This window comes from Streptomyces sp. NPDC048566 (genome assembly GCF_043199735.1).
GTDB lineage: Bacteria > Actinomycetota > Actinomycetes > Streptomycetales > Streptomycetaceae > Streptomyces.
Genome location: NZ_JBICWL010000015.1, coordinates 55851 through 171193, shown reverse-complemented (window position 1 = coordinate 171193; position 115343 = coordinate 55851). Strand labels below are relative to the sequence as shown.

The following is a 115343-nucleotide window of genomic DNA, read 5'->3' as shown; positions in this document are numbered from 1 at the left end:
GATCCAGCACTTCTTCGAGGTCTACAAGGACCTGGAGCCCGGCAAGTCCGTCGAGGGCGCCGACTGGGTCGGCCGTACCGAGGCCGAGGCCGAGATCGAGCGGTCCTACAAGCGCTTCAAGGACCAGGGCGGCCACTGAGCCCCGGGCGGCCGCGGCCGCCCCACCGACGATCGGGCCGTGCGACCCCCCGGGGGCCGCGCGGCCCGTTCGCGTGTCCGTACGCATACTGAGGCATACGGAAGGCAAGAAGAAGATCCACAGGCAGGCGAAAGGCGAGGCGGGAGTCGGTGGCGGAACCGGAAGCGGAAGACCGCAAGCCGCAGTCGGACGAGGCGAGGAGCGCTTTCAGTCCGCCTGCCGGTCTCGCGGCGACGGCGGCCCTCCCGGTGGACGACGAGTCGTCGACCACCTCCGAGTTCGCCCTCCCCAAGGGCCTGGACGTCGCCCAGGCGCCGGCGCCCGAACAGGAGGGGTCGGCGTTCAGCCTCCCGGCCACCTACAGCGCGCGGCAGGCCCCGCCCGCCTTCACCCCGCCGAACGGCGTCCCCGCGGTCAGCCTGACCAAGGACGCCCCCTGGCAGGACCGGATGCGCACGATGCTGCGCATGTCGGTGACCGAGCGGCCGGCGCCCGAGGCGGTCCACAAGGAGGACGAGTCCGGGCCCGCCGTGCCGCGTGTGCTCGACCTGACCCTGCGCATCGGCGAACTGCTGCTCGCGGGCGGCGAGGGCGCGGAGGACGTGGAGGCGGCCATGTTCGCCGTGTGCCGCTCCTACGGCCTCGACCGCTGCGAGCCGAACGTCACCTTCACCCTGCTGTCGATCTCCCACCAGCCGTCCCTGGTCGACGACCCGCTGACGGCGTCGCGGACGGTGCGCCGCCGGGGCACGGACTACACGCGCCTCGCGGCCGTCTACTCCCTCGTCGACGACCTGAGCGACCCGGAGACCGCGATCTCCCTGGAGGAGGCCTACCGGCGCCTCGCGGAGATGCGCCGCAACCGGCACCCCTACCCCGGCTGGGCGCTGACCGCGGCCGGCGGGCTGCTGGCGGGGGCGGCCTCCGTGCTCGTCGGCGGTGACGCGATCGTGTTCGTCGCCGCGGCGCTCGGCGCGATGCTGGGCGACCGGCTCGCGTGGCTGTGCGCCGGGCGCGGGCTGCCGGAGTTCTACCAGTTCACCGTCGCCGCCATGCCGCCCGCCGCGATCGGGGTGGCGCTCAACCTGACGCACGTCGACGTGAAGGCGTCCGCGGTCATCACCGGTGGGCTGTTCGCGCTGCTGCCGGGGCGGGCGCTCGTCGCGGGCGTGCAGGACGGACTGACCGGCTTCTACATCACCGCCTCCGCCCGCCTGCTGGAGGTCATGTACTTCTTCGTCGGCATCGTCGCCGGCGTCCTGGTGGTGCTCTACTTCGGCGTGAAGGTGGGCGCCCAGCTGAACCCGGACGCCGCGCTGAGCGTCTCGGAGCGGCCGGTGCTCCAGATCGTGGCGTCGATGCTGCTGTCGCTGACCTTCGCCGTGCTGCTCCAGCAGGAGCGCTCCACCGTGCTGGCGGTCACGCTGAACGGCGGGGTGGCGTGGTCGGTGTACGGGGCGATGCACTACGCGGGCGACATCTCGCCGGTGGCCTCCACGGCCGTCGCGGCGGGCCTGGTCGGTCTCTTCGGCCAGTTGCTCTCGCGCTACCGGTTCGCGTCGGCGCTGCCGTACACCACGGCCGCGATCGGGCCCCTGCTGCCCGGTTCGGCGACCTACTTCGGGCTGCTGTCCATCGCGCAGAACGAGGTCGACCAGGGGCTCGTGTCGCTCAGCAAGGCGGCGGCCCTGGCGATGGCCATCGCCATCGGGGTGAACCTGGGGTCGGAGATCTCGCGGCTGTTCCTGCGGACCCCGGGCGGCTCCGCCGGCGGCCGGCGGGCCGCCAAGCGGACACGCGGATTCTGACGCCCGGGCCGCGGGCGGCCGGGCCCGCGCCGGTCAGTTCCCGTCGTTGCCCCGGCCGTAGTCGTAGGGGTAGCCCTCCGCGTCGTACCGCTGCCCGGGCCGGTCCTGCCCGGACTGCGGCCGGGGCGCCTGCCCGTAGCCCTGCGCGCCCTGGCCGTAACCCTGCGCGCCCTGCCCGTAGCCCGGCCGGCCCTGGCCGTAACCCTGCGCGCCCCGGCCGTGGTCCTGTCCGCCGTGGCCCCGGCCGTCGTAGCCGCCGTGGTCCCGGCCGTACTGCTGCCCGTAGGGCTCCTGGTACTGCGGCTGCTGCGGCGCGCCGTACCCCTGGTCGTGCTGCGGGAAGCCGTGGCCTTCCCGGCCCTGCGGCGCGGAGCCGTAGCCCCCTTGGCCGTGCTGCGGGGAGCCGTAGCCCTGTGCGTGTCCCGGTGCGTGTCCCGGTGCCTGTCCCTGCTGCCCGTACCCGTCCCCGCCGCGGCCCGCGTACGGGTCCTGGCCCTGCCGGCCGTACGAGCCGTCCTGGCCGCCGTTCCCGTAACCACCGCTGACGCCCTGGTGACCGTAGGGGTCCTGCGGCTGCTGGACCGGCGGCACCCGCAGCGGGCGCGTCGCGTCGTCCATGACCGGCGCGACGGGGCGGGCGGGCTCGGCCCGGAGCGGGTCCCGGGCGGGCGGCTGCTCCTGCGGCGGGGTCTTGCGGGCCTTGGAGCGGGCGCGCAGGAACTCGACGGCGATCGGGACGACCGACACCAGGACGATGAGGATCAGCATCGCCTCGATGTTCTTGTGCACGAACTCGATGTTGCCCAGCCAGGAACCGAGCAGGGTGACGCCCGCGCCCCACAGGACGCCACCGATGATGTTGAAGGTGATGAACGAGCGGTACCGCATCCCGCTGACACCGGCGATGATCGGCGTGAACGTGCGCACGATGGGCACGAAGCGGGCCAGCACCAGCGACTTGGGCCCGTACTTCTCGAAGAACTCGTGGGCCTTGACCACGTTCTCCTGCTTGAACAGGCGGGAGTCCGGGCGGGTGAAGAGGGAGGGGCCGACCTTCTTGCCGAACAGGTAGCCCGCCTGGTCGCCGAGGACCGCGGCGACGCAGATCAGCGCGATCGCCGCCCACAGCGGGAAGTCCAGGGTGCCCGCCGTGATCAGCAGACCGCAGGTGAACAGCAGCGAGTCGCCCGGCAGGAAGAACCCGATGAGCAGGCCGGACTCGGCGAAGACGATGAGCAGCAGACCCCAGATGCCGAAATTGTCCAGGAGCGTGTTCGGATCCAGCCAGCTTGGACCGAGGGCGAGCGTCGTCACGGTTCCGGGCTCCTGAGGGGGTGAAGGGAGGGCGGCGGTCCTGTCAGGCCGACCAAAGCTATCAACGCCGCCGGTCCGCCCCGGGTTCCACCCGTGGCTCCAGGATGCACTGAGCGGTGACCGGGACAAAGCTGTGAACCATGGGTATCGAGGAATTCGGAGGCGGCCAGGGGCCGCACGCTGACGTTCTGGTCGTGACGACGAACGACGTACCGGGTCACCGCGTGGAGCGAGTCGTCGGCGAGGTCTTCGGCCTCACCGTGCGCTCGCGTCATCTGGGCAGCCAGATCGGGGCCGGTCTGAAGTCGATGATCGGCGGGGAGCTGAAAGGGCTCACCAAGACACTGGTGGAGACCCGGAACCAGGCCATGGAGCGGCTGGTCGAGCAGGCACGCGTGCGGGGCGCCAACGGCGTGCTGATGTTCCGCTTCGACGTGAGCGAGGCGGCCGACGTGGGCACGGAGGTGTGCGCGTACGGGACGGCCGTGGTGCTGGTGAAGGAGTAGCGCCGGACCCGCGCGGGGTGGGGGCGGCCGGACGGCCGCCCTCACCCCGCGCGGGCCGTCCGGCGGAGGAAGCCGCACGTCCGCGGCCGGTCACCGCCGGGCGCGTGCCGCGTTCGCCGCGATCGCCTCCCGGAGGTGCTCGGCGAGGCCCGGCCGGACGGCGTCGTAGAACGCCCTGAACCGCTCGTCGGCGACGTACATCCCGCCGAGCCCCTGATGGATCTCGTGGGTGCAGTCGTAGAACCACCGGGTGATGTGCTGCCGGTGCTCCTCGGCCAGGTCCATGGCGCGCTCCCCGTCCGGCGGCGCGCCGGCCGCCATGAGGGCGCCGTAGCGCTCCCCCCAGGCGGCCGTCTCCTCCCGCATCCGCTTCCAGTCGTCCTTGGTGTGGCGGGCCGTCCTGCGCCGCGCCTCGGCGTAGGCGTCCGTGCCGCCCCAGCGGCGCTCCGCCTCCGCCTCGTACGCCTCGGGGTCGTGGTCCCCGAAGACCTCGAACCGCTCCTCGGGTGTGAGATCGATGCCCATCGTGCGTGCCTCCATGGCCTCTTCCACGGCCGCCGCCATCTTCCGGAGCTGCTCGATCCGCGCGGTCAGCCGGTCGAGCCGGCGGCGCAGGTGCGTGCGCGGTCCGGCCCTCCCGGTGGCCTGGTCGTCGAGCAGCGCGGCGACCTCGTCGAGCGGGAAGCCGAGCTCCCGGTAGAACAGGATCTGCTGCAGCCGGTCGAGGTCGGCGTCGCTGTAGCGCCGGTGCCCCGCGGGGCTGCGGGCGCCCGGTACGAGCAGGCCGATCTCGTCGTAGTGGTGCAGCGTGCGCACCGTGACCCCGGCGAAACCGGCCACCTGGCCCACTGAGTGGCTCACGTCCGCTCCTTTCTCGGTTCGGGTCCCACCCTGGGGCCTCACGCCGCGTGAGGTGCAAGCCCGCGACGCCGCCCCGGCGGCCCGGTGCGCGCCCGGGAGGCGTTCCGCCGCCCGGCCGGACCCCCGCGCGCCGCCTCACCGCCCGCCGCGCGCCGGTCCGCCCCTCGCGATCGCTCGGGATGTTATGTCCGTTTCGCGCGCTTACTGTGAGCCCGTGACCGACGAAGCGGCTCCCCCGCGGCCGAGCCCCTCCCGGGCGACGCCCGCGCGGACCCTGCTGCCTCTGTTCCTGCCCTCCGTGGCCGTCGGGGTGGTCGCCAGCCTCGTCCTCGTCGGCGTGAGCGAACTGGCCGGGCAGCTCAAGGACGTGCTGTGGACCACTCTTCCGGACGCACTGGGCATCGGCGGCTTCTCCTCCCTGTGGATGATCGTCATGCTCACCACGACCGGCGTCCTGGTGGGCCTGGTGGTGTGGAAGGCGCCCGGCCACGCGGGCCCCGACCCGGCGACCCTGGGGCTCCAGGCGTCCCCGATGGCGCCGGTCGTCATGCCGGGGCTGCTGGTGGCGACGGCCCTGATGCTGGCCGGCGGCCCCAGTCTCGGCCCGGAGAACCCGATCATCGCCGTGAACGTGGCGCTGGCCTTCTGGGCGGGCCGCCGGTTCGCGCCCACCGCCCCCGGCGAGCTGTGGGTGACGCTGGCCGAGTCCGCGACGATCGGCGCGCTGTTCGGCACACCGGTCGCGGCGGCGCTGGTCATCTCCGAGGCGCTGGCCGGACGCAAGGTGAAGGGGATGCTCTGGGACAACCTCTTCGCGCCGCTGACCGCCGCGGCCGTCGGCTCGATGACGACCACGCTGATCGGTCAGCCCAGCTTCGACCTCCACCTGCCGCCGTTCGGGCAGCCCGGCTGGACCGACGTGCTGGCCGCGCTGGTCGTGGCCTCGGCGGCGGCCCTGCTCGGCATGGCGGCCGTGCGCGCCTTCCCCTACGTCCACGCGGTGTTCCGGTGGCTGCGGCACCCGATGCTGGCGCTGCCCGCCGGCGGGCTCGTCCTCGGTCTGCTGGGCTGCCTGGGCGGCTCGCTCACCCTCTTCAAGGGCCTGGAGGAGGTGGGGGAACTGGCGCGGGACCCGGACGGCTGGTCGGCCGGGCGGTTCGCCCTCATGGCCGTGGTCAAGCTGGCCGCCCTGGTGGTCGCGGCCAGTTGCGGCTTCCGCGGCGGCCGGATCTTCCCGGCCGTCTTCGTCGGCGCCTCCTTCGGCCTGTGCGCCCACGCGCTGGTGTCCTCCGTCCCGGCGTCGGTGGGGCTGGCCGCGGGGGTCCTGGGCACCTTGCTCGCGATCACCCGGCAGGGGTGGGTGAGCCTGTTCACCGCCGCCGTCCTGGTGTCGTCGCCGTCGATCATCGCCCTCCTCTGCATCGCCTCGCTGCCGGCGTGGCTGCTGGTGACCGGACGGCCCCAGATGCAGCTGCGCCCGGACGGGACCTCCGTCCGATGACGCGCTCCGTGAACCGCGGGCCCGCCCGCATCCGATGAACCAAGGGGACACACGTCCCACCGAACGATGGGAGAAGCCCATGCCGCTCCACAGGGGCCACGAAGCGCCCGCACAGAGCACGATGTCCGTCAACCCGTTCTACGGCGAGGCCAACCCGGTCAGCGGCATGGTCGAGGCGCCGCCCAAGCACCGGCTGCCCGAGGCCCCGCTGCCCCCGACCACGGCACTCCAGATCGTCCACGACGAGCTGATGCTGGACGGCAACTCCCGGCTGAACCTGGCCACCTTCGTCACCACCTGGATGGAACCGCAGGCGGGGGTGCTGATGGCGGAGTGCCGCGACAAGAACATGATCGACAAGGACGAGTACCCGCGGACGGCCGAGCTGGAGCGCCGCTGCGTGTCGATGCTCGCCGAGCTGTGGCACGCGCCCGACCCCTCGGCGGCGGTGGGCTGCTCCACGACCGGGTCCAGCGAGGCGTGCATGCTCGCCGGCATGGCCCTGAAGCGCCGCTGGGCCGGGCGCAACGCCGACCGCTACCCCGGCGCCCGGCCCAACCTGGTCATGGGCGTGAACGTCCAGGTCTGCTGGGAGAAGTTCTGCAACTTCTGGGAGGTCGAGGCGCGCCAGGTGCCCATGGAGGGCGACCGCTTCCACCTCGACCCCCAGGCGGCGGCCGAGCTGTGCGACGAGAACACCATCGGGGTCGTCGGCATCCTCGGCTCGACCTTCGACGGGTCCTACGAGCCCATCCAGGAGCTGTGCGCCGCGCTGGACGCGCTCCAGGAGCGCACCGGCCTCGACATCCCCGTCCACGTCGACGGCGCCTCCGGCGCGATGGTCGCGCCGTTCATCGACGAGGACCTGGTCTGGGACTTCCGGCTGCCGCGGGTGGCGTCGATCAACACCTCGGGCCACAAGTACGGCCTGGTGTATCCCGGGGTCGGCTGGGCGCTCTGGCGGACCCCCGAGGACCTGCCGGAGGAGCTGGTCTTCCGGGTGAACTACCTGGGCGGCGACATGCCGACGTTCGCGCTGAACTTCTCCCGCCCCGGAGCGCAGGTGGCCGCCCAGTACTACACGTTCCTGCGGTTGGGCCGCGAGGGCTACCGCACGGTGCAGCAGACGACCCGGGAGGTGGCCCGCGGACTGGCCGAGCGGGTCGACTGCCTGGGCGACTTCCGGCTGATCACCCGCGGCGACCAGCTCCCGGTGTTCGCCTTCACCACCGCCCCCGAGGTCACCTCGTACGACGTGTTCGACGTGTCACGGCGGATGCGGGAGAGCGGCTGGCTCATCCCGGCCTACACCTTCCCCGAGAACCGGCAGGACCTGTCGGTGCTGCGGGTGGTGTGCCGCAACGGCTTCACCACCGACCTGGCCGAGCTGTTCATCGACGACCTCAAGCGGCTGCTGCCCGAACTGCGCGCCCAGTCCGGGCCCTCGACGCGGGACAGAGCCGCCGCGACGAGCTTCCACCACTGACGGCGGCCCGCCCCCGCCGGCGGCCGCGGCCGCGGGCCGGGCCGCCGGGGAGCCGTCGGGAGCACACCGCCGCAGGGCGGGACCCGCGGCTGCCGTGCGGCCCGGCCGCCGGCCGTCTCACGCCGTGCCGCGCTCCTGCGCGACGAGCTCGAACGCCGTCCTGCCGTCGAGGGACTCGCGGATGATGTCGGCGTGTCCGGCGTGCCGGGCCGTCTCGCGGATCAGGTGCAGGGCCAGCCAGCGCATCGAGACGCGGCCCTCGGGCGGGAACCACGGGTCGGGCGGGAGCGCGAAGGTGTCGTCGAGGCTGGGCACCGAGCGCAGGAACCGGTCGGTCTCGGCGGCGACCTCCTCCCAGTAGGCGAGCTGGGAGGCGACGGTCTCGCCGTCGACCAGCACGAAGCACTCGTGCCAGTTCGACGCGTCCCTGCGGACGGCGGGCTGCTCGCCCCGGGCGCGCGCGATCCACCCCTGCTCGACCTCGGCGACGTGCTTGAGCAGTCCGGACAGCGACAGTTCGCTCGCGCTCGGCCGGCTCGCCGCCTGCTCCTCGGTGAGTCCGAGCAGTGCCCGGCGGATGCCGCCGCGCTGCTCCTCGATGAACGCGAGCAGCGCCCCGCGCTCGTCGCCCCGCTCCTCGGCTCCCACGTGCGTGACCATGACCGGCCCCTTTCCCGGGTCCACCTGCCTGACACCGACCACGCTAGAGGCCCTTGCGGACGGTTTCGGTCCGCAAGGGCCCGTGGCGCGACCGGCGCGAAAGGCGCGGGGACCGCCGTGGCGGGCGCGCCCCCTCCGCCGCGTGGATCCGCCGTCAGAAGGGGAAGCGGCTGCGGCCGTGCTGCACCGAGATCCACTTCGTGGTGGTGAACGCGTCGACGGTCGTCTCGCCGTTCAGGCGGCCGATGCCGGAGTGCTTCTCGCCGCCGAAGGGGACGAGGGGCTCGTCGTGGACCGTGCCGTCGTTGACGTGGAACATGCCGGTGTCGATCTGCTTGGCGAAGTTCACGCCGCGCTCGACGTCGGCGGTGTGCACCGCACCGGAGAGCCCGTACGGGGTGTCGTTGACGATCCGGACCGCCTCCTCCTCGCCGTCGAACGGGACGAGGAAGACCACCGGGCCGAAGACCTCCTGGCGGAGCAGGGCGGAGTCGGCGGGCAGGCCGGTGAGGACGGAGGGCTCCACCAGGTTGTCGGTGGTGGTGCCGTGCACCAGGGCGGTGGCGCCTTCCGCGATCGCCTGCTCGACCGTGCCCGACAGGGCGTCCGCCTGCGAGGAGTTGATGACCGGACCGATCACCGTCTGCGGGTCGCCGGGGTCGCCGGCCTTCAGCGTCCGCACCTTGGCGACGAACTTCTCGGTGAACTCCGCCTCCACCGACCGGTCGACGAGGACGCGGTTCGCGGCCATGCAGACCTGGCCCTGGTGGACGTAGCGGCTGAAGACGGCGGCGTCCACCGCGTAGTCCACGTCCGCGTCGTCGAGGACCACCAGGGCGCTGTTGCCGCCGAGTTCGAGGACCGAGCGCTTGAAGTGCGCGGCGCAGACCGTGGCGACGTGCCGGCCGACCTTGTCGGAGCCGGTGAAGGAGATGACCTTCGGCACCGGGTGCTCGATGAAGGCGTCGCCGATCTCGGCTATGTCGGTGATCACCACGTTCAGCAGGCCGCCGGGCAGGCCCGCGTCCTCGAAGATCTTCGCGACGAGCGAGCCACCCGTGACGGGGGTGTTCTGGTGGGGCTTGAGGACCACGCCGTTGCCCAGCGCGAGGGCGGGGGCGACGGACTTGATCGACAGCAGGAAGGGGAAGTTGAAGGGGCTGATGACACCGACGACGCCGACGGGGACGCGGTAGAGGCGGTTCTCCTTGCCGTCGACCGGCGAGGGGATGATCTTTCCCTCGGGCCGCAGCGCCAGCTGGATCGACTCGCGCAGGAACTCGCGGACGAGGTGCAGCTCGAACGCGGCCTTCAGGCGGGTGCCGCCCAGCTCCGCGATGATCACCTCGGTGATCTCGGCCTCGCGCTCGTCGATGAGGGCGAGGGCCTTCTCGAAGACGGCGCGGCGCGCGTAGGGGTTGGTGGCTCCCCATTCCTTCTGGGCGCGCTCGGCGGCGCGGTAGGCGTCGTCGACCTCGTCTGCCGTGGCGATGGTGATCGAGGCCAGCTTCTCGCCGTCGTACGGGTTGAAGTCGATGATGTCCCAGGAGCCGGTGCCCGGACGCCATACACCGTCGATGTACTGCTGGGCCAGGTCGGTGAAGTAGGACGACATGCGCTCCCTCAATCCCTGTGCTGCCGAATCAGGCTCCCGGCCCGGGGCAGCGGACGTCCGATCACGGTCTGATCACACGTCATCGTACTTATGTTTCACAGGAGTTGTGGGTTACCCGACAAGTCCGCAGGGGCGGTCAGGAGAGCTGGAGAAGCCCGCGCAGCAGATCCCGGCTCTCCGAGGGGCCGGGGCTGTCCTGCTGGAGCTCCTTGAGCGCGTTCTCGTACTGGGTGACGTCCTCGCGCTTGTCCAGGTAGAGCGCGCTGGTGAGCTGCTCCAGGTAGACGACGTCGGAGAGATCGGACTCCGGGAAGCTGAGCAGGGTGAACGAACCGCTCTCGCCGGAGTGCCCGCCGAAGCTGAACGGCATCACCTGGAGGCGGACGTTGGGCCGCTCCGAGACGTCGATCAGGTGCTGGAGCTGCCCGCGCATCACCTCGCGGTCGCCGTAGGGGCGGCGCAGCGCGGCCTCGTCGAGGACGATGTGGAACTCCGGGGCGTTGTCCGCGAGGAGGTACTTCTGCCGCTCCAGGCGCAGCGCCACCCGGCGGTCGACGTCGGCCGCGGACGCACCCCTCATGCCGCGCCGGACCACGGCGCGCGCATAGTCCTCGGTCTGCAACAGGCCGTGCACGAACTGCACTTCGAAGACGCGGATCAGGTGGGCGGCCCCTTCGAGGCCCACGTAGGTGGGGAACCAGCTCGGCAGGACGTCGGAGTAACTGTGCCACCAGCCCGCGACGTTGGCCTCCTTGGCGAGCGAGACCAGGGAGGCGCGCTCCGCCTCGTCCACGATGCCGTAGAGCGTCAGCAGGTCCTCGACATCGCGCGTCTTGAAGCTCACCCGTCCCAACTCCATGCGGCTGATCTTCGATTCGGAGGCGCGGATCGAGTAGCCGGCCGCTTCACGGGTGATCCCGCGCGTCTCCCGCAGGCGCCGCAGATGCGACCCCAGCAGCATGCGCCGCACCACAGAGCCGCTCGACTCACCAGCGCTCACGTTCGTCCGCCTCCCCAACCGTCTTCCAGACGCCGCAGTCTGCCACTAAAACACTTCAAGCAGTACTCGTTCGGTTACGGAAACGGAAAGGAGCCGAACGAGCCGTGCACCAACAGATCAACAGAGCGTCAACAACGAGAACAAGACGCCGGAAGAAATCAGCCGGAACCCGGAAGGGAAGGTCCAATCCGGGCGCGTGCACGTGCATCTGCCCTTGCATCTGCTGTACGCATTCGGAACCATGGTCCCCGCGCCACCGCTGTATCGCAACGACCGCGAACTCCCGGGAGTGCCTCGCATGGGGACGAATGGATCGACCATGCTCGAACCCTTACGGCAGGGACTTCCGCCTCTCGACCCCGCGGCCGTCTGCAGCGCCGCCTCGTGCGCACTGCCCGCCCGCTTCGAGGCGGTCCGCGAGGCACGGCAGTTCACCCGCAGGACGCTGGACCAGTGGGACATCGGCGAGCGGTTCGACGACGTCTGCCTGGTGGTCTCGGAACTCGTCACCAACGCGCTGCGGCACGCCCTGCCCTCGGACACCCCGCGCGACGACCAAGGGCCGCCCGTGCGGCTGCACTTGATGCGCTGGACCTCGCGGCTGGTGTGCGTCGTCCGCGACCCCAGCCACGAGAGCCCGGTGGCCGGCGACTCGGACGACTTCTCCGCGGAGTCGGGCCGCGGCCTCTTCCTCGTCGACTCCTTCGCCGACGGCTGGGGCTGGCACCCGCTGGCCGGAACGCTCAGCGGCAAGGTGGTCTGGGCACTGTTCCGGCTGCCGCCGTGCGGCCCGGCGGCTCCCGGCCGCACGTGAGACACCGTGGCGCCCGCGGGCGCCACGGTTCCGCGCGCCGCACGGGGACGGCGGGCCGCCGCCGCGCCGCTCCGCGCCGTGCGTCACCGCGGAGCGGAGCCACCGCCAGCCCGCGCCGCGGGCGGGGCGGCCCGTACCGCTCCCCCGGCGCCGCACCTCCGGGACGCGACCGCGTCCGTCAGCCGGCGATCAGGTGGTCGAACTCGCCGTCCTTGATCCCCAGGAGCATCGCCTCGATCTCCGCGCGCGTGTAGACGAGCGCGGGCCCCTCGGGGAACCGCGAGTTGCGCACCGCCACGTCACCACCGGGCAACCGGGCGAACTCGACGCAGGAACCCTGCGAGTTGCTGTGCCTGCTCTTCTGCCAGGCCACGCCGTCCAGCCCGGTCGCCGCCATGCCGTTGTACACCTCGTCAGCCATGCCGTTGTCCACGTCATCCAGGTCGAACACGTCGTGGTCCACAGGTCGCTCCCCGGTCGTGCAGTGGCTGAGGTGGCCATAGATGCAGTGGTCAACTGCCTCGGATCATAGCTCTGTTCATGTGCAGATGCATGGGCAGATGCACGTGCACGCGGGGTGGTCCCGCGGTTACAGCTTTTACCGGCCCTTGACTACCGGCCGTCGTTCCCGTGACCACGGTCCGCAGCCCCGGTCGCGCCGGGCCGGCTCCGTCCGGCCCCTCGAACCGCTCCGGCACTCCATCCGGTCCAGCGCATTCCCCGGAGCCGGCGTCACATGCGGCCCCCGCCCGCCGCACGGTCGTCCGCACCGGCGTCCCGCCGGGCGCGCGGTGCTCCCGGAGGAATCGACCGGTTCGATTCCCTGGTCCTCCATCAAGAGACGCACGCGACACCGTTCCTGTTCCCCCGTGGATGTGATGGTCCCGTGGAGCCCCGCCCCGGCTCCCCCGCACGGGCGGGCGCGGAAGGCCCGGCACGGGCGCGGAGGGGACGTCGCGGGCCGGCGTGGAGCGGCGGGCCGGAGCGTCCCGGACCGGCACGAGCCGGCGGGGACGGGGAACCCGCGCCGGGGCCGCCTGGTACCTTGCTGCCGCCGTTCGGGCGACACGGCATCCGACCCACCTGGGGGGCTTCAGTGACGACCACGATCTTCCCGCTCCGCCGGACCCGGACCCGTCTCACGGCCGCGGCCGTGGGTGTGGCGGCCGCGCTCGCGCTCACCGGATGCAGCGGCGGCGGCGCGGGCGACTCCGGCAAGGGCTCGGCGACCCCCGGCCCGTCCTCCACGGACGGCACACGGGGTACGGACGGTACGGGCGGCACGGCCTCGGGCGGTGGCTCCGGCGACGCCTCCGCGGACGGCGAGCTGTCGGGCAGCTGGCTGACCACGGCGGGCGGCAAGGCCGTGGTGCTCATGGTCAACGGCGGCCGGGCCGGGCTCTTCGCGACCGGCGGCACCCTGTGCAGCGGCACCGCAACGGAGCGGTCGGGCACCCGCTCGATCCGCCTCACCTGCACGGACGGCAGCACGGACCGGGCGTCCGGCACGGTCGACTCCGTACGGGGCAAGACCCTGCGGGTGACCTGGCGGGGAGGTCTCGGCACGGAGACGTACACGCGGAGCGAGGGGGGCAAGCTGCCCTCGGGGCTGCCCACGGCGAGCCTCGGTACGGGGTCCTGACCCCGTACCGACCCGGGGGCCGGTGAGCCCGGCCGTCCCCGTGCGCCGGGACGAGGGTGCCGCGCACGGGAACGGCCACACCTCCCCCGCGGACGGCGAGCACGGGAGCACCCCCGGACACCGGTCCGGGCCGCGCGGCCGTCCCCCGGCGCCGGGACGACGGCGCTTCGCGCGGGGACGACGGTGCCTCACGCGCGGACGGCGAGTCTGGAAGCACCCGGGACGCCGGTCCCGGACACGCGGCCCTCCCCGAGCGCCGGGACGACGGTGCCGCGTAGGCACGGGGACGGCGGACCAGGGAGCACCCCGGGCACACGGGTCCGGGCCGCGCACGGCCGCTCCGGTTCGCGGGACCGTCGCGGTCTCCGGCACGGGCGGACGTCACCGGACCTGCGTCCCGCGGCCAGGCGAGGCTGTCCGCGGAGGCGCTGGGCCGCGGCCCGGCTTCGGCGCCCCGGCGAGGCGAGGCGACCGTGCCGACGGAGCGGCGGGCGGTCCGCTTCGGTGCACCGCGGGCCCCCGTTCGGTCGCCTTCCGGGCGTTCCGCGGGCAGAAACAGGCGATATCGGTCCCGTCCGGGTGAACGGCGAGGGGCACGCGACCCCCGCGGACGCTCGTGCGTGATGATCCATGCACATCGCTCCGACCCCCGGGGGAACCCATGCGCGCTCTGCCCATCGCCGTCACCGTCCTCGCCGCCGCCCTGGCCCTGGCCTCCTGCGACGACGGCGGTTCCGGCGACTCCGGGAAGTCCGGCGACCCGTCCGGCGCCGCGACCCGGGCCGTCGCCGCCTGCGCGATCGGCGACGCCGGTCTCCAGGTCGGTCCCGCGAACGCGGCGACCGCCGCCGGCGACACCGGCAACATCCCCGTGACCGTCACCAACAACGGCCCGCGCTGCACCCTGAAGGGTGTCCCCCGGCTCGCGGTGAAGGCCGCCACCGGGGACGCGGCCCCGATCGGCGCCGACGACTCCGCCCGGCCCGAGGAACTCACGCTCGGCCGGGGGGACACCGCGTCCTTCACCATCACCTACGTACGGGGGGCGGACGGCGACGCCGGGACCCTCGCCGCCAGGACGCTGACGGTCGGGTTCCCCGGCACCGGCGCCACCAAGGACTTCCCCTGGACCTACGGCCCCGTGGCGGGCAAGGGGCCGGCGGGCACGCCGAACGCGTCGGTGACCCCGTTCCAGCACGCGGGCGACTGACCCGGACCCGGACGGCCGGAGGGTCCGGGCGCGCCCCGGACCGGTCCTCAGCGGGACCGGCCGCCCTCTCCCGGCAGCCGGCGCCGGTCGCCGACGCGGGCCCGGTCCGCCGCGTCGGACCCCTCGTGCCATCCGGCCGCGTCGTCCACCCCGCGCATCCGGGTCGTCACGGTCCGCGGGAACATCCGGTCCAGGTGGTCCGCGACCGCCACGTCCCGGGCGGCCAGCACCGGCAGCAGGTCCCCCTCGGCCTCGGCCGCCTGCCCTTCGGCGACCGTCGCGAGCCGGTCGCCGATCCGGTGCGCGTACGCCGCGAGGAACGACTGCCGGAAGGTCTTCGTACGCTTCCGGCCGCCCGCCCGCTGGGCGGCCTCGGCCTTCGTCATCGCCGCCGTGGCCTGCACGAGCAGCGAGGTGTAGAGGAGTTCGACGGCCTCCAGATCGGCTTCGAAGCCCACGACGGTCGAGAAGCCGAAGGCGTCGTTCCACACGGCGCGGCAGCGGTTCGCCCGGGCCACCGCGTCCAGCAGGACCGCCTTGGCGGTCTCGTACGGCGCCTCGATGCCGACGCGGCAGGCGCCGGGCCCGTCCGCGGCATGGGTGCGGGCCGCGAGCAGCGCCTCGTCGATGCTGTGCCGCGCCATCAGTTCCTGCGCCTTGGCGCTGAGCGCCTCCGCCTCCTCCGGGTAGCCGGTCGCCTCCGCCTTGGCGAGCAGGGCGCGGATGCGGGCGAGCATGCGCGTCTCGCGCGGGGCGCCGGCCGGGGCGGCCGGCCGCGGGGTCTCCAGCGGTTCGACGGCGGGCAGCCGCAGCAGCAGGCGGTACAGCTCCAGGACGGCCGTGGCGTGGGAGAAGCGGTCGGTGCGGACGTCGTGCGCGTCCGCGCCCAACGCGTCGAGCTGGGCCGTCCAGCGGGCCCCGCGCGGTGCCCGGTCCGTCTCCCGCTCCCGGAGGATCAGGGAGGTCACCAGCCGTACGTGGACGTCGTCCAGGTCGCGCCGCACGAGCCGGACGACGTCGGCGGGCTGCCAGCCGCGCCGCCAGGCGGTCGCGACGAACTCCGCTCCCCGCCGGTCGCGTTCGGCGTCGGACGCCGGGTCGGCGGCGAGCAGGGAGGCGCCGGTGTCGAGGGCCGCGTCGGAGTCGGCGTAGAGGGCGGCCTCGAAGGCCCGCTCCACCGTGCTGGACGTACTCATCCCCCGATCGTGTCACGGGCCCGGAGCGGTCCGGACGGGGCAGGAGCGGCGGGCCGGCGGAGTATCCACACCCTGTGGACGGCGAGGGGCGCCCGCCACGGGGCCGCGGTGCGGGCCCCGGTGAGGGGGGCGGCGCCGGCCCGGTGCCGCGACGGCCGCCGCGGGCGCCCGCCGTCGCGGAGGTGACGCCCGCACGGCGGCGGTACCAGCCCGGTGGCAGCGGCGTGACCGGCCCGCGGCTGCCGCGCCGGGCCCGCCGCGCGCGGTCCCGGCGACCGCGGCCCTCCCCGCCGTCCCGCCCGCCGCCCCCCGCGCCGTCCGGACGGGCTCCGGGCGGCCCCGGCCGCCGCGCAGGGGCCCGGTCACCGGGGCGGACGGCGTTGTCGGACCCTCCTGCGAGACTCGGAGGCATGACCGAGCGCTGGGCTCTCGCGCCGGCCGAGGACGGCGGCGCGGACGTCGCCCCCCTCGGCCCGGACGGGCTGCCCGCCGGGCCGGTGCGCAGGGAGCCCGATCTCGCCAAGGCCGTGCGGACCCGGCCCGAGGTGGACCGGTGGGTGTGGCGGTCGACGGCCGAGGTGTACCCCCGGTTGCTGGCCGCGGGGGTGCGGATCGAGCGGTGCTACGACCTGGAGGCCGCCGAGACCCTGCTGCTCGGCCATGCGGGACGGCTCGGCGAACCGCGGTCTGCGGCCGCCGCGCTGGCCCGCCTGCGCGGCGGCCCCGTGCCGCCCGACCCGCCGCAGCGGTCCGCCGAACCCGGTTCGCAGTCCTCGCTCTTCGAGCCGGACCCGGTGCACCTGCCGCTCGCGGACCTGCTCACGGTCTACGCCGACCAGTGGCGCCGCCACGACGGCACCGCGCACCCCGGCCGGATGCGGCTGCTGACCGCCGCCGAGTCGGCGGGGATGCTGGTCGCCGCCGAGATGAACCGGACGGGCCTGCCGTGGAGCGCCGACGTGCACCGTGCCGTGCTGCACGACCTGCTCGGCGAGCGCTACACCGGCGGTGGGGAGCCGCGCCGTCTCGCCGAGCTGACCGACGAGATCTCCGCCGCCTTCGGCCGGCGCGTCCGGCCCGACCTGCCGGCCGACGTCGTCAGGGCGTTCGCGCGGGCCGGGGTCAAGGTCGGGTCCACCCGGCGCTGGGAGATCGAGTCGATCGACCACCCGGCGGTGCCGCCGCTGCTGGAGTACAAGCGGCTGTACCGGATCTGGGTCGCGCACGGCTGGTCCTGGCTCCAGGACTGGGTCCGGGACGGCCGCTTCCGCCCCGAGTACCAGCCGGGCGGGACCGTCACCGGACGCTGGGTCACCAACGGCGGCGGCGCCCTGCAGATCCCCAAGGTGATCCGCCGGGCGGTCGTCGCCGACCCCGGCTGGCGGCTGGTCGTCGCCGACGCCGACCAGATGGAGCCCCGCGTCCTCGCCGCCGTCTCCCGCGATCCCGGCCTGATGGAGGTCGCGGGCCGCGCGAGCGACCTCTACCAGGCGGTGTCGGACCGCGCCTTCTCCGGTGACCGGGCCCAGGCCAAAATCGCCGTGCTCGGCGCCGTGTACGGGCAGACCTCCGGCGACGGCCTGAAGAACCTCGCGCTGCTGCGCCGCCGCTTCCCCCGGGCCGTGGCCTACGTCGACGACGCGGCCCGCGCCGGCGAGGAGGGCCGGCTCGTGCGCACCTGGCTCGGCCGGACCAGTCCCCCCGCCGCCCGCGCCCGGGACGACGCCGGCGAGGAGGCCGGCATCCCGCAGGAGGACCCCGCCGCCCCCGCCGCCACCGACCAGGGCTGGAAGCCGGGCTACGCCTCGTCCGACGCCCGCGCCCGGGGCCGTTTCGCGCGCAACTTCGTCGTGCAGGGCAGCGCCGCCGACTGGGCGCTGCTGATGCTGGCGGCGCTGCGCCGCACCTGTGCGGACCTCTCCGCCGAACTGGTCTTCTTCCAGCACGACGAGGTGATCGTGCACTGCCCGGCGGAGGAGGCCGAGACCGTGGTGGCCGCCATCCGCGACGCGGCGGAGCTGGCCGGCCGCCTCACCTTCGGGGAGACCCCGGTGCGGTTCCCGTTCACGACCGCGGTCGTGCACTGCTACGCGGACGCCAAGTAGGCGGACGGGCCGCCCCGCCGGTCCGCGCCCGCGGCTCGGCGGCCGGTCGGGCACCGCCGCCGGCGCCGGAGGCCGGCAGCCGCCCTCCCGGACGTCGCGCCGGGGCCCCGCAGGTCACGGCGTCCCCCACCCGGCGAGCAGCGGTCACGGCGTCCCTCACCCGGCGAGCAGTCCCCGCAGTTCACCCACCACCGGGCTGTCGGTGCCCTCCAGCGCCGTGAGGGCACGCGCCCACTCCCGGTGCGCGGCGCCCGCGTCGCCCCGCTCCCGCAGCAGCAGGCCCCACTGGTGCCGGGCGAGACCGCCGGTGTACCGGTCGGCACGGCGGTCGGCGCGCCGGCACAGCAGGTCGCACTCGCCCTCCGCCCGCTCCTGCCGGCCCACCTCGCGCAGGGCGCGCACCAGGCCGAGCCGCGTCTGGGACTCCCCGTGCCAGTCGCCGTGGCCGCCCAGGACGCGCAGGCTCTCCTCGAAGTGCGGGATCGCGGCGGCCGGCTCGCCGAGCGTGAGATGGGCGTAGCCGATGTTGCAGTGCGCCGAGTGCCGGATGATCACGTCCCCCACGGCCTCGCCGATCGCGAGGCTGCGCCGGTGGTGGTCGATGGCCGCCCGCGGGTCGCTGTGCTCGTACAGGTTGCCCAGATGGCTGTACGTGACGGCCTCCGTGTGCGGGTCGTCCAGTGCGCGGGAGAGCCGCAGACTCTGCCGCAGGGCCTCTCCGGACTCGTCGTAGCGGCCGAGGCTCTCCAGCAGCATGCCGCGGTTGTTCAGGCCGCGCCGCACCCAGGAGGGCACACCGAGCCGGCGCCAGATGGCGAGCGCCTCGTCGGTCAGGGCGAGCGCCTCGCCCGCCCGGCCCGTCATGAAGTGCAGTCCGCCGAGGTCGCCGAGCGCGTACGCCTCGGCCGCCGCGTCCTCCAGCAGCCGTGCCGCGTCGAGCGCCGCCCGCTGGAGTCGCTCCAACTCGGCCACGTGGCCGCTGCGTCGGACGTACGGGTGGAGCATCCGGGCGAGCAGCGGCACATAGGCCGAGGTGCCCGCGCACCGCTCCGCCAGCACGGTCGCGTTGGCCAGCTCCGTGTCGCCCCAGGCGAACGCGTCGTGCGCGGAACGGAAGGGGGGTGTGGCCGCGACGTCCGCCGCGTGCCCGGCGGGCTGCGAGGCGGTCGGCCTGGCGCGGTCCTCCCGGTCGGGACCGGGTTCCAGGACGGCCTCCAGGCACCGGGCGGCGACCGCCGCGTACCAGCGCAGCGCCCGCTCGGCGACGACCGCGTCGTGTCCCCGCGCCGGGGTGCCGCGCCGGGGCGGGGAGCCGTCCGGCACCCGCCCGTCCGGTACCCCGGCGGCAGGGACGGCGGCGCTCGGCGCGTCCTCGCCGCGGGGCGGTCCGCCGGGTGGACCGGGTGCCCCGGGTGCGCCGCCCCCGTCCGCCTCGCCGGTCACCGCGGTGTCCGCGACCGGGCCGGCCGCCGCGAGGCCGCACTCCGCCGCGCCGGCGATCTCGCGCGCGAAGTCCCGTACCAGATCGTGGGGAACGTAGCGGCCGTACGCCGTCTCCTCCAGCAGGGCGACCTCGACGAGGCGGTCGAGGGCGGCCTCGGCGCGGCGTTCGCCGGTGGACAGGAGGCGGGCCAGCAGGCCGGCCCCGTACGCGGGCAGGTCGAGCGCGCCGATCCGGCACAGCGCCAGGGCGGCGTCCCGGTCCGCCTCCCGCTCGGAGGCGCGCAGCGCGTCGTGGGCCACCGCCAGGGAGCGGCGCACGCTCAGGTCGTCGTACTCCAGGTGGTGCAACCGGCTCTCGGCGGCGGCCAGTTGACCGGCCAGCGCGTCGGGGGTGAGGGCGCCGCGCGCGGCGAGGCGGGCCGCGACGACGCGCAGGGCCAGCGGGAGTCCGCCGGTGAGTGCGACGAGCGGATGCCCACGGTCCAGGCCGTCCCGGCGCCCGGAGACCGCGCGGAGCAGGTCCGCGCTGTCCTCGTCCCCCAGGGGCGCGAGCGGGAAGCGGTGGGCGCCGTCCAGGGCGGTGAGCGGCGAGCGGCTGGTGACGATCACCGCGCAGTCCGGCCCGGCCGGCAGCAGCGGGCGCACCTGGGCGGCGTGGGCGGCGTCGTCGAGGACCATGAGGGTGCGGGTCGACGCCAGGGTCGAGCGGAGCAGCGCGGCCGCCGCGTCCGGGTTCTCGGGGATGCGGCGGGGGTCCGTACCGAGGTCGCGCAGCAGTGCGGCGAGCGCCTGCCCCGCGGTGATGGGGGTCGTGCCGGGGGTGGCCCCCCGCAGGTTCACGTAGAGCTGCCCGTCGGAGAAACGTTCCCTCAACGCATGGGCGACGTGCAGGGCGAGCGCGCTCTTGCCGACGCCTGCCGTGCCGCTGATCACCGCGACCCGCGTCGAGGCCGGCGCCGCGCAGTGCGGATGCCAGCCGGCGGCGGACGGTTCGGGGAACGCGGCGGGCCGCGGCGGGCAGAGGACGCCGACCAGCCGGCCGCGGAGATCCGCCCGCCCCACGAAAGGCGCTGCCGGCGGCGGCAGTTGCGCGGGCCGGGAACCCGCGGCGGGCGCCTCCCGGCGCCGGTCCCCGGCCGCCGCGTCCCGCCGTCCGGCTCGCGGGCCCTGCCGGCCGGCCGCCGTCGCCCGCGGTCCGGACGGCGCCTGCCGGTCCGCCGCCCGGAGGATCTCCAGATGGGTCTCGCGCACCGCGGGCCCGGGCTCGACGCCGAGTTCCTCGACCAGTCGCGCGCGCAGGTCGCGGTGGACGGCGAGGGCCTCCGCCGGCCGCCCGGCACGGTGCAGGACGAGCATCAGCAGCCGGTGGAAGGACTCGCGGAGCGGGTGCTCGGCGATCCGGGCGGCCAGTTCGGGGGCGAGGCCGTCGAGCCGGGCGGCCGACGCGCCGCGGCGCAACTCCGCCTCGTACCCCCACTCCTCGACCAGCAGGCGGGCCTCCTCCAGGCGCCGGCCGAGGGGATGCCCGCCCGTCTCGGGCGGCAGACCGCTCAGCGGGGTGCCGCGCCACAGCGCGAGCGCGGCGGCGCACTCGCCCAGCACCCGCTCCGCGTCGCCGCCGGCGTGCGCGTCGCGTGCCGCGGCGACGTGCCGCTCGAAGAGGCGCACGTCGAACTCGCCCTCGGCCACGCGCAGGACGTAGCCCGGCGGGACGGCGCGCAGCCGTTCCGGATCGTCGAGGAGGCGGCGCAGCCGGGTCACGTGGTTGTGCAGGGACGCCTGGGCGGACGCGGGCGGGGCGCCGCCCCACAGCGCGTCCTTGAGGGCGTCCACGGAGACGACCCGGCCCGGTTCGAGGAGGAGGGCGGCCAGCAGGGCCCGCGTCTTGCCGCCGCCGAGGGGAACGGTCTCGCCGTCGGCACCGAACAGGACCGGCGTCCCCAGCAGCCCGAACCGCAGCCCGTTCCGCATCACACCGCCCCACGTCCTCCGCCCGGCCTCGCGCGACCGCGCTGCACGACGCGCTCGCGTCCCTCCGGCGACGGCGCCGCCGGCCGGCCGTCCCCTCGGGTGGAACGGTCGCCTCATGTTAGCGATCCGTTGGTGTGGCCTGATGTGATCACTTCATCGGATCTGGCCCGACGGTGCGCGCGTACGACGCGTAACTCGGGGGAGTGTCGCCGCCGCGGCCGGGTCCGGGGACGTGGCAGGCCCCGGTCGTCGAGGTGAGCGACCGGGGCCTGTGTCCGTCGGCGGCCCCCACGGGACCGCCGGCCGTCCCGGGCGGTGGGGCGCCGGCCGTGCGCCCGCGCGTCGCCGTCCACCGCCGGGCCCCGCACTCCCTCGGCGACACCGCACCGCGCTGTCGGCCCGCCGTCCGACCTCGTGCCCGGCCGGGCGGGCACGATCCGGACGCCCGGGCGGACCCCGGGCTCGGCACCCGCCCCCGGCCGGCACTCGCGCCGCGATGCCGGCCGTGCAGCGGAGGTCTCCTCGCGTACTCCCGCGCGCCCACGGCGCGGACGGACCGGCGCGCACCGGCCCGTCACCGGCGCCCCCGGCGCACCCGCACCCTTCCGCGCGAACTCTGAACTCCCTTTGTCCCGCAGGCGTGTTCACGCCCCGTGCGCCCGCGCGCGGGCAGGGAAGAGCACCCGCCCGCGAGGCCAACCGCCGTCCCTGAAGCTCGTCTTCGCAGGCACCCCCCCGCCAGGTCGCCCCCAACGGCAGCCCCACTACGTCGGGTTCGGCGTTCGGCGGCGTCCACGCCTCCGCGCCGGCCGACGGCGACCGGGCTCGCGACGCGCCGCCGCCCCCGTCCGGCCGGGGCGTCCGGCCGGGTCTCGGCGGCGGCCACCTCCTGCCGCTCGGAGGCGATCAGGGCGTCCGGGGCGGGGTCAGTGCGCCACCGGCGGGGCCACGCATCCCGTCTCCGGGTACGGGCCCGTGACCTCCGTCCACACCTGTCCGTCGTCCACCATCCCGGAGACGCAGGCGGTGGCACCGACCCGGATGCCGTAGAGGGTGCCGGGCACCGCCTCCGCGTGGTCCCCGTTCCAACGGGACCAGGGGCGCTGGACGCGCAGGTCGGCGGGCGCGAACCCGAGGGCGGCGAGCGCGGGGCGCACGGCGTCCGGGCCGACGCGGCCCCCGGCGCGCAGCCCCTCCAGGACCGGCCGGACCCTCGCCGCCTGGCGCCGGGCCGCCGCGGCGTCCGCGGCGCTCATCGCGCCCGGCCGGCGCCCGACCTCGTTCTCCGCGTGGTGCGGAGCGCTGTCCCCGCGGTCCGGCTCGGCGTGCGGACTCGGCGGCGCGGTCGTCACGGGAGACCCCGCGGCAGGTGGTCCGGAGGCCGTGCCGGGCGGCCCCGCCGGACGCCCGGTGCCGCAGCCGGTCAGGACCGGCCCGGCGGTCAGGACCGCCACGGCCGTCGCGACGGTCAGGGCGGACAGGGCCGGGCGGCGTTCGCGCGAGGACATGCCGCCCAGCGTGGCAGAGGGACCCGCGGGACGCCTGAGTACCCGCACTCAGCACGAACCGGCCACCGGCGCGAAGGAGGTGGAGGGGACAGGCCGAAGAGCGCCCCCTGCCACGCTGCTCGCTCCTCCCCCCACAGGTCACATGCCCTGTTCCGGGCGTGAACCCCACATGAAGGAAACGACGTTGAGACGCAGCAGACTCAGGAAGGCGAGGGTCCCGGTCACCGCGGTCGTCGCGATGGCGGTGGCCTGCGGCATCGGCACCACGCAGGCCTACGCGAACACGGCCCCACCCGGCACGGCCGACGGCTGGTCCCCCTCCCCCGCGTCCGCCCGGCCGGACGGCAAGGACCCGGCGCAGCGGCGCCCCGACGCGGTCCCCGCGAAACAGCGCGCCGACCTGCTCGGGAAGAACTACACCGCCTCCTCCGACCGGGCGTTCACCACGTCCGGCGACGGCACCGGCTTCCACGTGATGATCGCCGACGAGAAGAACGGCTACGCCTGGAAGACCGCCGCCTCGCTGTCCGAGCCGGGCTTCGAGACGGACACCTGGATCGGCAACGCCTGTGTGACCGGTTCCGGCCGGTACGCGGCCGTCGCGTACGCGCCGCGCACCTTCACCAACAAGCCGGACCTGCTGAGCCGGGGCGCGTTCACCGCGATCGTGGACCTGCGTTCGGGCGCCGTGCGCAAGCTGCCCTTCCAGGCCACCCTCGGCTACTTCTCGCCCGGCTGCGGCACCACCGAGACCGCGGTGTTCTCCCAGTTCACCGACGAGTCCACCTCCCGGACCAACCGGACCCGGCTGGTCTCCGTCGCGGCGGCCACCGGCAAGACCGCCACCACGAAGGTGCCCGGCCAGGTCACCTCGGCCGTCCCCGTCGACGGTGCGATCGTCGGCGCCCGCGGCAACCGACTCGTCCGCGTCGAGGGCGGCACGGTGGAGACCGTGGCGCGCACCCACGCCGTGCCGTTCCAGCTCCAGCCCGACGCCGACGGCGGTGTCACCTTCATCGACCGGCTGCCCGGCGGGGCCGCGACGTCCTCCACCGACGACCGGGCGGCCGTCTCGCGCGTCGCCGCGGGCGCGCTCGCCGCGCCGAAGGCCACGGCGCGGGCCACCCGGCTCGGCGAGGGCTCGCTCACCGCCTTCGACCTCGCGCGCACCCCCGCCGGCACGGTCTACGTCACCGGCTCGGCCCGGACCGGCGGGTCGCTGCCCTCCGCCGTGCGCAACCCCGGGGGCATCGCGAAGGACGCCCGGATCTCCAGCCGCGGCGGCGCCGCGGTGACCACCGCCTGGGCCGACGGCAAGGACTCCCGGATCTCCCAGAAGGACTCCTTCTCGGCGCGCGCCGCGCGGATCACGCTGAAGGCCCTGGACACCGGGAAGACCACCGTCCTGGACGCCGCTCCGGGCAACCGCATCGGTGACGCCGCCGCGCAGCGCGCCGCGACCGCGACGAGCCCGGCGCTCGCCGCGCCCGCACGGTCCGGGTCCGCGTCGTCGGGCGGGGCGAGCCCGGCGGCCGCCCCGGTCGACACCGACCGCACGTGCTCGGTGCCGCGCAACGACCCGAAGAAGCAGGCGTTCCAGCCGACCCCCCGGCAGATCGAGTGGGCCGTGGACCAGGCCGTCGTGGGCACCCTCAACAAGGGCGCGACCCGGGCGGCGAACTGGAAGAACACCGGCATGGGCGCCTACGCGCCGCAGAGCCTCTTCCCGCTCCAGTCGCTGAGCGGTGGCAGCGGCGCGAACTGGCACATCCCGGCCCAGGTGATGCTCGGCGTCACCGCGCAGGAGTCGAACATGTGGCAGGCGACCCGGTACGCCGTCCCCGGCGTCACGGCGAACCCGCTGATCGGCAACTTCTACGGCGTCTCCTACTCGTCCGACGGCACGCAGACCGACCCGTGGGCCATCGACTGGACCAAGTCCGACTGCGGCTACGGCGTCACCCAGGTCACCGACGGCATGCGGCTGCCCGGCAAGGGCCAGCCGACGAAGACCACCGCCCAGCAGGAGGCCATCGCCCTCGACTACGCGGCCAACATCGCGGCGGGCGTGAACATCCTCGTGGAGAAGTGGAACCAGACCCGCGCCGACGGGCTCACCATCAACGACGGCAGCCCCCAGTACATCGAGAACTGGTTCGCCGCCCTGTGGGCCTACAACTCGGGCTACCACCTGAAGTCGGACGCGGGCGGCAACGCCGGCAAGTACGGCCTGGGCTGGACCAACAACCCGGCCAACCCGCTCTGGAAGGAGAACCGCACGCCGTTCCTGGAGAACTCCGCGGGCGGCGACGACTACAGCCACGCGGCGCACCCCCAGGACTGGCCCTACGAGGAGAAGGTCGTCGGCTGGGCCGCGCGCCCCATCTCGGCGATGTTCGGCCCCGGCGACTTCCAGCCCGGCTACCGCGCCGCCTGGTGGACCAGCACCGCCGCGCGCACCGCCGCCAAGCCGCCCATCTCGCTGTTCTGCGACAGCGGCAACGACTGCGACCCGTCGAAGATCAGCGACAGCGCGACCAACGACACCGGCGGCGGCCCCTGCCTGCTGCCCGGTGACCCGAGCACCTCGGACCCGCTGTACCTGAAGTGCTGGTTCACCCAACCGGCCACCTGGAAGAACTGCACGTCCGCCGCCCAGTGCGGCAACCCGATCCACCGGTTCGACGACACCTATCCCGAGCAGCCGGACGCCAACTCCTACCCGCCGGCCTGCTCCTCGGGCCTGCCCTCGGGCACCTTCGTCGTCGACGACATCGACAACGGGGTGACACCCGCGGGGTCCGGCGGCCGCTCGTGCGGGGCGATCTCCTCCGCGGGCACCTTCGGCTTCGCCTTCGGGACGGCCTCGGCCCACATCGACCTGCACCAGATCGGCGCCGGCGACGAGAACCACTTCTGGTTCTCACACACCAACAAGAGCGGGACCGCCGACGCCTCCAAACTCCAGGCCACCGGCACCTGGACGCTCAACAAGACCAACCGCGGCTGGATGCGCGTGTGGATCCACCTGCCGGACCACGGGGCGCACACCCGCCAGGCGCTGTACAAGGTCGGCGGCTCCAACTCCACCAGCCCCAACCGGACGCTGCTCCAGCGGGTGATGAAGAACGAGTGGGTCTCCCTCGGCGTCTTCAACTTCACCGGCACCCCGACCGTCTCGCTGTCGAACGTCACGCAGGACGGCAAGGGCACCGAGGACGTCGCCTGGGACTCCGTCGGCTTCCAGCCGCTGAGCGCCAAGCCGGCCAACCAGGTCGTCGCGATGGGCGACTCCTACTCCTCCGGCGAGGGCGCCTCGGAGAACGGCGGCGACGACTACTACCCCGAGTCCGACTACTACGACTCCAACCAGCCCGACACCGAGGACAAGTGCCACCGGTCCCGGTACGCCTGGTCGCGGCAGGCGACCCTGCCGGGCTACGGCAAGTCGATCGGCGCGATGGCCGACGACCGGGACGCGGCCATGGACTACCACTTCATCGCCTGCTCCGGCGCCCGCCACTACAACATCCTCACCAAGGGCCAGAGCAGTGAACTCCCGCAGATCCAGCAGGGATACCTCGACCAGAACACCACGCTGGTGACGCTGTCCATCGGCGGCAACGACGCCCGGTTCGCCGACATCGTCCAGGAGTGCATCACGGCGCTGACCGTGTGCAACAACAACTCCATCGACGCCGTCGACCCGGACACCGGCGCGAAGACCGGCCAGTCCACCGGGTCGCTGGAGGAGTGGGCGCCCGTCTGGCTGCACGACCAGATCAGGCCCCGTCTGGCGGGCATGCTGAACGCGCTGCACCAGAAGGCGCCGAACGCCAAGATCGTGCTCATGGGCTACCCGCGGCTGCTGGAGCGCGACGGCAGCTGCGTGATCGGCATCGGCACGGCGGAGGCTCCGTGGCTCAACAGCATGGCCGACACCCTCGCCGCCGAGATGCAGGGTGCGGTGAACGACGCCAACACCCTGTACAACGCCAAGGCGGTGTTCTCCGACCCGCGGGACGAGTTCGCCGGCAAGGCGATCTGCGGTGATCCGGAGGACGTCAACGGCATCGTGCTCTCCGGTCACTCGGAGGCCGACAACCGCGACTGGGACTGGCTGCCGGGCAACGTGGCACCGTCCATGAAGTCCTTCCACCCGAAGATCCCGGGCGCCCGGCTCTACGCCGACAGCCTGGAGCACACGCTGTGACCGGGCCGGCGGCCCGCCGCACGGCCTGACCGGAGAGAAGGGCGGGGGCCCGGGCGCACGTGCCCGGACCCCCGCCCCGTGCCATGGAAGGCTGCCCCCATGACGAACCGCACCACCACCGGCCGTGCCGTCCGCTGGGCGAAGGGCACCGCCGTCACGGCACTGTCGGCCGTCGTCTGCCTCTGGATCTGGACGTCGTGCCGCTCCTGGGCGCAGGGCGTGCGGGAGGCGAACGAGGACGCCTTCCTCGCCGGTTCCCTCGAATCCCTGCTCGCCGGCGTCGCCGGTGTCCTGTCGATGCCGCTGCTGCTGTGGGCGGGGATGCGCCTGCTCGGCGAGCGGGGCGTCCATCTCCTGCTGCTCGTCGGCACGGTGGGGTGGTTCCTGATCGGCGGGCACGTCGTCGAGGACGCGGCCGGCGGCGCGGCCACGGCCGGCTTCCTGGCCCTGTTCGCCGTCCTGGGCGGGCTCGCGGCCCTGGCCCGGCCGCGCCCCTCCTGAACCCGCGGCCCGAGCCGCCCCGGTGCCCCGGCCGCCTCCCGGCCGGAGCACCGCCGCGCTCCCTGGGAGCGGGGGCCCCGCCGGGCCGCGCGGCGCCCGGTCCGCGCCCGCCCGCTGTTCCTATGCGCCTCGCCGCCCGCCTATGCGCGTGACCACCCGATTCATGGCCGCCGCGGGGACGGCGCGGTCAACTGGTGTTCAACGCCAGTCGACTGCACCGCCCCCGAGCTGATCGGCGGGCGGGACCATGGAGGCGGTCCCCATGACAACACCCCTGGCCGACTACGCGATGTTCGTCGGCAAGCGCATCGCGATCGTCGAGCACATGCAGAACCACCCGTTCGTCCTCGGCCTGCACCAGGCCCGCGAGCACGGTCTGGAGGTGTGGCTGCTGACCGGCGACCGGTCCTGGTACACCCACGGGCACGACTGGGACGCGCACCCGCTCGCCGCCGCGGTCGACCGGGTGCTCGACGTCGACACCACCGACCTCGAAGCGGTGCTGTCCGTGGTGACCGGCGAGGACGGCACCCCCCTCGTGGACGGACTGACCTCGTTCTCCGACTACCACACCGTCCTCGCCGCCCAGGCGGCCCGCCGCCTCGGCCTGCCCGGCCCCGACCCGGCCGCGGTGGAGCGGGCCAACACCAAGGACCGGCTGCGCGTGGCCCTCGGCGACGTGCCGTACAACATCCCGCACATGCTGGTCAGCGGCCCGGAGCAGCTCGACGAGGCGGCCCGCCGGCTGGGCTTCCCGATGATCGCCAAGCCGCCCGCCGAGGCGATCAGCTACGGGGTGCGCCGGGTCGACGACATGGACCAACTCGTCGCGGCCTGGCAGGAGCTGTCCGGCATCCGGCGGAGCCTGCGCGGCCAGCCCCGCTCCGGGGACGTGCTGCTGGAGACCTACGTCGAGGGCGTCGAGGTCAGCGTCGAGACCATGACGGTCGACGGGCACACCCACGTCTTCGGCGTCACCTCCAAGGACCTGTTCGGCGACCCCGCCTACATCGAGTGCGGGCACACCTTCCCGGTGCCGCTCCCCGACGCGGAGCGCGACGCGTTGTACGCGGCGGTCGTGGCGACCCTGGACGCCATCGGCTACGACCACGGCCCCTGCCACACCGAGGTGCGGCGCACCCCGACCGGCTGGCGGATCATCGAGGCCAACCCGCGCACCCCGTCGAGCTGTATGACGATGCTCGTCACGGACGTCACCGGGCGCAGCCCCATCCTGGACGCCTGGCTGCTCGCGATCGGCGAGGTCCCGGCGATCGAGCCGGTCCGGCACTCCGGAGGCGCCGCGGTCCGCATGATCTACCCGCAGCGGCGCGGCGTCCTGAAGCGCGTCGACGGGGTGGAGGCCGCCGCCGCGGTGCCCGGCGTGCAGGTGCTGCTGCACGTGGAGAAGGGCGACCACCTGCTCCAGCGGATGGACAACTCCTCCTGCGTCGGCTTCACCTACTGCAACGGGCCCGACCGCCTGGAGGCCCAGGCCCTCGCCGACAAGGCCGCCGCCCACCTCGACTTCGTCGTGGAGGACGAGGAGCCCGCGGACGCCGGCGCCGAGGACGGGAGCGAGGCGCTGTGACCGGCACCGGCCCGTATCCGCCCGGTCCGGGAGGCGTGCGCCCGGTGGCGGACGCCGCCGGGCTGCCGGACGCCGGCTGGGAGGGTCTGCTCGGCCCGGAGGACTTCTTCCAGACCCCGCGCTGGCTCGCGGTGCAGGAGCGCAACTCCGGCACCACGATGGACTTCCTGGTACGGCACCGCGACGGCGGGCCCGTCGCGGGCCTGGTCACCGCGTGGGCGGACGACTCGGTGCCCTGGCTGCTGGCCCGGCCCGACGCGATGCTCTCCCGGGCCCTGGAGGACGAGGACGGCGGGTCACCCGAGGCGCGGGCCGTGCTGCGGGAGGTCGCGGACGGCGACCCCGCCGCCCTGCTGCCGTCACTGGTCTGCGGGGGACGGCACCTGGGCCGCACCCGGGCCCTGGCCGGCCCGAACGCCGCGCCGGGGGACGTCGAGGCGCTGGTGGAGCGGGCCGAACTGCTCGCCGCCGAACGCGGCGCGGCGAGCGTCTGCTTCCCCCACGTCGACGTCCGGGACACCGCTCTGGTGGACCTGCTGCACGCCCGCGGCTACCGCTCCCACCTGTCGGCGCACTACGCCTGGCTGCCCATCCCGGCCGGCGGCTGGGACGAGTTCCTCGCCGGGATGAGCAAGCACCGGCGGCGCCGGGTGCGGCTGGAGCGCCGGGCGCTGGCCGAGGCGGGCGTCGAGGTCCGCCTCGAACCCCTCACCCCGGCCCTGGCACCACGCCTCGGCGAACTGGACTGCAACCTGCTGCGCAAGTACGGCAACCCGGCCAGCCCCGAGCACTCCGCCGGACTCCTCCGCTGGATCGGGGAGGTCATGGGCGACGACGCGATGGTCTCGGTGGCGCGCCGGGACGGCGGCATCATCGGCTTCGGCATGGTGCTGCGGTCCCGGGCCCGCGGCGAGGAGCAGTGGTTCGGCCACCGCGCCGGGTTCGACTACGACGCGCAGGGCAGGCTGCCGCTCTACTACGACGTCCTGTACTACCGGGTGCTGGAGGCCGCGGCCCGCGAGGGCGTGTCCGTACTGCACGCCGGGATCGGCAGCATCGAGGCGAAACTCGCCCGCGGCTGCCTGGCGAGCGAGGAGCTCGCGTTCCTGCTCCGGCTGCCCCGCGCGGCGTCCGCCGGACCGGCCCGGACACCCCGCCGGTCGGCGGCGCGGGCGGCGGGCGGGGCCGGGAGCACCGCGAGCACCGCCGGGGAGACCGACCGTCCCCGGCGCACCTGCGACCGGGAGACGAGCACACGATGAGTACGGGAACGGAACGGCCCACCCGCGCCGGCGCCGGCTGGAACGCCGCGGTCGGGGCGACGGTCAACCCCTCGACCGCACGCGGCGGCACCCTGCGGCTGGTGACCTCGGCGGACGTCGACTCCCTCGACCCGGCCCGCACCTACTACGTCTGGGTCTGGCTGCTCCAGCGGATGCTCAACCGCACCCTCATGGCCTACCCCACGGACGCCGGACCGGCCGGCCTCGTGCCCGTCCCGGACCTCGCCGAGGGTCCCGGCCGCGTCGAGGACGGGGGACGCACCTGGACCTACCGGCTGCGCCCCGGACTGCGCTACGACGACGGCTCCCCGCTGACCTCCGACGACGTGCGCAACGCCGTGCAGCGGGTGTTCGCCCAGGACGTGCTGCCCGGCGGTCCCACCTACCTCATCCCGCTGCTGGACGATCCGGCACGCCCCTACCCCGGCCCCTACCGCACCGACGCCCCGCTGGAGTCGGTGCTCACGCCCGACGACCGCACGATCGTCTTCCGGCTGCGGCGGCCGTTCTCCGACTTCGACCACCTGATGGCGCAGCCCGCCGCCGCGCCCGTGCCGCGCCGCGCCGATCTGGGCGCCGAGTACGGGGAGAACCCGCGCTCCAGCGGCCCCTACCGCATCGCCGCGCACCGGCCGGGCCGGTTCCTGCACCTGGAGCGCAACCCCCACTGGGACCGCGCGAGCGACCCGGTGCGCCCGGCGCTGCCCGACCGGGTGGAACTGACGATCGGGGTGGACGTCGACGACCTCGACCGGCGCCTGATCGCCGGGGAGTTCGACGTCAACCTCGAAGGCCGCGGCCTCCAGCACGCGGCGCAGGAACGCGTCACGGCGGACGGCGTGCTCCGCTCGCGCACCGACAACCCGCGCACCAGCTTCCTGCACTTCGTCTCCGTCCAGCCGCACGTCCCGCCGTTCGGGGACGTGCACGCGCGGCGGGCGGTGCACTACGCCGCCGACAAGATCCTGCTCCAGCAGGCGCGCGGCGGGCCGGTGACGGGCGGCGACCTCACCACCGCGCTCTTCCCGCCCCGGCTCCCCGCCCACCAGCACCTCGACCCCTACCCGACCGGGCCCGATCTGCGCGGCGACCTCGACGCGGCGCGCGCCGAACTCGCCGCCGCCGGGCTGCCGGACGGCTTCGAGGCGGTGATCGGCACCCAGCGCGGCAAGTTCCGCCTGGTCGCCGACGCCGTCGTGGAGTCGGTGGCCCGCGTCGGCATCCGGCTGACCGTCGAGGAACTCGACGTGGCCAGCTACTTCAGCCTGGGCGCCGGGCATCCGGACACCATCCGCCGCCGCGGGCTGGGCCTGGTGGTGACCGACTGGGGCGCCGACTTCCCCACCGAGTACGGGTTCCTCGCGCCGCTCGTCGACGGCCGGCAGATCCGCCGCAACGGCGGCAACTGGAACATCTCCGAACTCGACGACCCGCGGATCAACGAACTCGTCGACCGGAGCCTGCACACCACCGACCCCGCCGAACGCACCCGGCACTGGCGGGAGATCGAACGCCGGGTGATGGACCACGCCGTGATCCTTCCCCTGGTCCACGACAAGACCCTGCACTTCCGCAACCCCTGGGTCACCAACGTCTACGTCCATCCCGCCTTCGGCCTGTACGACGTGCAGGCCATGGGCGTCGACCCCGACCACGCCGAGAGCACCGACCGGGAGACCACACCGTGAACGACAGCACCCGGGGCCTGCGCTTCAGCCCGCTGGCCGCCGACGACGAGACCACCGTCCGCCAGTGGCTGACGCTGCTCGACGACACGTCCGGGGACGTGCCGGACGCGGCGCCCCCGTGCACCGCCGACCTGACGGGCTCGCTGCGCTTCCCGCCGCCCGCCACCAAGCTGGAGGACTGGGTCGTCCGGCACGAGGGCCGGGGGGACCGTGTCGTCGGCGCGCTGCGGCTCGCCCTGCCCGACGGCGCGGACCTCGCCCGGGTGGACCAGCTCGTCGTCCACCCCGAGCTGCGGCGCCGCGGCATCGGGCGGGCGCTGTACCGGCGGGCCGCCGAACTCGCCGCGGGGCACGGCCGGTCCGTCCTGTCCGGCACGGTCGTGGAGGGCCTGCCCGGCGGCCCCGCCCGGGACCCGGCGCCCGCGGAGTTCGCCGCGGCGGTCGGCGCGCGACGGGCCGCGGCACCGGCCGGCGTGCACCAGTGGCTGGACCTGGACGCCCACGACCCGCTGGCCGCGGGTCTGCCCGCCGTCCCGGCGGGCTACGCGCTGGTGGAGTGGGGCACGATCACCCCGGACGCCTACGCGGTGCGGGTCTCCGTGCTCGAACAGTCGCTGGGCGACGCGACGATCGAGGAGGACCAGGAGGTCGGGACCAGCTACGCGCGGGAGTTCGAGACCATGCGCGTCGGGCGCGGCCGGAAGGCGTACCACACCGGGGTGCTGCACGAGGCGAGCGGCCGGCTGGCCGGGTACACGAGCGTCTCCAAGACCACCGGCAACCCCGCCTACGCGCTCCAGGGGATGACCGTCGTGCACCGCGCCCACCGGGGACACCGGCTGGGCACGCTGCTGAAGCTCGCGAACCTGGCGCACGTGCTGCGCCACGAGCCCGCCGTCCGGCTGATCGAGACGGCGAACGCCGAGGACAACACCGCGATGATCGCGGTCAACCGGGACCTCGGCTTCGTCCCGGCGGACCGCTGGACGACCTGGACGGGCCTGGTCGACCCGAACGCAGCGCACTGACCGCCTCGACCGGCGGCGGACGCGACCGGCGGCGTGCCGCCCGCCCGTCGAGCGTCCGCCGCCAGTCACCCGGCGCGGCGCGCACCGCGGTCGCGCCGGCCCTGCGGCGAGAGAAGTCCCCGCCGCCCCGCAATCACGCGCGCCCGGCCCGCGGACGAAACGGCACACTCACCACCTCGGCCCGCGGCGAACGCCCCCGGCGGCCGGCGTGCCGCCCGCCCGTCGACCGTCCGCCGCCAGTCACCCGGCGCGGCGCGCACCGCGGTCGCGCCGGCCGTGCGGCGCGAGGAGCACGGGACGCCCCGCGGTGACGCGCGCCGGGCCCGCGGGTGAAACGGCGCGGGTCGGCTCGGTGCGGGTGTCAGCCGCGCACGCTGCGGGGCCGGTCCCGCTCGTGCGGGTCCGGCCCCGGCGGCACCGCGCCGCCCCCCTGCACCGCCGCGGGGTCCGCCCTCGCCCCGCCCCGCGCGCCGCGTCCCGCGAAGGGGTTCCAGCCCGTTCCCACCAGGACACCGGAGACGACCGCCGCGCCGCCCACCAGGGACCAGGCGGTCGGCCGCTCCCCGAGGGCCAGCCATGCGGCGAGGACCGCGACGACCGGCACCAGCATGGAGAACGGGGCGACCCTCCCGGCCTCGTAGCGCTTCAGCAGGGTGGTCCAGATGCCGGAGCCGACCACCGAACCGGCCAGGGCGGTGTAGACGAGGGCGACGAGGCCGGGCCAGCCGTCCGCGGAGAACGAGTCGGCGACGTCCCGCCAGCCGGTGCCGGGCCCCTCCATGACGGCCGACAGGGCGAGCAGCGGGATCGGCGGCACCACCGACATCCACAGCGCGAAGCGCAGCGGGTGGTCGGGGCGGGCCTTCCGCCCGGCGATGTTGCCGAACGCCCAGCCGAGCGCCGCCAGCAGCGTGAGGATCAGCGGCAGCAGGGCGGCCGTGCGGGCCCGCCCCACGGCGATCACGGCCATGCCGGCCACCGCGACGGCGATGCCCGCCAGCTGCCCCCGGGAGATCCGCTCGCCGAGCACCAGCACGCCGAGCAGCATGGTGAACGGCGCCGACGCCTGCACCACGACGGACGCCTGCCCGGAGGGCATGCCCTGGTCGATGGCGAGGAACAGCAGCCCGAACTGCATGACGCCGAAGCCGAGTCCGTAGACCACCAGCCAGCGCAGCGGGACCTTCGGCCGGGGCACGAACACGATCACGGGGACGGCGAGGACGACGAAGCGCAGCGCGGAGAGGAAGAACGGCGGGTAGTGGTCGAGCCCGATCCGCACCGCGAGGAAGTTCAGCCCCCACAGCACCGCGACGAGCACGGCGAGGAGTCGGTCCCTGACGCTCACCGGGCGGCTTTCGCCGTCAGCAGGCCGGAGTTGACGACGCGCGAGCCGAGGCCGCGCAGGAACAGCCCGTCGCCGATCGGCTTCTGCTCGTCCGCCGCCTGGCGCAGCACCAGGACGTGGGCGGTGCCGTCGGCGTCCTCCAGGAGCCAGCAGAACATCATGACGCCGGGGCAGGAGCCCGCCTTGAAGTAGGTCCTGCGCCACTGCGCCGGATCGACGGCGATGCCCGGGTAGGCGGTCAGGATGTGCTCCACGGTGCCCGTGGTGTCCCGCCGGCTGTCGCGGCGCAGGCCGTCGAGGACGTGCAGGACGTCGTACGCCGTCATGTGCCAGTCGAGGCCGAGGTGGTGCACGGTCGCGCCGAGGTCGCAGCCGCGGACCGTCATCGGGCGGGCGATCGACCGCAGCAGCTCCCGCCGGCCGGCCTCGTCGCCCGCGGACCAGGTGTCGCGCAACTCCTGCGGTCCCCAGCCGAGTTCGAAGACCTCGTGGCTGGTCGGGAAGGGCCGCAGCAGGGCGGGGTCGTGATGCCCGGACTCCTCCACCGCCCGCTCGACGGCCGCCCGGCCGAGCCGGTCGGCGATCAGGTCGGCGCCGGTGTTGTCGCTCATCGCGATCATCTTGTAGGCGGTCTCGCGCACGGGGACCCTGGTGCCGTCCGGCAGGTCCTGCATGTCGCCGGTGGGCAGGCTGCGCAGCTCGGGCGTGACGGTGACCTCGTCGTCCCAGGACAGTTCGCCGTTCTCGACGGCGCGCACCAGGGCCCGCATCACGTACAGCTTGTACGCGGAGCCGGTCGGCATCGGGCGGTCCGCGTCCGAGGCGTGCAGGACCTCGATCCCGTCGGCCGTCAGGCGGGCGGCGAGGACCGAGTGGTCGACGCCGGGGGTGCGCAGCACGTCCTCCAGCGTCTGCCAGTCGGCGATCTCGGGGATCACGGTCTCGGGCAGGAAGGTGAGGATGCGGATCAGGCCGGAGGAGTCGAGGGTGAGCGACAGGGTGTGGCGCGCGCCCGTCGGACCGGCCAGCGTGACCCAGCCCTTGTGGGCGATCGGCTGGTAGTCCAGGACGGTGAACGGCCCCTTCGCGCGCCACTCGTCCAGGGTCGCGCAGAAGCCGTCGCTGCGCCGGGGCGGGAAGGTGGGGACGAAGCGTTCGACCGTGACGTCGCGTGCGGCGAGGCCCGGTGCCGTCAGCAGCCCGACCGCCCAGCGCGCCGCCTCCCCCATCGGGGAGTCGTCGGCCGCGAGCGCCGCCTCGGGGGCGGCGGACGGGGAACCAGGGGCTTGGATCATCATCGCTCCACTCAGTTCTCGGTGACCGTGATGGCTCCGCACGGGCACAGCTCGGCGCAGAGCCGGGCGGCCTCGTGCAGGGCGGGTGCGGGCGTGGCGTCGAGCAGGACGACGGTGCCGGTGTCCGGGTCCTGGTCGAAGAGCGCGGGCTCGGTCGCGGCGCACCGGCCCATGGCGCAGCAGGCGTCCGGCACGATGGACACCCTCAGTCCGGCCGTGTCCCGGGCGCCGCCCGGCCCGTCCGCGCCGGTGCGCCCGGCGGGCTCGCTCACCAGGTCACCGGGAGCGCGCCGAGCCCGTAACTCGACACCTCATGGCGGAAGTCGAGCTCCTCGAAGGGCACCGCGAGCCGCACGCCGGGCATCCAGCGCAGGACGGCCGCCAGCATCTCCTCGATCTCGACCTTGGCGAGCCACTGGCCGAGGCACTGGTGGATGCCGTGGCCGAAGGCGAGGTGGCGGCGGGCGTCGCGGTGCGGGTCGAGGGTGTCGGGGGAGGGGAAGACCCGCTCGTCGCGGTTGCCGGCGGCCAGCGAGAGGACGACCCCCTCGCCGGCCCGGATCGTCACGTCGCCCAGCGTCACGTCCTCGACGGCGGCGCGGGCCAGGCCGTTCTGCACGATGGAGTGGAAGCGCAGCAGTTCGTCGACGGCGCGGGGCAGCAACGCCTCGTCCTTGGCCAGTTCGCCCGCGAGGTGCGGATCGGTGGCGAGGCTGAGCAGGCTGAGCGCGGCCTGGCTGGCGGTCGTCCCGTGCCCGGCGACCAGCAGCAGCCGGCACATCGGCACGAGTTCCTCGACGGTGAGCCGGCCGGGGCGCACCTGCTCGGTCACCAGCCGGCTCACCAGGTCGGTGCCCGGATCGGCGACCCGCTGCTCGACGAGTTCGCGCAGGAAGCCGTCCAGCTCGTCGCGCGCGGCGGCCACCTGGTCGGGCGTGTAGCCGCGGTCGATGAGGACCGCGCTGCGGCTCTCGATGAAGTCGCCCTCGGACACCCCGAAGAGGAGGGTGATGACCTTCGAGGGCACCGGGGTGGTGAGCCCGGTGACCAGGTCGACCGGGCGCTCCCCGGTGGCGACCAGCGCCGCCAGCATCCCGTCGAGCATCTCCCGCAGGACGGGCCGCATCTCCTCGGCGCGGCGGGCCAGGAAGTCCCGGGTCAGCATCGAGCGCAGCCGGGAGTGGTCGGGGTCGTCCATGCGGATGAACGAGGCGGTGTGCGGCGCCGCGCGCACCAGCTGGGAGGTGCGGGTCAGCATCGGGAAGCCCGGGGCGCTGGTGACGGCGGTGAAGCGGCGGTCGCCGAGCACGGCCCGTACCCCGGCGTGCGAGGTGACCAGCCACACCCGGCTGCCGTCCCACAGCGTCACCCGGCTCGCGGCCGGGCCGGCGCGCAGCCCGGCGAGCTGCGGGGGCGGGTCCACCGGACAGCCCCGTGGCATCGGGTACGAGGGGGCCGTCTCCTCGTCCCGGAGTGCCGCGTCGTTCTGCATCATCCACCGCCTATCGCTGCGCAGGTCGCTGCGCAGGGGTCGCGCCGAGAAGCTGTCGCCGTCCCAATCTGCCGTGCTCGCGCGGAGGCGTCGTGCCCTCGGGCGCGGCGCGCATAACCGGCCGGAAACCGTCATAACCTGCGGCTCCGCGGGCCGTTCACCCGGCCGGGTTCCGGCTGCTACCGTCCGGACGTCCCGCACGAATCGATCCCGCCGTCCCGGTCGCAGCGGCCCCGCCACCGCGGCCGGAGGGACCCCCGGGGGCCCGGCCGCTCGGCCCGTCGCGGCACGGCGGCGCTCTCGGAACCCGGCGGAATCCTCGGACCTGTCCGCGCACCGGCACTCGCCCATCGGGAGAATGATGACGTCAGCTCTGCAAGGGAAGGTCGCCCTCGTCACGGGCGCGAGTTCGGGCATCGGCGCCGCCACCGCGCGGGCGCTCGCCGCCGAGGGCGCGGCGGTCGCCGTCGCCGCCCGCCGCGTCGACCGGCTGCACGCGCTGGCGGACGAACTCGCCGCGTCCGGCACCGCCGTGCACGTCGTCGAACTGGACGTGACCGACGAACGCGCCGCGGCCGACGCCGTACGGTCCACGGTGGAGGCCCTCGGCGGCCTGGACATCCTCGTGAACAACGCGGGGATCATGCTGCTCGGCCCGGTCGAGGACGCCGACACCACCGACTGGACCCGGATGATCGCCACCAACGTCCTCGGGCTCATGTACATGACGCACGCGGCGCTGCCGCACCTGCTCAGGAGCCAGGGAACGGTGGTGCAGATCTCCTCGATCGCCGGCCGGGTCGCCCAGCGCGGGGCGGCCGGCTACAACGCCAGCAAGTTCGCCGTGAACGGTTTCAGCGAGGCGCTGCGGCAGGAGGTCACCGAGCGCGGGGTGCGCGTGGTGGTCGTCGAGCCGGGCACCGTGGAGACGGAGCTGCGCGAGCACATCACGCACGCCCCGACCAAGGCGGCCATCGAGGAACGCGTCGCCAAGATACGGCAGTTGCAGGCCGGCGACATCGCCGAGGCGGTGCGTTACGCCGTCACGGCGCCGGCCCGCGCGACGGTCAACGAGATCTTCGTCCGCCCGACCGACCAGGCCTGAGGAACCCGGCCGGACCTGGTCTCCGGACGGTCTCCGGGCCCTCTCCCGAACCGAGGAGAGCCCGGAGAGAGGACGTGCCTAGCATCACCGCGACGACGTACACGGGACGCGGCCGCCGGCCCCACGAGCCGGGCCGCTCCCGTCGAGCCACTGCGGACCATCACACGGCACCGTCCTTGACCACGAAGGAATCCGACATTGTCTTCCGGGTCAGAAATACCGCCTGCGATCAAGCCTGCACCCCCCTCTGCCCCCGACCGACCGGCATCCCTTCGCACCGCGTTCCCCCCGCCCCTCCCCGCGTCCGCTCCCCCGGGCCCCGCCGCCACGGCGCCCCCCACCGCCGTCTCCCCCACCACGGCGCCCCCCACCGCCGTGCCCCTCGCGGCGGGGCCCCGCGACACCGCCCCCGCCGGCTTCCCGTTCACCCGGCCCGACCTGTCCCTGCTGGACGCGGTCGGCCAGTGCGGGGACCTCGCCGAGGCGGCCCGCCGGACCGGGTCGCGGGGCGGCGCCGTGGAGCGCCAACTGGACCGGCTGGACCGGGCGGTGGGACTGCCGCTCACCCTGCGGGGCCGGCACACGGCGCGGCTCACCTCGGCCGGTTCGCGGCTGCTGGCCGCCGGCCGCCGGTTCTTCCGCCAGGTCGACCTCGCCGTCGAGACCGACATCTTCGGGCACGGCCCCGAGGCCGTCGACGCCCCGGCCGTGCTCGCCATCGCCTCCGCCGAACCCCTCCTGGAGGACGTCGTGGAGGACGCCGCGGCGGCCCTGGACGTCCTGCTGTCGGTGCATCACGACACGCCCCAGCAGGTCATGCGCCGACTCGCCGGCTACCACGTGGACGCCGCGCACACCTGGAGCCTGGACGCGCCGGGCCGCTCCGTCGAACGCGCCGTGCGCACCTACCCGGTCCTCGACGACCCGCTGTGGGTCACCCTGCCCCAGGGCCACCGGCTGGCCGGCGGCGGGCCGGTCTCGCTCGCCGACCTGAGCGGCGAGACCTGGGTGTCGGAGGTCGGCCCCGACTCCGAGGTGCTGGTGCCGCGCGTCTTCCAGACCGCCGGCCTGCCCGCCCCCGCAGCCCTGCACGTCACCGGCGCCTCCGTGGCCCGGGGCATGCTGCGCCGCGGCGACGCGATCGGGCTCGGCTCCCCCACCCGTCCCGCCGTCCTCGCCCCCACCGTGGTGCACCGCTCCATCGTGGAGCGCCCGCACCGCTCCACCAGCCTCCTGGTCGACCCCACGGTCGTGCCGGGCGCGCTCGCCGGACACCTGGCCGAACTCCTCGCCGAGCGCTATCTGCGGCGGTTCGCCGAGCGCCATCTGGCACTGCTGGACGACCCCTGGTGGACCCGCTGGTACCGCGACCGGACCGCCGGCGCCGCCCGCACGGGCCCTCCGGCCCCGACGCCGGCCCCCGGCACCGCGCGGACCACGCGCAAACTCGACGTCGGCGACCTGCACGTGCTGCGCGCGGTGGCCCGGCACGGCAGCATCAACCGGGCCGCGTCCGTGCTCTCCATCAGCCAGTCCGCGCTGACCCGCCGCATCCACCGCCTCGAGGTGGGGCTCGGCGCGCAGTTGCTGCTGCGCAGCGCGCGCGGCACGGACCTCACCGGGCCCACGCGCAGCTTCCTGCACCAACTGGGCCGGTTCGAGGCGGAGTTCCACGAAGCCGCGCAGTCCTGCCGCGCCCTCGTCCGGCCGGCGGCCCCGGGCGGCCGCCGGCCGGAACCGGTCCCGGTGCCTCAGCTCGCCCCGAGCGCCACGTAGTCGTACATCCCGAAGGACCCCGTCACGTAGACGTTGCGGGCGTCGGGGTGGCGGTAGAGCAGGGAGCGCGGGTAGAGGTACGGCACGATCACCGCGTGCTCCATGGTGAGGCGGTCGATCCGGTGCCAGATCTCCGCGCGCTCGGCCGGATCGGCGGAGGTCGCCCCCCGGTCGAGCAGGGCGTTGATCTCCGGGTCGTCCAGCTCGCCCATGTTCTGGTTGCCGCGCTCCTTGATGGCCCGGCCGTCGACGATCTGCTGGAGGAACCCGTAGCCGTCGGGGAAGTCCGCACCCCAGCCGAACATGATGATGCCGATGCCGTGCTCGCGCAGGTAGGCGGGGCAGCCGCCGTAGATGTCGAAGTAGTCGCCCGAGGGGAAGTCCAGGACCTCCGCCTCGATGCCGACCCGGGCGAGCCCTGCGGACAGCGCCTCCGCGGCCCGGTACTCCTTGAGCCGGTCCTTGCGGGCGGCGATCTTCGTGCGGAATCCGTCGGGCATCCCGGCGGCGGCGAGTTCGGCCCGTGCCGCCTCCAGGTCGCCGCGTCCGTCGGCGCCGGACGGGTAGCGGTCGAAGTCCCGGTACCCGTCGAGCGTCGGCGGCAGGATCGTCGTCGCGACGTCCCCGCCGACCGAACCGCCGTACGCCTCCTGCATCGCCGCCTTGTCGGTGGCGAACTGGACGGCGCGGCGGGCGTGCACGTTGTCGAACGGCGCGATCCGGCTCGACAGGCAGTAGATCCAGGTGAACCCGGACAGCGGGTTGTCGGCGTCGGCGCGCAGGGCCGGGTCGGCCAGGATGCGCTCCTGCGTGGCGGGCTGCACGCCGAACCCGGCGAGGTCGATGTGCGCCTCGCCGGCGAGCAGCATCCGGTCGACCTCGTGCGGGTCCTTGCCGAGGTGCACCTCGATGCGCTCGGCCCGCTGCACGCGGACCGGGTCCGTGGCCGGGTCCCAGTGCGGATTGCGCTCCAGGACGGCGAGTTCGCCGCGGGTGTAGGAGGCCACGCGGTACGGGCCCGTCGCGACCGGCCGCAGCCGGTACTCGGCGCCCGTGTCGAGCCGGCGCGGCACCGGGGTGGTGCTCGGCATCGTGGCCAGCAGGTCCATGCCCGCGAACGGCTCGGCCAGCCGGAAGACGAGGGTGCGCTCGTCCGGTGTCTCCAGGGTGGCCGGTCCGTCGGCGTCGGGCTCGCGCCACGGGCCGCCGTACCCGGTGCCCAGCAGGTGCCGGAAGTAGGTGGGGCCGGCGCCGAGCACGTCGGTGCCGTAGTTGCTGCGCGCGATGGCGTACTTGACGTCGCCGGCGGTGACCGGGCTGCCGTCCTCGAAGCGCAGCCCCTCGCGCAGCCGGTACGTCCAGACCCGGCCGCCCTCCGAGGACCGTCCCAGCGACTCCGCGAGGTCGGGCACCAGGCGCTGGCCCGCCTTGCCCGGCGCGGTGTCGAAGGTGACGAGGGTCCGCCCGACGAGCCGCAGGAAGTTCCACGTGTACGCGTAGTACGTGTTGCCCGGGTCCAGCGAGTCGAAGTCGTCGGTGCGGACGAGGCGGAGCGTGCCGCCCAGGCTGTCGCCCGGCCTCACCACGCCCCGGACGCCCGCGTCGTACCCGGTCTCGCCGGCTGGTGTGCTCGTGCTCTCCATGTCCCTGCGGCCCTCCTCGCGGATGCTTCGTCAGCCCCCATCGTGGGGTCCGGCCGGCTCCGGGAGGGCGCCTGGACAGGGGGGACGCATAGCGGCTGCGGGCTCGGCATACCCGGCCGGCGGGGCCGGAGAGCGCGGTCCGTCCGGCGGCGGGCGGCGGGGCCGGACGGCACGCCCGGGACCCGCGTGCGGCGGGCCGCCGGGGGCCGGGGCGGGCGGGGCGGCGGGTGCGGGCCCGCCGCGGCGTCAGGTGGTGTACTCCGAGTTGAGGCGGACGTAGCCCTCGGTGAGGTCGCAGCCGTACACGGTGAACTCCCCCTCGGCGATGCCGAGGTCGATGCCGATGACGACCTCGTCGCCCTTCAGGTGGTCCGCCACGGCGGCCCGCACGGCGTCCTCCTCGGCGGCGTCGGCGGCCCCCGCCGGGTACACCTCCGTCTCCCCGAACCGGATACGCACCGCCTCCTGCTCGATGTCGGTGTCGTCGGAGCACTTGCCGACCGCCATCGCGACCCGGCCCCAGTTGGGGTCGCAGCCGTGCACGGCGGTCTTCACCAGCGGGGAGTTGACGACCGTCTTGCCGACCCGCTTGGCCTGCGCGTGGTCCCGCGCCCCGGTCACCCGCACCTCGACGAGCTTGCTCGCCCCCTCGCCGTCGCTCGCGATGTCCTTGACGAGCGCGAGCGCGGCCTCGTGCAGGACCCGCTCGAACGCGGCGGGGTCGACGTCGCCGGCCAGCCCGTTGGCGAACAGGACCGCGGTGTCGCTGGTCGAGGTGTCCGTGTCGATGCTGACGGCGTTGAACGTGCGGTCCATCACCCGGCGGAAGATCCGGTCCTGCTCGGCCGGGTCGAGGCGGGCGTCGGTGGCGAAGAAGGTGAGCAGGGTCGCCATGTCGGGCTCCAGCATGCCGACGCCCTTGGCGATGCCGACGAGCGTGGCGTCACCGCAGCGCAGCCGGACCTCCTTGGGCCGGGTGTCGGTGGTCATGATGGCGCGGGCCGCCCGGTCGAACCCGCCCTCGGGGAAGGGCAGGGACAGCGACGCGAGGTGGGTCCGGATCTGCGGCATCGGGTACTGCCGGCCGATCACCCCGGTGGAGGCGACCAGCACCTCCCCCTCGGGCACCCCGAGCGTGGCGGCGACCGAGGCGCGGATCTCCCGGGCGTTGGCCTCGCCCTCGGCGCCGGTCGCGACGTTGGCGTTGCGGGCCAGCACGACGACGCCCCGCGCCTGCCCGTCGGCGACGGCCTCCCGGCTCAGCAGGACGCTCGGCCCGACGAAGCGGGACCGGGTGAACACCCCGCTGACCTGGGCCGGGGCGGTCGAGGCCAGCACGGTGAAGTCGTCCCGGCCGTCGTCGCCGAGGCCGACCGGAGCGGTGTGCACGACGAAGCCCCGCGGCGTCGCCCCGGCCGTCGATGTGGAGTCGGACATGTCAGCGTCTCCCGTCTGCATTACTTTCAGTGTGCCAGCATATTCATGCAATGCAAGGCCGTATCGTGCGCCACCGCCCCGGGCGGCCCGCCGCGCCGCCCCGCGGCGCGGGGCGGTCACCGGCGCCGTGCCGGCACGGCGCCGGACGCACGGCGGCCCCGCGCCCGGCCGGGCCGGCGGGCCCGGGCGGGCGCGGGGCGCGCCGGCCGTGCGATGCACTCTAGGGAGCGGACGGCGCGGCCGGGCCCGGCCCGATCAGGACCCGACCCGGCCGCGACCGGAACCGGACCGGCCGCCCCCGCGGCCAGCGGTCAGCGGCGCGGCGAGAACTCCACCACGTCGCCGGCCCGTTCGCCGCCCGACAGCTGCCCGTTGCGCTCGGTCCTGATGTACACCCGGTGCAGCCAGCGGTCCTTGCCGTCCCAGCGCGGGCTGAACGGCGTACGGGCGTGCGTGGTCCGGAAGTTGTCGATGATCAGCAGATCACCGGGGGTCAGCTTCACGGACTCCGTCACGTCGTCCAGCGCCTTCGACAGGGCGGCCACGGCCTCCTTGTCGGCGGGCTCCTCGGGGGCGAGCAGCTCCCGGTCGTAGCCGAGGAAGGGGTCCGCGGCGTCGCCGTACAGCGGCTTGACCTCGGCGATCGCGCCCGGGTCCTCGACCCCGCCGCGGAAGGCGACGTCGACGCAGCACGGCAGCTTGCGGTCGAACAGCCGCGCCCTGGTCTCCTCGTCCAGCAGGCCGAGGGCCTTGCGCACCGAGCCGACCAGCGTCTCCGCGCGCCGCTCGTGGTCCGCCCGGGAGCAGGCGAGCATCACGTAGTTCGGCTGGAGGACGTGGTACGCCATCTCCGTGTGGAACTCCAGCAGCGTCTCGGAGGTCTCCGAGCTGAGGTAGTGCGCGCCCGGCGAGGGATACACGTCGTGGTAGACCGTGCCGGACCGCAGCTCGGCGTACCCGGTGTGCAGGCCGAGCCGGCGGCCGGTCACGGCGAGCATGGCCTCCATGAGCAGCCGGCCGCGGCCGGCCGGTGCGGGCGTGGAGTCGGGGGTCGGCGGCAGTTCGCCCTCCGCCTCCAGCGGCAGTCCGCGCAGCAGCAGATAGCCGTCCTCGGTGCCCTCGGCGTGGAACCGGTCGAGGGCGGAGCCGATGTCCCGCGGCAGCCGCTCGGACAGGGCCTTCGCCTGCTCCAGGAAGCCGTACAGGTCGGCGCGCGGCACCTCGGGGAGTTCGGCCGCGAGGGCCCGCAGGTGCTCCTGGTGGGCGGTGCAGTCGATGATCGGAGAAGCCATGGGTGCGATGTCTCCTTTGCGTCGGGATGCGACGGCGCGCGGGCGGCCCGCGGGCCGTCGGCCGCGGACGGCTGCGCGGCCGCGGGCTACGCCGGGGCGCGGTGGGCGCGGGCGTACTGGTAGAGCAGTTCGGCACCGATCTCGGTGGCCAGGACGGAGGTGATCCCGGCGTGGTCGTACAGGGGCGAGACCTCCATGACGTCGAAGCCGACCGGTTTGAGGTCGCCGACGCAGCGCAGCAGGGCGAGGACCTCGCGCGAGCTGAGGCCGCCGGGCGCGGGGGTGCCGGTCCCGGGGGCGAAGGCGGGGTCGACGACGTCGATGTCGACCGACACGTACACGGGCCGCCCGCCGACCCGCTCCCGCACCAGGTCCGCGGTGCCCGCGACACCGAGGTCGCCGAACTCGTCGGCGGTCACGACGCGCACGCCGTTGCCGCGGGCGTAGTCCAGCGAGTCGGGCTTGGGGTTGTGCCCGCGGATGCCGATCTGCACCATCGCGGCCGGATCGATGAGCTTCTCCTCGATGCCGTGCCGGAAGGGCGTGCCGTGGTGGTACTGCCCGCCGTAGAAGGCGGGGTTGGTGTCGGAGTGCGCGTCCAGGTGGAGGACGGCGACGGGACCGTGCTGCTCGGCGACGGCGCGCAGGGCGGCCACGGTGAGCGAGTGGTCGCCGCCCAGCATCATGAACGCGGCGTTGGCCTTGAGCAGTTCGGCCAGGTGCCGCTGCGCGGTCTCCACGGCGATGTTCATGTTGAACGGCGTCAGGTCGATGTCGCCGCCGTCGACGCAGTTGATGAGGTCGAAGGTGCCGGGGCCGCGGTCGATGCCGACACCGTGGATGAGCCCCGACTCGTTGCGGATGGCGCGGGGCCCGAAGCGGGCGCCGGGCCGGTAGCTGGTGCCGCCGTCGTAGGGGGCGCCGATCACGACGACGTCGTAGCCGCGCGGGTCCTGGTCGTGCGGCAGCCGCATGAAGGTGGGGATCTGCGCGTAGCGGGGCGAGACGTGCGAGTCGATGCGTTCCACGGCTCAGATCCCCTCCGGGAGGTCGACGGTGGGTCCGGTCCCGGCCGGGACCGAACGGCGGATGCGGGAGCGGGTGCGGTGGCCGCGGCCCGCCCGGTCGCGGGGCCCGCCGCCTCCCCCGCCGTCCGGGCGGGGGAGGCGGCGGGCCGTCGGCGTGTTCACGCGGCACCCCGTTCCAGGCGCTCGGCCACCGAGCCGACGACCTCGGCGGTGCTCACCTCGGCGGGGTCCTCGCCGGCCACCACGGTGCGGTCGAACAGCAGCCGCACCACGTGCTGCTTGGCGGCGTCGACGGACCGCTCCGGGACCCCCGCCTCCAGCAGCAGCCGGGAGAAGGAGGAGGTGGTGCCCGAGCCCTCGTGGACGCCCAGCTTCGGACGGCTGACGGTCCGCTCGGGCAGCAGGTCGGCCATGGCCGCGCGCAGCACCCACTTGTCGCGGCCGTGGCGGCGCTTGAGCCCCGCCTCCAGCGAGACGAGCAGGTCCAACACGTCGCGGTCCCAGTAGGGGTGGGTGGACCAGTGGCCGCACACCGCGGACAGCACCGGCGACATCTCGTTCAGCCCGTCGTAGGTGGCCATGTCGTGGGCGACCGCGGTGTCCAGGTCGGGCAGCCGGTCCTCGCGGTGCATGCCCGCGAGCGGGATGTCCGCGCCGTATCCGGTGAGCACCCGGCGCGGTGGCCCGTCGAGCGCGCGGTAGAGCGCGACGAGGGGCAGCAGGTACTCGATGATGCTCGGGTCCTCCGACTCCGACGCCCAGACGGCGTAGGGGAGTTGGCTCAGCAGGTCGGTCGTCGGGACGGTGATCTCCCGGTGCCGGCTGCCGAGGTGGTCGGCGACCGTGCGGGCCTGGGCGAACTCGTCGGAGACGTCGGTGCCCATGGACAGCGAGTCGATCCCCCCGGCTGCGCGGTGGGCCAGCGCGGCCACCGCGGAGGAGTCGATGCCGCCGGACAGCACCACCAGCGGGGTGGCACCGGGGGTGACGCGGGCGCTCACCGCCCGGTCGAGCGCCGCGTGCACGGCGTCGACGGCCTCGTCCTCGTCCATGACGCGGCGGGCGAGCGGCGGCGACCAGGTCCGCAGCGCGGTGGCCGTGCCGGAGCCGAGATCGATGTCCATGACGGTGCCCGCGGGCACCTGGTAGACGCCCGGGAGCCCGCGCACCCGGCGCGCGTCCGCGAAGGGGAAGCCGCGCGGACCGCCGTGCCCGGTCAGGGTCTTGGCCTCGGTGGAGGCCGTCACCTCGCCGGGCCCCGCGCACACGTACAGCGGGACGGAACCGGCGTGGTCGGTGGCCAGCAGCACCCGTCCGCCGGTGCCGACCAGCGCCGCGAAGCGGCCGTTGACCAGCCGGAAGGCGTGCGGCCCGTAGCGCCCGAACAGGTCGAGCAGCAGCTGGGCGTCGCCCGCCGCGCCGGCGCCGGAACCGAGGACGGAGCAGAGGTCGCCGCGGTTGTAGATCTCCCCCGCGAACACGACGGCGGTGTCGGCGTCGTGCGCGAGGGCGTGGTCGGGCGGGGACTGCGGGGCGTGCACCAGCGTCGTGCCGAGGGTCTGCGAGCGCAGCCCCAGATCGACGCCGGTGCGGGTGCCCCGGGTGGCGAAGGCGGCTCGGGGGGCCCGGCCCCCGCTCGGACGAGCGGAGGCCAGGAACCCGAAGGCCGCGGGAAGGTCCTGGGAGGCCATGATCAGATGCTCAGCGCCCCGAAGCCACCGGGCTGGAAGTCGTACTCGATCGGGACCTCGATCAGGAACGGGCGGCCCAGCTCGGCGCCCTTGCGCAGCGCCGCGAGCAGTTCCTGGCGGTCGGTGGCCTTGGTCGCCTCGACGCCGTTCGCCTCGGCGAGGGCGACGAAGTCGACGCCGGTGAACTTGACCGCCGGGTCGTGGCTGCGGTGGTGTCCGAGGTTCTGGTACAGCTCGATCAGCCCGTTGGTGTCGTTGTTGACGACCACGGTGACGACGGGCAGGTTGAGCCGCGCGATGGTCTCCAGGTCCGCGCTGTTGGAGTGGAAGCCGCCGTCGCCCGCGATGAGGAAGGTGGGCTGGCCGGGACGGGCGAGCTGGGCGCCCATGGCGGCGGGGATGCCGTAGCCGAAGCTGGAGCAGCCGGCCGAGGTGAGGAAGCCGAAGGGCTGGTCGGCGCGGGCGAACAGCACGCCGTAGTGCCGGAAGAAGCCGATGTCCGAGACGATCGTGCCCTCGCCGGACTCGGCGACCTCCTCCATGACGGTGTTCATGGAGTCGATGACCTGGTGGACGCGCATGCCGTCCTCGTAGGCCGTCGGGTCCGCGAGGAACTCCGCGACCCGGGCGCGCAGCGGGGCGATGTCGTGCCGGTCCTTGGCGGGGAGGCCGGCGGTGGCGGCGTCGAGGCGCTCGACGAAGGCGAGGACGTCCGTGACGACGTCGACCGTGGGCCGGTAGACCCGCGGGATCGGGTTGGCGGTGGGCGAGACGCGGACGGTCTTCTTCTCGGCGCCCTTCTGCCACATCGAGGGCCGCAGGTCCTCCGCGTAGTCGTAGCCGACGGTGAGGATGAGGTCGGCGGGACCGAACAGCGTCTCCAGCGCGGGGAAGTCCAGGATGCCGTCCATGTAGCCGGTGACGGCCCCGTAGTTCAGCTCGTGCCCGTGCGGCAGGACGCCCTTGGCGATGTACGTCGTGATGACCGGCACGTTGAGGCGCTCGGCCAGCGCGCGGATGGCGGGCACCGCGCCCGAGCGGATCGCGGCGGCGCCGACGACCAGCACCGGGTGCCGGGCGGCGGAGAACAGCTCGGCCGCCTCGTCGGCCGCCTGCTCCCAGCCGTCCTGGACGGCGCCTATCGGCTTGCCCGGGGTCCTCGCGGGCGGCTGCTCCGCCTCCGCGTCGATGCCCTCGCTGGAGCCGAGCAGGTCGACCGGGAGGGAGATGAAGCTGGGGCCGACCGGTTCGGTCATGGCGGCGGTCACGGCGGAGTCGACGAGGTCGGTGATCTCGTGCGGACGCTCCAGCTCCACCGCGTACTTGGACATCGGCGCGATGATCGACACGGAGTCCAGGCACTGGTGGGTGTCGTTGGGGAAGATGTCGTGCGACTCCGACTGGGCGGCCAGCGCGATGACCGGGGACCGGTCCAGGACCGAGGTGGCGATGCCGGTGGAGAGGTTGGTCATGCCGGGGCCGAGGGTGGCCCAGCAGGCCTGCGGGCGGCCGGTGATGCGGGCGAGGACGTCGGCGGCGACGCCGGCGGTGAACTCGTGCCGGGTGAGGACGAAGTCGATCCCCTCGACCTCGTCGAAGAGGATCGACGCGGCCTCGCGGCCGACCACGCCGAACACCTTCTCCACGCCGTGGTCCCGCAGCCGCGCGAGGAGCGCGTGCGCTGCGGTCGGCTTGCTGCTGGGGCCGGTCGAAACACGGGACATGGATGGTCTCCAGACTCGGTCAGCGGTGAACACGTCGCCGCAACCCTGACCAGGGGTCCTCTTCGCCGCCTCTCCCGTGCGTATCCCGTGCGTATCCGCGCGCCCGCCGGGGAGCGCCCGGAGAGATTCCGGAGACCGGCCGGAACAACGGGTTCCGATTCGACTCTCTTCAAATCGGACACGGCTCGTCCGATTTCCGCGGCGCCGGAACCCGCCGTCCGCCGTCTTCCGGCCACTGTTCCCTTCGCGGCGGATCGAACGGGCCGTCTTTTCTTCTGAGGTCTAGACCACTAATGAGCGAAGATCGCTCGTTCCCGGCCAGACCGCCCGGCATATTCGGCCGAACCCTTGCCATGACCAAGCGGAAGCGATGGATACCCGCCATCGCACGTCCATGATTTCTTTCTCCTTTACCTTGTCTTGAACCATGCGTCCGGGGAGAGACCGAAGAGAGAAGGGCGATTAATCTGCGCCACATGATGCGTTCGGATGGCTACGTCGACCACTCGCGGTACGGCAGGCGCAGGTCCCGCCGCCGCCCGGTCGTGGCAACGTTCGTGGCACTTGCCGCCACGGCCGGAATCGGCTACTGGGCCTATGAAGCCCTGGTCGCGGACGACGACGGAGACGATCCCCAGGTCGCCGCCGCCACCGGGCAGCTCGACAAGTTCCTGTCCGCGTGGGCGGCGGGCGACGCCGGGCGGGCCGCCCGGCTGACGGACACCCCGCGGAACGCGGAATCGTTGATCACGTCCGTCATGACGAACCTGGAGCCGTCCCGGACCCGGATCAGCTCGGGCACCGGAAAGCGGGAAACGGAAGGGGAGGTCGAGATTCCGTTCACCGTGAGGATGACCCTTTCGGGGGCCGGCGACTACCAATGGCACTCGAAGGCCCAGGTCGTCCGGAAGGACGGCTCCTGGACCGTGGAATTCCACACACCGCTCATTCACCCGGACATGGTTCCGGGCCAGACCCTCGCCCTGAAGTCCCGCGAACGCGCCGAGATCCTCGACCGCAACGGCAAGGAACTGCAGTCCGCCTCCCTCGTCGGGGCCGTCGACCCGAAGACCGGAAAGGGCGTCTCGGGGCTCCAGGCCCGCTACGACAAGCAGCTCACCGGAGGCGGAGGCGCGGCCCGCTCCGTCGTCGTCGTGGAACGCGAGAGCGGCCGGATCGTCAAACGGCTCACCGGCACCGGCGACACCGCGGGCAAGGCGGTCCGCACGACCATCGACCCCGAGGTGCAGGAGGCGGCCGCCGCGGCCCTGGACGGCGTCAAGAAGAACGCCGCCCTCGTCGCCATCGACCCCGGCACCGGGGACGTCCTCGCCGCGGCCAACGTGCCCTCCGGCATGAACCGCGCCCTGGAGGGCCGCTACCCGCCCGGCTCCACGTTCAAGGTGGTCACCTCCGCCGCGCTCCTCGAACAGGGCATGAAGCCCTCGGACAAGGCCGACTGCCCCAAGTTCGCCTACGTCGACGGCCAGCGCTTCGAGAACCAGGACCAGTTCACCCTGCCCGCGGGGTCGACCTTCGAGGACGCCTTCGCCCACTCCTGCAACACCTTCTTCGTCGGAGCCCGGGGCAAACTCTCCGACGCGGCGCTGCACGACACCGCCGAGGCCTTCGGGATCGGCGGCTCCTGGGACGCGGGCACGGTCACCTACGACGGCAGCGTCCCGGTGGCCACCAGCGACAACGACAAGGCCGCCGCCACCATCGGCCAGGCACGGACCCAGGCGTCACCGCTCGTCATGGCCTCCATCGCGGCCACCGTCAAGGAAGGGGCCTTCAAGCAGCCCGTCCTCGTGCCGGACGCCGTCAAGAAGCGCCACGAGGCCGCCGCCCGGCTACCGGCGGGCGTGGTCTCCGGCCTGCGCGAGATGATGCGCGCCACCGTCACCGACGGCGCCGGATGGGCCCTCAAGGACCTGCCCGGCCGGCCGCACGCCAAGACGGGCACCGCCGAGTTCGGCAGCGACAGCCCGCCCCGCACCCACGCCTGGATGATCGGCTACCAGGGCGACCGCGAACTCGCCTGGTCCGTCCTCCTGGAGGACGGCGGCTCCGGCGGCTCGGACGCCGGGCCCATCGCGGCCGCGTTCCTGAAGAAACTCGGCTGAACCCGGCACGGCACCGACCCACCCACGGCCGCCGGCGGACCCTCCGCCGGCACGCCACCGAGAGCACCACCCATCCGTGACCGGCACGGCGGGACCGGCGACCCCGGGACCGCCGCGCCGGGACCGCGGCGGCGGGAACCGGCACCCGGCACCCGCTCGGCGGTCGCACGTCACGGAGCACTTGAGACGACGGCACGGGGGACGCACCAGCACGCTGCGCACACCACCGACGGGACCGGCCCCTCCAGGCCCCCGGCGGCTCCCCTCCGTTCCGCCACCACCTCAGCCCCTGTTGGGCGACGGCTTGATTCACACAAACAAGGGGAACCGTCATGAACAGCAGGAACAGCCTGACGATCCAGCTCCTCGGCCCCGTGACCCTGGTGAGAAACGGCATACCGATACCCATCCGGGGTCAGCGGCAGCGACGGTTCCTCGCTTCCTTGGCGCTGAAGCCCGGACAGGTCACCACCAAGGAAGCGATCATCGAGGACTCCTGGGACGGCGAACCGCCGCTGACCGTCTCCGGACAGCTGCAGACCTCCGCCTGGATGATCCGCACCGCCCTGGCCGACGCCGGCCTCACCCGCGACGCGCTCGCCTCGCACACCCTCGGCTACGAACTGCGGGTGCCCGCCGACCACATCGACGTCTTCGTCTTCCGCGACGCCGTCCGGCACGTGCGCGAACTGCACACCCGCGGCCAGTACAAGAGCGCCTCCGAGTCCCTCGACCGCGCGCTCGGCATGTGGCGAGGCACCGCCCTCAGCGACGTCACGTCGAGCCGGCTGCGCATGAAAGGCGACGCCCTGGACCGGGAGCGGACGGCCGCCGCCGAGCTGCGCGCGCTGATCGACGTCGGCCTCGGCCACTACGGCGAGGCGATCTCCCAGCTCTCCGAACTGGTCGACCACGACCCGCTGCGCGAGGACCTCTACGCCGGGCTGATGAAGGCCTACTACGGCGAGGGCCGGCAGGCCGACGCCATCCGCGTCTTCCACCGCGCCAAGGAGATCCTGCGCGAGCAGATCGGCATCAACCCCGGCTCCCGCCTGCGGGAGCTGATGCAGGCGATCCTCCAGCAGGACGAGCAGCTCCTGCGGTCCACCGGCATCCCGCTCTCCGGAGACCGGGTGGGGTGAACCGTGCCCCCGGCGGCCGGCCGTCCCCGGCCGCCCGGCACGCGCCAAAACCCCCGCCGGACCAGGGGGTGTCACCCGGATCACGGGCCCCCGGAACCCGCCGGCCCCACCCGACACCCCCCGCCGCAATGACCGAAAATCCCCCCATTCGCCACCTCCGGCTCGTAGCGTTCCTCGGACTCATGACCCTCGTCTGTCGTCAGAGGAAGCGGGGCACAACATGGCCGGGCGGCGTGCGGTCCTCAAGGGAGTCCTGGCGGTCTCGGGCACGGCGGCGGGCGCCGGCGGCCTGGTCGCCGCGGCGCCGACGGCACGGCGCGGCGCCCCGTACGCGACCTCCGTGCAGATGCGCTGGCTCGGCGTCTCCGGCTGGGAGATCGTCATCGGCGGCGAGCGCAGCATCCTCTTCGACCCGTACCTGAGCCGGATGCCCTACGCCGACCGCAAGGGCGCCCTCGACCCGTCGCTGCCCCTGCGCTGCGACCGCACGGCGGTCGAGACGCTCGCCGCCCACCACCTGCACGGCGCCCCCGACCTGATCCTGGTGAGCCACGGGCACTTCGACCACGTGGCGGACGTACCCCAGCTGCTGGCCCGCCCGGCCTGGGCCAAGCACCGCATCCGCGCCGTCTGCGACGCGACGGTGGGCCATCTGCTGACCGCCATGGGTACACCACGCACCCGGATGGACGACGTGATTCCGGTCAAGGGCGGCGAGTACCTCCAGTTCGACGGCTACACCGTGGAGGTGTTCCGCAGCCTGCACAGCCAGCAGCCCGACCACGGCTACTTCGCCCCCGGCACCCGGACCGCGCCGCCGCGCCGGCCCAGCACCCTGGGCGACCTCGTCGAGGGCGACACCCTGGCCTACCAGGTGACGGTGGACGGCGGCCCGAGCATCCTCCTGACCGGCGCGAGCAACTTCGCCGAGCGCGAGCTGGCCGGCATCCGCCCCGACATCGCGACGATCGCGATGACCTCCCACTCGGCCGTCCACCGCTACGTGGAACGCCTCCTGTCGGCGACCGGCAACCCGCCGCTGCTCATCCCGAACCACCACGACGACATGACCACCCCCCTGTCGAGGACCCCCTCCGCCCTGGCCGCCGGCACCCCCGCGACGGCGGCCGAGCAGCTGACCGCCGCCAGCGCCCCCGCCACCCGCGTCATCGACCCCCGGCACCTGCGCGCCGTGGACGTCACCGCCGCACTCGCCTGACGCGCCGGGAAGCGCGCCGGCCGCCGCACCGATCGCACCGGCGGCCCGGCGGGTCCATGCTGAGGAGAGCGGGCGCCCGGCCGGATTCCGTGGGCGCCCCGAGGCCCCGGAGGGCGTGCCATGACCTCACACTCCGTCCCGCCGCCGGCACCGCCGCCCTCGCCGGGGCCGGCAGCCACGGACAAGGGCCTCAAGCAGGGCGCCCTCGGACTGTTCTCCAGCACGGTGATCGGCCTGGCCTCCACCGCCCCCGCCTACAGCCTGGCCGCCACCCTCGGCGTGATCGTGGGCATCGTGGGCTTCCAGTCGCCGATCGTGATCGTGCTCGCGTTCGTCCCGATGTTCCTCATCGCCTACGGCTACAAGGAGCTGAACCGCGCCGACCCCGACTGCGGCACCACCTTCACCTGGGCGTCCCGCGCCTTCGGCCCCCGGACCGGCTGGCTCGGCGGCTGGGGCATCGTCGCCGCCGACATCATCGTGATGGCCAACCTGGCGCAGATCGCCGGCGCGTACGGCTTCCAGCTCGTCGGCGCCGACGGGCTGGCACGGGACACGTTCTGGGTGACCTTCGTCGGCGTCGTGTGGATCGCCCTGATGACGCTGATCTGCTACGTCGGCATCGAGCTGTCGGCCGCCTTCCAGAAGGCGCTGCTCACCGTCGAGGTCGTGGTGCTCGTCCTGCTCGCGGTCACCGCCCTGGTCAAGGTGTACGGCGGCACGGCCCCCGCCGTCTCCTCCGAGATCTCCTGGTCCTGGTTCAACCCGCTGGAGATCGGCTCGTTCGACGACCTGACCAAGTCCATCCTCGCCGGCGTGTTCATCTACTGGGGCTGGGACACCGCCGTGTCCGTCAACGAGGAGACCGTCGACCGCGACCGCACCCCCGGCCGCGCGGCCGTGCTGTCCACCGTGATCCTGCTGCTCGTCTACCTCGTGGTGACCACGTCCGCGCAGTCCTTCGCCGGGGTGGGCGAGAAGGGCATCGGCCTCGGCAACCCGGAGAACTCCGGGGACGTCCTGTCCAGCCTGGGCTCCGAGGTCTTCGGCTCCGGAGCGTGGGGGACGGTGGCCACCAAGCTGCTGATCCTCATGGTCCTCACCTCGGCGGCGGCCTCCACCCAGACCACCATCCTGCCCACGGCCCGCACGACCCTGTCCATGGCCGCGTTCAAGGCGATCCCGCGGCACTTCGCCCGCATCCACCCCCGCTTCCTCACCCCGACCTGGTCCACCGTCGGCATGGGGCTCGCCTCGATCGCCTTCTACGTGATGCTCACCCAGGTCAGCGAGAACGTCCTCGCCGACTCCATCGGCTCCGTCGGCCTGATGATCGCCTTCTACTACGGCCTCACCGGCTTCGCCTGCGTCTGGTACTACCGCAGGGTCCTCACCCGCAGCCCGCGCGACCTGTGGACCCGGGGCATCATGCCGGGCCTGGGCGGGGTGCTGCTGCTGTACTTCTTCGTCAACGCCTGCATCGTGTACTCGGCGGCGGACTACGGCAGCACGTCCTGGACCCTGCCCTTCCCGCCGCACTGGCACCTCGGCGGCGTCTTCGTCACCGGCGTCGGCGCCCTGCTGCTCGGCGCCGTCCTGATGCTGCTCTACGGCGCGTTCCGTCCGGCCTTCTTCCGCCAGGAGACGATCCCGGTGTCGGCCCACGACGAACGCGGCCACTGACCGCACCCCGGCCGCCACCGCACCCCGGCCCGCCGCCCCGGTCGGAGGCGCGCGCCGCGGGAGACCCGCGGCGCGTCGCACGCCGGGCTTCGGTCCCGGCACGACCCCCGGGGACAACGGCGTCGGCTCCGAGGCAACCGATGGCCGCCCCGACCACCGAGGTAGCGCCGAACATTCCGTACGCGGGCTCCGGACCCTCCTCGGCCCCGGGCGGGGGCGCCGTGCCCGCACCCGCGCCCGCCGGGCACGCGACACCCCCGCGCGACCGCTCCGCACGCCGCCGCCCCCGCCGCCGGTGCGGAGCGGCGGGCGGGGCCTCACGCGTCCACGGTGGCCGCCCCTCCCCCGGACAACCCCGTCCCGGCCCACCACCGTTCAGGGGCCGGGCTCGCTCACGATCTCCGCGGCCAACCCGTCACGACGGACCGAGGCCGCCAACTCGGAGTCGCCGGACACCAGAACGACCGGGCGTCCGGCGTCGGCGGCGGTACGGACGACGGCGAGCAACGCGGCCCGGCGGGCCGCCTGGTCCGCGCCGGCCGTCCGCACGGCCCAGCCCAGCTCCTCCATCCGGACCCGGAACCTGTCCAGGTGGGGCGCGTCGGAGCAGACCATGACCGTCGTCTCGGCTCCCGTGGCGACGAGGTGGGCGCGCAGCGCCGCCAGGTCGGGACGGCGCGGCAGGCGGTTCAGCCACCACTGGTCCGCGACGGCGACCCGCCCGCCGCCCCGCGGGCCGACCGGGTCCGGTGCGCCGGGCCCGTCCGGCGCCGCCGCGTCCACCGAGGGGCTCCCGGCCGTCAGCACCTCCAGCTGCGTCAGCCCCCCGTCGAAGCCCGTCACCAGGAGCCCGAGGGTGTTGGGCAGCAGGCGCAGGGGCGTCCCGGTCATCGCCAGCCGGGTCAACGGCCGCGGGTCCGCGCCGGACGGTTCGTCGGGCCACAGCACGACCGAACCGTCCCGGGTGGTGGCGGCCACCGCCCCCGCCCGCGGCAGGGGCGCGAGGGACCGCACCGGGAAGCGCAGCTCCTGCGCACCGACCGTCCACGGCTGCCCGGTGCTGCGCAGCGGCAGGCAGCGCACCCCGCCCTCGCTGTCGCCCGCGTACAGCCGTTCGCCGTCCGGGGAGAACGCCAGCGCCCGGCCGTGGCCGTCGAGCCGGCCCAGCGGGGTACGGGCACCGGAGTCGAGATCCCAGAGGCAGACCTGCCGGTCGTGGCCCGTCGTGGCCGCGTGGCGCCCGTCCGGGGCGACGGCCGTCGCGCGCACCCGCACGGGGCGGTTCCCGTGGGTCCCCAGCGGCACCGCGGTGCCGGACACCACGTCCCACACCTCCACCTCGCCCGTGGCGGTGGCGGCGACGAACCGCTTCCCGTCCGGCAGCGCGGCGAGTGCCTCGTAGCCCCCCGCCGTCGCGCGGGGCAGCCGGCGCGGCGGCCCGGGTTCGACGACGGACTCCTGCACCCACAGGTCCCGCTCGCTCTGGGCGATCCACACCAGCGGGCCGTCCGCTCCCAGCAGCAGCACGGCGTGCACCGCGGTGGGGGAGATCCGCACCGGGCGCGGCGCGGAGCCGTCGTCCGCCAGATCCCACCGGTGGACACCGCGCCGCCCGCCGGTGACCACCCGGGTGTCCGGATCGACCGCGGCCACGGCCCAGGTGTCGACGCGCGCCCGCTCGCCCGGAGGTTGTTCCCCCTCGTCGAGCCGCGCCCGCAGGACCAGTCCGTCCTTCCCTCCGCTGATCACCACGGCGGGAGCCGGTGCCCCGCCGCCGGGCGGTCCCGGCGGCGCGCAGCAGGCGACCGCGGTGACCGCGCGTTCGTGCCGCTGCAACGGGCGCGGGGGCGCCACCCGGTCCAGCGGCCAGGCGAGCACCTGGCCGTCCACGGCGCCGGCGACGGCGCTGCGCCCGTCCGGGGCGACGGCCAGCGACCACAGGCGCAGATCGTGCCGGCCCACCTCACGGGGAGCGGCGGCGGGATCGTCCAGCGACCAGGCCAGCAGACCGTTGCCCCGGTCGATGCCGACGACCTCCCGGCGACCGGGAGCGACGGCGACGGCGGTGATGCCGTCGCCGCCCGGCGGCAGCCCCAGCTCCACCGCCTCCGCGGGGGCGTCGAGGTCGTGCAGCCAGACCCGGCCCCGGCTGGTCACGACCACCACGCGGCGCCCCAGCACCGCCACGGCGGACAGCGGTGCCGCCGGCGCGGCAGGGCACTCCCCGCCCCGGTCGCCGCCGGGCGGGAGGGCGCCGGCCGCGGTCGACCAGCGCAGCAGCCGTCCGTCGTCCCCCACGGAGACGACGTCGCCGTCGTCCAGCAGCGCGACGTCCCGCGCGGCGCTCAGGTGCCGGCCCAGACGCCGCTGTCCGCCGCCCGGCGTGCCCGGCTCCCAGACGGTCACCACACCGGACGCGTCGCTGGTGACGGCGCGCCGTCCGTCCGCCGAGAGGTCCACCGCGGTGATGGGCGCGGCGACCCGGCCCAGCGACCGGAGTTCGCCGTCGGCGGCGTCCGGGGCCCACAGCCACAGTCCGTCGTCGAGCCCGCCCAGGACCACCCGGGTGCCGTCGGCGGACGCGGCGAGCGCCGTCACCATCCCGGCCCGGGTGCGCAGCCGGGGGCGGGTCCGCGCGGTGGACCACCGGGTGGCCAGACCCACCCGGCCGGTCGCCGCGATCTGCCGCAGGCGCTCCGTCATGAGTGCGGCCAGCGGGGTGTCCGCCCGGCCGGAGGTGCGTTCCCGGTGCAGGAGTTGCTGCGCCAGCCGCTCCGGCCCGGCGGCCCACTCCGCCGCGGGCAGTTCTCCGATCTGCTCGTGCAGGGCACGGTGCAGATCGCTCAGTCGCACGCCTCTCATGCTCCCCCTTCTACCGGGGGCCGGTCGCCGTCGCCGCGCTGCTCGTTGAGCTGCGCCCGGATCAGGTAGCCCCCGTCGCACTCCTCGATGCTCATCACGTACCTCACCGTCGGAACGAGCCCCCGCTCCCGGCGCCCGCCCTCCCAGACCAGCGTGTAGAGGCGGCCGAGGGTGGGGATCGCGACCTTCGGGAACTCGTCGCGCAGGACGTCCAGGTCGCGCTGGGCCGCCGCCCACGTGGGGTAGGGGGCGGCTGCCGGGGACCTGCCGTTGCGGCGGACCCTGCGCAGGACGGGGTGGCCCCAGTTCGGCGCATCGCGCGGGGCCCGGGGGTTGGCGGGCGGACGGGGCTGCACGGGGGGCCTGATCGCCGTCTCGACGGGCTCCGCGAGCAGGGTCCATCCGTCGTCCCGCGGCGCGACCCGGACCCGCGCGTAGTGACCGCGGACGCCGCGCTGTGTCTCCTCGGGCGTCAGCGCGTACCCGGTGATCCAGAGCACGCTCGCGTCGGGATCGTCCTCCGCGTCGGACAGCTGCCGGGACCGGGTGAACGTCGTGGTGATGACCCGCAGTTGAGCGAGGGCCTGGTCCCTCGTGGGGTACCGGTACTGGCCCTCGACCACGGCGCGGACCGACGGATTGCGCACGGAGGCGTAGTGCGTCCTCCTCGGCGCGGGCCGCGGGCCCCCGGCCGGGAGCGCGGGAAGCCGCCGCCCGGCCTGCCCGTCCTCCGGCCGGGCGGGGGGAAGCCCGTCCGGCCACAGGACCAGCGCCGCGGCGTCGAACCCCGGCGCCGCGACGAGCGCGGTCAACTGGCGTTCGAGCCGGGGCAGTCCGAGCGGGAGTTCGGCGTCCTCGGCGGCGCCGGCGAACGACTCCCACCAGGACCAGTCCTCAAGGAGCGACCGCAGCCACCCCGTCACGCGGTCCCGGGCTCCCGGGGCGCCGGCGCCGGCGCCCGGAAGGCGGGCGAGCAGCCGGGTCAGCACGTCCGGCACGAGCGCCACGGCGAGCCGGCGGCCGACCGCGTCCCACCCCGGCCCGCCCTGAAGCGGCGTCAACGCCACCACGAAGCGCTCCAGTTCCGCGGTCGTGCCGACGCCCGGCCGGGGCACCAGACGGGCCGGGTCCACGGCGGGCGACCCGTCCGGCGCCTCGCGCGGCTCGGCCCCCGCGAGGACCGCGTCGCGCATACTGGCGTGGCGCACCCGGATGCGGGCCTCGGGGTGACGCGGGCCGGGGAAGAGCAGGAACTGGCGTGCCGGCCCCGACGCCAGCCGCGCCGGAAGGCCCTCCGGCCAGACCGCGGCCTGTTCCGCCGCGGCCGGGTCGCCGGTCCGGGCCGTCCAGATGGCGGCCAGCTCCCGCTCCGTGACCCCCTGGGGAAACAGCGCCGCGATGGTGAGGACGCGGGCGATGTCCGCCCAGTCCCGCACGCGCCGCTCGTCGCCGCTGCCGTCGACCGCCGTCCGCAGGCGGTCGAACCGGTCCTGGAAGTGCCGCACCGCGCTGGGCACCGCGTCCTCGGCGGGTTCGGGCAGCCGGCCCTCGTCCTCCCACACGTCGAGGCTTCCGGACGCGACGATGAACAGGCCGCCGGAGCCGCGGACCACCTGCTGCGCGATCTCCCCCTCGGCCGGGGCCGGTACGGAGCCCGAGCCCAGACGGTCGAGGGCGTACGCGCGGATCTCCTCGTCCACCTCGGGCCCGGTCAGGTCGACCGTGCGGGACGGCGCGAGCCAGGCGGGCGACTCCGTCGAGGACAGCAGGACCTTCACCCCCCAGCCCGGTTCGGCGGGGTCGGTCCGGCCGCGCTGCACGATCGCGCCGATCAGGGTGCGCAGACCTTCGAGGTCCGCCCGCGGATCGTCGTCCAGTTCGTTGAGCGCGTCCACGACCACGACCAGCTGCCTGCGCCCCGCCGGCTCCCCGGGCCGCCGGTCGAACCAGGACAGCACCTGGTCGAGGCTGGGGTCGCCGCTCCCGACCATGACGCTGATGCCGTAGACGCTGCTGGTGACGTTCTGCGCCGTGACGTTCGAGGTCACCGGCCCCTTGAACAGATCGCTGAGGCCGACGACCGCGCCCTCGCCCTCCAGGGCGCCCCGCAGGGCGGCCACCAGCGCCGACGTGGTGAGCGGACGCAGGTCGGACTCGCTGTCGCGCAGCAGCTCGAACACCACGCCGGTCCGGTCGTCCTCGGCGAGGGTGTCCAGCACCTGGCGCAGCAGCACCGTCTTGCCGGCACCGGAGGGACCCTTGACGAGCAGGATCTCCGGCGCACCGGGGTCCCGGGCCCAGCCGACGATCCGGTCGTGGGCCGCGGTCCGCGGGTGGATGTGGGCCCGCGTGAGGATCCTCGTCCGGGGGTCGAGTTCCTCGGGCAACGCCTCCGAGCCCGGTGCGGCGCCGAGCAGCACCCGCACCCCGGCGGTACGCGGGTCCGAGCGCGGACGGGCCGCCCTGTCGACGGCTCGCGCCACCCTCGCCCGCAGTTCGTCGAGGTCGTCGACGACCAGCAGCCCGGGACCGGGCCGCCGGCCGTCCGCCGGGACCGCTCCGGACGCGGCGAGGTCGAGCAGCCGGCCGGCCCCGGCCTCGTCGGCACCGTCGGCGGTGAGCACGCCGTCCGCGTTCCACCGCGCCCAGCCGGGCCCGTCCGCGTCGGGCCCGCCGTCCCCGCCCCGCACCCGCGCCCGCCAGATCCCGAGCGCCTCGTCGAACGCCGCGGCCAGCGCCCCGGGCTGGGAGGCCGTGACGATCAGCACCGGCGACACCTGGTCGTCCTCGGCCAGCAGCCAGTCGCGTACCGCGCGCCGCACCGCGGTAGGACTCAGGGGCTGCGCCGGGGTCTCACGCGCTGTCATCCGTCGCGTTCCCCTCCGAAGCGAGTCGCCGGTGGCGTCCGCACACCGGCAGGACGTGCCGGCACCGGGCCGACCGGCACCGTGTGACAGCGGTTCAGGCGCCCGTGGACTCGCCGCGCCCCGTCGTATCCACCTCGATGCCGACGACCCTGCCGGTGGGGCCGACGTGCCGTGCCGTCACCGAGGCGTCGAACGCGGCCTGTTCACTCCCCCACGCGCCGCGCATCTCGATGCCCTTGACCGTGCCCTCGACGGCGGTCGCGTCGACGGTCGCGCGCATGCTCGTGGCCTCGCGCGACTCGCCGTGGAAGGTGAGGCGCGTTCCGTAGATCGCCTCCAGCAGGGTGCGCAGTGCGCCGAGGTCGTCCGCCAGACCGGGGGCCTGCGGGCTCAGCCGCCCGGCGTCCAGGGCGTAGGGGCCGAGCCGCCCGTAGAGGGTCTGCAGAGATCCCGCCAGCCGGTCGGCCAGGTCGAGGTCGGGTGTGAGTTCACCGGGGTCGCCGTCCAGACAGGCGGGCAGCGCGACGGGCTCCTCCGCCTCGCCGGAGGCGGCGGCCCCGTCCCGCCGCGCCAGGTGCCGCCCGACGATGCGGTCCAGGTGGCCGAAGAGAAAACCGAAGGCCGCGGGGAGCCCCGCACCCAGAACCGTCAGTTCCAACGCATCGCTCATGTGTCCCCCCAGACAATGGCAGCGTGTCCCGGACCCGTCGGGCCCGGACGGCGTCCACGGCGGCCCACCGCTCCGCCTGATCGACCGTGCACACAATGTGTAGCAGAAATCCACGGGATGAACAGGAGTTCACCCGAATCCGACGAAGCGGCAGAACCACGACACCGCTTCCGCCCGGGGGCGGCGGCCCCCGCCCCCGCCGCCACCCCGGGGCGGGAACCTCAACCTCCCCTGCTTCATGGGGTGTTGACCACTGCCGGTGCGGGCGGGACGACGTCGCCTGCGGCCGGGGCACGTGTGCTTCGCGAGGTCGAAGATAGTGTGGTGCGGCACGGTGTCCATGAGGCGTCCGGGGGACCCATGAGTGATCAGCAGGCGGACATAGGCCGGATCAAAGAGTGCTCCAGGGCACTGAAACGCATACGCGACACCTTCGCCGAGCGGGCCGACCCCGCAGAGGGATACGGCATCGCGGAGATCGGTTCGCAGCAGATCCTGGACGCCTTCGACCAGTTCGCCGGCAACTGGAAGATCCATCGCCGGAAGCTCACCGATGAACTGGAGACGCTGCACGGGATCACCAGGACGGCGGCGGAGTCGTACGAGAAGATCGACCACGAACTCGCCGAGGCGCTGCGAAACTCCGAGCGCGGCCCGCCCAAGGGAGCCCGGAAATGACGGGGCGCCCTGCCGCCCGGCGCTGGGCGGTGCTCGACGAGACGTCCGATCCGGTCCCCGGGGAACCCGAAGCGGTGGCGCGGCTCGGCCGACAACTGCGCAAGACCGCCGAGGCCATCGAGAAGGAGGCCCGCGAGATCAAGGCGCTGGCGTCGGTCGAGAACTGGAAGAGCAAGGCCGCCACCGAGTTCCGCGGCGCGGCCGAGGGAGCCGGCGACAGACTCCGCAAGGCGTTCAAGCGCTACGACGAGGCCGCGAACGCCCTGGGAACACAGGTCCGGGAGGACGTGTGCGGCACCGAGTACGCCTCGGAGCTGCACCGGGCCAAGCAGATGGCCGACCAGGCCCTGCACGACGCCGAGGCGGCCCAGGACGACGGCGCCGCCGCCCAGCGGTCGCTGGACGCCCAGCCGGACGACACCCCGAAGGACGATCCGGACACCACGACGTATCGGCGACGCAAGGAGCAGGCGTCCTCCGCGCTGTCGGCCGCGAAGGACGCGCTCGAAGCCGCCAAGGGGATTCGCGACCGCGCCGCGCGGCGGGCGGCCGACGCCATCCACGACGTCATCGAGGACGACGGGCTCAAGGACGGCTGGAAGGACAAGTTCAAGAACTGGGTCCACGAGAACGCGGGCTGGCTGAAGGAGATCTCCAAGTGGGCCGGGCGGATCGCCCTGTGGGCGGGGGTGGCGGCCCTGGCCCTGGGGTGGATTCCCGTCATCGGGCAGGCCATCGCCGCCGTCGCCAACGCGGTCGCCCTGCTCGCGAGCGTCGTCGCGCTCGCCACCGACCTGGTGCTCGCCCTGGGCGGCGAGGGCAGCTGGAAGTCCGTCTTCCTGGACGCCGTGGGCGTCGCGACCTTCGGCATCGGGCGGGCCGCCGTCTCCGGCGCCAAGGGGGCGGCCGCGGGGGGCAAGGCGCTCGCCCGGAGCAACCTGTTCAAGAACGCCGTCGCCTCCGGCATGAAGACGAACAAGGCCTGGAATCTCGCCAACCGCGGCGCCCAGGGGGCGATCCGGGGGAAGTCAGCTGCCGAGGCGATGGCGACCATGCCGAAGGGGAGGCTCCCCACCTGGAGCAACCTCAAGGAGGGGTTCAGCCCCGCCTCCATGTACCGGGACACCGTCGACGGTGTGAAGTCGATCGGCAACGCCTTCTCCCGGCAGGGCTGGAGCGAGGGGATCCGGGGGATCGCCGCACCCCGCTCGGCCGGCACCCTGGACCCCGACCTCGCCCGAACCGCCGCCGGCCTCCGGGACATCGCGCCGAACGCCGAGCGGATTCCCGCCGTGAGCACTGCGCTGGGCATCTTCACGGGACAGACCAACGTGTGGGCCGGCGCCACGGCCACCGGTGTCGTCGCCGGCGCCGAAGGGGCCTACGGAACGGTGACGTCTCTCGTCGACGGGGCCACCGGGTGATCCACGAGCCCGCGCTCCGACCGGCGGCAGGCCGCGGACCCGCTCTCGAACTCTGCCATGTGTCACGCCTGTTCGTGGACGATGGCGACCTCGTCCTGCGGACGCGCGGGCGCACTCGTCGCCTCCCGGTGGGCGGCGACGGGATCACCCGTGCCGTCTTCGTCGACGTGCCCGGCGCCGACCAGGAGCGCGTGGGCCCGGCGATCCGGGGTTCCTGGGGCGAGCTCCAGTTGCAGGACCGCGACGGAGCGCTCGTCGCCCGGTTCGACCTGGAGGACTGGCTGCCCGAGTCGCCCGCCCTGCCGAAGCGGTCCGTCCAGGGCTCCCGGCTCCTCGGCCGCACGGGCGTCGCCGCGCTGCTCACGACCGCGGGCATCCCGCTGCACGTGACCGCCGGCAGGGACGACCCCCTGGTGGCCAGGCCGTCGGGTCGGCACCTCGGACCGGGACGCGCGTTCCCCCTCTGGTACCTGGTCACCCGGGCCGCCGCGGGTGGAATCTGGTTCACCGCCTTCACGGTGATCGTCTTCTACGGTGCGACGACCGCCTGGCTCGTCCTTCTCCTGGCCGCCGCCGCCCTGGTCGCCCCGGTGGCCCGGTGGGCGCTGCGCGCCTGGACCCGCCTGCGTCTGCGGCGGTGCCGCCCCGTCGTACGGGAGCGGGTGGGCCCCGCTCCCGCCGCCGGGCTGGGAGCGACCGTCCGGTTCTGCCGGGACACCGAACTGCGGGTGCAGGACCGCGATCTCGTCGTACGCGAGCTGGGCGGGAGGGAGTACTGGCTCCCGCTGACAGGCCCCCACGCCGTCCGGACCCTGGTTCTCGTGCGCGACCGGGCGGGCGAGGCGCTCGGCGTCGAACTGCGCGGCGCCGAGGACCAGGTGCGCGCCGTCCTTCCGTGGCGCCTGTGGTTCGGTGGCGAGCGCGGCGCGGACGGATGGGCGAGGCTGCGCCGGTCCACCGGGCTGCCCGTCACCGAGCGCCGCCCGAGCGGGCGGGCCGACTGGCCCAAGAGCCCCGCGCTGGGCACCGGGCTGCTGCCCGGGTCCGGTCGCGTCGCCCGGGGCAGGTCGCGGTTCCCCGGCACCATCGCCGGCCTGTCGTCCACCGCCGTCATGGCGTTCGGTTCGTACTTCTCCATCGCACAGGGCCTGCGCATCGCGGAGCCGCACCCCGCCGCGGGCGCCGCCGCGACGGCCATGGGCGCGCTGGGCCTCGCCCTCCAGGCGGTGCCGTACGGTGCCCACCAACTGCACAGCCGCCTCCGGCTCGACCGCCCGGCCCCGCAACAGACCCCCACGGAGTGAGCCGCATGAGCCAAACCGAGGAGACCGCCCCTCCGGGCGACTACCGCCTGCTGCTGCCGGAGGGCTGGTTCCGCGTCCTCCTCGATCCGCACGAGCGGGACCGGTCGGTCGACGCGCTCGTACGGCGCCGGTTTCACGGCGTCGACGACGCGCCCCATCTCAGGGAGGAACTCGGCAGGGACCTGCGGCGCCGGGCCGCCAAGGCCCACCGCGCCGGCGGCATCGAGCTGTACCTCAGCCTCCAGGAGGTCGGGCCCTTCACGATTCCCGCCTCCCTGCTGGTCACCCTGGCGCCGCTGGAGGACGCCCGGCGGCTGCCGCTCGACACCCTGGCGCAGGTGCTCGCCGAGGGCGGCGAGGAGGCGGCGGTGAGCGTCGAGGAACTGCCGTCGGGCGCCGCCGTCCGCGTCCGCAGACTGGTGGCCCAGGGCGACGAGGAGGGTGCGGAGCGGCCAGCGCGCACCTCCCTGCTGGTGGAGTACCACCTTCCCGTTCCCGGAGCGTCGGCGTTTCTGCTGCTCAGCTTCTCCACCCCCCTGGAGCCGATCGCCGACGCGATGACGGAACTCTTCGACGCGATCGCCGGCTCGCTGACCTGGACGGAGTGACCCGCACATGACCGACGACCTGGCACACCTCGGCCTGGAGTGCTCACCGGACTGGGTACCGCTGCCGGTCCTCGGCGCCGTGGACCTCGACTACTGGTCCGCCTACCAGGCCGAGGAGCTGGCCGACCGCTACGCGCGCGACGGCGAGAAGGCCCATGCCCGCCTGCTGGCACGCGACCTCAAGCGGGTGGCGGCCGACTGCCACACGCGTGACCCCCTCGGCGCCTTCGGCTGGTACGTGAGCGGCCACAACTCCGTGGCGGCCGTCCTCGAACTCGATGCCGTCCACCCGGACGAGACGGTCCCCGAGATCACCCTCGCCTGGCTGACCGAGCACATGTCGGTACGGGAGTTCGGTGAACCGGACGTCCGCGACGTGCGGCTGCCGCTCGGCGACGCCGTCCGCATCCGGCAGAACGTCACCGGCGAGCGGAAGGGACTCCTCGGCGCCCGCCCGGTGATCCGCACACTCTTCTACGGCGTCCGCCCCGAGGGCGTGGACGCAGCCGTCACCCTGCAGTTCTCCTGGACGGAACCCGTCCTCGACGAACCGGCCGAGCAGACGGCCGACACCATCGCACGGACACTGACGCTCTGACCTCACCGAAGGAGTCTGGCAGCCGCCGCCGCGAGCGGCGCGAAACGGGCCGGCGGCCCCGCCGCACAGAGACGTGCCCGCTCCCTCGGTGAGACCGGGTTCGGTGGGGGCCAAGGGAGCGGCTGCCGGCGCGCGACGGAGACCAGAACGGGGACCGGGGGCCGCCGCGCGGCACGCGCTCGCACCCGCTGCCGTATCCGGAAACGCTAAAACCCCAGGTCACATGTGATGTTCCCTGGGGTTTTGATGGAGCCGCCTTCGGGATTCGAACCCGAGACCTACGCATTACGAGGGCCTGCAAGATCGTGACGGTAGATGCCAAGCCGTGGCACTAGGTCCTGTTTTTGCTGGTCAGCGGCGTGAGACCGAGAGGCACGTGCTCGTCCGGTCCGGCTCGTGCCAACCCGTCCGCTCACGCACGGCTCACGCACGCTGGACATTTCACCGGTTCGCCGCTGAAGATCTGGAGCATCCGGGCTCTCGTCGTTCTGTAGCGTTCCCGCTCAGAGAACTGGGATGATGGCACCCCACAGCACGCGACCAGGATGGGAGGCAGCGGATGGCGTACTCGACCCGCATGGCTGCCGCCCTCTCGGGAGCGACAGTCGGACAACTGCGCACGTGGAGACAAGACCGCGGCAACGGGCCGATACTTCAGCCGGGGCTGGCAGCCAGGCCGGCGCTGTACTCCTTCCGGGACGTACTCGCGCTGCGTGCGTTCGCCCACCTTCGCCAGGACGTGTCACTCCAGAAGATTCGCGTAGCCCTGGCCACCCTGAGAAGGATCGGGGAGGTCGAGCACCTGTCCAGTTACTCCCTGGTAGCCGAGGGCGACTCGATCGTCCTTGCAGGTCACGATGACCACGGCACCGATCTGGTCAAACGTCCTGGGCAACGGGTGATCGCCACCATGGCCGACATCCTCGAAGAGTTCGCTCCCCGAGCCGGCGTCGTCGTCCCCCACCTTCTCCAGCCGAAGCAGCACGTCACTGTCGACCCCGAAACTCAGGGCGGGCAGCCCGTGATTACGGGCACAAGGACCCCTTTCGACTCCGTCGCTGAGCTGATCGAGGACGGCATCCCCCCGGAGGAGATCGCCGACTACTACCCCGGCGTCACCGCTGACGCAGCACGTGACGCTGCTTCCTTCGCGCTCTACGTGGACAGCTACAGCACGGGAGCGCGCACTGCCTGATGTGGATCCTCGTCGATGAGAACGTCCCCGTGCAGGTGCTGGAGATGCTCAGACGAATCCTGCCCGGACATGAGGTAAAGCACGTCAGCGAGATCAAATGGGCGGGCAAGAAGGATCTCGCGCTTCTCCCCGATGCCGCGAGAAAAGGCTTCGACACTTTCCTGACCAGGGACGCCCGACAGCTGGAGGATCCGTCGGAGACGGAGGCCATCAAGAAGTCGGGAATGCACCACATCCGCTTCAGCCAGGCGCACAAGGGCATGGCCGGTCTTGGCCTGTCTATGGGCGCGGTGGTAGCAGCCATGCCCTTGATCGTCGGCGAGCTCAACGAAGCAGATACACAGCAGCTGATTCACATCAAGGGCCTGAACCCAGCAAGCAAGCACCGCTTCGAGCTTGTGAACCCGTCCGTCTCGCCACCGCCCTATTGGCCACGCTAGACGAAGGACGCCTTCCCTCACATGCTAGACGCGGCACGAGGCCACGACGACCGCCCGCCCCAGGGCCGGACAAGTACTCCTTCGTCCCTCCACCGCCTGAGGGCGGTGGAGGGACGAAGGAGCGAAGGCCAGCGGTTTCAGCCGATTAGTTCGGTAATCAGTTGATCCAGCTCTTCGGCGTCGGTCGAGCTGAGGAGAAAGTCGCGCAGGGCCCGCCGGATCTGGATATAGCTCCTACCGCCCTCGAACTTCAGCTCCGCGATCCGCTGGGCCTCCGCCTCGCCGATCTCCGCGATTCGTACGTGCTTGGCGTCGGTCGGATCGAAGTCCGGGATGGGAAGCTCCCATACGGCCTTGTCGATGTGCCGCTCGTCCTTGCCGTAGGACATCAGCGGGCGCACGGTTTCGGTAAGGCGCGGGGCGTTGAGTAGCGCAAGGAGGTACATGCCCTCCTGCCTCGTGGCAACCGCGGCCCAGTACAGGACGTGCTCAATAACCGCGTTCGGGTCGTCCACCAGCGCAGCGGACACGTGCATTCCGGATGCGCCGTACACCACCCGTAGGGGGGCGCTGGGAAGCTGGTCTGTCAGTCCCCTACGGAAGTCAAGCCTCTCTGTCAGCGAGAGCCGTTCACTGGAACGGTTGTCATCCCAGAGTCGTTCGGCGTCGCGCCACCATTTCGCCAGGTCCGGGTATCGGTCGAGATGGTCATGCTCGCCGTCCATGAGGGTCCTCGTTCCCTCGATGGGCAGGACAGCCCTATCGGCGCCCAGAATCCGATAGGGGACGACATGCTCGCCGAGCAGGACGGGCCGGACAAACTGCTTCTCAACCGATCCTTCCCGGTCGGGAAGTTCCTTCCAGGGCTTCTTCTCCAGAGTGCTCCGCTGAGAGCGCACTGACACCCGGCCGCCTCCGAGGCCGAGAGGATTGGCGGCCTGCTCCTTGACGAAGAAGAGGACCTTGGGGACAACGGTAGCCCCTTGCCCGAACCGGCTCCGGTATGGCGAGCTGATCAGACCTTCCTTGGGATAGCGCAACTCACCTGCCTTCCGGGTGATCCAGCCCTTGGCGTGTTCCCAGGGAGCAGCGCTCTTGGAAATCTTCCCGGTCCAGATCTCGGTCTGCTTGGGCAGTGGGACGGCGCTGTTGCCTCGTTGTCCGATAGCGAGGGGGCGACGGCGACCGAAGATGACGGCGGCGCCGCGGGGAAAGAAGTGCGGTCGCAGTCGGCGCAGGTCCCAGGAGCCGGTGAAGTTGACCTTGACGGGGTGGTCAGGGTCAGCCCAGTCCCCGCTGCGGAAGCCGAGCCAATAAGGACGGTCCAGGACCGGGTTGGGAACGACGAAGGCAAAGGAGCCGTCCTCGCGTAGATACTGCTGAACGGCGCGGGCGATGAACAGCCCAGAGAGGTCTTGGTGGGTGGCTACCTCGAAGCCCCGCCACAAGCCGCGGGCCTGCATCATTTCCTTGAAGGTTTTCTGCATGTCGGCCGACATATGTCGATAGGAGAGCCAGGGCGGGTTGCCGATGAGTACGTCTACGCGATTCTCAGCGCGCGACAGCCACATGGGGCGGGCCAGGTTGCGGACGTAGTAGGACCAGATGTGGTTGCGGCCCTCGTCGACCAGGTCGCACAGGACGCGGAAGTTCTCCGTCAGCTCATCCCGGTCATCCGCGTCGGAGACCCCGTGCCGATTGAAGAGGGCAACGAGGGAGGGCAGCTTTCCTTGAGTCCGGTGTGGGTCGGCCGCCTTATCTGCGAGCTCGTTCACAATCGCGTCGAAGCGACTGGCGTCCTGCAGCAATGCTTCGGAGAAGCGCAATTCGTTGGCGAAGAGCTGGTTGCCCGTGCCGGTCTGGATGACGAGATGGCCATGGTCGATGAGGTCTGTGCGCTGGTCCCACTGAACGCTGTCACCCAGGTAGACGGGGACGCTTATTGGGCCGCGCTCCTCCGACGTGAGTGTCTCGCGGCCGATGGCGAGGAGGTAGGTGACGCGAGCCAGTGCCACCGCGACGGGGTGGAGATCGATGCCAGCAACGTGGTCGTGCAGGCTGTCCAATGCTTCGCGCAATGGCAAACCGGCGTCCTGTGCGGCGGCCAGGTAGCGGCGGACGCCGTGGAAGAGAAACGTGCCGGAACCGCACGACGGATCCATGATCCGCAGGTTCAGCGGATCGGGGACCGCCTCGGTCACCGTCGCTTCCGCCAGCCAGTCCGGCGTGTAGTACTCCCCCTGCTTCTTACGGGTCTCGGCGGCAATCACCGACTCGTACAAAACCTTCAGTACGTCGTGCTCGACTCTTGACCAATCAAAGCCGGATAGGCGACGAGAGAGGTCTCGGACGAACCCCTCGCCGCCTTCAATCTCCAGCGGCCAGCCGAAGAAATCCGACTCCACAACACCCGAAATCCTCGCCTGCGTGAACAGCTGACCGTTGACTAGCGAGGCTGGCGGGGTGTCCTTCACGTCGATGCCCATCACCGCGTGGGCGATGATCGAGGCGGTATTCACGAGGAGCGTGTGCTCGATGAACAGATCGTCGCTGTCCTCGAACTGAGCGCCCAGTGCGCTGCGCAGCAGCCGCGACCACAGATCGCGCTTCAGCTGAACGGTCGGCAGGCTCTTGTTTTCCTCATACAGCGCGGTCAGTACCGCCTTGTCGATGGAGTGGGCGACGCTGTCCGCTCCAAGGCGGGTCGCGATGGCATCCGGCGTGGGTGCCGCGCCCTCGGACGTCGCCAAAACACCTTCGAGCCAACGGACCAGGTCCAGCGGCTTGACGTTGCGATCCTGCGCAACGAAATGGTTCACCTCGTTCAGCTCGTTGTTGACCAGCGTGTAGGCACGCCAGTCAGCGCCGTCTGTGAGAATTCCGACGTGTCGCCGCTCGCGCTGCTCGGTACGGGCCCGCACGTACTTCGCCAGCTGCGCCACCGCGTCCTTGCGGATCTTTGGACGGCTGATGTCCTTCTTGACCTCTATGACGGTCGCGCCCATCTCAATATCGATGCGGTGACCGGTACCGCCGCCCACCTGCGCTTCCAGCACGGGAGTTAGGAGATCATGCTCGCCTAGATTGAGATCCGCATCCAGCAGGAACTGGCGGATGTCCGCCTGTAGTGTCGCTTCAGCGCGGACAGCCTTGCGCTCGATGACCCGCTTGAACACTGTTTCAAGCGCGGTGGGCGAGGGAGGTACGGAGAGCGTCACGGCGAGAGCTCCAAGAGCATCAGGGTCTGCAGGTAAGCGAGGGACTTCTGGTCCCGTCGACCATTGTCGTGCAGCTACGCCTGCTGGCACAGCCCCACTCGCGTGCCGCAGCATCGCCCTAGACTCATACCAGGCCATACCGGCCTATCTGGCTTCAACCCGCTGAGCCTCGTTACCTATGGGGCATGAGCGAGTGGCGCCCTGGGCACGAACGCTGACATGGATGACATGTTCGGTAAGTGGGCGATGGAACTAGCACAAACCGAACTCAGCGGTCCACTTCCACGACGGTGGGCGCATACACAAGGAGTGGTTGAGCGCGCGACTGAAGTGTGTCCGGTCCTCGGCGTAGACGCTGGCCTGCTCCTCGCTGCTGCCACGCTGCATGACGTCGGGTACGCACCCCGGCTCGCAGTGACCGGTTTCCACCCGCTGGACGGAGCCCGGTTCCTCCGTGACAAGCACAGGGCCAACGAGCGGCTGGTGCGGCTGGTCGCGAACCACTCGTTCGCGCTTGTGGAAGCCGCGGAGCGGGGGCTGCGGGAGGAGCTGGCGAGCGAGTTCCCCTTGCTGGATGAGCCGCTGCTGGTGGACGCCCTCGTGTACTGCGACATGACCACCACGCCCGACGGCGACCGAACCACCGCGCAGGATCGGGTCGCGGAGATCCGCAGCCGCTACGGGGACGACAGCGTGGTCGGGCGGTTCATCCGCCGGGCGGCTCCCGAGATCTTTGCCTCCGTGAAGCGGGTGGAAGCCGCCTTGGCGGCTCAGCCGATGTAGGGGTAGGTGCCGGCGAGGTAGTCCCCGATCTGCTGGCGCATGCTCGGGTGGATGTCGTACTGGTCGAGGTCGGCCGGCTGGACGAAGCAGACGCCGTCGGCCTCCTCGTTGATCGTGGGCACTCCGCCGACGGGCCGGCCAATGTAGGTGTTCTCGTACTGCTGGCGGATCTCGCCGTCGGTGTACGCGACGATGTGGTTCGGGTTGGTGTAGACGCCGAGGAACCCGGTGAGCTCCGCGATGATCCCGGTCTCCTCCAAGCACTCGCGCACCGCGCACTCGGCCGCGGTCTCGCCGATGTCCTGGGCTCCGCCGGGGAGAGCCCACTGGCCGGTGTCGCGGCGCCGCTGGAGGAGGATGGCGCCCGTCTCGTCGGCGACGAGCAGGTTGCTGGCCGGGATGAGGGTGTTCGCCTTCGGGGCAGACGGGTCGTTGTAGTACTCAGTCCTGCCCATGGTCGGCGATCCTCTCCTGGTCGGGTGCCCATTGTCTCGCTGCGGCCCAGACAGCGTCGAAGCTTTCCGCTTAGTTGTCGAACCACCCTGTATCGCCTGCCCTCTTGAGGTGCAGGAGGGGGTTGGCGCTGGCCGGTTGACCCCAGATGTGTGGGTTGACGAGCAGGTTGTCGTCGTAGCGGAACATGGACGTGTAGAGGGTGGTGTCGTGGAGTCGTACGCCGCACCCGGCCTCGCCCAGCAGCGGGCGGTAGTACGTCAGTGAAGCGCGGATCTTGGCGGCGAGGGTGTCGCCGATTCCCTCCTCGCGGCCCCGTACGGCGACTGCCTGTCCGTCGGGGTCGCCGAAGCACAGGCGGACCCGGACGCCCTCGGCGGCACGTTCGGAGAGCATCTTGGCGACGTGGGGGTTGGACTGGGCGAAGAAGGTGCCGGAGAAGACGAGGACGCCGATCTCATGCCGCGCCTCTCGCAGCAGTGCGAGCCATACATCCCGGGGCACGCTGGCCCGGTTCTGGTAGGTGCCGACCAGCTCGGTGCCTAACCCGTCCCTCGGCCGGCCTGGACGCTTGGACGGCTCGGGCCAGAGAAAGGTCTCTTCGACGCGCAGGTGTCGCGCGACGCGGAAGCGGTGCCGTGCATGGGGAATCCGTCCGCCCAGCCATCGGCTGACCGTCTTGGGATCTACCTCGCAGATCTCGGCGAGTGCATCGGGCGAGACGCCGCGTTGGCCGAGCACAGTGCGCAGTCGGTTGTTCACAGCAGCCATCGAATCGGCACGGCGCGTGATCGCGCAAGGACGTTTTGGGACGCAGTCCGTTGTCGTGGAACCTCGCGGACTGCCTACTCTGGCGGCATGGAGCTCTTCGTCCTGTGGGACATCGACCACACCCTCATCGAGAACGCGGGGGTCAGCAAGGAGATCTACGCCGCTGCCTTTCGTGCCCTCTCAGGTCGCGAGCCCACGGAGCCGGCGCGAACTGAGGGGCGTACGGATCGTCTGATCATGCGCGACATGTTCGCCCGCGAAGGGCTGCCCGTGCCCGACTGGCACCTCATCGAAGCAGCACTCGCCCAGGCAGGGGAAGCGCGCCTGGAGGAGCTGCGCAGGCGCGGGACCGCCCTGCCCGGTGTGCACGACGCCCTGAAAGCCGCCTCGGCTCAGACTGGTTGGGTCTCCTCAGTCCTCACCGGCAATGTCGCCACCAACGCCCGTGTGAAGCTTGCCGCGTTCGGGCTCGACTCCCTGCTTGATCTACCGGTCGGCGCCTACGGAGCGGACGCGGAGCTCCGCCCCCACCTGGTCGCTGTCGCCCGCGAGCGCGCACAGCGGCTTCATGGTGTTCCGGCCGACGTTCCCACCGTCCTCGTGGGGGACACCCCTCGTGACGTGGACGCGGCTCTGACCACAGGCTCCGGCGTCCTCGCTGTCGCCTCTGGCATCCACACCCAGGAGGAACTGACCGCCGCCGGAGCCGTCGAAGTCCTGCCCGACCTGTCGGACACGAAGCGTGTCCTCGGCATTCTGGAGTCCTTCGCAGGTCACTGAAGATGTCCCAGGACGTCCTTGGACCGTCCCCGAACGCGGTGTCGAGGTCCCCGAGCAGAAGGCCACTATCAGGCTCCCACCAGGCAATCAGCCGAAGGAGCCGACGTGATCGAGGAAGTCACCGGGATCAAGAAGATCCGCATGCTGTACCTGCAGCTGCTCTACCGCTGCAACTTCACGTGCCTGCACTGCTTCCACGGCAAGCGGCTTCAGTACGCCGACGCCTTCACCGTCGACGAAGCCGCGGGTCTTCTCACCCTGATGCGGGACGAGTACGGCACCGAGGCCGTGACCCTGCTTGGCGGAGAGCCCTTCGTCCACCGGGACCTCGCGCAGGTCGTCCGCCACGCCAAGGAGGAACTGGGCCTGCGCGTCGAGATCTGCACCAACGGGTACCGGATCGAGCGCCGTCTGACCAAGATCGCCCCCTCCCTGGACCTGCTCAGGGTTTCGCTGGAGGGCGTCGGGTCGACCAACGACGGCATCCGAAAGCAGGGCAGCTACAAGAGCGCGCTGGAAGCGCTCCGGCTGGCTCGGGATCTCGGCGTTCCGACCGGTGCGACCATGACCGTCACCTCGAGGAACATCGCCGAAGTCCTGCCCCTCGGAAGGGCCTTGGCGCAGCTCGGGGTCCGGCAGCTCAAGCTCCACCACCTGCGGCCGGTCGGCAACGCCGCCGATCATCCCGAGCTGCTGGTCACCTCCCCTTCCGCCTACGGGCGGCTCCGGGACGAGCTGGCGTCAGCCGATCTGCCCTTGGAGGTGATCGTCGACGAGGACCTCTCCGAGGACGGTGCCCCGCAGGTGTGCGCGCCCTCCGACGGTCCTCGCGAAATCGACCGCATCGAGGTCGACCCGCGCGGTGCGCTGACCATGTCCTGCAAGGCCGTGGGCAAGGACGCGCACGCCTTCTGGTACGAGAAGGCGGCAGGACGCATCGTCCACAAACCCTCGTCCGTCGACGAGCTCACCCTCGCGGTACCGGACGTGGTGTACGGCCGTGCCTGAACGCCCGCGCTTCGAGAGCCTGGAGGGATTGCGCGGCACCGGCAAATCCACCCTGGCGCCCATGCTCGCCGCCGCCCGGCAGGCCGTCCTCGTCGCTACCGTCCCTCTGCCCTACCAGCCGCTCAGACAGGCGCTGGACGAGCGGACGAATGTAGAGGCACGGATGTGCTTCTACCTCTCGGGCCTGTTCACCGCGGCCGAGGAGATCCAGCACCACCTCGACGCCGGCGTCCCGGTCGTCGTCGAGAGCTACTTCGCCCGGTGCCTCACCACTCACCGGGCCCTGGGGGCACAACTCGGTATCACCCTGCCGAGCTGGCTGCCGACACCCGCTACCTACCACCTCGTCTGCGACGACGACGAGAGGCGGCGTCGACTCGCTGGGCGGAACAAGCCGGTGTCGCGGTGGGACTCACTGATCGAGACCGCTACGGACCGGGTGACGGACGCCTACGCATCGTTTCCGATGCATCGCGTCGACACCACGGGGCGCAGCCCCGACGAGGTCCTCCGAGTGATCATGGATACCGAGACGCAAGGAGCGCACCCCCATGCAGACTCAGAGCCTGTGGGAGCACACGCTCACGTTCTTCCCGCAGTTCCTCGCCACGCTGCGGGAACGTGTCGCCCCTGACGCCACCGTCGCGGTGGTCGGCGCGAGTGACGGCAAGTTCGTCCTGCCCCTCGCCGCCGCCGGCTACCGCGTCGTCGCCATCGAACGCGACGCGGTCGCCCTCCACGGGGGCGACATCCACCTCCCGGGTGACAGCCAGGCCCACGCGTTGGGACTGATCGATCGCCTGAAGCTCGAAGAGCTCCACGAACGCGTAGAGGTTGTTGAGGACGATTTCCTGAACGGCGAGCCCCTGGGCCTGCAGTGCGACGCGGTCTGGACGAGCTGCTCGTGGCACTACAGTGCCAACCACCACCGCCCGCTTGGCGAGTTCGTCGACCGTATGCAGCGCCTGGTTCGCCCAGGCGGCATCTTCGGCGCGGAGTTCATGATGCCCGTCGAAAGACGCCACCACATGATCGAGCACTACACCTCCCCGGAACGCCTTCACCCCCACTTCATCGGCGGCTGGGAGGTCCTGCTCACCCTGCGCACCACTGAGTTCACGGAGCGCGCCCACGTCGGCCAGCTGCACGACCACACCCACCGCATGGGCCTCCTGCTCGCGGCCCGGACGTCCACCCTCACCGACCACTTCTGAGAGAAGGCCCCATGAAGCACGAGTACGAGGCGAAGTTCCTGGCCGTCGACGTCGCCGACCTCCAGAACAAGCTGAGCGCCCTCAATGCGGTCCAGGCGTTCCCCCGCACGCTCCTCACCCGCAAGATCTTCGAGAACGACTCCCTCGACGGCGGGGCCTGGATTCGGCTGCGGGACGAGGGCACCCGCTCGACGCTCACGCTCAAGCAGGTCACCGACGCAACGACGATCGACGGCACCAAGGAGATCGAGACCGAGGTCACCGACCTGCACGCCATGGCCGACATCCTGCGCCGGGTCGGCCTCACCGAGGTCCGGTACCAGGAGAACTACCGCGAGGAATGGCGCCTGGGTGAGGTCGCCTTCGACTTCGACACCTGGCCCGACCTCCCCACCTTCCTGGAGATCGAAGGCCCCGACGAGGCATCGGTGCGCCAGGCCGCCGCCCTGCTGGACCTCGACTACTCCGAAGCCCGGTTCGGCAGCGTCGACGAGATCTACAAGAGCGAGTCCAACCGCGACATCCTCTCCGAACCCACGCTCCTGTTCTCCGAAGCCGAGAAGCAGAAGGAAGCTTCTCCCACGGCCCAGGACCATTGATCGCGGAGGGAGACGAGCGATGCTGACGGAAGTCGCCCTACAGCACAGGGTGATCCCCGGGATCGCCGAGTTCGCCCGAGGAGGACTGCCCTCACCGGCGGCCACCGACGACGGCAACGAGTGGGTCGACGGAGCCTGCTGGCTCTACTGCGGGCAGCGGTGGACGCGCGTCCTGTGGATCGGTCCCGCCAAAGTCGCCGGGGCCCAAGCCCCGATGTACGCGTGCGGCGCCTGCATCGGCGAGCTACAGGAACGGGTCTGGCAATCCTTCTTCAACGAGAACCGCCCGGCTGGCTCCACCCGGCCGAGCGAATCCACCGAGGTGGGGCAGTCGACCTCCGGTAGGAGAACCGGCAGGCATCGGGGCCAGAGCAGGCTCTTCCGCCGTAATTAAGCCCCCGCCCCGGTCACGCTGGCGCTCGCTGTCCCCCGCAGCGAAAGCCCGTGACCGGGGCGGGTCATTGGCGTGCGTGCCTTCGGCGGAAGCCCCGAGACGAACAGCCTGACAACACAGCGACCGTTTCACGTCCACCGATACGGTCTTCCCTGCCATCCTGGGCCTCTTGGAGGAGCAGTCGTGACGCAGCAGACCACGGACAAGCAGCCGGGCATCGCCGCCGCCATCGTCGTTCACGACGGCCGCGTGCTCATGGTCCGCCGCCGGGTGAGCGAGGGGCAGCTCTCCTGGCAGTTCCCCGCCGGGGAGGTCGAGCCCGGCGAAGGGCGCGAGGCCGCCGCCGTACGGGAGACCCGGGAAGAGACAGGGCTGACCGTTGAGGCGGTCAAGCTGCTCGGCGAGCGCGTTCACCCCAAGTCGGGCCGCTTCATGTCCTACACCGCCTGCCAGATCCTGGGCGGCACGGCTCACGTCGCCGATACCGAGGAGCTTGCCGAGCTTGCCTGGGTCACCCTCGGCGACATCCCGGAGTACGTGCCGTACGGGCTGTTCGAGCCGGTGCAGGACTACCTCGACGGTGCCTTGTCCGCGTAGACCGCTCCGAGCTCCGGCGGGGAACTGCGGGCGAGCACCAAAGCTCCACGACTTACTGGGTCTTGCCTGGATGCAGGGCTCCGTGCCAACGAACGCCTCCCCCCTCACAGACGTGGACGGTGCTTCTGTTCCGCCGGGACCGCCGACCGTGCGGGCTCAGCCACACCGGCCGATAGTGCAGTCGCGGACAGTCGCATGGTCGTCGTCCTGCGGGCGGCTTCGGCGCGGGGGTTGGGTGGGGGGTTGCGGCTGGTGTGCTGGATGCGGGTGATCAGGACGCGGGCGGGCTGGCGGGCGCTCGTGAGTTCGCGCTGAGCGGCGGCTTCCTTGAGGAGCTGGTGGGGTTTGTGGCCGCCTGCTTCAGCGTCGGCGAGGACGGTGGCGAGGCCCGGCCAGGCGGGGTCGGTGAGGATGCGGTCGGCGTGGTCGGGGACGGCGGCCCGGACGTCATGGGCCAGGGTTCGGCTGGCCTGGTCGCCCGGCTGACGAGCGGCGAGGTTGTCGATGACCGGGACGAGGGCGTGGTCGGCGACGTTGTGTAGGTGATGCAGGGCCTGACGGGCGGCTTCGGCCTGGTGGGCGTGGTTCTTCTCCTCGTGCCAGCGGGCGGCGATGATCGTGGCCCAGACGAGGGCGGCGAGCAGGGCTGCGAAGGCGCTGCCGTCCGGGCCGGTGGCGGTGCGGGCGACGTCGCGGGTCGCGCGGCGCAGGGTATGGGCGACCTGGTTCTCAGCGCAGATCTGGGAGCGCTGGGCGCGGGCGAATGTCCGTGCTGCGGTTCGCAGTTCGGCTCGGAAGTGGTCAGGGGCTTTCTGTGCGGTGGCCTCGATGAGTTCGCCGAGCGCCGTGATGTGGGCCTGGGCGTGGGTGTCGTCGGTCATGCCCTGGTGGAGGGTGTCGAGGGCGTCGGTGGCCTGGTGCCAGGGGGTGGTGGGGCGCTGTCGGCGTGCGGTGGGGTGTTCTTCGGATGCGGTGGTTTCGAGGCGGGCCTTGAGCTTGGGGAGGGTGAGGTCGGGGGCGATCGTTCCGCCGGGGAGGAAGATCTGCTTCCCGTCCCTGTTGAGGTCGCCGGGGCGGCCGGCGGCGTAGCCGAGGAGGTCTCCGGACGGGGCGCGGCGGGGCTTGATCGCGATGCCGTCGGCTTCGAGGTAGGCGAGGAGTTCCTCGGCGTTGGTGGCGTGGGGGATGGCGGCGCGGATGCGGTCCTGGAGCCAGTCGGCGCTGGTCTGTTCCCAGCCGAGGCGTTGAGCCTTGTGCATCTCTGCCTGGGTGGGGCGCTTTCCGGCGGTGCGGTCGCCCTTCTTCAGTTGGCGCAGGCCGTAGTCGGTCTCGATCTGGCGGCAGGCGTCGCCGACGCGGATGCCGCTGCCGTGGAGTTTGGGGCGGCGGCCGTCTTCGCGGACGGTGGTGGCGAGGATGTGGATGTGGTCGTCCGCGTGGCGTACGGCGATCCAGCGGCAGCTGAGGTCGTCGCCGGGCGGGGCGATACCTGCGGCTTCGACGATGCGGTGGGCGATGTCGGCCCACTCGGCATCGGAGAGGTGCCGGTCCTCGGGGGCTGCGCGGACGGGGCAGTGCCAGACGTGGTCGGTGATCTTCTTCCCGAACTCGCTGTTCCGGAGATGCACCGGCTCGTCCAGGTGGTGGGCGAGCTGGGTGAGGGTGGCGTCCGGGTTCCGGCCGGGGTCGGGCATGCCGAGCATCGCGAAGCCGGCGACGATGTGCGGGTCGAGGTGCTCGTCGTGGCGGCCGGGGCCGTAGAGGTAGGCGAGCAGGCCACGGGTGTTGGACCCGGCCGGTTTGATGGCTGCTATCACGCGGCCTGCTCCTTCTCCGCTTCTACGGGTTCACACAGAGCCCCTGCGATCAGGTCCAGCAGGTGGTGCAGCTCGTCGAGACGGTCACGTACGTCAGACGGGGTGAGGTCGCTGTTGAGGGCGCGGGCGATCTGGTTGACGTTGACGCCGATCCGGTTGAGCTCGCGCAGTACCTGGGCGCGGAACATGTGGGTGCGGCGACGGTCCTCGGACAGCGGCAGGTTCGCCGTGAACCGGCCGGTGATGAAGGCGAGGGCGATGTCCGCGGTGAAGCCGGATTCCCCTTTGTAGCCGTGCTCGGCTGCGGCCTCCTGGAGCGCGGCGTGCTCGTCTCCGGTGAAGCGCAGCGGTCCGACACGGACGGTCCGCTTGGTGCCGGTGAAGCGGCGAATCGTCGGCTGCACGCTCTGCGGTGCTCGTTCGCCGACTATCGGTTCGGTGGGGGGTGCGGGGCTGAGGATCTGCTGCTGGACGGCGTGGAGCTCGTCCGGGTCGGGGCCGCCCTCGGCCCCGACCTCCCGGCCAAGCGCCCCCTGGCGCTGGGCCGTCTCCGCCACCCCCGGGGCGGAGATCCCCGAAGACCGGCCTTGAGTCGGACTCGGGGTACTACTGGCTCCGCCCGGGGCAGCCCGTCCGAACGCCCGACGCAGTCGGGACAGCAGCGTACGGGGCTGTGCCGAGGCGGGCGGCTCAGCGGAGGTGTCGTCAGGTAGGTGCTGGCTGTGCTGCATGGAAGATGCTCCAGATGCGGCTCGGCGGACAGGATCACGGCGACCCGGTGGCGCGAGCCATCGCGTTGTCACAGGTGTGGGGATCTGCGGGGCGACCGGCGTGTGCTTGGGTGACCGGAAGGGTTCCGGTCACCCGAGCACATGAGGCGTCAGCCTCCGGAGACCGTGATGCCAGCGGCTTCGAGTTCCGGCCGGAGCGACTCCATGACTTCGGTCTGCCGCGCGCTTCCGATCGTCAAGTTCCGGTCCTTCACGGCAGCTCGCAGCAGGCCACGCGTGAGTTTGCCGTGCTGGCGACCGGCGGCCCGGCCGATGGACTTCAGTTCTTCGATGGTCGCCTTCGGAGGACGGCCGCCGACTGGTTTGGCCTTCGGCACCGGGGACGTGGATTCCGTCCATTCCTCGCCAGAAGCTTGCGGAACCTCGGCGGCAGCGTCCTGCCGTCGGCCCTCGCCGTGCTCACTGACCGGCCGGTTCCGCACAGCTACGGAGCCGATACCGGAGGGGGCATCGGTTGGTGCCACAAGCTGGTGGATCTGTCGCATCAGCACGCCGAACGCCACCATCGCGGCGGCCGGAGGGACGGCAGCGACCACGTAGTCGAGGAGCGGAACACTGCGCTCGCTCTCCGCGGCGCTGACCCCAGCGACGTTCAGTGCGATAGAGCCGACCGATCCGGCAGCGGTTACGGCGACGGCCCAGAGGTCGGTCGTACGCCGGAGCGCAGCCCGCAGCATGAGCAATTCACCGGCGACGATGAACGCGTCCAGGGTGGCGGGCCAGGCCCACCGGCGGATGGGGGATGCGCCCAGCCCGTGCTGGCCTGCGACATCGGCGAGGTGCGCGTAGGACAGCCAGAACGCTCCGGCTGTCAGAACCACGATGACGATGCCGGCCGCGCCGAGCACGAGCCGCTCTGCGTCGGCACGCTTCGGGCGCTGCCCTTCGGCTGGGACGTCATCTCGTGTCTGCGGTGATGACGTGGTGAGGTGCGGGGCGGTCAAGCGGGAATCTCCTTGGGGGTAGTGGGTGAGGGGCGTCTTTGCCGTCTTGTGCGTTGCACGTGCAGGTCAGCGCGGTACGGCAGCGCGCTGGACGTGCCGTCTTGGCAGAAGCTCTGGCGTCTTGTCCCGACTCGGGACAGGGGTGAGGCGGATCCACTGCGGCTCGTGTCCGGGCGCCTGCATCCGCTGGGACGGCCGGTCGCGGCAGCCGTCCCAGCGAGCCGGACTGTGACCTGCTGCGATACGGCGAAGACGCCTGGGACGGGCCAAGACGGATCTGGACGCTGTCCCCCTGCTGGCTGCACGTGCTCAGGCGCGTGCGCTGCCGTCTTGCCCTTGGCTGCCGTCTTGCTGCTGTGCGCCCTGACCTGCACGATCACGGCAGGGACGGCAAGTACGGCAACCAGGGAGGTGGGGGTCAGCTTTCGCCGCGTCGAGCGTCGACCGGGTGGACGGTCGGGCAGTACCGCCGCCAGGCGTCCAGGAACTTGTTGCGCGTGTAGCCCTTGCGCTGAGTCCGGTCGGCCATGCGCACGTTGCCGGGCCGGATGTCGTAGTCGCGCAGCATCCCGCTGAGCTCCCGGGAGGTCAGGCCGTAGCGTCCACGCTCTCCCCACGGGGCTTCGGCATCCGCGTTCAGGTGGTGCAGGAGGTCTTCGGTGGAGAGGCTGTCCGCCTCCCGCTGCGCGAAGAAGACTCGTCGGATGTCAGCGAGGATCCGCGCCCCACTCGGGTGGTCCTCCTCAGCTGCCACCTCGGCCGCGACCATCCGTGCGCACGCGATCCGCGCAAGCCGTGGCCAGCGACCGCCGGCCAGGTCCGCGATGATCACCAGAGGCTCCCAGGTGTCGGCGGCTCGATCCTCGACCGGCATCTCCGGCTCCAGGCTCGCAGCGTCCTCCAGTAGCGGGAGGGCCCAGGCACGGATACGGTCGCGCTGTTCGTGCAGGGCCGGGATGTCGCGTCGCGAGCGGAAGGGTTTGACCTTCTCGCCCTCGGCCCTGCGGCGCATACGGATGACGACGGATCGATCCATGACGGTGTCCGGCAGGTCACCGATCCCCGCGATGGCCGCCATGGCGAAGGTGGCGAACCTGTGCGGGGTGTGGTCGTTGCCAACGACCCGGGTGACGTACCGGCCGCGCTGGTGGCCGGCGTTGAGGAGTCCGCGTGTTTCCTCGTTCTTCTCCGCGACCTTGGGGCCGAAGATGGTGTCGGCCTCGTCCACCAGCAGCGTCGGTGGCTCCTCCTCGTTGATCGAGCGGAAGATGGCCGCTGGTGTGGTGTTGATGGTGAGCATCGGCTCGTGGACCGTCTCGGTCAACACGTCCAGGAGCCGCGACTTCCCGCACCGTTTCGCAGGTCCCACCACTGCCAGCCGAGGGGCGTGCTGCCAGGCGGGCTGGAGCTGCGTCGCCGCCACCCAGAGGGTGGTCGCGTCCAGCGCCTCGGGAGAGGGCAGAATCACGAACTGGGCTATCTGGGAGCGCAGTTCGTCCAGCAGATCCGAGCCCGGCGTCGGCTCCGCGTCGGGAATGGTCTCCAGGCCCCTTGCCGGGTCCGCCTCGCGGCCGTCAGCCGGACCATCGTGCATCTCCGCTGTGGCATAGGCGGCCTGGGTCGCACCCAGATGAGCGCCGGGCTGGCCGGGGATGGCCGTGGCGGGCCAGGCCGCTCGGGCGGGGGTGGAATAGGAGTCGGGGTTTTCGGGTTGCACTGGGCGGCTCCTCGTCTGGCGGCTGCGGGCTTGCACGCCCTTGCCGCCGGGTCGGATCTCACGGGATTGCTGGGGAGTCCTGGAGCCTCCGGCGTTGCACCGTCGGAGGCTCTCCCTCTTCTCGCGGGGGTCTCGGTACCGCGAGCGACCACGGACAGTACGTCCACGCCGTGCCACAGTCCAGCGTTTCTGTGTCAGCTCAGCGCAGAAGCGCCTACGGCGCATCAGGTGCCTCATGCGGCCAGCCCCAGCAGGGCCAACAGGTCTGCGGTCACCACCCGGTAGGCGTTCCCGAGCCTGAGCACCTTGCACGGGTACTGGCCGCGCTTGGCCAACGCGTAGCCCTTGCTCCGGCCGAGCCCCAGCGCGCGGTTACCTGTCTCCAGGTCAACGGCCGCCGGGAGTCCCAGAAGCTCCTCGCGACTCATCCCCTTCGCCCCTCCGGCGTCTTCGTTCTGGCGCATGCGCACTCCATCCCTGACTGAGCCCACGGCGAACGCGACCTCCGCGTCCGTCTCCAGGTCTTGGAATCAACGCTAAGCGAGCTAATGTGTCTACATGACACAACGCAGGAGTCACCATGGATCGAGCAAGGCCGACGACGAGGACGACGTCCCGGAGTGGGTGGACCAGGTCATGGCCACCGTGGCCGCCGAGGTCCGCAGACGACGGAAGGAATTGGGTTGGAGCGCACAGGACTTGGCCGACAGATGCGCGGAGATCGGCCATCCGATCCCCCGCAACGTCATCGCCAACATGGAGTCCGGACGCCGCTCCAACCTGCCCTTGGTCGACGTCATGGTGCTGGCCGAAGCCCTGAACACCCCACCCATCTGCCTGCTCTATCCCGTGGGCTACATCGAGGACGTGCAGCGGCTCCCGCTCCAGGACTCCACTTCCACTCTGGATGCGCTGCGCTGGTTCACCGGAGAGGAGACCGATCTCGGCGCGGACGACGACATGCTCCGCTACTTCCGAGCCCATCACGCCGCCCAGGAGCGGCTGCGAAGTGCGCGACGCGACGAGGAGTACGCGCGCTACCACGCCCAGACCGCCCCGAATGCCGACCGGAAGGCCGAGGCACTCCGCTCCCAGGCCCGCGCCGCCGAGACGGCCGACGACGCCGAAGACCGCCTGCGCAGAGTTCGCGCCTTCATCGAGGAAGAGGGCGTCACGCCCCCGTTCCTGTGGCCCGACCTGGCCGACGTAGTCGACTCATCCGGGAGCGATCCCGAAACCAGCGAGGAGAATGATCTTTGAAGGGCTCCACCTACCGCCGCTGCTCCTGCCGCGACCCGAAGACCGGCAAGGAACTCGGCACCTCCTGCCCCAAGCGCAACAGCAGGAACCACTGCACCTACTCCGTCCGCCAGGAGCTCTCACCCCGCGAGGACGGCAGCCGCCGCTCCTTCGCCCGTGGCGGGTACGCGAGTCTCAAGGCCGCCCAGGCCGACCTCGACCACGTACGCGCCTTGCTCGGGCTCGCCGACTCGGACGACCCCGAGGGCACCGAACTCATCGCCGAGATGCTGGCCGAGGTCAGTCGCGAGCGGTCACCTCTGCCCGAGGTCGAGGAGACGCGGCGGCGCCTCAACTCCGGTCAGGACCTCATAGGCAGCCTGACCGTCGCCGAATGGCTCGACCGGTGGTTGGCCGGCAAGCGCATACGCAAGTCCGGTCTCAACCGCTACGAGACCGATATCCGCGTCCATCTGAAGCCGCGCATCGGCAGCCGGCGCCTGGACCGGCTGCGCGTCAGCCACCTCAGCGAGATGTTCACCGACATTCGCGAGGCGAACGCCCAGATCCTGGAGGACAACGCCCAACGGCGAGCCGCTCTCGACGAGCTGGGGACGGTGCCGTGGAAGGGCGTCGGGAACCGGGCTCGTCGCAAGGCCATGAAAGCCGCGATCGACGAGATGCCGCCCTTTCGGCGCGTCACCGGCCCTGCCACACGGCTGCACGTAAAGGCCACTCTCCGGGCCGCCCTGAACGACGCGATCGGGCAGCAGATCATCACGTTCAACCCGGCCGCCCATGTCGAGATAGACCCCGTGCGCAAGCCGAAGGCGCTCGTGTGGACGGACGAGCGGGTCGCCAAGTGGGAGCAGACGGGCGAGAAGCCGTCGCCCGTGATGGTCTGGACGCCGGAACAGACCGGTGCCTTCCTCGACTTCGTCGTCGAGGACCGGCTGTACGCGATGTGGCACCTGATCGCGTTCCGCGGCCTGCGCCGAGGCGAGGCGTGCGGCCAGCCGTGGTCGGAGACGAACCTCGACACCCACTTCCTCACCGTCTCCTCTCAACTCGTCCAGGACGGCTGGGAGGTGGAAGCGTCCGACCCCAAGACCGACAGCGGCTCCCGCGTGGTCGCCCTCGACGACGACACCGTCGACGTCCTGAAGCACCACCGCGAACGGCAGGAAACGGCCCGCGAAGAATGGGGCACAGCCTGGGTCGAGACCGGCCACGTCTTCACGCAGGAAGACGGCTCCTGGCTCCACCCCGGCAAGGTGACCGACCTCTTCGAACGCCTCGTCGCCGCCTCCGGTCTCCCGCCGATCCGCCTGCACGATCTGCGCCACGGCGCGGCTACCCTCATGCTCGCCGCCGGCATCGACATCAAGATCGTGTCGGACACCCTTGGGCACAGCGACACCCGCATCACGCGGGACATCTATCAGAGCGTCCTCCCCCACGTCGGCAAGAGTGCCGCCGAGGCCACCGCGAAGCTCGTCCCCCTCCAGCGCAAGGCCGAGGCCGAGAAGGCCGCGCGCAAGGCCGCGAAGAAGGAGAAGGCCAGGAAGGCTGCGGCCGAGGCGGCCGACGTCGGCAAGGGCAGCAAGGGCGGCGGCAAGCCGAAGCGGGACAAGGTGAAAGCCCAGGCCAAGGCTGCCAAGAAGGCCACCCGCCGCAAGCCCAAGAAGTAGGTACCCGAGCGGCTCCGCTCACGCACCGCTCACGCAGGCAACGTCACGGCAACCCGGCCGTGTGACCCGCCATGCCCCGAGCAACAGAAAACCCCAGGTCACGGGCTATGTGACCTGGGGTTCTTCTGAGCCGCCTTCGGGATTCGAACCCGAGACCTACGCATTACGAGTGCGTTGCTCTGGCCATCTGAGCTAAGGCGGCGCGCTGCCCACACCTATGGTGCGATCGGCAACGTCGGTAAGTCTACACAGTTTCGAGGGGTGCTCCGCACACCCCCCGAGGCGGCCGGGGGGTGCGGCTGCGGCAGGGCTATGAGCAGCGCTTTCCCTGCTTGGGCGGGGTGCCCGTCAGCAGGTAGCGGTCGATCGCCGCGTCGATGCACGCGCTGCCGCGGCCGTACGCGGTGTGGCCGTCGCCGACGTAGGTGAGCAGGGTCGCGGAGGAGAGCTGGGAGGCGAGGGACTCGGCCCACCGGTAGGGGGTGGCCGGGTCCCGGGTGGTCCCCACGACGAGGATCGGCGCCGCGCCCTTGGCCTCGATGCGGTGGGCCTCACCGGTGTTCGCGACCGGCCAGTAGGCGCAGTTCAGCGAGGCCCAGGCGAGGCCCTCGCCGAAGACGGGGGACGCCTTCTCGAACGCCGGCAGGGCCTCCTCGACCTGGTCCGGGGTGGAGAAGGCGGGCGGCAGGTCCAGGCAGTTCACGGCGGCGTTGGCGAACATCAGGTTCGCGTACCGTCCGTCGGCGTCCCGCTCGTAGTAGCTGTCGGACAGGGCGAGCAGACCCGCGCCGTCCTTGCCCTTCATGGCCGAGGCGAGCGCCTCCCGCAGCTGCGGCCAGGCGGACTCGTCGTACATCGCCGCGATGACCCCGGTCGTCGCGAGCGCCTCGCCGAGCTTGCGGCCGTCCGCGTCACCCGCCGGGATCGGCGTCTTGTCGAGCTGCCGGAAGAACGCCTTCAGGTTCCGGCCCACCTCGTCGGGGCCCGTGCCCGCGTCGCCCAGCGGACAGTCGGCGTGCCGGACGCAGTCCTTCGCGAAGGACTGGAACGCCGTCTCGAAGCCGGCCGTCTGCTCCTCGTTGAGCCTGCGGGCGGGCAGGGAGGGGTCCAGTGCTCCGTCCAGCACCATCCGGCCCACCCTGGCCGGGTACAGGCCGGCGTAGGTGGCCCCCAGGAAGGTCCCGTAGGACGCCCCCACGTAGTTCAACTTCGCGTCCCCCAGGACGGCCCGGAGGATGTCCATGTCCCGGGCGGCCTCGACGGTGGAGACGTGCCGCAGCAGCTCGGGCGAGCGCGCGCCGCAGCCCTCCGCGAACTTCTTGTAGGCGTCGACCAGTGCGTCCGTCTCCCGTCCGCTGTCCGGCGTGGTGTCCGTCTGCGTGTAGGCGTCCATCGCGGGACCGCTCAGGCACTCGACCGGCTCGCTGCGCGCAACGCCGCGCGGGTCGACCGCGACCATGTCGTAGCGGGCGCGGACGTCCGCGGGGTAGCCGATGCCCGCGTACGACTGGAGGTAGCCGATCGCCGAGCCGCCCGGTCCGCCCGGGTTGACCAGCAGCGACCCGATGCGCTCGCCCGGGCCGGTGGCCTTCTTGCGGGACACCGCCAGGCGCACGTCCCCGGCTTCCGGTCGCGCGTAGTCGAGGGGCGCCTTCATCGTCGCGCACTCGAAACCCGGGGCACCGCAGCTGCGCCAGTCCAGCTTCTGCGCGTAGTACGGCGTCAGGGCCGCGGGAGTGGAGCGGGGCAGCGCGGTCAGCACCGCGTCCGCCTTCGTGGCCGTCGCCGTGGAACTCCCGGAGGAGCAGGCGGAGATGAGCAGCGCCGCGGCGGCCAGCAGCAGGCCGCCGCGACGGAGGGGCCGGGTCGGCCGGGAGGTGCGCCTCGTGTCCATCTCGCGAGGGTAACCGTGCGCGATCAATTGATCACCTTCAGTCGCCGGTGCGGCTCGTACGAGTGACGCGGTCAACCCGGCACCCGGGGCCGGCCGGGTCCGGGGCGGCCCGGCCGGGCACGGCCCGTCGTGCGGGAGCCCGCCGCGCTCGGCACCGCCCGCACCCCGCGGGGAAGACGCCGTCGGACGGGAGCGGGTCCGGGCCGCCCACCGGGGCTCGGCCCGCGCGGAGCGTCCCGATCACCCACCCAGGCTCAGCCCGCGCGGAGCGCCATCGTCATGGCCTCCACCGCGAGCAGCGGCGCGACGTTGCGGTCGAGGGCCTCGCGGCACGCCGCGATCGCGTCGATCCGGCGCAGGGTCGACTCCGGCGCGCTGCCGCGGGCCAGCCGCTGCAGCACGTCGTCCGCGTCCGCGTTGGCGATCGCCAGCCGGGAGCCGAGCTGGAGGGCGAGCACGTCGCGGTAGAACATGGTGAGGTCGACCAGCGCCAGGTCGAGGCTGTCGCGCTGGGTACGCGTTCTCCGGCGCTTCTGCCGGTCCTCCAGCTCCTTCATGACGCCCGCGGTGCCGCGCGGCATCCGGCCGCCCTGCGCCGCCCCGAGTGCCGCCTTCAGCTCCTCGGTCTCCTTGACGTCGACTTCCTCGGCGAGCTGCTTGGCGTCCTCCGACGCCGTGTCGATCAGCTCCTGCGCCGCTTTGAGGCAGCCGCCGACGTCGTCGATCCGCAAGGGCAGCTTGAGGACCGCGGCGCGCCGCCGGCGGGCGCTCGGGTCCGTGGCGAGGCGCCGGGCCCGCCCGATGTGCCCCTGGGTCGCCCGTGCGGCGACCGCCGCCACGTCGGGCTCGACGCCGTCCCGCCGTACGAGGATGTCGGCGACCGCCTCGACCGGCGGGGTCCGCAGGGTGAGCAGCCGGCAGCGCGAGCGGATGGTGGGCAGCACGTCCTCGACGGACGGCGCGCACAGCAGCCACACGGTGCGCGGGGCGGGCTCCTCGACGGCCTTCAGCAGGACGTTGCCCGCGCCCTCCGTGAGCCGGTCCGCGTCCTCCAGGACGATGACCTGCCAGCGTCCGACGGCCGGGGAGAGCTGGGCGCGGCGGACCAGGTCGCGGGTCTCCTTCACGCCGATGGAGAGCAGGTCGGTACGGACGATCTCGACGTCGGCGTGGGTGCCGACGAGGCTCGTGTGACAGCCGTCGCAGAATCCGCAGCCGGGCATCCCGCCGAGGGCGCGGTCGGGGCTGACGCACTGCAACGCCGCCGCGAAGGCCCGCGCCGCGGTGGCGCGGCCCGAGCCGGGCGGGCCGGTGAACAGCCAGGCGTGCGTCATCCTCGACGCCTCCGGAACCGGTGCGCTCGCCGTGGTCGCCGTGACGAGGGCGTCGGCGTCCCGGGCGGCGGCGGCGAGCTGCTCGCTCACCCTCTCCTGGCCCACCAGGTCGTCCCACACGGGCATGGGCCCGCCCTCCCGTCGCGTCGCGTCGTGTCGTGCGTCATCCATTGTGCGGGTCGCCACCGACAACCGGTCCCCCGTCCGACGGGCCCGGGCCGACGGCACGGCGTGGGTACCGGCGGCCCGCAGCCGTCGGCGCCCCCCCTCGGCCCTCCCGGCCCGCCCCGCGGCGGCCGTTGGCCGACGGCCGCCGCGGACACCACCGGGACGGCACCGGCCGCGGCGAACGCTCCACGTCGTGGACGTCCGCCGCGGCCGGGTCGGTCTCGCGGGCGCTCGGCACCCGTTCTAGCGGCGGCGCCTGCCGCGGCGCTCGTCGCCGTCCTCGTCCTCGCGGGGGCCGAGCAGCTCGTCCGCCAGGGTCGGGAGGTCGTCGAGCGGGGTCTCCTCGGCCCAGTCGGAACGGGGCCGGCGGCGCGGGGCGCCCGTCTCGTCCACCTGCGGCAGCTCACGCGTGCGGTCGACGGAGTCGTCGGGCTCCTGCTCCCGCTCCGGGGCGGCGGGGCGCTCGTCGCGGAAGAAGCCCCGGGGCACGCGGCCCTCGGACGGACCGGACGGCGCCTCGGCGGCCGTGTCCGCTCCCTCGTCCCGCACCGGCGGGAGGACCGCCGTCTCGTCGGCCGCACCCGGGGTGACGGGCGGCAGGACAGCCGTCTCGTCCGCGGCGCGGTCCGGCGCCGGCGGCCTGGGCAGCGTGGCCGTCTCCTCCACGTCGCGCCGCGACCGCGCGCGGGATGCGGCACCGTCCTCGGCACGGCCGCGGTCGCCGCGCGCTCCGGCGCCCTGGTCGGGTGCCACCGCGGGCAGGACGGCAGTCTCGTCGGCGGACCGCGAGGCGGACGGGTCGGGCACGACGGGCGTGGGAACCGTCGTCTCGTTGTCCGGGACGCGGGTCGGCGCGGTCCGCGAGGACGACGGGGCGGTCGTCCCGGAACCGGCCGCGGGCGACCCACCGGGACGCGTCGAACGACCCGCGCCCGTGGATCCGCCGGGATCGCCCGCGCCGCCGCCCGGCACCCCGCTGCCCGCGGCCGTGCCGGACTGCGCGGCGGCGGACGCCGCCGAGGCCGCCGCCGCCTCCGCGGCGAGCTGCCGGGCCCGCTCGGCCCGCAGCAACGCCTCCTCGGCCTTGCGCTGCTTCTCCAGACGGCGCTCCTCGGCCTCGGCCCGCAGCCGCGCCTCCTCCTCGGCCTGCCGGCGCAGCCGCTCCTGCTCGGCGGCGCGTGCCTGCTCCTCGGCGAGCTTGCGGACGCGCTCCTCCTCCGCCTTGCGGCGGGACTCCTCGGCCCGCTGCCGCGCCTCCTCCGCCTGGCGTTCGGCCTCGCGGCGCTGGGCCTCCTCCAGCTCGCGCCGCTTGCGCTCCTCTTCCTCCGCGCGCAGCCGGGCGAGCTGCTCCTGGCGCTCGCGCTCCAGGCGCTCCTCCTCGGCCTTGCGCGCGGCCTCCTCCTCGGCCTTGCGCCGGGCCTCCTCCTCGGCCGCCTTGCGGGCCTCCTCCCGGGCCTTCACCTCGGCCTCGGAGAGGGGCAGCATCATGTCGAGCCGGTGCCGGACCACCGTGGTGACGGCCTCCGGCTCCTGAGCGGCGTCCACGACGAGATAGCGGCCGGGGTCGGCGGCGGCGAGGGTGAGGAAACCGGACCGCACGCGCGTGTGGAACTCCAGCGGCTCCGACTCCAGCCGGTCGGGGGCCTCGGTGAAGCGCTCGCGGGCGGCTTCGGGCGAGACGTCGAGCAGCACCGTCAGGTGCGGCACCAGACCGTTCGTCGCCCAGCGGTTGATCCGGGCGATCTCCGTCGGGGACAGGTCGCGGCCCGCGCCCTGATAGGCCACCGAGGAGTCGATGTAGCGGTCGGAGATGACGACGGCGCCGCGCTCCAGCGCGGGCCGCACGACCGTGTCGACGTGCTCCGCGCGGTCGGCCGCGTACAGCAGCGCCTCGGCACGGTGCGAGAGTCCGGCGGACGAGACGTCGAGGAGGATCGAACGCAGCCGCTTGCCGACGGGGGTGGCACCCGGCTCACGGGTCAGCACCACCTCGTGGCCCTTGCCCCGGATCCAGTCGGCGAGGGCCTGCGCCTGCGTCGACTTGCCCGCCCCGTCGCCGCCCTCCAGGGCGATGAAGAAGCCGTTCGCGGTCGGCAGCTGGTCCGGGTCGTCGCCGCCGCGCAGCGCGTCCAGCAGGTCCTTGCGCAGGGGCACACCGGACCGGTCGTCGACCTTGGCGAGCACCACGGCGGCGACCGGCAGCAGCAGCGCGCCGACCAGCATCAGGGTGAAGGCGGCGCCTCCGTGCGCGAAGACGAACTTGCCGTTCTGCAGGCGGTGCGGGCCGATGGCGGCGGCCACCAGGGGCGCCACGATCGCGCCGGCGGCGACGAAGAGGCGGACGACCGCGTGCAGGTGCTCCGTGGTGCGGGCGCGCCGGGACTCCTCGGTCTCCTGGTCGAGCAGCGCGTGCCCGGTGTTGGCGGCGACGCCCGCGCCGACGCCCGCGAAGGCGACGATCAGCAGCACGGTGGTGCCGTCCGGGACGAGCCCGGCGGCCAGCAGCGCGATGCCGGTGAAGGCGATCGCGAGGGCGAGCAGCCTGCGCCGCGACAGCGAGGGGAGCAGCGCGGGCGCGGTCCGGATGCCGAGGACGACGCCTCCGGTCAGGGCCAGCACCAGCAGTCCGTAGGTGACCGGTCCGCCGCCGAGGTCCTTGGCCTCCAGGACGGCGACCGCGACGGCGGCGGAGACCGCTCCGGCGACGGCCGCGCAGGCGGGCACCAGGAGCGGGATGGCGCCGGTGCGGCCCTTGTCGGCCCCGCCGGCCGCCTTCGGGCGGCGCAGCCCCTCCAGCGGCGAGCGCGGGCGCGGGGTGCGGACGCCGGGCAGTTCGAGGAAGGTGACGACGGACAGGCACGCCGCGAACAGGCCGGCCGCGACGTACGAGGCGAGGGCTGCCTGATGCTGGTCGAACCAGTCGATGCCGGCCCCGAGGAGGTTGCTCACCAGGGAGACGACGACGAGGGTGGCGGCGGCGACGGGCACGGAGACGAACGCCGTGCGCAGCGAGAGGCGGCGCAGCGCGTCCAGGTGGTCCGGCAGCGGCCGTACCGTCGCGCCCTCCAGGGGCGGTGCGGGCAGCAGCGCCGGGGCCGCGCCCTCCCGGCACACCGACCAGAAGCGCTCGGCGACGCCGGCCACGAAGGTGATGACGAGGAGGACGGCGAGGGCGTTGTCCGGGGTCCAGTCGATCCACATCGGCGCGACGATGAGGAGCGCGGCCCGCAGACCGTCCGCCGAGAGCATCGTCCAGCGCCGGTCCAGGAGGCCGTCCGGCGAGGTCAGGGTCGTCAGCGGTCCGAGGAGGACGGCGCCGAACAGCAGCGTCGCGAGGACGCGCGCCCCGAAGACGGCCGCCACGGCGAAGGCCGCTCCGCGGTAGCCACCGCCGAAGGAGCCCTCGGAGATCGCCGCCTGGAGGGCCAGGACGACGAGGACGAGCAGGGCGAGCACGTCCGCGGCACCTCCCACGAGGTGCGCGCTCCACAACCGCTTCAACTGCGGTTGCCGCAAGAGCGCGCGGACCGCGCGCTCGCGTGAATCCGCGACCAGGGCGTCGTCGGGGGCCGGATTGTGGGCCGTTGAGTGCTCGGCTCGCGTCATCCCGCAAGCCTATCCGGACCCGCTGACTCCCCGGAGGGGTGCCCGAACATACGGACGCCCCCGCACCTCTCGGTACGGGGGCGGGCCCCGCCAGGACCGGGAAGGAAGGCCCTGCGGGGGCGGCGGCACCACGGAACGTTCACGACTCCCGCACCTTCGGGGTCGCAGCGGCCCGAGGCCGGCTCAGCCCTCGGAGGCCGCCGTCTTCTTCGCGGCCGTCTTCTTGGCGGGAGCCTTCTTCGCGGCCGTCTTGGCCGTCGTCTTCTTCGCCGCGGCCTTCTTCGCCGGGGCCTTCTTGGCGGCCGTCTTCTTGGCCGGGGCCTTCTTCGCCGTCTTCTTGGCGGGACCCTTGGCACGCTTCTCGGCGAGCAGCTCGTAGCCGCGCTCCGGAGTGATGTCCTCGACGCTGTCGCCGGACCGCAGGGTGGCGTTGGTCTCGCCGTCGGTCACGTACGGGCCGAACCGGCCGTCCTTGACGACCACGGGCTTCTGGCTGACCGGGTCCTCCCCCAGCTCCTTCAGCGGCGGCTTGGCCGCGGCGCGGCCCCGCTGCTTGGGCTGGGAGTAGATCTCCAGGGCCTCTTCCAGCGTGATGGTGAAGAGCTGCTCCTCGGCCGTGAGCGACCGCGAGTCCGTGCCCTTCTTCAGGTACGGGCCGTAGCGGCCGTTCTGCGCGGTGATCTCGACGCCTTCGGCGTCCGTGCCGACGACGCGCGGCAGGGACATCAGCTTGAGGGCGTCCTCCAGCGTCACCGTGTCCAGCGCCATCGACTTGAACAGCGAGGCGGTCCGCGGCTTCACCGCGTTCTTGCCGGTCTTCGGGGTGCCCTCGGGGAGCACCTCGGTGACGTAGGGGCCGTAGCGGCCGTCCTTGGCGATGATCTGGTGGCCCGTCGTCGGGTCCGCGCCCAGCTCGAAGTCACCGCTGGGCTTGGCCAGCAGTTCCTCGGCGAGTTCGACGGTCAGCTCGTCCGGTGCGAGGTCCTCGGGGACGTCGGCACGCTGGTGGTTCTCCGCGTCCTTCTCGCCCCGCTCGACGTAGGGGCCGTAGCGGCCGACCCGCAGCTTGATGTCGTTGCCGACGGGGAAGGACGACACCTCGCGGGCGTCGATGGCGCCCAGGTCGGTGACGAGCTCCTTGAGGCCGCCCAGGTGGTCGCCGTCGCCGTTGCCGGCCTCGGCCGCGCCGCTCGCGTCGCCCTCGCCGAAGTAGAAGCGCTTCAGCCACGGCACCGCCTGCGCCTCGCCCCGCGCGATGCGGTCGAGGTCGTCCTCCATCTTGGCGGTGAAGTCGTAGTCGACGAGGCGCCCGAAGTGCTTCTCCAGGAGGTTGACCACGGCGAAGGACAGGAAGGACGGCACCAGGGCCGTGCCCTTCTTGAAGACGTACCCGCGGTCGAGGATCGTGCCGATGATCGACGCGTACGTCGACGGGCGGCCGATCTCGCGCTCTTCGAGTTCCTTGACCAGCGACGCCTCGGTGTAGCGGGCCGGCGGCTTGGTGGCGTGGCCGTCGACCGTGATCTCCTCGGCGGACAGCGGGTCGCCCTCGGCCACCTGCGGGAGCCGGCGCTCGCGGTCGTCGAGCTCGGCGTTCGGGTCGTCCGCGCCCTCGACGTACGCCTTCAGGAAGCCGTGGAAGGTGATCGTCTTGCCGGACGCGCTGAACTCGGCGTCCCTGCCGTCGGCGGACGTGCCCGCGATCTTCACGGTGACCGAGTTGCCGACCGCGTCCTTCATCTGCGAGGCGACCGTGCGCTTCCAGATCAGCTCGTACAGCTTGAACTGGTCCCCGGTCAGACCCGTCTCGGCCGGGGTGCGGAAACGATCACCCGAGGGGCGGATCGCCTCGTGCGCCTCCTGCGCGTTCTTGACCTTCCCGGCGTACGTGCGCGGCTGGGCGGGCAGGTAGTCGGCCCCGTACAGCTGGGTGACCTGGGCGCGGGCGGCGGCGACCGCCGTGTCCGACAGCGTCGTGGAGTCCGTACGCATATAGGTGATGAAGCCGTTCTCGTACAGCTTCTGCGCCACCTGCATGGTCGCCTTCGCACCGAAGCCGAGCTTGCGCGAGGCCTCCTGCTGCATGGTCGTCGTACGGAACGGCGCGTAGGGCGACCGCCGGTACGGCTTGGACTCGACCGAGCGGACCCCGAAGTCCGTGTCCGCCAGGGCGGCGGCGAGCGCGCGGGCGCCGGTCTCGTCGAGGTGGAGGGTGTTCGCGCCCTTGATCCGGCCGAGCGAGTCGAAGTCGCGGCCCTGGGCGACGCGCTTTCCGTCGACCGCGGTCAGCCTGGCGACCAGGCTGGACGGGTCGCTGGCGTCGCCCGCCCGGCCGGTGCCGAAGGTGCCGGTCAGGTCCCAGTACTCGGCGGAGCGGAAGGCGATGCGCTCGCGCTCCCGCTCGACGACGAGCCGGGTCGCCACGGACTGCACCCGGCCGGCCGACAGGCGCGGCATGACCTTCTTCCACAGGACGGGCGAGACCTCGTAGCCGTAGAGCCGGTCGAGGATGCGGCGCGTCTCCTGGGCGTCGACCATGCGCTTGTTGAGCTCGCGCGGGTTGGCGACGGCGCTGCGGATCGCGTCCTTGGTGATCTCGTGGAAGACCATCCGGTGGACGGGGACCTTGGGCTTCAGGACCTCCAGGAGGTGCCACGCGATGGCTTCGCCCTCGCGGTCCTCATCGGTGGCGAGGAAGAGTTCGTCGGAGTCCTTGAGCAGGTCCTTGAGCTTCTTGACCTGGGCCTTCTTGTCGGCGTTGACCACGTAGATCGGCTGGAAGTCGTGTTCGACGTCCACGCCGAGGCGGCGGACCTCGCCGGTGTACTTCTCGGGCACCTCCGCGGCGCCGTTGGGGAGGTCGCGGATGTGCCCGACGCTCGCTTCGACGACATAGCCGGGGCCGAGATAGCCCTTGATCGTCTTCGCCTTGGCAGGCGACTCGACGATGACGAGTCGGCGGCCGCCGTGTGCGGTGTCGCTGGTCGGGGACAACTTCGCTCTTCTCTCCGGTCGACGCGGTGCTCCCCGGGTGCTCGGCTCCCGAGGGGTCGGGTCATGCTGACGCTGCGGAGTGTGACGGTACATCCCGCCCCCGTGTCAAACGGGAAAAGCCCGCAACGGCCACTCGAACGGTAACCCGACTACCGCCATTCCTGCCGCCCGGAGTGCCGACCACCTCTTTCCGGCCGATCCGGAGCGTCACCTCTCAGTTACCGCCGCGGCACCCCGCGCGCGCGGTGCCCTCCGCGCGGGAGACGCGTTCTCACCAGCGGGTGAAGCACCACATTCCGGCCGCGAGGGCCGCCGTCCCGGCGAGCGTGGCGACGGCGGCCGATGCGACACGGTTCACACCGTGGGCGACCGGCTCGCCGCGCCGCAGCCGGATCGCCGTCCAGGCCAGCAGCCCGCCACCGAACAGGGCGAACACCACCCCCGTGAAGATCGCCGGTCCGTCTTCCATGGATCTGTCCCTCCGCCCCGGGTCCCGGACTCGGGAGGCTGGCACGCGACGGCGGCGCGGGGGCGAACCCCCGGTGAACGCGGGGCGTCCCCCGGTCGTCCCGGCCCGCGGACCCGCCCGTCCGGCCCATCCCCGTCCGACGGGACGCGACGCCACCGCACCCCGGTGAACGGCCCCGGCGTCCGCCCGCAGGCCGAACGCCCGGTCGGGCGCGCCGCCCGACCGGGGGGACGGTGGCCGACGGCAGGTGGCGCCGCGTCGACCGAGGGGCCCGGAGCCGCGGGGCGCACCCGGCCCGCGGCCGGAAAAGGTTGGCCGGTTCCGCGTCCCGCACCCGCGGCACGTCCCCGGCGCCCGCCCGTACCGCCCCGGGACGGGTGGGCGGTGCGGAACCGGCGGAGGGCCCCCTGGTGCCGTGACGGGACAACTCGCGGCCCCAGGGCGCGGCGCATCGCACGGCGGAGCGTCGCCGCGTACGGGATGCACCCGGGTGACGCGCCAACGCGGCGAGGTGCCGCGCCGGGCGCCGCGAGCCGGTGGAGCCCTGCCGGCCAGGACACTAGCGGGCCGGCTCCAGGAATCCCTGCTCCACCAGGAGACGGATCTGTGCGGGCGTCCGGTCGCGCAGCAACACCGGGTCCTCGCCGACCAGTTGTGCGATGGCGTCGAGAATGCGGCCGGCGCTCAGCGTGCCGTCGCAGACACCGGCGAAACCCGCGCCGACCGTGTCCACCTTGGTGGCTCTGCGCATGCCGCGGTGCTGGCGCAGCACCACGTGCTCGGGGTCCTCGGCCCCCGGGAGGCCGACCTGTTCCTGCACGACCTCCGTCACCAGTCTGAAGTGGGCGGCGAGCAGGCCGGCGTCGTCGTGCGCCCGCAGATAGTCCACCCGGTCGAAGTGGGCGCGCACGGTCTCGCCGAGCGGCTGCTCCACCGGGTGCGGCCATTCCTCGACCGTGATCGACGGCTCGGCCGCGGACGTCCTGCGCAGGGTGATCCAGCCGAAGCCGACCGCCTTCACCTTGCGTGCCTCGAACTCGTCGAGCCACGCGTCGTAGCGCGTCTGGTACTCCGTCGGGTCGGAGCGGTGGTCGCCGGCGTCCCGCAGCCACAACTCCGCGTACTGCGTGACGTCCTGGACCTCGCGCTGCACGATCCACGCGTCGCAGCCGCGCGGCACCCAGGAGCGCAGCCGGTCCTGCCAGTCCTCGCCCTCCACGTGCTGCCAGTTGGCCAGGAACTGGGCGTACCCCCCTTCGTTCAGCCGGTCCCCCGCCTCCTGGACGAGCGTGCGGCACAGGTCGTCCCCGGCCATGCCGCCGTCGCGGTAGGTCAGGCGGGCGCCGGGCGAGATGACGAAGGGCGGGTTCGAGACGATGAGGTCGTACCGCTCGTCGGCGCGGACGGGATCGAAGAGGGAGCCCTCGCGCAGGTCGGCGGCCGGGGCTCCGGAGAGGGCGAGCGTCAGCGCCGTGACGTGCAGCGCCCGCGGGTTCAGGTCGGTCGCCGTCACGCGGGTGGCGTGCTGCGCGGCGTGCAGGGCCTGGATGCCGGAACCGGTGCCGAGGTCCAGCGCGGCCTCCACCGGGGTGCGGACGGTGATGCCGGCGAGTGTCGTGGAGGCGCCGCCCACGCCGAGGACGACCTCTTCCTCCCTGCTGCCGATGCCGCCGGCCCCGCCGACGGCGCACCCGAGGTCCGACACGATGAACCAGTCCTGCCCGTCCGGCCCGCCGTAAGGGCGGATGTCGGCGGTCGCGGCGACCTCGCCCTCGCCGGCCCGGGTGAGCCAGCCGGCTTCCAGGGCCTCCTCGACGGGCAGCACGTCCGCCACGCGCCCCCGGGGAACGGGCTGCTGGAGCAGGAACAGCCGGACGAGTGTCTCCAGCGGTGTGTCGCCCCGGGTCGCCCGGAGGGCGGGCACCGTCTCACTGCGCGCCAGCGCGGCGTAGGCGGGCGCGCCGAGCAGGTCGAGGAGTCCGTCGGCGGTGAAGGAGGCGTCGAGCAGGGCGCTCCGGAGCCGGGCGGCGACGTCGGTACGGTCGGACGAGGGCAAGGGTGACAGGCTGCTGTGACTCACGCCTCCCATTGTGTCCGCTGTCGTCCGCGGGCACCCACACCTGTGGACAACGCCCCGCCTCGGCCTGTGGACAACCGGGTGGGCCGCACGGCCGCCGCCCGCCCGACCGCGGTCCGAGCTGCCACGGGGCGAGGCCGTACGGCGACGGGCCCCGCGACGACGGCACGCCGGGAGCGCTGTGCTCCCGGCGTGCCGGTGGTGCGGCGGGCCGCGGCGCGGACCCCGCCTCGATCCAGGGGGTGCCGTGCCGTGGGGGGGCGAACGGCGGGCAGGGGGTGGGGCGGACGGGGCCTCCCGGGCCCCGGGGCATCCGGGCCGGCTGCCGGAGCAGGTCACGGACGCGGGCGCCGCTCGCGGTCGCGGGGGTCGCGCCGCGGGCCGGTCACCCCTTGGTGGCCGCCGGGGACGCCGAGGCGGACTTGCAGCTCTCCTGCTGGGACATCGCCTTGCCCACGTCGCCCTCCTCCAGCTTCTTGAGCGCGTCGTTCCCGCTCTGGCTCAGCTTGTCGAGCCGGGTCGCGACGTCCTTGAGCCCGTCGGCGAACTTGGCCTGGTCCTTCGTGTCGAGCTTGTCGACCTGCTTCTTCAGGTCGGCGTAGGACGCGGAGATGCCCTTGAGCTCCTTGACCGCGTTCGTCTGCTTTGCCTTGCCGTCCTCGACGTCCGGCGGCCCCGCGTTGTCGACGGCCGCGCCGATCGCCTGGTAGGCGTCGGACATGTCCTGGAAGGCTTTCGCGTCCGTCTTCCGGACGTCGTCCGGCGTGCTGTTGTCCGAGGTCTGCTTCTGGATCGCGGCGTTCGCGTCCTCGATCTTCTGCGCCTGGGGCTTCACCGCGTCGCAGACCTGCTTGGCCCAGGAGTCCAGCTTGTCGTTGCCGTCGTCGCTGCTGCATCCCGACAGCGCGAGCACCAGTACCGCACCGCCGGACAGTGCGGCCGCGAGCTTCTTGTTCACCGGTTTGGTCCCTTCCATGGCTCTCGGCCCCGGAACATACACGCCAAGTGGGCGACACCGGCATGACGAATGTCCGCTAAGAGCCTTATTGAAGCCATTTGCACCAAGCGAGAGAAGGCTCACGGCCGCGAAGTGAACACACGCAGGGCGGGCGTACGACACGTCAAGGCGCGTCCTACGCCCGCCCGTTGGCGCTCCCCGCAACCGGGCTTCAGGCCCCCGCCGCGTCGGGGACGCCTCCGCCCGCTACGAAACCGCCGCCGGATCGGCCGACTTGGCGACCCCGTCGGCGTCGTCCTCCTCGTCTCCCATGGCGATCCCGCGCCGCTTGGACGCGTAGACCGATCCCGCGATCACGAGGAAGGCGAGGACCGCGATGAACACCCGTACGCCGACGCTCTTGTCGTCGCCGAACGAGAACTTGACGATCGCCGGGGCGATCAGCAGGGACACCAGGTTCATGACCTTCAGCAGCGGGTTGATCGCCGGGCCCGCCGTGTCCTTGAAGGGGTCGCCCACCGTGTCGCCGATCACCGTGGCGGCGTGCGCCTCGCTTCCCTTGCCGCCGTGGTTGCCGTCCTCGACCAGTTTCTTGGCGTTGTCCCAGGCGCCTCCGGAGTTGGCGAGGAACACCGCCATGAGCGTGCCGGTGCCGATCGCGCCGGCCAGGAAGGAGCCGAGCGCGCCGACACCGAGCGTGAAGCCGATGACGATCGGCGTGAGCACCGCGAGCAGCCCCGGAGTGGCCAGCTCGCGCAGCGCGTCCTTGGTGCAGATGTCGACCACGCGCCCGTACTCGGGCTTCTCGCTGTAATCCATGATCCCGGGATGTTCGCGGAACTGGCGCCGCACCTCGTAGACCACCGCTCCGGCGGACCGTGACACCGCGTTGATCGCCAGCCCCGAGAAGAGGAAGACGACCGCGGCACCCGCGATGAGACCCACCAGGTTGTTGGGCTGCGAGATGTCCATCATCAGGTTCATGGGCGCGCCCGCCCCGGACACCTTCTCGCCGACGTCGCCCGCCGCCGTGGTGATCGCGTCGCGGTAGGAGCCGAAGAGGGCGGAGGCCGCGAGGACGGCGGTGGCGATGGCGATGCCCTTGGTGATCGCCTTCGTCGTGTTGCCGACGGCGTCCAGGTCGGTGAGCACCTGCGCGCCCGCCCCCTCGACGTCGCCGGACATCTCGGCGATGCCCTGCGCGTTGTCGGAGACCGGCCCGAAGGTGTCCATCGCGACGATGACGCCGACGGTGGTCAGCAGTCCGGTCCCGGCGAGCGCGACCGCGAACAGGGCCAGCATGATCGACGTACCGCCGAGCAGGAACGCCCCGTACACGCCGAGGCCGATCAACAGGGCGGTGTAGACCGCCGATTCGAGACCGATGGAGATGCCGGCGAGGACGACGGTGGCCGCGCCGGTCAGGGAACTCTTGCCGATGTCCCGCACCGGGCGGCGGCTGGTCTCCGTGAAGTACCCCGTCAACTGCTGGATCAGCGCGGCCAGCACGATGCCGATGGCGACGGCGACGACCGCGAGGACGCGCGGATCACCGTCCTTGGCCCTGATCGCCGCGTCCGTCACACCGTCCAGGTCGCCGTACGAACCGGGAAGGTACGTGTAGACCGCCAGGACGACCAGAACCAGCGAGATCACCGCGGAGATGAAGAACCCGCGGTTGATCGCGGACATGCCACTGCGGTCCGATCTGCGGGGCGCCACAGCGAAGATGCCGATCATCGCGGTGACGACGCCGATCGCTGGCACGATCAGGGGGAACGCGAGCCCCGAGTCGCCGAACGCCACCTTGCCGAGGATCAGCGCGGCGACGAGCGTGACGGCGTACGACTCGAAGAGGTCGGCGGCCATGCCGGCGCAGTCGCCGACGTTGTCGCCCACGTTGTCGGCGATGGTCGCGGCATTGCGGGGGTCGTCCTCCGGAATGCCCTGCTCGACCTTGCCGACCAGGTCGGCGCCGACATCGGCGGCCTTGGTGAAGATGCCTCCGCCGACACGCATGAACATGGCGATCAGGGCCGCGCCGAGACCGAAGCCCTCCAGGACCTTCGGCGCGTCGGCCGCGTACACCAGCACCACGCAGGAGGCGCCCAGCAGACCGAGCCCCACCGTGAACATGCCGACGACACCACCGGTGCGAAAAGCGATCTTCATGGCCTTGTGCGAGACCGCGGTGAGATCCTTTTCGGGCTCACCCTCCGCCGGGGTCGCTTCCCGCGCGGCGGCGGCCACGCGGACATTGCTCCGAACGGCGAGCCACATGCCGATATAACCGGTGGTCGCCGAGAACGCCGCGCCGATCAAGAAGAAGATCGACCGTCCGGCGCGCTGATTCCAGTCGTCCGCGGGAAGCAGCATGAGAAGGAAGAACACCACGGCGGCGAATACGCCGAGCGTGCGCATCTGGCGTCCCAGGTAGGCGTTCGCGCCTTCCTGGATGGCCGTCGCGATCTTCTTCATGCTGTCGGTGCCCTCGCCTGCCGCGAGAACCTGGCGGACCAGGATTCCCGCGACCACGAGCGCCGCCAGGGCGACGGCGGCGACGACGACCACGATGAGGCGGTTGTCGTCCGTCAGGACCGCGGCTGCGAGGGTCGTGGGGTGGTCAACGTGCTGAGGGGTAGAAAGCCCCGCCATTCGTCCTCCTTGACGCTTGGGCTGAGCTCAAGATGTGGACGGATTCTAGGTACCGGAACCTGATCAAAACAGTGCGCGGTAAGCGGAATTAGTCTTCACATACTCTTCAGCAAATGATCGCCGAGCGCCACAGGACCCGAATGCAGTAATGCCCCTGACCCGTGCGGCGTGCGCTCCCCCCATCACGGCCCCGTTCGTGAAGGAATTCACGCACCACGGCGCCCCGCAGGCCACCGGCGACCGGCGACCGGCGACCGGCGACCGGCGACCGGCGACCGGCATAGGTATCGGCATCGGCGCGCCGGCTCTCCCCCCGGAGACGCGAGCCCGCGACGGAGGGCCGGAGTGGGGCGTACGGCCGGCGCGGGACGGACGGAGGCGGGGCGGGCAGGGACCGGCGGGGACGGACGGAGGCGAGGCAGACAAACGCCGGACGGGGAGCGGACACGGAGGCAGGGCGGACAGGCGCCGGGCGGGGCGGACCGGGGGCGAGCCCGGGACGGGTCGTGGACCGCTCGGGCGCGTCGCCGCGTGCCCGGGGACGTGGGGAGTGCTCGCGACGGCGGGAAGTCGGCGAGGGGGCGCACGGTGGCAGGCGCCCCGGGAACACGGGGGCGGGCGCGCGGCCGGGGCGCGGGAAGCCCCGACATGCCGAAGGGCCCCACCGAGTAGGGCCCTTCGAAGCAGGAGAAGAGAGGCGGTCGTCAGGTGAGAGCCGCGGCCGGCGGCGTGGTGGGCCACCTCATCCTGATGAGTCCGCCGTGCTCTCCGGCGACGACTTCGACATCGTCCACGAGGCCGCTGATGACCGCGAGGCCCATCTCGTCCTCCTCGGCCTCCGCGTCGGGACCGCCGGAGGCGGCGTCGGACGCCGCTCCGCCGGGCACCGAACCGGGCGCCTCGTCGCCGACCTCGATGGAGAACTGCTTCTCCTCCTCGATCAGCGACACGTGCACCGGCGCCGCGATACCGCTGCTCTGGTGCAGCCCGACGGCGCGGGAGCAGGCCTCGCCGACAGCGAGCCTGACCTCGTCGAGGACGGCCTCGTCCACTCCGGCCCTGCGCGCCACCGCTGCCGCCACCAGTCGGGCGGTCCTGACGTGCTCGGGCAGCGCGCTGAAGCGGAGTTCAACGGTGGCCATGCATCCCCCTCCGAACTACGGGCGTGCTGTCAGGAGGCCGGGCGGCAGGCCCGGCCTCCCCCTTCTCGAACCCGGGCCGGGGCCCGGGAGACCGGTCGTCAGTCGGTCGCGTTGACCGCCTCGTCCACCGAGGTGTGAATCGGGAACACCTTGGTGAGACCGGTAATACGGAAGATCTTCAGAATGCGCTCCTGGTTGCAGACCAGGCGCAGCGAGCCCTCATGGGCACGGACGCGCTTCAGGCCGCCGACCAGCACGCCGAGACCGGTGGAGTCGAGGAAGTCCACGCCCTCCATGTCGACGACAAGGTGGAAACTGCCGTCGTTCACCAGCTCGACCAGCTGCTCGCGCAGCTTGGGCGCGGTATATACATCGATTTCGCCGCCGACCTCGACGACCGTACGGTCGCCGTTGGGGCCGGACACATTGCGAGTCGACAGGGACAGGTCCACGGATCCTCCAGCACCTTGCTATCGAGCGGTCGCCCCATGGGACACCTCGGCAGAGCCCCCGGGACGGTTCGCCAGCCGCGATGGCATTCAATCACTTACCGGCAGGCGTGCACGACGCCTTGGGTCCATTGTCCGTCACGCCAGTGACACACTCGATGCCGATGGCCAAGAATCACCGATCCGATCGATCCCCGACGGACACCGCTTCCCGCCCCTCGCCGAGCACGGTTCTGGACCGGCTCGCCTCGGGGCCGAGCCGGGCTTCGCGCATCACTCATACGGAGCACTTGCCCCCGCGAGCGGGTCGGCATGCCGTCTGGCCGGACCGGATCCGTCCGGAGGTCGTCGCCGCGGTGCGGGCCGCGGGTATCGAGCACCCGTGGGCCCACCAGGCACAGGCCGCGGAGCACGCCCTGGACGGCGAGTCGGTGATCGTCTCCACCGGCACCGCCTCCGGCAAGTCCCTGGCCTATCTCGTGCCCGTCCTCAGCGCCCTCCTGGACGGCTCGCAGGCCCCCAACGGCCGGGGGGCCACCGCCCTGTACCTCGCCCCCACCAAGGCTCTCGCCGCGGACCAGCGGCGCTCGGTGAAGGAGCTCTCCGAACCGCTGGGGCACGCGATCCGCCCGGCCGTGTACGACGGGGACACCCCCTTCGAGGAGCGCGAATGGGTGCGCCAGTACGCGAACTACGTCCTGACCAACCCCGACATGCTGCACCGCGGGATACTGCCCTCCCACCCCCGCTGGTCCTCGTTCCTGCGCTCCCTGCGCTACGTCGTCGTCGACGAGTGCCACACCTACCGCGGCGTCTTCGGCTCCCACGTCGCCCAGGTGCTGCGCCGCCTGCGCCGTCTGTGCGCCCGCTACGGCGCCTCCCCGGTCTTCCTGCTGGCCTCCGCGACGGCCGCGGAGCCCTCCGTCGCGGCCCGCCGGCTGACCGGCCTTCCCGTCGTCGAGGTGGCCGACGACGCCTCCCCTCGCGGTGAACTGGTGTTCGCCCTCTGGGAGCCCCCTCTCACCGAACTGCACGGCGAGAAAGGTGCACCCGTCCGGCGTACCGCCACCGCCGAGACGGCCGATCTCCTCACCGACCTCACCGTCCAGGGCCTGCGCTCCATCGCCTTCGTACGGTCCCGGCGCGGCGCCGAACTGATCTCGGTGATCGCCCAGGAACGCCTCGCCGAGGTCGACCGCTCGCTCGCCCGGCGCGTCGCGGCCTACCGGGGCGGCTACCTGCCCGAGGAACGCCGGGCCCTGGAGCGTGCGCTGCACTCCGGCGAACTCCTCGGCCTCGCCGCCACCACCGCGCTCGAACTCGGCGTCGACATCTCCGGCCTCGACGCCGTCGTCATCGCCGGCTACCCCGGCACCCGCGCCTCGCTCTGGCAGCAGGCGGGGCGCGCGGGGCGCTCCGGGCAGGGCGCACTCGCCGTCCTCGTCGCCCGCGACGACCCGCTGGACACCTTCCTCGTCCACCATCCCGAGGCGCTGTTCGACCAGCCGGTCGAATCCACCGTGCTCGACCCCGACAACCCCTACGTCCTCGCCCCGCACCTGTGCGCCGCCGCGGCCGAGATGCCCCTCACCGACGCCGACCTCGACCTGTTCGGCCCCGCCGGCGCCGCCCTGCTGCCCCAGTTGGAGGCCGCCAAGCTGCTTCGCCGCCGGGCCACGGCCTGGCACTGGACGCGCCGCGAACGGGCCGCCGACCTGACCGACATCCGCGGCGAGGGCGGTACCCCGGTGCAGGTCGTGGAGGCGGGCACCGGGCGGCTGCTGGGCACGGTGGACGCCGGCGCCGCGCACACGGCGGTCCACGAGGGGGCCGTCCACCTGCACCAGGGCCGCACCTACCTGGTGCGCAAGCTGGACCTGGCGGACTCCGTCGCCCTGGTGGAGGAGGCGAGTCCCCCGTATTCGACGGTCGCCCGCGACACCACGTCCATCGCCGTCCTGGACACCGACGTGGAGGTCCCCTGGGGGGAGGGCCGCCTCTGCCACGGCTCCGTCGAGGTCACCAACCAGGTCGTCTCCTTCCTCCGCCGGCGGGTCGTCACCGGTGAGGTGCTCGGCGAGACGAAGCTCGACCTCCCGCCGAGGACGCTCCGCACACGCGCCGTGTGGTGGACGGTCACCGAGGACCAGCTGGACGCGGCACGGATCGGTCCGGAGATCCTCGGAGGCGCGCTGCACGCCGCCGAGCACGCGTCGATCGGCATGCTGCCGCTCTTCGCGACCTGCGACCGCTGGGACATCGGCGGCGTCTCCGTGCCCCTCCACCCCGACACGCTGCTGCCCACCGTCTTCGTCTACGACGGCCACCCGGGCGGTGCCGGATTCGCCGAGCGCGCCTTCCACACGGCCCGCTCCTGGCTCACCGCCACCCGCCAGGCCATCGCCTCCTGCGAGTGCGAGGCGGGCTGCCCGTCCTGCATCCAGTCCCCCAAGTGCGGCAACGGCAACGACCCGCTGCACAAGCGCGGAGCCGTACGGCTCCTCACAGAACTTCTGCGGACTGCTCCGGACGGGTGAAGCGGCCCGGTCCGCGACGGCGTGCGCCTCACACCCGGAGTCCGGCACACCCCGGCTCCCGCACGCCCGGGGTCCCGCGCACCCGGGGCCCGCGCACCCGGGGCTCCTCGCACCCCGGGCCCCGCCGGCCTCGCCGCCGGCCCGCACCGCCAATCACCGGAGGCCCGGTCCTCCGGCCGGACCGGCACCGGCCGGCACCGCTCCCGCCGGTGGTGCCGTCCCGCCCGCCGCGGGCCCGGCCGCCGGGTCGGCCGGGGGCAGCGGGGCCTGCGGCGTCCCCTCCGGCGGTACCACCGCCGTCTCCGCGGGCCCCGCCCGCGCTCTGGCCTCCGCTCCGAACGGGCCGGCCCCCGACGCCACCGTCACCTCCGAGACATCGCCGTCGACCGCGCAGCGGACGAGCCGCGCCTGCTGCGCACCGGCCACCCTGCCCGCACGGGCGCAGGCCGCCGCACCGCCCTCGCTCCAGTGGTCCGCGGCGGCGAGCGCGGCCAGATCGGCCGCCCCCGCCGCGCGGTGACGCACCACGGCCGCATGGCCCATGGCCAGCACCACGCCGAACACCACGCAGAGTGCGGCCATCGCGCCCACCGTCCACACCGTCGCCGACCCCCGGTCACCGGACGTCCCGCCGTGCGCCTGCGCGGAACTCCGGCCCCGGATCCGCCCCACCCGGCCGCTGGCCCACCCCAGACCCGGTCCTGCCCGCGCACCCGCCCTCACCCGCTCACCCCCACCGTCTCCTCCGCCAGTGCCACCGCGGCGTCGCTCACCTCGACGGACAGCGCCGCGGGTCCGGGCGTCCGCGCGCCGACCGTCACCCTGACCAGCCCCTCCCGTCGGCTCACCGTGACCCTCGCCCCGTCCGGAGCCGTCCGGCGAGCGGCCGCCACCACGGCCTCCGGGGAGTCCTGGCGCGCCGCCGCCCGGGCGCCCGCCCGCGCCGCGTCCACGCACCGGATCTGCGCGGACGCGGCCAGCAGGGCCCAGACCAGAGCCATCCCGACAAGGACGAGCGAGGGCAGGACCACCGCCGCCTCCGCGGTCACGAACCCGCCGTCGCGCGCGGCCCCGGTCGTCCCCGGCAGGGCGACGGGACGCCTCCGTTCACGTCTGGCCATGGAGTGCCCGCCCGACGATGCCCTGCAGTTCCTCGGTGACCTGCCCGCTCGTCACCACCTTGTAGAGCACCGCGGCGAAGGCGACCGCCGCGATGACACCGACCGCGTACTCGGAGGTGACCATTCCCGCGTCCCTCCGCACCCGGCGCGCGAGCATCCGCGCCCGTGTCCACGCCCGTCCTCGCCCGAGAAACCCTGCCGTCCCGCGCATCGCAAACCCCCGTGAGGTCGAACCGTCGTTTCCGTCGTCCACGTCTTTGCCGTCCATGTCGCTGTGCCTCCGGCTCATGTCACTTCGTCCGCTTCTCCGTTGCCGTGGTCACCGTGCCCGCCCGACACCGGGCGCCCCGGTCGTGTCCTGGCCGCGGCCCGCTCCGTCCGGCGGTCCCCGTGCCGCCGCCGTCCAGCGGCCCGTCATCCCGCGCCCCCCTTCAGGAGCCCGCCGGCCAGCCCGATCACCACGGGCAGCACGCCGATCGCGAGGAAGGCGGGCAGAAAGCACAGGCCGACGGGCGCCGTGACCATGACGGCCGCCCGACGCGCCCGCGCGGTCGCCGCGCGGCCCCACTCGGCTCGCGCCTCCGCGGCGATCCTTCCGACCGGGACGGCCGCCGGGGCACCCGAGTCGCCCGCCCGTTCCAGCAGCCTCGCGAGCCCCCGGGCTCCGGGGAGCGACGCCAGCGTCCGCCACGCGCGGTCCGGTTCACCGCCGAGCCGCACCTCGGCCGCCCCACACGCCAGCCGCTCGCCCACGGGACCGCCCAGGGCCTCACCGACGGCCTGCGCCGCGGCGACCGGACCGGCTCCCGCCGCGATGCAGGCAGCCACCAGATCCGCTGCCAGCGGCAGTTGGCGGACGGCGAGATCCCCGTCGTACGCCTCGGCGGGGTCCGTCCCCGCCCGCGTCCGCTTCCGGCGCCACCACTGGAGCGCGAACCCGGCCGCGACACCCGCCACCGCCCCGGCCGCACCGCCGACGAGTACCCAACCCGCCGCGCCCGCCCCCAGCACCGGCAACCACCGCCGCCCCGGGCCGCCGACGGCGAGACGCCGCCTCGGCGTAGGCGCCTCCACCGCCAGCAGCACGGCCAACCGCCCGCGCATCCTCCTCGCACGTCGGGCGGACCCGGCCCACCGGGCCCACCACCCGATCAGGAGCAGCACACACACCAACACCCCCAGCCTGTGGAAGACTTCTCCGCTCACGCCGCCTCCGCCCCTCGCACGATCCGCAGCGCCCACCACAGGCCCACGCTCTCCAGCACCCCGCCGACCAGCAGGCAGCCGAGCCCCGGGCCCGTGTGCAGCAGCACCTCCAGCGGGTGCGCGCCGAGTGCCGTACCGAGCAGGAGACCGAGAACCGGCAGGCCGGCGAGCATGGACGCCGTGGACCGCGAGCCCGCCAACTGGGCGCGCAAGTCCGCTCTTTGATCGCGCTCGGCGCGCAACGCCCCCTCCAGCCGGTCCAGGCCGGCCGCGAGACCCGCGCCGCGGTCCACCGCGACGCTCCAGCACGCCGCGAGCCCGAGCAGACCGTCGGCGCCGGGCTCGCGTGCGGCCTCGGCGAGCGCCGCCGGCACGTCCCCGCCGAAGCGGGCCGCCGCCAGCACCACGGACTGCCCGTCACCCAGGCCGTCCGAATCACACGCTGCCGCGCACAGCGCCTCTCCCGGCTGCCGCCCGGCCCGCACCTCACCGGCGAGAGCACCGCACAGGGCGATCACCGCGTCACCGCGTCGCTCCCGGTCCCGGCGCGCGGCGGCCGCCCGCCCGACCTTCCCGAGCAACGGCACTCCGGCGGCTCCCAGGAGCAGCGGCAGCACCGAGGAACCGATCAGCGCGACCAGCAACCCCGCTGCAAGGGACCAGAGTTCGGGTCGCGCACGGGCCCGCAGAGATGTCCACCCAGCGGCGATCCGCTCGCGGGAGGGCGGACCGGCCCTCACCTCGGCGCCGTCCGCGAGGAGCAAACGGGCCCTGCGCAGCCCCGTGCCGCCCCCGCACATCATCCAGGCCGCGAAACCGGCGCACGCCACAGCCGCACCCACACCCGCATCCGCCGCGTCACCGACCGCCATGCCACACCCCGTTCCCGTCGTTCGCCTCGTTCGCGTCGTCGTCGACCTGCCCGTCGGTCCGGTCGGCCGCCCGGGCGGTCCACTCCGGTCCACCGTGGTCGTCCGCGCCGGGCGTCCGACCCGCGCCCCGCCCGGCGCCCGCGGGGATGCCCGCCGGCTCCTCGGTCACCGTCCGCACCGTCCCGGCCGGGTCTCCCTCCCGCCGAACTCCTCCCGCTCCAGGGCCGGTCGGCCCTCGACCGTCCGGTTCGGCGCGGTGGAGCAGCTCCCGCAGGCGCGTCCAGCCACGCTCGTGGGCGAAGGCGTCCTCGCCCCACCTGAGGGCGGGCACCGTGACCACGAGGCCCGAGGGGCCCCGTTCGAGGACGTGCACCTCGGCGATCCGCCGGCGTCCCGTCCGGTCCCGCACGAGGTGCAGGACCACGGACAGGGCCGCCGCCAACTGGCTGTGCAGGGCGGCCCGGTCCAGCCCCGCCGCGGTGCCGAGCGCCTCCAGCCGGGCCGGGACCTGACCCGCGGCGTTCGCGTGCACGGTGCCGCAGCCGCCCGGGTGTCTGGCCTAACCGTCCATGGCGGGTAGGTCACCGACTCCCCTGAAGGCAGTCATGAAGACCGTCGTCATCTATGACCGACTCAGCCGCTTGTTCGCTGAGGAAGCGCCGGACCACCGCATTGCCATCTGCCGCGCATACGCCGAAGCGCGCGGGTGGAAGGTCGTACACGTCGCCACAGACACGAACGTCAGCGGCGCAAGCAAGCTCGAAGACCGCCCCGGAATGCGCGAAGTGTTGTCGTGGCTTCCGCGCGTTGATTACGTCCTTGCCGCGAAGCTCGACCGCTACGCCCGAAGCGTGCTGGAGTTTCAGCGGCTTCTCGACGCCGCGAAGTCGACTCACTCGACGGTCGTGACGGCGGACGGCGTTGTATCGCCGGAAAACGCGTCCATCATCATCAACGTTCTTGCCGCGTTCGCCGAGTATGAGCGCGACATGATTACGGCCCGCATCACGGACAGTAAGAAGCACTTCAAAGCGCGCGGCAACCACCTGGGCGGACTGGCGCCCTACGGCTACCGCGTCAGCGGCCCAATCAACGACAAGCGTTGGGTCATTGACGAAGAAGCCGCCACCATTGTGCGCGAGTGTGCAGACAAGCTCATCAATCACGGCGCTTCGCTGACCGGCCTTGCCCGTGAACTCACTGAGCGGGGCGAACTGCCGCCCGCAGAACACGCACGGAAGCGCGACGGGCGGAAGCTTCGCGGCAAGCACGTATGGCACAGCACCACGCTTCGCGACGTCATGTATTCCGCAGCGCTGCGCGGGTGGCTTGTTCAGGCCGTGCCGGGTGAAAAGCGGGGCGCGCTGACCAATCAGCCGGTGCTCGACGCCAAAGGAAACCCAGTCTCGGCAGGTCCCGAAATTCTCGATGCCGAAACGTGGTCGGCGGTCCGGGCGATTCTCGACGGCAAGGCGAAGGGGCGCGGCGCTGAGCGCACGGGCAAAGCCCTACTCCTTCACGTCGCGCTGTGCTCCGAGTGCGACGGACCGATGTACCGGCAGCGTCGAGCCGTGAACGGCAAGGATTACTCGACGTACGTGTGCCGCAGTGGCGTAGGCAAGCGCGGCATTCACCGACCCAACGTCATTACGGCCCCGATGCTCGATGAGCTTGTGACGGCCGACTATCTCAAGCGCTTCGGCAGGATCGCGTTGAGGCGCTGGGCCGAACCCGACGGCAGCGCGGTACTTCAGCTTTCTGAAGTGACGACGCAGATTGAGCGGCTTGCCGGAAACCTTTCCCAACTCGACCCGAACGGCACAGCGGCGCGCATGGCCATTGCACAACTGACGGCGCTAGAAAAGCGGCAGGCTGAATTGCGGGCTCAAGCCGACCACGCCGAAGGCCGCTGGGTGGACGCTGGGGGCACTGTGGCGGACGAATGGGAGCGACGTACGGACGAAGGCCGAAAGGGATTGCTGAACGACCTGGGCGCCGTCGTCATCGTTCGCCCGGCAACGCCCGGAGCACCTAAGCGTTTCGACCCTTCACGGGTAGCGGTCGATTACGAGGGTCCGGCGTGGTTCCGCAGTGACCCGGCGGCAGGCGAACTTGCCGCCATCGCCCAAACTGAAGCGCTCATTGCGGAAGAACGACGGGCAGGCTCTACGTACTAGGCGCGGGGCACAGACACAGCCCCCCGATTCCCTCAGCGGAGCCGGGGGGCTTCTGTATGCCCGCGTACGGGGCTGTGAGGGGAGCGGAGCTACGGGCGGACGTCGAAGCGCTCAGCGGGGGCGGATACGGGCACTCAGGGGCTCCGGCGCAACGTCACCACAGCGGGCAAGCGGCAGGCTACTGACCTGGGTTGTTCTTTTAGTAGATGATGCAAACTCTTTCTACGTATCCAATAAGAAAATCTATAGCACTAGGGGTAAGCGTTCACAGTCACCGCCTTTAGGAACACCCCCAAGTGCCGCCGCCCCTCCGCTGTACGCCTACCCAGGTCACCGACTCCCTTCAGATAGGTAGAGGCGCTTTACCGCTTCTCTCTGCGGGTCTGTGACGGCGTAAGCCAATCCCGCTCCCATGACTCCCCAGCGCGCGGGACGGCCCATCGCTACGGCCGAAAGCGTGCACGACTAAGCCCCCGGGCGTAGGTCGAGAAATCCTCAGTGGGTCACAGCACTGAGGGGGACTCCCTACGCACCGGGGGCTTTTTCGTTTCTGTGACAACGAAAGGGCGGCATAGTCATGCCCCATCTTCCTTACGAACTTCACACGACCCAATGCGCCCGTTGCGGCGGCCGATTGGGAGACACCCAGGAACGGTATTGCTCCGCTGCCTGCCGTGCGTCGGCATGGCGCGTTGCTCGATGGCAGGAAGAGCGCCGGAAGCTGAACCTTCCCTCGCATGCGTCCTGCACGCTGTGCGGCGAGCGAATCGAAATCACGTCGAGGAACAAGACGACGTGCGACGAAAACGACCGAAACGAAGAATGCGTTGAGGCACAAGCCCGCGCACAGCTCGACGCCATGAACGCACGCGAGGAAGCCGAAGAGCTTCGCGAGTGTGCCGAATGTGAGCATTGCAGCGCCGATATCGCATACAGCGGCAAGGGCCGTCCACGCCGCTTCTGCGCTCCGCGTTGCAAGACGGCTTTCTATCGTGCTGAGCGTGCGGCGAAGGCAGGTGCCCGATGATTGTTGACCACACTTACTCGGACGCGTTGAAGGCGGTCGAATCCGCATACGGACCGGCTACCGGGTACGGCTGTATTCGCTGCACCGATTTCGCTTCCTGCTGGGTTGTCGACAACCGCATTCCCGCAGTCGTGGCCCCTGATATGCGACGGTACAGCCGAAACCCCCGTGACTACTGGCCTATGTGCGCCCGCTGCGCCCAGGCTTACGACCTGATGGGCGACGAAGCAGGCCCGGTATTTCGGCGCGTCAGCACGTTCGCGGAGCCACATTGGTTCGCGTCCTGCTTCGTATTGGACGCCGAAGGTTCCGTTCTTCTGCGGGACGCGTACGCAACGTACGTCGACTTCTGCGGGGAAACGCGGACGCCCGTTACGGAGATCATGACGCGCAATACCTTCAAGGCCGCAATTCTTCGGCATGGCCTGAAGGCGCGGCGTACCAATTCTGGTGTCGCTCTCATCGGCGCACGACTGCGCACTAGCTGCTGATCAAAGGATGCCTCTTGACTGCCACCATTGAAACTTTCCTGAACACGCGCACAGCGCAGGGAAAAAATCGTTCTGTTCCGCTAGACATGTTGCGCAACGCGTGCGCGACCTGGGCACGCAAGAACGACGCGCCATTCCCCGAAATGGGGGCACTCGAAGACGCACTAAAGCGACGCGGCGTGCGAATCTTCATGGTCAGCTGGGCGCCAGTAGCCCAGGGCATCGGACTAAAAGAGCCGAACCCTGCTGCTGAGGCAATGCGCCGGATTGCGAGCGCGCCCCGTGACTAACCTTCCTGATACTGAAGCAACTCGGAATCAAGTCTGGGACTTTCTTCGCACCGAAACGGTGGATTACCCAAACTACTGCCTTTCGCTCGTCAACTTCATGCGCGTTCTCAACGGCTGGTCGGCCCGGAAGGGTCTTCCACTCCTATTTGATGACGACGCAGCCCCCGCGCTCGCCCAGGCCGGTTACGAACTTTCCACTGACCTGTTCGGTCGTCCCGCCGTCATGGGTTTGCGCGTTCGGCAGCATCGAAATTTCCCGCGCAACGCCCGGTGATTACCGCACTTCTCGCGCTCGCGTTTCTCGCTGAGCCAGCGGCATACCTGATAACTCGCCACCTTGCACACAGAGTGACGGAAACCCTTTCAGCCGGCCGGGCCTGAACCCGGAATTACGGACATACCGCACGGAGGCTTGTAACGCTCCGCATCTAACGGCTGTGGGTTGTGGGTTGGTCACGGAATTAACCGTGGCCTTCCCAGGATTCACAGCGACTCACCGAAACAACTCCCGAAGGAAGACACCCATGGCTCTTAATGCCACCCTTGCCGCCGACCACATCGCGAAGCGGGAAGCCGCCACTACAAAGCTGACGGCACTTCAGGCAAAGTACGGAAACAACCTGCCCGCCGGGGCGAAGGATGCTGAAGAGCGTCTTCTCTCCGAGATAGCCCAGCATGACGCCGCTGTGCGCGGCCTTGTGGGTGACGCCGTCAAGACGGATGAGCGCGCGGCCTACGTGAACGCCGTCGTTTCTGCGGGTGCTGATCACCTGCCCGACGACATTGCGCCACGCTCTTTCGATGACGTCCGAATCCTCGGAATGCCGGTCGGTCGCACTGATACTTTCTCGTTTGCTGAGCGTTCTGCTGACGCCCTTGACGCGCTCGACACGGACAATTGGAAGCCCGCACCGGTCATGCTCGCTGAGGCGCCTAACGCTTCTCAGCTTCTCGCCCGTGTGCAGACCTTCACGCACAACTCGACGCGGGGATATGTTCCGATCGTTCCGCAGCTTCAGGCCAGCATTACCGGCCGGAACGATGAGCTTCAGCCGGGCGACGTTGAGACTGGCGTCATTGGCACCTTCGAGACTGTGAAGGTTGCCGCCATGGTCAAGGCCGACCACGACAATCTTCAGGATTACCCGCAGCTTGAAGCGAGCGTTGATGCTGCCCTTCTCTCCGCGCTGGGCGCTGGGGTGGACGACGTCATTGTGAACGGCGGCACCGATGGTGACGTGACCGTTCCCGGCCTTATGGGTCTGGGCACCGTGACCGCTGCGGCTGTCAGCGTGGCGAGCGTCCTGAGCGCCCTTGCGCGGGTCAAGACGGCGCGCGCTGTGCCCGACACGATCCTGATGCACCCGGACACGGAAGCGGCCTTCCTGGGCGCCATTGACGGCGCGCTTCTCGGCAAGCTTCCTGAGATCGTGGCCATTCCGTCCGTGCCTGCCAATACGGCGATTGTGGCAGCGCTCGGGAACACTGCCGTTGCCATGCGCGAGAACCTGGGCGTGGCTTCGGCAACGGATCACCCGGAGCTTTTCTACAAGGATCAGGTTGCTTTCGCCGGTCGCGCCCGCATCGGTGACGTGGTCGTTGCGAATGCTGCTCACGTCCAGATCGTGAAGCCCGCAGCGTGAGTCTGAATGATTGGGCGAAGCTCCGGGAAACCCTCGCCGCACGCGCTGAAGCGGCTGGTTTCCCGGGGCTTCTCCCGTGCGCAATGGTGGCCGACTGCCGGGGGCAAGGTAGGGCCGAAGCAATCAGCGACGGCGGCACGCCATTTCATGCCCCCTCCTTCGTGGAAGTGGTCGAGCTAAGCGAAGTTCTCAGGCGTGCCAATGTGCAGATAGCTTCCGTCAAGAAGACGCGTCACACGCTTGTTTGCCGCGCGTGTACGCAATGGTTCCATCAGCGTGAAATGTGGCGAGACGCATGAAATGCGATATAGCGACCACACACAGCGCAGCGACAGAGTTCGATCCCGCCGACTTGTCGCGCATATTCGTTGCTCGCCTGAAGCAGCGTTTCAACAATCCGCCGCTGACAACCGACGGCATGGTGTGCGCCGACTGTGAGCAATGGCTGAACCTTCGATTCTGGGGACTGGTGGACGACAGTGTTTGA

The 115343-nt window shown here is 72.5% G+C and carries 87 protein-coding genes, 1 tRNA gene and 3 pseudogenes (1 of these 91 only partly in view); 43 read left to right on the top strand and 48 right to left on the bottom strand.

Features of this window, described 5'->3' with window-relative positions:
* Both ACGFS9_RS22570 and ACGFS9_RS22565 read left to right on the top strand, forming a co-directional pair.
* Positions 1-139, top strand: partial view of an inorganic diphosphatase gene (locus ACGFS9_RS22570; protein ID WP_030599677.1) — the 3' end only. The gene continues 353 nt to the left of window position 1, outside the view; only the last 139 of its 492 coding nucleotides appear in the window; the start codon falls outside the window, past its left edge; the stop codon is at positions 137-139.
* Positions 140-288: 149 nt separating this feature from the next.
* The gene (locus tag ACGFS9_RS22565; protein ID WP_393255568.1) at positions 289-1947 is read left to right on the top strand and encodes a threonine/serine exporter ThrE family protein; all 1659 of its coding nucleotides are present in this window, start codon (positions 289-291) and stop codon (positions 1945-1947) included.
* A 33-nt stretch (positions 1948-1980) separates the two neighbouring features.
* On the opposite strand, the gene ACGFS9_RS22560 is transcribed toward ACGFS9_RS22565, so the two are convergent.
* Positions 1981-3261 carry a DedA family protein gene (locus ACGFS9_RS22560; RefSeq protein ID WP_393255567.1) on the bottom strand — a complete coding sequence of 427 codons (1281 nt, stop codon included), beginning with the start codon at positions 3259-3261 and terminating at the stop codon, positions 1981-1983.
* A 140-nt stretch (positions 3262-3401) separates the two neighbouring features.
* Between ACGFS9_RS22560 and ACGFS9_RS22555 the strand changes: the two genes are divergently transcribed.
* Positions 3402-3767 (top strand): YbjQ family protein, encoded by a 366-nt coding sequence (locus ACGFS9_RS22555; RefSeq protein ID WP_393255565.1) that lies wholly within the window; start codon positions 3402-3404, stop codon positions 3765-3767.
* A 90-nt stretch (positions 3768-3857) separates the two neighbouring features.
* Here ACGFS9_RS22555 and ACGFS9_RS22550 read toward each other — a convergent pair whose 3' ends face one another.
* The gene (locus ACGFS9_RS22550) at positions 3858-4628 is read right to left on the bottom strand and encodes a MerR family transcriptional regulator (protein ID WP_393255564.1); all 771 of its coding nucleotides are present in this window, start codon (positions 4626-4628) and stop codon (positions 3858-3860) included.
* Positions 4629-4842: 214 nt separating this feature from the next.
* Here ACGFS9_RS22550 and ACGFS9_RS22545 point away from each other — a divergent pair, with 214 nt between their 5' ends.
* Together ACGFS9_RS22545 and ACGFS9_RS22540 are read left to right on the top strand one after the other, a co-directional pair.
* On the top strand, positions 4843-6129 hold the full coding sequence (locus ACGFS9_RS22545; RefSeq protein WP_393255562.1) for an ion channel protein: 1287 nt from the start codon (positions 4843-4845) through the stop codon (positions 6127-6129).
* Between the two features lie 79 nt (positions 6130-6208).
* Positions 6209-7615 carry a glutamate decarboxylase gene (locus tag ACGFS9_RS22540; protein WP_393255561.1) on the top strand — a complete coding sequence of 469 codons (1407 nt, stop codon included), beginning with the start codon at positions 6209-6211 and terminating at the stop codon, positions 7613-7615.
* Between the two features lie 117 nt (positions 7616-7732).
* Here ACGFS9_RS22540 and ACGFS9_RS22535 read toward each other — a convergent pair whose 3' ends face one another.
* The 3 genes from ACGFS9_RS22535 to ACGFS9_RS22525 form a co-directional block, all read right to left on the bottom strand.
* Positions 7733-8275 (bottom strand): DinB family protein, encoded by a 543-nt coding sequence (locus tag ACGFS9_RS22535; RefSeq protein WP_393255559.1) that lies wholly within the window; start codon positions 8273-8275, stop codon positions 7733-7735.
* Between the two features lie 154 nt (positions 8276-8429).
* Positions 8430-9890: an aldehyde dehydrogenase family protein gene (locus ACGFS9_RS22530; RefSeq protein ID WP_393255557.1), complete on the bottom strand. Its 1461-nt coding sequence runs from the start codon at positions 9888-9890 to the stop codon at positions 8430-8432.
* A 136-nt stretch (positions 9891-10026) separates the two neighbouring features.
* Complete coding sequence (locus tag ACGFS9_RS22525) at positions 10027-10851, bottom strand: helix-turn-helix domain-containing protein (RefSeq protein ID WP_393255582.1); 825 nt, start codon at positions 10849-10851, stop codon at positions 10027-10029.
* 337 nt (positions 10852-11188) lie between these two features.
* On the opposite strand from ACGFS9_RS22525, the gene ACGFS9_RS22520 reads away from it, so the two are divergent.
* Entirely contained in the window at positions 11189-11704 is a 516-nt protein-coding gene (locus ACGFS9_RS22520; protein WP_393255556.1) for an ATP-binding protein, read from the top strand.
* A gap of 178 nt (positions 11705-11882) precedes the next feature.
* On the opposite strand, the gene ACGFS9_RS22515 is transcribed toward ACGFS9_RS22520, so the two are convergent.
* On the bottom strand, positions 11883-12167 hold the full coding sequence (locus ACGFS9_RS22515) for a DUF397 domain-containing protein (RefSeq protein WP_393255554.1): 285 nt from the start codon (positions 12165-12167) through the stop codon (positions 11883-11885).
* Between the two features lie 633 nt (positions 12168-12800).
* Here ACGFS9_RS22515 and ACGFS9_RS22510 point away from each other — a divergent pair.
* Together ACGFS9_RS22510 and ACGFS9_RS22505 are read left to right on the top strand one after the other, a co-directional pair.
* The gene (locus tag ACGFS9_RS22510; RefSeq protein ID WP_393255553.1) at positions 12801-13346 is read left to right on the top strand and encodes a hypothetical protein; all 546 of its coding nucleotides are present in this window, start codon (positions 12801-12803) and stop codon (positions 13344-13346) included.
* Between the two features lie 661 nt (positions 13347-14007).
* On the top strand, positions 14008-14556 hold the full coding sequence (locus ACGFS9_RS22505; protein ID WP_393255552.1) for a DUF4232 domain-containing protein: 549 nt from the start codon (positions 14008-14010) through the stop codon (positions 14554-14556).
* Between the two features lie 47 nt (positions 14557-14603).
* Here ACGFS9_RS22505 and ACGFS9_RS22500 read toward each other — a convergent pair whose 3' ends face one another.
* On the bottom strand, positions 14604-15752 hold the full coding sequence (locus ACGFS9_RS22500; protein WP_393255551.1) for a DUF2786 domain-containing protein: 1149 nt from the start codon (positions 15750-15752) through the stop codon (positions 14604-14606).
* Positions 15753-16162: 410 nt separating this feature from the next.
* Between ACGFS9_RS22500 and ACGFS9_RS22495 the strand changes: the two genes are divergently transcribed.
* Positions 16163-17857, top strand: coding sequence for a bifunctional 3'-5' exonuclease/DNA polymerase (locus ACGFS9_RS22495; protein WP_393255550.1), 1695 nt, complete (start codon positions 16163-16165; stop codon positions 17855-17857).
* A 156-nt stretch (positions 17858-18013) separates the two neighbouring features.
* On the opposite strand, the gene ACGFS9_RS22490 is transcribed toward ACGFS9_RS22495, so the two are convergent.
* From ACGFS9_RS22490 to ACGFS9_RS22480, 3 genes and pseudogenes are all read right to left on the bottom strand, one after another.
* Positions 18014-21271, bottom strand: a complete 3258-nt coding sequence (locus ACGFS9_RS22490; RefSeq protein WP_393255581.1) for a BTAD domain-containing putative transcriptional regulator — start codon at positions 21269-21271, stop codon at positions 18014-18016.
* 814 nt (positions 21272-22085) lie between these two features.
* Positions 22086-22181, bottom strand: a pseudogene (locus ACGFS9_RS22485) (methionyl-tRNA formyltransferase); the annotation flags it as partial.
* Between the two features lie 16 nt (positions 22182-22197).
* The gene (locus ACGFS9_RS22480) at positions 22198-22779 is read right to left on the bottom strand and encodes a hypothetical protein (protein WP_393255548.1); all 582 of its coding nucleotides are present in this window, start codon (positions 22777-22779) and stop codon (positions 22198-22200) included.
* Between the two features lie 184 nt (positions 22780-22963).
* Here ACGFS9_RS22480 and ACGFS9_RS22475 point away from each other — a divergent pair, with 184 nt between their 5' ends.
* From ACGFS9_RS22475 to ACGFS9_RS22450, 6 genes are all read left to right on the top strand, one after another.
* Positions 22964-26992 (top strand): NocE, encoded by a 4029-nt coding sequence (locus ACGFS9_RS22475; RefSeq protein ID WP_393255546.1) that lies wholly within the window; start codon positions 22964-22966, stop codon positions 26990-26992.
* A gap of 99 nt (positions 26993-27091) precedes the next feature.
* On the top strand, positions 27092-27493 hold the full coding sequence (locus tag ACGFS9_RS22470; RefSeq protein ID WP_393255544.1) for a hypothetical protein: 402 nt from the start codon (positions 27092-27094) through the stop codon (positions 27491-27493).
* Positions 27494-27755: 262 nt separating this feature from the next.
* Positions 27756-29084: an ATP-grasp domain-containing protein gene (locus ACGFS9_RS22465; RefSeq protein WP_393255542.1), complete on the top strand. Its 1329-nt coding sequence runs from the start codon at positions 27756-27758 to the stop codon at positions 29082-29084.
* The gene (locus ACGFS9_RS22460; RefSeq protein WP_393255540.1) at positions 29081-30346 is read left to right on the top strand and encodes a GNAT family N-acetyltransferase; all 1266 of its coding nucleotides are present in this window, start codon (positions 29081-29083) and stop codon (positions 30344-30346) included. The genes ACGFS9_RS22465 and ACGFS9_RS22460 overlap by 4 nt, the downstream gene beginning before the upstream one ends.
* Positions 30343-32055 carry an ABC transporter substrate-binding protein gene (locus ACGFS9_RS22455; RefSeq protein WP_393255538.1) on the top strand — a complete coding sequence of 571 codons (1713 nt, stop codon included), beginning with the start codon at positions 30343-30345 and terminating at the stop codon, positions 32053-32055. The genes ACGFS9_RS22460 and ACGFS9_RS22455 overlap by 4 nt, the downstream gene beginning before the upstream one ends.
* A complete protein-coding gene (locus ACGFS9_RS22450; protein WP_393255536.1) occupies positions 32052-33083 on the top strand; it encodes a GNAT family N-acetyltransferase in 1032 nt (343 codons plus the stop codon). The genes ACGFS9_RS22455 and ACGFS9_RS22450 overlap by 4 nt, the downstream gene beginning before the upstream one ends.
* Positions 33084-33444: 361 nt before the next feature.
* Here the strand turns inward: ACGFS9_RS22450 and ACGFS9_RS22445 are convergent, their stop codons facing one another.
* The 4 genes from ACGFS9_RS22445 to ACGFS9_RS22430 are packed head-to-tail and all read right to left on the bottom strand — an operon-like array spanning position 33445 to position 37221.
* On the bottom strand, positions 33445-34431 hold the full coding sequence (locus tag ACGFS9_RS22445) for an EamA family transporter (RefSeq protein ID WP_393255534.1): 987 nt from the start codon (positions 34429-34431) through the stop codon (positions 33445-33447).
* The gene (locus ACGFS9_RS22440; RefSeq protein ID WP_393255532.1) at positions 34428-35729 is read right to left on the bottom strand and encodes a serine hydrolase; all 1302 of its coding nucleotides are present in this window, start codon (positions 35727-35729) and stop codon (positions 34428-34430) included. Before ACGFS9_RS22440 ends, ACGFS9_RS22445 begins: the two co-directional genes overlap by 4 nt.
* Positions 35730-35737: 8 nt before the next feature.
* The gene (locus ACGFS9_RS22435; protein WP_393255531.1) at positions 35738-35998 is read right to left on the bottom strand and encodes a ferredoxin; all 261 of its coding nucleotides are present in this window, start codon (positions 35996-35998) and stop codon (positions 35738-35740) included.
* The gene (locus ACGFS9_RS22430; RefSeq protein WP_393255529.1) at positions 35995-37221 is read right to left on the bottom strand and encodes a cytochrome P450; all 1227 of its coding nucleotides are present in this window, start codon (positions 37219-37221) and stop codon (positions 35995-35997) included. The genes ACGFS9_RS22435 and ACGFS9_RS22430 overlap by 4 nt, the downstream gene beginning before the upstream one ends.
* Positions 37222-37579: 358 nt before the next feature.
* Between ACGFS9_RS22430 and ACGFS9_RS22425 the strand changes: the two genes are divergently transcribed.
* Positions 37580-38323 (top strand): SDR family NAD(P)-dependent oxidoreductase, encoded by a 744-nt coding sequence (locus tag ACGFS9_RS22425; RefSeq protein WP_393255580.1) that lies wholly within the window; start codon positions 37580-37582, stop codon positions 38321-38323.
* Positions 38324-38698: 375 nt separating this feature from the next.
* The gene (locus tag ACGFS9_RS22420) at positions 38699-40099 is read left to right on the top strand and encodes a LysR family transcriptional regulator (RefSeq protein WP_393255528.1); all 1401 of its coding nucleotides are present in this window, start codon (positions 38699-38701) and stop codon (positions 40097-40099) included.
* Here the strand turns inward: ACGFS9_RS22420 and ACGFS9_RS22415 are convergent.
* The 6 genes from ACGFS9_RS22415 to ACGFS9_RS22390 all read right to left on the bottom strand — a co-directional run bounded on the left by ACGFS9_RS22415 (position 40075) and on the right by ACGFS9_RS22390 (position 48914).
* Positions 40075-41742 (bottom strand): ABC transporter substrate-binding protein, encoded by a 1668-nt coding sequence (locus tag ACGFS9_RS22415; RefSeq protein WP_393255526.1) that lies wholly within the window; start codon positions 41740-41742, stop codon positions 40075-40077. The genes ACGFS9_RS22420 and ACGFS9_RS22415 overlap by 25 nt on opposite strands.
* A 246-nt stretch (positions 41743-41988) precedes the next feature.
* Entirely contained in the window at positions 41989-43179 is a 1191-nt protein-coding gene (gene argJ, locus ACGFS9_RS22410; RefSeq protein ID WP_393255525.1) for a bifunctional glutamate N-acetyltransferase/amino-acid acetyltransferase ArgJ, read from the bottom strand.
* Positions 43180-43490: 311 nt separating this feature from the next.
* The gene (gene cs1, locus ACGFS9_RS22405) at positions 43491-44471 is read right to left on the bottom strand and encodes a clavaminate synthase Cs1 (protein WP_393255524.1); all 981 of its coding nucleotides are present in this window, start codon (positions 44469-44471) and stop codon (positions 43491-43493) included.
* An 86-nt stretch (positions 44472-44557) separates the two neighbouring features.
* Positions 44558-45499 (bottom strand): agmatinase, encoded by a 942-nt coding sequence (gene speB / locus ACGFS9_RS22400; protein WP_393255522.1) that lies wholly within the window; start codon positions 45497-45499, stop codon positions 44558-44560.
* A 158-nt stretch (positions 45500-45657) separates the two neighbouring features.
* Entirely contained in the window at positions 45658-47190 is a 1533-nt protein-coding gene (locus ACGFS9_RS22395; RefSeq protein ID WP_393255520.1) for an asparagine synthase-related protein, read from the bottom strand.
* 2 nt (positions 47191-47192) lie between these two features.
* The gene (locus ACGFS9_RS22390; RefSeq protein ID WP_393255519.1) at positions 47193-48914 is read right to left on the bottom strand and encodes a thiamine pyrophosphate-binding protein; all 1722 of its coding nucleotides are present in this window, start codon (positions 48912-48914) and stop codon (positions 47193-47195) included.
* A gap of 476 nt (positions 48915-49390) precedes the next feature.
* On the opposite strand from ACGFS9_RS22390, the gene ACGFS9_RS22385 reads away from it, so the two are divergent.
* From ACGFS9_RS22385 to ACGFS9_RS22370, 4 genes are all read left to right on the top strand, one after another.
* A complete protein-coding gene (locus ACGFS9_RS22385; protein ID WP_393255517.1) occupies positions 49391-51040 on the top strand; it encodes a penicillin-binding transpeptidase domain-containing protein in 1650 nt (549 codons plus the stop codon).
* Positions 51041-51372: 332 nt separating this feature from the next.
* Positions 51373-52182 carry a BTAD domain-containing putative transcriptional regulator gene (locus ACGFS9_RS22380; protein ID WP_393255515.1) on the top strand — a complete coding sequence of 270 codons (810 nt, stop codon included), beginning with the start codon at positions 51373-51375 and terminating at the stop codon, positions 52180-52182.
* Positions 52183-52402: 220 nt separating this feature from the next.
* A complete protein-coding gene (locus tag ACGFS9_RS22375) occupies positions 52403-53401 on the top strand; it encodes an MBL fold metallo-hydrolase (protein ID WP_393255514.1) in 999 nt (332 codons plus the stop codon).
* A 120-nt stretch (positions 53402-53521) separates the two neighbouring features.
* Positions 53522-55084, top strand: coding sequence for an APC family permease (locus tag ACGFS9_RS22370; RefSeq protein ID WP_393255513.1), 1563 nt, complete (start codon positions 53522-53524; stop codon positions 55082-55084).
* Positions 55085-55459: 375 nt separating this feature from the next.
* On the opposite strand, the gene ACGFS9_RS22365 is transcribed toward ACGFS9_RS22370, so the two are convergent.
* The 3 genes from ACGFS9_RS22365 to ACGFS9_RS22355 form a co-directional block, all read right to left on the bottom strand.
* Entirely contained in the window at positions 55460-57946 is a 2487-nt protein-coding gene (locus ACGFS9_RS22365) for a WD40 repeat domain-containing protein (RefSeq protein ID WP_393255511.1), read from the bottom strand.
* Positions 57943-60813 (bottom strand): AAA family ATPase, encoded by a 2871-nt coding sequence (locus ACGFS9_RS22360; RefSeq protein ID WP_393255510.1) that lies wholly within the window; start codon positions 60811-60813, stop codon positions 57943-57945. The genes ACGFS9_RS22365 and ACGFS9_RS22360 overlap by 4 nt, the downstream gene beginning before the upstream one ends.
* A gap of 94 nt (positions 60814-60907) precedes the next feature.
* Positions 60908-61483 carry a hypothetical protein gene (locus tag ACGFS9_RS22355; protein ID WP_393255509.1) on the bottom strand — a complete coding sequence of 192 codons (576 nt, stop codon included), beginning with the start codon at positions 61481-61483 and terminating at the stop codon, positions 60908-60910.
* Between the two features lie 360 nt (positions 61484-61843).
* Between ACGFS9_RS22355 and ACGFS9_RS22350 the strand changes: the two genes are divergently transcribed.
* The 7 genes from ACGFS9_RS22350 to ACGFS9_RS22320 all read left to right on the top strand — a co-directional run bounded on the left by ACGFS9_RS22350 (position 61844) and on the right by ACGFS9_RS22320 (position 67730).
* Positions 61844-62161 (top strand): hypothetical protein, encoded by a 318-nt coding sequence (locus ACGFS9_RS22350; protein WP_393255507.1) that lies wholly within the window; start codon positions 61844-61846, stop codon positions 62159-62161.
* Positions 62158-63585 (top strand): hypothetical protein, encoded by a 1428-nt coding sequence (locus ACGFS9_RS22345; protein ID WP_393255506.1) that lies wholly within the window; start codon positions 62158-62160, stop codon positions 63583-63585. The genes ACGFS9_RS22350 and ACGFS9_RS22345 overlap by 4 nt, the downstream gene beginning before the upstream one ends.
* A gap of 74 nt (positions 63586-63659) precedes the next feature.
* Complete coding sequence (locus ACGFS9_RS22340) at positions 63660-64889, top strand: hypothetical protein (RefSeq protein ID WP_393255504.1); 1230 nt, start codon at positions 63660-63662, stop codon at positions 64887-64889.
* A gap of 5 nt (positions 64890-64894) precedes the next feature.
* Positions 64895-65497: a hypothetical protein gene (locus ACGFS9_RS22335; RefSeq protein WP_393255502.1), complete on the top strand. Its 603-nt coding sequence runs from the start codon at positions 64895-64897 to the stop codon at positions 65495-65497.
* A gap of 7 nt (positions 65498-65504) precedes the next feature.
* Complete coding sequence (locus ACGFS9_RS22330) at positions 65505-66095, top strand: hypothetical protein (protein WP_393255501.1); 591 nt, start codon at positions 65505-65507, stop codon at positions 66093-66095.
* Positions 66096-66672: 577 nt separating this feature from the next.
* Complete coding sequence (locus ACGFS9_RS22325) at positions 66673-67290, top strand: DUF433 domain-containing protein (RefSeq protein ID WP_079191127.1); 618 nt, start codon at positions 66673-66675, stop codon at positions 67288-67290.
* Complete coding sequence (locus ACGFS9_RS22320) at positions 67290-67730, top strand: DUF5615 family PIN-like protein (RefSeq protein WP_047177965.1); 441 nt, start codon at positions 67290-67292, stop codon at positions 67728-67730. The genes ACGFS9_RS22325 and ACGFS9_RS22320 overlap by 1 nt, the downstream gene beginning before the upstream one ends.
* Before the next feature lie 137 nt (positions 67731-67867).
* On the opposite strand, the gene ACGFS9_RS22315 is transcribed toward ACGFS9_RS22320, so the two are convergent.
* Positions 67868-70948, bottom strand: coding sequence for an N-6 DNA methylase (locus ACGFS9_RS22315; protein ID WP_179886921.1), 3081 nt, complete (start codon positions 70946-70948; stop codon positions 67868-67870).
* Between the two features lie 228 nt (positions 70949-71176).
* On the opposite strand from ACGFS9_RS22315, the gene ACGFS9_RS22310 reads away from it, so the two are divergent.
* Positions 71177-71731: an HD domain-containing protein gene (locus ACGFS9_RS22310; RefSeq protein WP_393255578.1), complete on the top strand. Its 555-nt coding sequence runs from the start codon at positions 71177-71179 to the stop codon at positions 71729-71731.
* On the opposite strand, the gene ACGFS9_RS22305 is transcribed toward ACGFS9_RS22310, so the two are convergent.
* Both ACGFS9_RS22305 and ACGFS9_RS22300 read right to left on the bottom strand, forming a co-directional pair.
* Positions 71719-72186, bottom strand: coding sequence for an NUDIX hydrolase (locus ACGFS9_RS22305; RefSeq protein ID WP_393255498.1), 468 nt, complete (start codon positions 72184-72186; stop codon positions 71719-71721). The two genes, ACGFS9_RS22310 and ACGFS9_RS22305, sit on opposite strands and share 13 nt — an antisense overlap.
* A pseudogene (locus ACGFS9_RS22300) lies at positions 72173-72946 on the bottom strand (helix-turn-helix transcriptional regulator). Before ACGFS9_RS22300 ends, ACGFS9_RS22305 begins: the two are co-directional and overlap by 14 nt.
* Before the next feature lie 96 nt (positions 72947-73042).
* Here ACGFS9_RS22300 and ACGFS9_RS22295 point away from each other — a divergent pair.
* The 7 genes from ACGFS9_RS22295 to ACGFS9_RS22265 all read left to right on the top strand — a co-directional run bounded on the left by ACGFS9_RS22295 (position 73043) and on the right by ACGFS9_RS22265 (position 77547).
* Positions 73043-73735 (top strand): HAD family hydrolase, encoded by a 693-nt coding sequence (locus ACGFS9_RS22295; protein ID WP_393255496.1) that lies wholly within the window; start codon positions 73043-73045, stop codon positions 73733-73735.
* Between the two features lie 105 nt (positions 73736-73840).
* A complete protein-coding gene (locus ACGFS9_RS22290; RefSeq protein ID WP_393255494.1) occupies positions 73841-74743 on the top strand; it encodes a radical SAM protein in 903 nt (300 codons plus the stop codon).
* A 61-nt stretch (positions 74744-74804) separates the two neighbouring features.
* Positions 74805-75377 (top strand): hypothetical protein, encoded by a 573-nt coding sequence (locus tag ACGFS9_RS22285; RefSeq protein ID WP_393255493.1) that lies wholly within the window; start codon positions 74805-74807, stop codon positions 75375-75377.
* Positions 75295-75957: a class I SAM-dependent methyltransferase gene (locus ACGFS9_RS22280; protein WP_393255491.1), complete on the top strand. Its 663-nt coding sequence runs from the start codon at positions 75295-75297 to the stop codon at positions 75955-75957. The genes ACGFS9_RS22285 and ACGFS9_RS22280 overlap by 83 nt, the downstream gene beginning before the upstream one ends.
* Before the next feature lie 11 nt (positions 75958-75968).
* A complete protein-coding gene (locus ACGFS9_RS22275; RefSeq protein WP_393255490.1) occupies positions 75969-76556 on the top strand; it encodes a class IV adenylate cyclase in 588 nt (195 codons plus the stop codon).
* A 19-nt stretch (positions 76557-76575) separates the two neighbouring features.
* On the top strand, positions 76576-76950 hold the full coding sequence (locus ACGFS9_RS22270; RefSeq protein ID WP_393255488.1) for a hypothetical protein: 375 nt from the start codon (positions 76576-76578) through the stop codon (positions 76948-76950).
* Positions 76951-77133: 183 nt separating this feature from the next.
* Positions 77134-77547, top strand: coding sequence for an NUDIX hydrolase (locus ACGFS9_RS22265; protein ID WP_364885714.1), 414 nt, complete (start codon positions 77134-77136; stop codon positions 77545-77547).
* 104 nt (positions 77548-77651) lie between these two features.
* Here the strand turns inward: ACGFS9_RS22265 and ACGFS9_RS22260 are convergent, their stop codons facing one another.
* From ACGFS9_RS22260 to ACGFS9_RS22240, 5 genes are all read right to left on the bottom strand, one after another.
* Positions 77652-79364, bottom strand: a complete 1713-nt coding sequence (locus ACGFS9_RS22260; RefSeq protein ID WP_393255486.1) for a mobilization protein — start codon at positions 79362-79364, stop codon at positions 77652-77654.
* Entirely contained in the window at positions 79361-79921 is a 561-nt protein-coding gene (locus ACGFS9_RS22255; RefSeq protein WP_393255485.1) for a MobC family plasmid mobilization relaxosome protein, read from the bottom strand. The genes ACGFS9_RS22260 and ACGFS9_RS22255 overlap by 4 nt, the downstream gene beginning before the upstream one ends.
* A 323-nt stretch (positions 79922-80244) precedes the next feature.
* Positions 80245-81099 (bottom strand): DUF2637 domain-containing protein, encoded by an 855-nt coding sequence (locus ACGFS9_RS22250; protein WP_393255484.1) that lies wholly within the window; start codon positions 81097-81099, stop codon positions 80245-80247.
* Between the two features lie 418 nt (positions 81100-81517).
* Positions 81518-82816, bottom strand: a complete 1299-nt coding sequence (locus ACGFS9_RS22245) for a DUF3631 domain-containing protein (protein ID WP_393255482.1) — start codon at positions 82814-82816, stop codon at positions 81518-81520.
* A gap of 233 nt (positions 82817-83049) precedes the next feature.
* A complete protein-coding gene (locus ACGFS9_RS22240; RefSeq protein ID WP_393255480.1) occupies positions 83050-83280 on the bottom strand; it encodes a hypothetical protein in 231 nt (76 codons plus the stop codon).
* 94 nt (positions 83281-83374) lie between these two features.
* On the opposite strand from ACGFS9_RS22240, the gene ACGFS9_RS22235 reads away from it, so the two are divergent.
* Entirely contained in the window at positions 83375-84076 is a 702-nt protein-coding gene (locus ACGFS9_RS22235; RefSeq protein WP_359156223.1) for a helix-turn-helix transcriptional regulator, read from the top strand.
* Positions 84073-85746 (top strand): tyrosine-type recombinase/integrase, encoded by a 1674-nt coding sequence (locus ACGFS9_RS22230; protein WP_393255478.1) that lies wholly within the window; start codon positions 84073-84075, stop codon positions 85744-85746. Before ACGFS9_RS22235 ends, ACGFS9_RS22230 begins: the two co-directional genes overlap by 4 nt.
* Positions 85747-85874: 128 nt before the next feature.
* Here the strand turns inward: ACGFS9_RS22230 and ACGFS9_RS22225 are convergent.
* From ACGFS9_RS22225 to bldG, 11 genes are all read right to left on the bottom strand, one after another.
* Positions 85875-85948 (bottom strand) — tRNA-Thr (locus ACGFS9_RS22225).
* A 108-nt stretch (positions 85949-86056) separates the two neighbouring features.
* Complete coding sequence (locus ACGFS9_RS22220) at positions 86057-87640, bottom strand: alpha/beta hydrolase (protein WP_393255476.1); 1584 nt, start codon at positions 87638-87640, stop codon at positions 86057-86059.
* Positions 87641-87894: 254 nt separating this feature from the next.
* The gene (locus ACGFS9_RS22215; protein ID WP_393255474.1) at positions 87895-89100 is read right to left on the bottom strand and encodes a DNA polymerase III subunit delta'; all 1206 of its coding nucleotides are present in this window, start codon (positions 89098-89100) and stop codon (positions 87895-87897) included.
* Between the two features lie 285 nt (positions 89101-89385).
* Positions 89386-92748 carry a dTMP kinase gene (gene tmk / locus ACGFS9_RS22210; RefSeq protein ID WP_393255473.1) on the bottom strand — a complete coding sequence of 1121 codons (3363 nt, stop codon included), beginning with the start codon at positions 92746-92748 and terminating at the stop codon, positions 89386-89388.
* Between the two features lie 183 nt (positions 92749-92931).
* Positions 92932-95742 (bottom strand): type I DNA topoisomerase, encoded by a 2811-nt coding sequence (gene topA, locus ACGFS9_RS22205; protein ID WP_393255471.1) that lies wholly within the window; start codon positions 95740-95742, stop codon positions 92932-92934.
* A 271-nt stretch (positions 95743-96013) separates the two neighbouring features.
* Positions 96014-96211, bottom strand: coding sequence for a hypothetical protein (locus ACGFS9_RS22200; RefSeq protein ID WP_393255469.1), 198 nt, complete (start codon positions 96209-96211; stop codon positions 96014-96016).
* Positions 96212-96770: 559 nt separating this feature from the next.
* A complete protein-coding gene (locus ACGFS9_RS22195; RefSeq protein ID WP_393255467.1) occupies positions 96771-98300 on the bottom strand; it encodes a methyltransferase in 1530 nt (509 codons plus the stop codon).
* Positions 98301-98673: 373 nt separating this feature from the next.
* Entirely contained in the window at positions 98674-99264 is a 591-nt protein-coding gene (locus ACGFS9_RS22190; protein ID WP_393255465.1) for a small secreted protein, read from the bottom strand.
* 228 nt (positions 99265-99492) lie between these two features.
* Positions 99493-101901, bottom strand: a complete 2409-nt coding sequence (locus ACGFS9_RS22185; protein ID WP_393255464.1) for a sodium-translocating pyrophosphatase — start codon at positions 101899-101901, stop codon at positions 99493-99495.
* A 704-nt stretch (positions 101902-102605) separates the two neighbouring features.
* Positions 102606-103043, bottom strand: a complete 438-nt coding sequence (locus ACGFS9_RS22180) for an ATP-binding protein (RefSeq protein WP_393255462.1) — start codon at positions 103041-103043, stop codon at positions 102606-102608.
* A gap of 98 nt (positions 103044-103141) precedes the next feature.
* Positions 103142-103495 carry an anti-sigma factor antagonist BldG gene (gene bldG / locus ACGFS9_RS22175; RefSeq protein ID WP_037625427.1) on the bottom strand — a complete coding sequence of 118 codons (354 nt, stop codon included), beginning with the start codon at positions 103493-103495 and terminating at the stop codon, positions 103142-103144.
* 80 nt (positions 103496-103575) lie between these two features.
* On the opposite strand from bldG, the gene ACGFS9_RS22170 reads away from it, so the two are divergent.
* A complete protein-coding gene (locus ACGFS9_RS22170; protein WP_393255460.1) occupies positions 103576-106029 on the top strand; it encodes a DEAD/DEAH box helicase in 2454 nt (817 codons plus the stop codon).
* Between the two features lie 153 nt (positions 106030-106182).
* Here ACGFS9_RS22170 and ACGFS9_RS22165 read toward each other — a convergent pair whose 3' ends face one another.
* The 6 genes and pseudogenes from ACGFS9_RS22165 to ACGFS9_RS22140 form a co-directional block, all read right to left on the bottom strand.
* A complete protein-coding gene (locus ACGFS9_RS22165; RefSeq protein WP_393255459.1) occupies positions 106183-106611 on the bottom strand; it encodes an Rv3654c family TadE-like protein in 429 nt (142 codons plus the stop codon).
* A gap of 137 nt (positions 106612-106748) precedes the next feature.
* Entirely contained in the window at positions 106749-107150 is a 402-nt protein-coding gene (locus ACGFS9_RS22160) for a TadE family type IV pilus minor pilin (RefSeq protein WP_393255457.1), read from the bottom strand.
* Complete coding sequence (locus ACGFS9_RS22155; RefSeq protein ID WP_393255455.1) at positions 107137-107307, bottom strand: DUF4244 domain-containing protein; 171 nt, start codon at positions 107305-107307, stop codon at positions 107137-107139. Before ACGFS9_RS22155 ends, ACGFS9_RS22160 begins: the two co-directional genes overlap by 14 nt.
* 257 nt (positions 107308-107564) lie before the next feature.
* Positions 107565-108356, bottom strand: a complete 792-nt coding sequence (locus ACGFS9_RS22150; protein ID WP_393255453.1) for a type II secretion system F family protein — start codon at positions 108354-108356, stop codon at positions 107565-107567.
* Positions 108353-109228: a type II secretion system F family protein gene (locus ACGFS9_RS22145; RefSeq protein WP_393255451.1), complete on the bottom strand. Its 876-nt coding sequence runs from the start codon at positions 109226-109228 to the stop codon at positions 108353-108355. Before ACGFS9_RS22145 ends, ACGFS9_RS22150 begins: the two co-directional genes overlap by 4 nt.
* Before the next feature lie 217 nt (positions 109229-109445).
* Positions 109446-109781, bottom strand: a pseudogene (locus ACGFS9_RS22140) (ATPase, T2SS/T4P/T4SS family); the annotation flags it as partial.
* 52 nt (positions 109782-109833) lie between these two features.
* Here ACGFS9_RS22140 and ACGFS9_RS22135 point away from each other — a divergent pair.
* The 4 genes from ACGFS9_RS22135 to ACGFS9_RS22120 all read left to right on the top strand — a co-directional run bounded on the left by ACGFS9_RS22135 (position 109834) and on the right by ACGFS9_RS22120 (position 115343).
* Entirely contained in the window at positions 109834-111405 is a 1572-nt protein-coding gene (locus tag ACGFS9_RS22135) for a recombinase family protein (RefSeq protein ID WP_393255450.1), read from the top strand.
* A 1532-nt stretch (positions 111406-112937) separates the two neighbouring features.
* A complete protein-coding gene (locus ACGFS9_RS22130; RefSeq protein WP_393255449.1) occupies positions 112938-113213 on the top strand; it encodes a hypothetical protein in 276 nt (91 codons plus the stop codon).
* A 524-nt stretch (positions 113214-113737) separates the two neighbouring features.
* Positions 113738-114856, top strand: a complete 1119-nt coding sequence (locus tag ACGFS9_RS22125) for a phage major capsid protein (RefSeq protein WP_393255447.1) — start codon at positions 113738-113740, stop codon at positions 114854-114856.
* Between the two features lie 295 nt (positions 114857-115151).
* Positions 115152-115343, top strand: coding sequence for a hypothetical protein (locus ACGFS9_RS22120; protein ID WP_393255445.1), 192 nt, complete (start codon positions 115152-115154; stop codon positions 115341-115343).

Coding starts and splice junctions, on each gene's coding strand:
- ACGFS9_RS22555 (WP_393255565.1), top strand. CDS start 3,402: ATGGGTATCGAGGAATTCGGAGGCGGCCAGGGGCCGCACGCTGACGTT.
- ACGFS9_RS22540 (WP_393255561.1), top strand. CDS start 6,209: ATGCCGCTCCACAGGGGCCACGAAGCGCCCGCACAGAGCACGATGTCC.
- ACGFS9_RS22535 (WP_393255559.1), bottom strand. CDS start 8,275: ATGGTCACGCACGTGGGAGCCGAGGAGCGGGGCGACGAGCGCGGGGCG.
- ACGFS9_RS22530 (WP_393255557.1), bottom strand. CDS start 9,890: ATGTCGTCCTACTTCACCGACCTGGCCCAGCAGTACATCGACGGTGTA.
- ACGFS9_RS22525 (WP_393255582.1), bottom strand. CDS start 10,851: ATGCTGCTGGGGTCGCATCTGCGGCGCCTGCGGGAGACGCGCGGGATC.
- ACGFS9_RS22520 (WP_393255556.1), top strand. CDS start 11,189: ATGGGGACGAATGGATCGACCATGCTCGAACCCTTACGGCAGGGACTT.
- ACGFS9_RS22505 (WP_393255552.1), top strand. CDS start 14,008: ATGCGCGCTCTGCCCATCGCCGTCACCGTCCTCGCCGCCGCCCTGGCC.
- ACGFS9_RS22500 (WP_393255551.1), bottom strand. CDS start 15,752: ATGAGTACGTCCAGCACGGTGGAGCGGGCCTTCGAGGCCGCCCTCTAC.
- ACGFS9_RS22495 (WP_393255550.1), top strand. CDS start 16,163: ATGACCGAGCGCTGGGCTCTCGCGCCGGCCGAGGACGGCGGCGCGGAC.
- ACGFS9_RS22490 (WP_393255581.1), bottom strand. CDS start 21,271: ATGCGGAACGGGCTGCGGTTCGGGCTGCTGGGGACGCCGGTCCTGTTC.
- ACGFS9_RS22480 (WP_393255548.1), bottom strand. CDS start 22,779: ATGTCCTCGCGCGAACGCCGCCCGGCCCTGTCCGCCCTGACCGTCGCG.
- ACGFS9_RS22470 (WP_393255544.1), top strand. CDS start 27,092: ATGACGAACCGCACCACCACCGGCCGTGCCGTCCGCTGGGCGAAGGGC.
- ACGFS9_RS22465 (WP_393255542.1), top strand. CDS start 27,756: ATGACAACACCCCTGGCCGACTACGCGATGTTCGTCGGCAAGCGCATC.
- ACGFS9_RS22455 (WP_393255538.1), top strand. CDS start 30,343: ATGAGTACGGGAACGGAACGGCCCACCCGCGCCGGCGCCGGCTGGAAC.
- ACGFS9_RS22440 (WP_393255532.1), bottom strand. CDS start 35,729: ATGATGATCCAAGCCCCTGGTTCCCCGTCCGCCGCCCCCGAGGCGGCG.
- ACGFS9_RS22430 (WP_393255529.1), bottom strand. CDS start 37,221: ATGATGCAGAACGACGCGGCACTCCGGGACGAGGAGACGGCCCCCTCG.
- ACGFS9_RS22425 (WP_393255580.1), top strand. CDS start 37,580: ATGACGTCAGCTCTGCAAGGGAAGGTCGCCCTCGTCACGGGCGCGAGT.
- ACGFS9_RS22415 (WP_393255526.1), bottom strand. CDS start 41,742: ATGGAGAGCACGAGCACACCAGCCGGCGAGACCGGGTACGACGCGGGC.
- argJ (WP_393255525.1), bottom strand. CDS start 43,179: ATGTCCGACTCCACATCGACGGCCGGGGCGACGCCGCGGGGCTTCGTC.
- cs1 (WP_393255524.1), bottom strand. CDS start 44,471: ATGGCTTCTCCGATCATCGACTGCACCGCCCACCAGGAGCACCTGCGG.
- ACGFS9_RS22395 (WP_393255520.1), bottom strand. CDS start 47,190: ATGGCCTCCCAGGACCTTCCCGCGGCCTTCGGGTTCCTGGCCTCCGCT.
- ACGFS9_RS22390 (WP_393255519.1), bottom strand. CDS start 48,914: ATGTCCCGTGTTTCGACCGGCCCCAGCAGCAAGCCGACCGCAGCGCAC.
- ACGFS9_RS22385 (WP_393255517.1), top strand. CDS start 49,391: ATGATGCGTTCGGATGGCTACGTCGACCACTCGCGGTACGGCAGGCGC.
- ACGFS9_RS22380 (WP_393255515.1), top strand. CDS start 51,373: ATGAACAGCAGGAACAGCCTGACGATCCAGCTCCTCGGCCCCGTGACC.
- ACGFS9_RS22375 (WP_393255514.1), top strand. CDS start 52,403: ATGGCCGGGCGGCGTGCGGTCCTCAAGGGAGTCCTGGCGGTCTCGGGC.
- ACGFS9_RS22370 (WP_393255513.1), top strand. CDS start 53,522: ATGACCTCACACTCCGTCCCGCCGCCGGCACCGCCGCCCTCGCCGGGG.
- ACGFS9_RS22365 (WP_393255511.1), bottom strand. CDS start 57,946: ATGAGAGGCGTGCGACTGAGCGATCTGCACCGTGCCCTGCACGAGCAG.
- ACGFS9_RS22360 (WP_393255510.1), bottom strand. CDS start 60,813: ATGACAGCGCGTGAGACCCCGGCGCAGCCCCTGAGTCCTACCGCGGTG.
- ACGFS9_RS22355 (WP_393255509.1), bottom strand. CDS start 61,483: ATGAGCGATGCGTTGGAACTGACGGTTCTGGGTGCGGGGCTCCCCGCG.
- ACGFS9_RS22350 (WP_393255507.1), top strand. CDS start 61,844: ATGAGTGATCAGCAGGCGGACATAGGCCGGATCAAAGAGTGCTCCAGG.
- ACGFS9_RS22345 (WP_393255506.1), top strand. CDS start 62,158: ATGACGGGGCGCCCTGCCGCCCGGCGCTGGGCGGTGCTCGACGAGACG.
- ACGFS9_RS22335 (WP_393255502.1), top strand. CDS start 64,895: ATGAGCCAAACCGAGGAGACCGCCCCTCCGGGCGACTACCGCCTGCTG.
- ACGFS9_RS22330 (WP_393255501.1), top strand. CDS start 65,505: ATGACCGACGACCTGGCACACCTCGGCCTGGAGTGCTCACCGGACTGG.
- ACGFS9_RS22325 (WP_079191127.1), top strand. CDS start 66,673: ATGGCTGCCGCCCTCTCGGGAGCGACAGTCGGACAACTGCGCACGTGG.
- ACGFS9_RS22320 (WP_047177965.1), top strand. CDS start 67,290: ATGTGGATCCTCGTCGATGAGAACGTCCCCGTGCAGGTGCTGGAGATG.
- ACGFS9_RS22310 (WP_393255578.1), top strand. CDS start 71,177: ATGTTCGGTAAGTGGGCGATGGAACTAGCACAAACCGAACTCAGCGGT.
- ACGFS9_RS22305 (WP_393255498.1), bottom strand. CDS start 72,186: ATGGGCAGGACTGAGTACTACAACGACCCGTCTGCCCCGAAGGCGAAC.
- ACGFS9_RS22295 (WP_393255496.1), top strand. CDS start 73,043: ATGGAGCTCTTCGTCCTGTGGGACATCGACCACACCCTCATCGAGAAC.
- ACGFS9_RS22285 (WP_393255493.1), top strand. CDS start 74,805: ATGCTCGCCGCCGCCCGGCAGGCCGTCCTCGTCGCTACCGTCCCTCTG.
- ACGFS9_RS22280 (WP_393255491.1), top strand. CDS start 75,295: ATGCAGACTCAGAGCCTGTGGGAGCACACGCTCACGTTCTTCCCGCAG.
- ACGFS9_RS22275 (WP_393255490.1), top strand. CDS start 75,969: ATGAAGCACGAGTACGAGGCGAAGTTCCTGGCCGTCGACGTCGCCGAC.
- ACGFS9_RS22270 (WP_393255488.1), top strand. CDS start 76,576: ATGCTGACGGAAGTCGCCCTACAGCACAGGGTGATCCCCGGGATCGCC.
- ACGFS9_RS22240 (WP_393255480.1), bottom strand. CDS start 83,280: ATGCGCCAGAACGAAGACGCCGGAGGGGCGAAGGGGATGAGTCGCGAG.
- ACGFS9_RS22235 (WP_359156223.1), top strand. CDS start 83,375: ATGACACAACGCAGGAGTCACCATGGATCGAGCAAGGCCGACGACGAG.
- ACGFS9_RS22220 (WP_393255476.1), bottom strand. CDS start 87,640: ATGGACACGAGGCGCACCTCCCGGCCGACCCGGCCCCTCCGTCGCGGC.
- ACGFS9_RS22215 (WP_393255474.1), bottom strand. CDS start 89,100: ATGCCCGTGTGGGACGACCTGGTGGGCCAGGAGAGGGTGAGCGAGCAG.
- tmk (WP_393255473.1), bottom strand. CDS start 92,748: ATGACGCGAGCCGAGCACTCAACGGCCCACAATCCGGCCCCCGACGAC.
- ACGFS9_RS22200 (WP_393255469.1), bottom strand. CDS start 96,211: ATGGAAGACGGACCGGCGATCTTCACGGGGGTGGTGTTCGCCCTGTTC.
- ACGFS9_RS22195 (WP_393255467.1), bottom strand. CDS start 98,300: ATGGGAGGCGTGAGTCACAGCAGCCTGTCACCCTTGCCCTCGTCCGAC.
- ACGFS9_RS22190 (WP_393255465.1), bottom strand. CDS start 99,264: ATGGAAGGGACCAAACCGGTGAACAAGAAGCTCGCGGCCGCACTGTCC.
- ACGFS9_RS22185 (WP_393255464.1), bottom strand. CDS start 101,901: ATGGCGGGGCTTTCTACCCCTCAGCACGTTGACCACCCCACGACCCTC.
- ACGFS9_RS22180 (WP_393255462.1), bottom strand. CDS start 103,043: ATGGCCACCGTTGAACTCCGCTTCAGCGCGCTGCCCGAGCACGTCAGG.
- ACGFS9_RS22170 (WP_393255460.1), top strand. CDS start 103,576: ATGGCATTCAATCACTTACCGGCAGGCGTGCACGACGCCTTGGGTCCA.
- ACGFS9_RS22165 (WP_393255459.1), bottom strand. CDS start 106,611: ATGGCCGCACTCTGCGTGGTGTTCGGCGTGGTGCTGGCCATGGGCCAT.
- ACGFS9_RS22160 (WP_393255457.1), bottom strand. CDS start 107,150: ATGGCCAGACGTGAACGGAGGCGTCCCGTCGCCCTGCCGGGGACGACC.
- ACGFS9_RS22155 (WP_393255455.1), bottom strand. CDS start 107,307: ATGCTCGCGCGCCGGGTGCGGAGGGACGCGGGAATGGTCACCTCCGAG.
- ACGFS9_RS22145 (WP_393255451.1), bottom strand. CDS start 109,228: ATGGCGGTCGGTGACGCGGCGGATGCGGGTGTGGGTGCGGCTGTGGCG.
- ACGFS9_RS22135 (WP_393255450.1), top strand. CDS start 109,834: ATGAAGACCGTCGTCATCTATGACCGACTCAGCCGCTTGTTCGCTGAG.
- ACGFS9_RS22125 (WP_393255447.1), top strand. CDS start 113,738: ATGGCTCTTAATGCCACCCTTGCCGCCGACCACATCGCGAAGCGGGAA.
- ACGFS9_RS22120 (WP_393255445.1), top strand. CDS start 115,152: ATGAAATGCGATATAGCGACCACACACAGCGCAGCGACAGAGTTCGAT.